We start from the raw sequence: 115343 nt of genomic DNA on the forward strand, positions 1-115343 counted from the left end.
GATAGCAGAGCTAGAAGACATTTTAGCGAACGAGAAAAAGCTGCTAAAGGTCATTACAAACAGCCTGAAAAAGCTCAAAAAGACATATGCTGATGAGAGAAGATCCGTTATTGAGGAAAAAATCGAAGAAATTAAGATTAACCTTGAAGTGATGATCGCCTCAGAGGATGTTTATGTGACAGTCACGAAGGATGGTTACATCAAGCGAACAAGCCAGCGCTCCTATGCTGCCTCTAACGGTAAGGACTTTGGCATGAAGGATACTGACCGTTTGATTCATCAGTTTGAAATGAATACAACGGATGTTCTTCTGCTGTTTACGAATAAAGGAAGCTACATTTATTGTCCTGTTCATCAGCTGCCAGATATACGCTGGAAAGACATGGGGCAGCATATTACGAATATCATTTCGATTGATCGCGAGGAATCAATCCAAAAAGCCATTCCAATAAAAGAATTTGATGAAACATCATATCTTTTATTCTTTACGAAAGGTGGAATGGTGAAGAAAACAGAGCTTCTTCAATATAAAGCGCAGCGTTATTCGAAACCGCTTGTCGCCTTGAACCTAAAAGGTGACGATGAACTCGTCGATGTTCATGTCACAACAGGACAGCAGGAATTGTTTATTGCAACGAAAAATGGTTACGGTTTGTGGTTTGATGAAGAAGAAGTAAGTGTTGTTGGACCGAGAGCGGCCGGCGTCAAAGGAATCAATTTGAAGGAAGGGGACGAGGTAGTCTCTGGCCAGATCATCGATCCGAAAAACGATGTCCTTGTGCTCACGACACAAAGAGGGGCTGTAAAGCGAATGAACCTCTCTGAGTTTGATAAAACATCAAGAGCGAAACGCGGGGTTCTTATGCTGAGAGAATTAAAGAAAAACCCGCACCGTATTGTGGCTGTGATCGCTGCATCTCTGCACGATACACTTGAAATAGATACAGAAAAGGGTACAACGATTCCGCTTGAAATCTCTACTCTAAGAGCAAATGACCGTTATAGCAATGGATCGTTTATTGTAGATGAGGAAGAGCAGGGAGAAGTGACTCATGTCCTTCTGACGCCTGAACGTGTGCCAGATGACAATAAATAAGCAAACGAAAACCCCCTGCCAGTCGCAGGGGGTTTCTTTTATATACGGGTCTTTTAGCTCTCGTGGTTGCCAAACATGCTTGAAATGGCGTGCACTACTTCAATTCCTTGGTAGACGAAAAGAGAAAGTGAAGTGACAGAGAATAGACCTAGAATGAAAATTCTTAAGAAAAATAACATCGTGTAAAACCTCCCAATTTTTGTTTTGATTTAGATGGTTGGGTTAAACACGAGCTAGTCGGAAATAAGAAGATTGGTAGAACACTGCAAGTAAATGCTTCTTTTTCCGGTCAAATCGATCAGTATGAGTGATGCGTGCAAATCCAGCTGTCATACTGCCAATAATCAGCAGTGCTGTAAATGCGGCAAATACTGCGCTCACATGTTTTTGTTTCTTTTCATCGCCCATTGTCTGAACGATTTTCATTTCATGTGATTCTTGATCGGCAACCACCTTTGCATGATGGTATACCTGAACGGAATGAGGCATTGAGAACAAATGAAAACTTGCAAGTGCTATGCATAAAACACCTAATTTTAATAGCATATTTTTTTTCATTTTTCTCACCCCTTCCTGGTTATTTTCATGATCTTACCACGTTTTCAGTTATTTGAAAAGTCTTATTTTTTTACTTTCCCTCTTTAAAAAAGCGATAAACATCAGGACATCTATAGGACTGTTTCACTTCATGAAAGGTTTCAATTTTATTTTTTAAATTTAAAAAAAGTGCCATGATCATGGATCAGACACTTTTAGTGAGCTTGTAATGAATGCGGTTTTGCTACAGCTTTAGTAAAGATTCCTGCAATACATATGGCAAATAGAACAAAGATAAAGGCATGAAGCAGTCCTACTTGATTGGCAAGCAGCCCTAATATAGGAGGACCGGAAAGGGAGGCTGTGTAACCAGATAAGGTCACAATACTGACGCGTTTGACAGCGTACCTGCTATCATCGCCAGCTGCAGAAATGGTCAGCGGAAAGCCTAAAGATGCGCCAAGTCCCCATAAAAAGATCGATATCATACATACAACAAGTGAAATTTTTAAAATGACTAAAAATAGGCCGGCAGCTGCTGATAAAATCGCAACTCTTAGCAATAACACTCTGCCAAAGCGATCGATCAAACGTCCGCTGATCAGTCTGCCGCTAATCATGCCGCACAAAAACAAAGCATAGATGACTGTACTCATGGAATGTGAAACTTGGTAGCCATCTACCATTGCAAGTGGAATCCAATCATTGGCCGAGCCTTCGACAAACGCAAGACATAAGGCGATCATCGCAAGAGATATCGTTCGTTTGTTCAGCCATGCCGTTTGACTAGACTCAACTGTATCGGGCAGCTTCTCATGCTGATCCTTTCCTGTCCCATGCGGAATAAACCGTGTACAAATCAATATGCTGAGGAACAGCAGAAGGGCAATAGCGAGAAGGTGTATCAATACAGAGATGCCTAGATGGATAAAAAGAATACCAGCACCTGCTCCAATTAAAGTCCCAATACTAAAGGAAGCGTGCAATATAGGCAGAATGGTTTTCTTGATGCTGTATTCAATCTCTGTTCCTTCTAAGTTCATCGCTACATTACACATGCCAGAGCCTGCGCCAAAAAGAAAAAGACCGGCAGTGACGACAAAGATAGAAGAGAGTGTTGAACCAATGGCAAGAGTAGTAAATCCAAGGAACATCAAAAAAGCACTGATCACAATCGCCACTCGGCCGCCTTTTTTGCGGACGAATACATTTGAAAGAACAAGCCCAACAATTGAACCAACGGATAAACCAAGTAAAATAAGACCCATTGTTCCTGTGTTTGCTTGTAATAAATCTCTCACTTCCGGTGTCCGTGAAAACCATGTAGAAATGGAGATTCCAGACATCGTAAAGATCACAATAATTGCTTTATACCACTTTAATTCCATCAAATCCCTCACATTTAAAGATATATATGTTATTGAACAAATCTACTCGATTATAAATGAGACTTGCTGATTCGTAAATAACTTGCTGGAGGAACAAGGTCAATTCTAGTCAAAAGAAATCATTCCTTCCCAATTCTTATGATGAGAAGGTAAAATAAACATAAAGGGGGCGGTAGGATGTAATCATATCGCATCGGTATAAATAGAAGGGAGGAGGAGATCAACATGAAAAGTGAAAAGGAAAAAATGATCCAAGGAGAACATTATGTATCTAGTGACCAAACACTGATCGCAGATCGTGAAAGAGCCAGACAATTGACATACGCATATCAGCAAACCAATCAGCAAAGAAAAAGAACATCCATTTTAAAGGAATTATTAGGCGCTTGCGGAAATGATGTCGTTTTTGAAGGAAGACTGCAGTGCGATTACGGATACAATATCGAGATTGGTGAGCATTTTTTTGCAAATTTTGATGCAGTATTTTTAGACGTTTGCAAAATTACCATTGGACATCACTGTTTATTAGGTCCGAATGTACATATTTATACGGCTGGACACCCGCTTGATCCGATAGAACGTGCAAAGGGCATTGAATTCGGCAAACCAGTCACCATTGGAAACCATGTATGGATTGGCGGCGGTGCTATTATTAATCCAGGTGTCACAATTGGTGACAATGCTGTCATTGCATCTGGTGCCGTTGTGACAAAAAGTGTTCCAGCAAACGTGGTGGTTGGCGGAAATCCTGCGAAAATCATTAAATATCTTGATGAATCAAAATCTGGCGAATAAAACGGCAGATTTTGATTTTTTCTATTTTGTCTCAATAAGATAAGTATACTTAATTATGAGACAAGAGAAATTCGTTTAATGGATAACTTCCTAGAATATATATTATGTAAACTAGGAAATGAGAATACATATTAGCGTCATTCCATTATTTGAATCTCCATCCCCCATAAAGTGCATCCGTCCTGGCCGGAACAAGACTTCAAAACCCAAAATATTAGTGAAGAATTCAACTGCTGCTTCGATATCGGGTACTACAAATCCTGAATGCTCTATTGTGCCTTGAAAAATTGTATTTTTCATATCGCTAAACCCCTTTGATTTTTTTGGAAGTAAACAATTAATTATAAAGTAGTATTTAATGTAGCTATATAACACAAGCACCGATGATGTTGGCACTACTACAAGATTTAGAACAACAATACCTGAGCTTTGAGATACTATATTATTTTTTTGTAATTTCTATCTTTTTTGATTATCCATTAAAATTTACATGTCCCATCTGAACAATAATCATCGAGCGACGACTCTAATTTATGCTCTTCAACCTTAGCATTCGCGTACTCTTCTTTCCAAACCTGTTGTAATGTTTCTAAAAATACTTCGCTAGGTTGTGCTCCTGAGATGACATATTTATCATTCACTACGTAAAAGGGAACGCCCTGAATCCCAATTTTTGATCCCTCGGCTCTATCAGCTGCAATATTCTCGCTATATTTATCATTTGCTAAAACATCCAAAGCTTCGTTGCCATCAAGACCTATTTCACTTGTAAGTTGAGCAAGTGTTGCGTGATCACCGATATCTAGTGAATCCGTGAAATGAGCTTTCAAAATACGCTCCATAAACTCCCGTATCTTCCCTTTCTCTTTTGCATAATAAGAAAGACGAAGTGCATCATATGAATTCGTGGGAATCATTGTATCAAATTGATAATCTAATCCAACATCTTTTGCCTTCTGTTTCAATTGATTGTTCAGTACTTTTGCTTTTTCATATGGGACACCATGCTTGGAGGATAATACTTGATGGATATCCATTCCTGTATTTTTTTTCGCATATGGATCTAATTGAAAATGACGAAATAAGACTTCTACCTCTTCTTTATGTTCAAACTGTTCTAACCCTATTTCAAATTGACGTTTGCCAATATAACAAAACGGACAAACAAAATCAGACCAAATTTCTACTTTCATCATATGTTCCCCCTTTATGATTTTGATGAATGTGCGAGGGGGATTATGTTAATAAACATCTTTTTAACTAATCCCACCAAAGCTCTTTTTTAAAAAGTTCGTGCTGCCGCTTTTGCCTTTTCAATTGCTGCAGCAACAACTTCTTCTTTCTTAGTTGGATCATAGTCAATACCTTCAACAAAAATCGTTGGTTCCACTTCAATTCCAACAAACTTTAGCGCACCTCTCACGTAAGAATCGGAATGTTCCATTCCAATTGCCTGCGAATAAAATCCTCCCATTCCATGAATATGGATTGCTTTTTTTCCTTTCATCAATCCTTCTGGACCTTCTGCTGTATATTTAAACGTTTTTCCAGCACTCATGATTGTATCAAAATAGGCTTTTAATAATGGTTGGATTCCTAAATTCCACATTGAAGACTGAATGATGTATTTATCTACTTCCATAAATTGCTTTGTGAATGCATTCACTGCTTCTATTTTTTGTGCTTCAACATCTGTTAGCGCTTCGCCACTTCTTAACTTCTTTTGTCCAGTTAAAAAATCAGCGTCAATTAATGGAACATTTGCATAATAGACATCTACTTCTATTATTTCATCCGTTGGATTTACTTCCTTATATTCATTGATAAATGCTCTAGCAACTTGCGTACTTCTTGATTGTTCCTCACTTTGGGGTGTTCCTTTAACAAATAATACTTTTGACATGATCATTTCCCCTTTATGATTTTGATGAATGTTTTTTGTTCCTAAACATTTTTTGAATACTTATTAAAAGAATTTACACGTTTCATCTAAACAATATTTTCAGTATGATCCCTACAATTTTTGCTGAATCAACACCCTCACACAAAAAGCTGAATTAATGATTATAGACAATGGGCATTTTTCCGATTAATTGGCGTTGCCTAGCGGCGTCATACATGAGTTTAGCGACATTTTCCCTTGATACGGACATTTTAGCTGGCTGATCGCCGAATGAATAACCGTAAGATTGCCCTTTGTATTTGATATTAGGATTAATGATTCGAACGACTGTCCAATCCAGGTTTGATTGTTTAATCAGTTCTCCTATCTTCTTCATTTCGGCATAACCATTTGGCATGAAAAGTTTAGGCAGTATTCTCGGCAGTATCGTCGATAAGCTTTTCTTATCGTCTTTAGATTGCAAGGCTGGCGTCGCGAGTGTAATCAACCTTTTTTTGGTGAACTTCTTCATCGCTTTGACAATCCGGTTATGTCCGTCGGCAATCGGTGTGCCTTTTCGTTTTCGCGACAAATCAATCCCGGGGCCTAAGGTGCTTATCACGACATCAGCTTCTGAAACTGCCGTTTCAATAGCTGAATTGTTCGTTAGTTCCCCCGTTACAATGCGTAAATTCGAATGCTTTTGCTTGATTTTCTCAGGGTTTCTCACATATACCGTAACGAAATCTCCGTTTTCTAATGCAAACTGTGTTAAAAGTTGACCGATTGCACCAGTTGCCCCAAAAATAGTGATGTTCATGGTCTTCTATCTCCTTTTGTTATTCTGAATGATCACAATTATTTCCTTGATCAAAACTTTTTCGTAATAACATGTGTTATTTAAGCAACGCGCGTTGTATAATTTGATGATAAGATGAAAAAGAATCATAAACAATAACCAAAATAGCCGATATGTTGTTTACGCAACACTTCTATTGTATTGTCGTTTTTAAACACCATATGAACCCTTAAAAGGAGAAGAAAAAATGATTATGCCAAAAAAAGATCCAAGAACACTTCGTACAAGACAATTGATTGTAGACTCTTTTCTTTCGTTAGCTAGTGAAAAAGATTTCAACAATATAACGGTACGTGATATCACAGAAAAGGCTACTATTAACCGCGCTACATTTTATGCGCACTTTGACGATAAATTTGATTTATTACATTCTACAATCACCAATACATTTACAGACAAATTGAAAAAAAGATTAAATGATCACGATGGATTCAATGAAAAAGTCATTGCAAATATTTTTCTAGCCATGTGTGATCACCATAAAGAGCTAAGCGAATTATGTCCTAAAGGTTATCATTCTTTAGGAACGATTATAGAAAGTAAAATTAAAGAGGAGTTACAGAAGCTCATAGCTGATCTTGTGCTAAAAGGAACTGAAAATACGATTGAATTAGAGGATAAACAATTGATAACAATCCTATCTACTATGCTAAGTTGGGGGATATACGGAGCTGCATACACATGGAATAAGGATGGTAGACCTATTTCATCAGAAGAGCTAGTGACTAAGACCCTGCCTATCTTTAAAAATGGTATGAGTAAGTATTTTCTTTAATGAATATCAATTATTTTCAGCCATTTTAAAGTAGCCTTTATTAATTACGCAACAAATCGTTATTAGAATAAAACAGTTGCTGTAATTGGCAGTGGGCATTCTGCTGTTAGCACTCTGTTTGAGCTGGCAGAGCTAAAAATAATGGGGTATTTAGAGGAGAAAGCAATGATCAATCGCCTGCAAGAGGTCAATTAGTATTAGCTGCCGGTTATGAGCAGGCTCGATTTGTTTTTGCTTAAAGGACTGGTGATTAAGAGTCTGCTGAACGTATAGAACTTAAGTTACAAAGCTTTACCTTCTTGTACAGGTCTATCCTTTTGTTTGTCTAAATCTCACCTCTTTTAAATTTCAAAAACTTCTACGACCTTCTCAATAAATTAAATCGGTCGTAGAGGTTGGGCCTTTTTGGGCTTCCTTGATTTGTTACCGAATTTGTTGGTACTGTAAATCAAATATTCTGGGATATTTCTTTTAAAAATTGCTTTCTCTTTTCATCTGTTGTTAAGTTAACTCCCGAAAAATGAATCCATTGCGTGGATTCATTTTTAATTCCCAAGTCAGCAAGGGTTCTGTTAATAAAAACGCTTTGAATCGCATTCCCGCCTTCAGTTTCTATATAATCCTTATCTGTTGTAGATGTTGAGATGACGGTTGTTTTTTTTATATTTGTCAATAAACCTTTTAAAGCCCCAGTGTTTTTATCTTCCAAGAATGCGAAACCTCTTAACATGACTTTATCAATAAATCCTTTTAAAATTGCAGGTAAATCCCACCACCAGACAGGAAATATAAATATCAATTCAGTTGACTGATTTAATTTCTCTTGATAATCCTTAACTAATTGATAAGGTGTATCTCCTTTATTAAAATATTGCAATTCTTCAGCTGAAAAAACAGGATTAAACCCATCTTTATATAAATCGATCACTTGAAATGGTTCTCTCTTTGTTTCTAGATTTTCTGTAATGGAAGTCAAAATGGCATGATTATAGCTTCCGTCCCAAGGATGTGCATAGACAATTGTTTTCATGATTCATTCACCCTTTTTTGTTATTTTCATCATATTTTGATGTACATTCATTTTATTGTATGCTATAACGTACTACAAGTACGGTAATTAAAGTGCGATACTAACCTAAAGGAGAGTGTAAAATGACTAAAGAATCCTTTACAGCTCATGTTGATCTAAAAGAAACTGGATTTGGGTACACTTTATCATTAATTGGTGGGAAATATAAGATGACGGTACTGTATGCTTTATATGCAAACAATGCGCCTATTCGCTATAATCAGTTGAAACGAATGCTTGGGGCAATCTCTTTTAAAACATTAACCAATACACTAAAAGAACTTGAAGCAGATCAGTTAATTAATCGTAAAGAATATCCTCAAGTGCCTCCAAAAGTAGAATATAGTTTATCGGAAAAGGGATTATCATTGATCCCTGTATTAGATGAGATTTGTTATTGGGGAGAAGAACAAATGAAAATGAAATAGTTAGGCTGGCAAATCTTTCTCCTCAAAGCTGCAACTACAGCTACTAAAATAAGTAACCAACCGATTAACATTCGTTTAGGCTTCATAAAAGCAAAGTTTCCTAAGTTATATAAAAATTTAGCCATTCACTTACTCCTTTTTCATCGAATTCATGATATTCACCTCTTTATTCTACGCAATGAAATAGTGAAGTAAAATTGTACTTTTGGGCAAAAGGGATTGTACATTCAGGCAAGAAAAAGAGCATCTCTCTTGAGATACCCTTCATATTTATATTCAAGATCTACCATATATCTGCTTCCTATATAAATCCCAATATCTCATTTTGTTGATGCGCTAGTTCCATTCCCTTTATCTATATCATCATCTGGCCAATGGCGGATCAGTTGACGCAATCTAGCTGCAACGGTCTGACAAACATCTGGTGATAAGTAACGATCAGAATCGGGCTGTTCCAGCAATGGGATGATGTCATCCTGGTAGTTTTCAAAGGGTATTTCCCCACCAAACCCCTCCATATCATCTAAATTCATACCAATACAAGCAGCTAATCTTTTTCTAAAACCATGGAAGTCACTGTATGACCAATGTGCTTCGCAATGAGTAAAATCCAAACCCATGAAACATTCCTCCGATTTCAAGTTTGGGTTATTTTGATTTAATTCCTGCACCACAAAGAGGTATGACGATTGTTTCTTTTGATTTCTTTTTATATTTCATGTAGCCAGCAAAATTGACTGCAGATGTCACTTCCACATAAAATCCTTTCTCACTTAGCTTAGAGCGTGCATTCAATATCTCTTCTTCTTCAATATCTATAAATGTGCCATTGGTATTTTGTACAGCTTCTAGAATTTGTTTGGAGCGCGCCGGGGCAGCAATGGCTATCCCTTCTGCCAAGGTTCCTGTATTCGTAACAGGCGATGCTGATTCTTTCGCATTTTGATAAGCTTTCACAAGAGGTGCACAGTTTTTCGCTTGTATGGCAATGATTTTCGGTATTTGATGAATCAAACCATTTTCAAATAACTCTTTAAAACCATAATACGCACCTAGGAGGAGAGTACCATTTCCAACCGGAATGATTATAGCATCAGGTGCTCCTTTTATTTGTTCATAAATTTCATAGGCGTATGTTTTTGTTCCTTCAAAAAAATAAGGTTGATACACATGGCTTGCATAAAAAACGTTTTCGTCGCCTACTGCTTTTTGGGCCGCGGCTGCAATATCCTCTCGTGTACCGCGAATTTCTTTAATCGTTGCTCCATGGGCTTTTATTTGAGCGACCTTTTTAGGTGAAGTTTCATCGCTTAGATAGATGTCACATGCAATCTCGCAGCGAGCTGCATAAGCGGCAATCGCCGTTCCTGCATTCCCGCTGCTATCCGCAATGACTTTTGATACCCCTAATTCCTTTGCTTTTGTCATTAAAACAGCAGCTCCTCGATCTTTAAAGGATAGCGTAGGCATCATATAATCAACTTTTACATAAGTGTTTGGCTCATTAGGATCTAAAACGATTAACGGAGTTTGACCTTCACCCATTGTCACAGATTCCCAAGTCTTAGAACCTTTTGAAAATGGCATGGTTTCAACATAACGCCATAATGAGTTTGGGTAGTGATTCCAAGCCTCTATATCTATTTTAGGGGTATCTTTCACCAGATTTAATACGCCGTTACAATCACATTTCCATAAAGTTGGTGTCATCTCATACTTTTTGCCGCAATGGTTGCAAATCAATTGATCCATCAATCATCAGCTCCTTTAAATAATTTTTTATATGAAATATATTTTTTTATATAACATGGGCAAAAAAATATTCTAAATATAAGAAATAGCATCAATTTCAATTTTGAAACCAAAATGTAATTCATTCGTTGGTACAACAGTCCGTGCTGGTTGATGTTCACCGAAAAATTCAGTATAAACCGCATCTACTTTGTCCCATAGTTCAATATCCGAAATGTATAATGTCATACGCAAAATCTTTTCTTTTTTACTTCCGGCTGCTTCTACAATCATCTCCACATTCTTAAGCGCTTGTAATGTCTCTTCTTCAATGGGGCCGAATTCTTTTTCTCTCGTTTCTGGATTGATGGCAAATTGTCCTGAAACGTAGACCGTGTTTTGATGAATGGTTGCGAATGCATAGTGTCCGTTGGATTTTAGATTCCCTACCTCAAGGATACTTTTCATTTCGTTTTCCCTTCATTCGATTTATGTTTGATCTCATCCAAATAGCTGTAGACAGTGACTTTAGAAATACCTAACATAGATGCGACCTTCTCAACCGAACCTTTCATTAAAAAGATTCCCTTTTCATCCATGAACCTTATTAATTCAATTTTTTCATGACGTTTCATAACTGGGTGGACACTGTTTTGAATGATCTGTTGAATCAATTGATCTACTATTCCTTCCACATTATCAAAATCATCATTTGATGTTGTTTCATTCTCTTGAACTTCAACTTTTGTAGAAAGAAAAGTATCCATAAATTGCTGCATTTGATTCAATGCTTCAACATCAAAATTGATACAGAATGCTCCAACCACCTTTTTCTTAGAATCACGAATTAATGAAGTCGAAGAACGAATGGTACGGTTGTCTTCTGTTTTAAATGTATACCCAGCAAGATAATCTTCTTTAAAATCTTCTGATTGTAATACAGTCTTGACTAGATGATCAAATGATTGACCGATTTCTCTTCCTGTCACATGGTTATTTACTGTAAACATGACAGATGCTTGAGGGTTCGTTAAATCATGAATCACTACTTCACAATTTGGTCCAAACATTTTTGCCGTAGATTTTGCTAAAGGAATATAGCTCTCTAATAAATTCTTCGTATTTTCCATGCCTAAGCACCTCATTTGTTTATTCCACTATATTATATAATTTTTTATATATAAAAACAATATATAGATTTTTTTATATATGTTGAAAAGGTTGAGAAAATATAAAAAAAGCAGCCATTGACTGCTTTTTGGTCGTGCTCCTTTCTAATTGATTTCTTGCTGTATTCCATACAAAATGACTTCAATTCCCCACCTGAACCGTTCCATTGATACGGTATCACCTGCAAACATTTCTTCTTTTAGGCTATGGATGAAAGAAATGCCGTCATCGTATGCATCTCCTCTTCTTTATGGAAATCGTTTAAAGCTACATCACACTTATATTATAACGAACACTGTTCGTTTAAAAAGTTTATTTCACGATTGTGTGTTTTAATGAAAAGAAACCAATCGTCCGCCATCATATGATACACTCCAACTAGGAATGTGATAACGATGATTCTTGAATCAGTCGTTTCCATTGTTCTAATTCTGAGTGTAAGAGGTGTTTCTATGAATAAATTATTGGCAACGTTGATATTAGGATTGGGCTTTAGTGGTGCTGCTCTCATTCTTTCTGTCCCTTTGTTATTCAAGTCCAAACCAGAACAATTTGAGCTGGTGTTTACTGCTGGATCAGCGGGCGCTTTCGCTGTATTCGCTGTCTCATGCCTAGTTCTTCGAAAACAATTCAATCGCTAAAAAACCTAAACACAATCCGCCATTAGAACAACAAGTCCAATTAATCCTGCTAGTTGACCCATCAGATGTACGTTTTTTTATGGAGAAGGAACTTCCGCGAGAGCAGTATCAAATGAAAGAAGTGCTGGGAGAACTCTATTTTACAACTTCAACATAAGGAGAATGACGATAGTACACTTATTACAGATAGATTTTAAGATGAAGGGTCCTTTCGGTGATGAAATGGCCAAAGAGTTTTCTGATTTAGCGAAAAGTATAAATGTGGAAGACGGATTCATATGGAAAATATGGACGGAGAATCCGGAGAAAAATGAGGCTGGCGGAATCTACTTATTCGAAACAAAAGAAGCAGCTGAAAACTATCTTGATATGCATTCTAAAAGAATCACTAGCTTTGGAATAACAGACATTAACGCTAAAATCTTTGACATCAATGCTCATCTTACTCATATCACAAAAGGTCCATTAAAAACTCATCAAGGTTGACACACGAAAAAAAGAGCGGCTGATGGCTGCTCTTTTTTTGTTGGGATTTCATCGATTCATCCACTTTACATTTTCTTTTTTCTCTTCATTGACGACGAGCTGGAAGACATCAGGCCTTGAATAATGCCCTGCGACATCGAAGTCAAATTGACTAGAAGAAATATCACGCAAATCAAGTTCTGCCAGCAGTATCTCTTCTTGACCATAGACAGGTTCTTTTATATATTCGCCTAACGGACCGACTATGGCACTTCCCCCTCGGCACATTTCATCAGGAGAAGATGCTAATTCTTCATAGCAGGCTAAATCTTTAGGGTACATCTCTTTATTCACATATTGATTACAAGATAGAACGAAGCACCGGCCTTCTGCGGCAATATGGCGAATCGTAGATTGCCATAGCTCCCTGGAATCTGCCGTAGGGGCTATATAGATTTGGACACCTTTTGCATACATCGCTGCTCTAGCTAATGGCATATAGTTTTCCCAGCAAATTAAAGCGCCTATTTTTCCATACGGTGTATCGAAAACCGGCAGTGTGCTGCCATCCCCCTCTCCCCATATGAGTCGTTCAGAACCTGTCGGCTTTAGTTTACGGTGCTTTCCAAGTAAGGCTCCATCTGGTCCGAAAAACAATACGGAACAATATAAGGTCCCGCGACTTGATTCATCATCTCTTTCAATGACACCAATGACGAGGTAGACACCAGCTTTGCGGGCTGCTTCTCCTAATCTGTCTGTCGTTTGACTAGGAACTGGAACTGAATTTTCTAAGTAACGAAGCCAGTCCTTTCTTCCTTCTGGAGAACGGCTTCCTACTGTGGCGCCAAAAGCTAGTCCTCTTGGATAAGCAGGTATAAAAGCCTCAGGAAAGACAACAATATTGGCTCCTTTTTCTCCGGCCTCAAGTGTTAATGAAATGGCTTTTTCAGTACAGGCTTCTCTATCCATAATGACAGAAGCAGCTTGCACAACAGCAACTCTACATGTTGACATCTTAACCCCTCCTTAGTCTTAGTGTAAAAACAACCGATTATAATGTACAATATATCATCATCATAATGAGTATGCATTATTGGAATAATGGGAGGATCAAATGAACATACGGGACTTTGAAATTTTTAAAACGATTGCGGAATGTGGAAGTTTTTCAAGAGCAAGTGAAAAGCTTTTTATTGCCCAGCCTTCCCTTTCTAAAACCATTCAAAAATTAGAGAAAAAATTGGGTGTCATCCTTTTCGATCGGTCAAATCGAATTTTCAGGTTAACGGATGAAGGACAGCTTGTATATGAAAAAGCGATTACGGTGCTGCAGCAAATGAATGAGTTGCAAATGGAGCTGGGTGATACAGAAACGCATATTCGCGGCCATTTAAAGATCGGACTGCCGCAAGTGATTGGAACCTTTTTCTTTTCGAAAGTGGCAAAAGCTTTTACTAAAAAGCATCCAGATGTGACGCTTGAAATGATTGAGGAGGGCGGCTTGCATGTAGAAAAACTCGTTGAGAATGGCGAAGTAGATGTTGCCTTTGTTGTCATACCTGCGCAAAGTCATGAATTAGAAGAACAACTCATTTTTGAAGCGCCGTTTGTGGCTTGTTTACCAAAAAATCACGCTTTAAAAGATGAACAACAGCTCTCACTCGAACAGCTTAAAGAGGATAACTGGATATTGTTTGATTCTTCATTTGCGTTGAGTCAAGTGATTTTGGAAAGCTGCCGTAAGGAACATTTTGTTCCCAAAATCGCTTACAGCACAACACAATGGGATTTATTGGTGACATTAGTTCGTGATGAACTAGGAGTGGCGATCCTTCCAAGTCCTTTAAAGAACATGTACAAAGAGGACATTTGTGTAAAACCAATTAGCAGTCAATATATTCCCTGGAAAATTGGAATTGTCGTGAAGAAAGATCGTTATAAGACACGTGCTTTGAAGGCTTTTTTAAAAATCGTCGCGGATATATATTCTAGGGATCAAAAATAGAAACAAATAAAAAATGATCCTTCTTGTTTTCTACCATGTAGAAACTGAAAAAAGCCTAATTCCAAGGCTTTTTTTCATTTTATATGCTGTTATCTGACCATGATAGCACCTGTCAGCCATGCAATAGACATGAGAACTAAACATGTGAGTATGGACCATTTAAGGGCGAAACGTACGTATTCGGCAATATTCAGCTTGAGCATTCCTGTTAATAGAATTGTAGCGGGTACCAGTGGCAATAAGAAGTGGGCAGCTTGTGTTAAAACGACAGTTCGCACAATTTCTATTGGTTCAATTCCGTAAGCTTGAGCGGTACTTGCAAAGATTGGAACGACTCCGAAATAAAAGGCATCATTGGACATAACAAATGTAAATGGAATGCTGATTAACCCCACAATGATAGGAAAAAATGGCCCCCAAGCTTCAGGAATAATTGAAACCAAGTTTGAGGCGATGGAATCCACCATTTTTGTGCCTGATAATATCCCTGTAAAGGCCCCGCCTGCAAACACGACAAGTAATACTAACAAAGCGTTGCCACCGTGGTCTTTAATTCTCCCTTTCTGCTGTTCCAGGGTAGGATAATTGATGAGCATAGCTACGACGACAGCAATTAAAAATAAGATCGCCGGCTGCATAAGATCTAATATTAATGACGCCATGACAGTAACAGTTAAGGTTAGATTCACCCAAATCAGCTTTGGCCGTTTAATCGATTCATCTTGGTCAAAAGCTATATTCGCAGATGATTCTTCTTTCGCAGCAGCAGCTTCCTTAAGATCAACCACACTTAATCTTTTTCTTTCCATCTTTCCTAGAATAAAGGAGACAAGTAAGACCCATAAAGAACCTAAAATTAATGTTGGTATAAGGGGAACAAAGAAGTCCGATTGACTAAGTCCGAGCACTGATAAAGCCCGAATTCCAGGTCCTCCCCACGGTGTAACACCACACACGACGCTAAAAGCAAGCATCGAAATCGTCGCTAAAACAAGAGGATTCATTTTTAATTTCTTATATAAAGGAAGCATAGAAGAAATGACAATAATAAAAGTTGTCGTACCGTCCCCGTCTAATGCTACTAAAAGTGTTAGAATTGCTGTCCCAACTGCTACCTTTAAAGGATCTCCTTTAACTGTTTTTAATATTTTTTTAATTAAAGGATCAAACATACCTGCATCAATCATGATCCCAAAAAATAAAAGTGCAAATAATAGAAATGCAGCTGAAGTCGCTACAAGCTTAATTCCCTCAAGCATCATGTCGTCTACAGTTGTCACAAATCCTCCAATAATAGCAAAGATAACTGGAATGATGGTTAAAGCCGTGAACGATGATAACCGCCCTGACATAATAAAATATGTAAAGACTGTTATCATCGTTACCCCAAGTATTGTCAACATGTACGTTCCCCCTTGCATTCTCTTATTTCCCAAAGCTGGCCGTTTTGATAACGCTTACAAAAAATGTTTAAGTGTGAAATATATCAACTTTATTCCACACTATTTACGATCACATATCATTTGGCTTCAGTATAATGAAAGAATCCTGAGCCCGTTTTTACCCCTAGTTTGCCAGCTTTCACATATTTTCTTAGTAAAGGACATGGTCTGTATTTTTCCCCCAACGTTTGATGCAAATATTCCATATTTCTCAATCTCGTATCCAAACCGACTAAATCTGCCAACGCCAGCGGTCCCATCGGATGGTTTAATCCTAAGTTGATCGCTTTATCAATATCCTCTGCGGAGGCAACTCCTTCCTGTAACATATTCATTGCTTCATTTCCAATGAGGCAGTTCATACGGCTAGTAATAAATCCTGGAAACTCGTTCACTTCTACTGTTTCTTTCTTCATTTTTGTTCCAATGTCTCTTACAAAGTCCACGGTTTTTTGTGATGTATCCAGTCCTCTGATCACTTCAATTAACTTCATCTTATGAACAGGGTTAAAGAAGTGCATAGCGATCACTTTATCTGGACGTCCAGTTTGCGCACCAATTTCTGTAGGGCTCATTGTAGAGGTATTCGTTGCTAAAACTGTTCTAGGCGGGCAGAGTTTATCGAGCTTTTGAAATACATCTATCTTCACGTCCATAATCTCTAATACTGCTTCAATCGCGATATCACAATCTTCTACAGCAAATGTTAAATCTGAATGGAAAGTAAGATTTTCTAAACATGTCTTGATATCTTGTTTGGAGATATATCCTCGCTGTTCACTTTTAATGAGTTCTTGTTGAATATAGTTTTCTGCTATTGCGAGCGATTCAGTATTGATATCATGTATCGCTACAAAGAACCCATTGAGGGCTGCTACATAAGCAATCCCTCTACCCATTGTTCCTGAGCCTATAATCGCCATCTTAGTCATAGGTTTACCTCCTTTTAAACTTGTAAATTTTCAAAAATAGTCGTAATTCCTTGACCTCCTGCAATGCATAAAGTCACCAAACCATATTTTTCTCCCCGGCGTTCCATTTCATGGAGTAGTTTTGTAGTTAAGATCGCTCCAGTCGCCCCTATTGGATGACCGAGGGCGATCGCTCCGCCATTGACATTTACTTTTTCTATGTCTAAATGCAATTCTTTTATAACAGCTAAAGCTTGAGCAGAAAAAGCCTCATTTAATTCAATTAATCCAATGTCATCTATTGTTAAATGACACATTTCTAATGCTTTTATTGTTGAAGATACTGGGCCAATTCCCATGATGTCTGGGGCAACTCCAGTGCTTGCCTGCCCAATAATTTTTGTTTTAGGCACGAATCCTTTTTCCATCGCAATGGTTTTATTCATCATAAGTACGGCAGAAGCTGCATCATTTCTTCCGCTTGCATTGCCAGCTGTTACTGTACCATCTGTTTGAAATACGGGTTTCAACGCTGATAGTTTTTCCATAGTCGTATGGCGGGGATGCTCATCTGTTTCAAACAAGAAGACGTCTTTCTTTCTCTTGACCTCATATGGCACAATTTCTTTCAGAAATACGCCTTTTTCTATTGCTTTTCTTGCTAATTCTTGGCTTCGAAGAGCAAATTCATCTTGTTCTAGCCGATCGATTTTGTATTTTTTGGCTATATTTTCAGCTGTAGCACCCATTGTGAGATGTCCGTAATCTTCAATCGGCTGTGAATAAGGCTGGCTTTCGGTATTTGGGTCAAGTAATAAGCCATTTCCTGCACCATATCCATATCGAGCATTTCGTAAATAGTAAGGAGCTGTGCTCATACTTTCTGCGCCGCCTGCAATCACTACATCGCTCAAACCTAATTTAATTTGCATGTCAGCAGTATTAATGGATTGTAAGCCTGAACCGCATTGTCTGTGAATTGTATAACCTGGTATATGAACAGGCAGTCCTGCCCTTAATAATGAAAGGCGGGCAAGGTTAGAGGAATCTGCGCTTTGCTTTGCTTGACCCATAATGACTTCGCTCACTGCATTTGGATCAAGCTTGGCACGCTGCAAAACTTCCTTTATCACTTTTGCAGCTAAGAAATCTACTAGTTCCGAACTTAACGATCCGCCTAGCTTTCCAATAGGAGTTCGAACGGATTCTACGATCACGACCTCGTTCATTTATTTTTCGCCACCTTGTTTATAATTCTTTATAGAAAGTAGGTTTTCGTTTTTCTAGAAACGCTTTCGTACCCTCATGTTTTTCATCCGAACTAAATAAAATGGTTTGAGCAAATTTTTCTAACATCGAAGCAGTATGAAAATCTGCATCTTGCCCTTGATTCACTACCATTTTAGCGAGTTTGAGTGCTAAAGGCCCCTTCGATAAAAGTGAATTGATGAATTCGTCCAATTCATACTTTAATTCACTATTTTCTACTGATTTCGTTACGAGGCCGATACGTTCTGCTTCTGCCCCATCAACTAATTTACCCGTTAAGATCATCTCTAGAGCGCGGCCTTTACCGATCATTCTTGTTAATCTTTGAGTTCCTCCTGCACCAGGAATAATACCTAGGTTCAGCTCTGGCAAGCCTATTTTTGCTTGGGTTGAGGCAATTCTTATATCACATGCTAAGGCAAGCTCACAGCCTCCACCTAAAGCGTGACCATTTATGACAGCGATGGTCACTTTATTGGATTGTTCAATTTCTTGATACATTTTTTGCAGTCCCGGCATGAGCGCTTCAAGCATTGTTCTTTCATGTAATTCTGTGATATCAGCCCCTGCTACGAATGCTTTGCTGCCTGCACCTGTGATCACAATGATCCTCAAATGCTCATCCTGCTCTAATTCGTATAAGGCTTTTTGCAGTTCTTCAATGGTCTTTTTATTTAAAGCATTTCTAACCTCTTGCCGATCAATCATAATCGTTGCGACGTACTTATTTCTTTCAACTTTTATGTGCTGAAACAATTCCTTCACCCTCTATCAAAAATGGTGGAAATTCTGTAGACCTTTTGAAAGCGCTATTATTTGGAAGCGTAAAGACATTCTATTTTCCTTTCCAAACTGGCTTTCGTTTCTCAAGAAAGGCTTGCGCTCCTTCAATTCGATCTTCACTTTCATATACATTAGGTCCGATATCCAGCTGCAAAGCTTGGAATAAAGGGACATCCATTGTCTTCCATATCGTTTCTTTGATTCTCTGTACAGAAAGGGGCGCACACTCGCAAATTTCTAGTGCTAGTTCAGTGGCTCTTTCTAATAAAAGTTCTTGATTTTCTAATATTTCATCGACTAAGCCTATCCTTAGAGCCTCTTCAGCTGTTACTAATTTACCCGTATACAACATGTTAGCTGCAAAGCTGGGTGAAATGAGTTTAGGTAATATTGTCGCTCCAAAGGTAGCACCCATTCCTCTTTTCGCCTCTGGCATTCCCAGCTTGCAATCTACAGTGGCAAGACGAATATCACTTGCCAAGGCGATTTCACAACCCGCTCCAACAGCTACACCATTCATGGCACATATGACAGGTTTATACGTTTCGATAATGGCGTTAAACAATCTCCCTCTTAAAGGTTTCTTCTTAAAAGCCTCTGGATTTTCTTTTGCTTCCTTTAAATCCCTGCCGCTGCAAAAAGCTTTATCTCCTTTCCCAGTTAAAATAAGAACACGAGCTTTCGAATCGCTTTTAAAATTCTCTAAATATTCCAAAAATAAATCCGACATGATGGAATCGATTGCATTTCTTTTTTCGGGTTTATTTATATAAAGGTAGGCGATTTCACCTTTTTTTTCATAATGGATTGGTTTCAATTGATGAACCTCCTATCAATGTTATTTTCCAATAAAGTTTGGTTTTCTTTTTTCTTTAAATGCTGCGACACCTTCTTTGTGATCCTTTGTTTCTTTGATAATTGCATAATGAGAGGAAATTAAATCAAGTGCAGGCTCTAATTCCATATTTCGAGAGTACTTCACGGCTCTTTTTGTCATCTTAATCGCAATTTGAGGTCCGTTAGCAATTTGTTCAGCTAACTCAATTGTTTTTTTCATAAACTCATTCTGAGGATAAACATGGTTGACAATCCCTAAGCTTAAAGCCTCTTGTGAGCCAATAAAGTTTCCAGTCCATAATAATTCAAGGGCTTTTGCTTCACCTACAATTTTCGGAAGAAAGAAAGCGCCTCCATCTCCAGGTATAAGTCCTACTTTTACATAACCCTCACTCACCTTTGAATCATCAATCATTGTACGAATATCGCACATGAGAGCCATATCTAATCCTGCTCCAACTGCTGGCCCATTAATTGCAGCGATGATCGGTTTATCAATATCTCTTAAGGCAAGAGGAATGCGGTGAATATTTTCCCAAAGCTTATTTTTATTGTTTAGTGGTGTTGGGTCTGTTGTCATTCCGCCCACATCGCCGCCTGAACAGAAGGCATTACCTGATCCCGTTAGCAAAATCACATGAACGTCATCGTTTTCTTTAGCACTTTGAAGAGCAGCTACCCACTCATCTATCATTTCTTTATTTAATGCATTTTTCTTTTCTGGACGGTTTAATGTAATGGTTTGAACATGGTTTTGAATTGCCGTTAAAATGGTTGGTTCCATTTTGATGCCTCCCTTAAACGCATTAGTTTTTGTTTGTCATTTCTTCTTTGGAGCGAATGACTTTTTTATGACGCAAATCCTGTAACTGTTCATGATTCATCCCTAATAATTCTTGTAAAACTTCATCTGTATGTTCGCCAATTGCGGGCGCTGCAAAGACTTTTTCAAGCGGAGAAGCCGATAATCGAATGGGTGAGCCAGGAACTTTGATTTTCCCCTCTTTTGGACGTTCAACTTCTTGAATCATTCCTCTGTATTTTAGGTGAGGATCGTCTGCTACTTCAGCGATCGATTGAACAGGTGCATGAGGAACGTTTGCTTCTATTAAAGCATCTGCAATATCCATCTTCTTTTTGTTAGAAGTCCAGCTTGTCACGATCTCATCGACAATGTACGTATTGGCTGAACGATCGATATTTGTTTGAAAACGTGGATCATCTAATAATTCATCTTTTTCCATCACCTTCAGTAATGACTGCCACTGACGATCAGCTACACAGAGTATAGCGATATAACCATCTTGTGTCGGATAGACATTGTAAGGAGCCGTTGCCATCCCGCTATGTTGATTTCCTGTTCTTTCTGCCACTTTTCCCCCTTGGCTGTAGAACGCTCCTAGTGCAGATGCTAGTGTTGGATAGATTGTATCGTGCATAGATACTTCTACTAGCTGACCCTTCCCAGTGCTCTCTCGCTGATAAAGAGCTGTTGTAATTCCTCCAAATAAATGAATGCCCCCGAGGAAATCACATATGGCTGGTCCTGCTTTTACTGGTGGTTTATCTGCAAATCCTGTGGTCGCCATCACGCCTCCCATTGCTTGAACAGTCAGATCCATTGCTGGCCTGGCGGCATAAGGACCATCTAAACCGTAGCCTTTACCTGACGCATAAATAAGGCGAGGATTGATTTCACTCAAGACGTCGTATCCTAAACCGAGCCGTTCCATCGCGCCGAGCGAAAAATTTTCTACTAAAACATCCGCTTTTTTCACTAATTCAATAAATACTTCTTTTCCTTCTGGAGACTTAAGATCTAATGATACGCCTAACTTATTTGAATTCAGCATCAATAACTCATGACAGTCTCCTTTTCTCCTTACACGCAGGTTTTCTCCTTTAAGCGGTTCTATTTTAATAACCTTAGCGCCTTGATAAGCTAACATGAGTGAACAATAAGGTCCGTTGTAGATTTGACCTAAATCTAAAACAACAATATCTTCCAATGCCTTTTTCATCATAATCCTCCTATCTTAGTGATGAAGCTGTTAAGTGTATTTTCACGTTATGCCGATAATCGGATTATATTTCCGATAATCAGAATTTTAGCACGAGAATTGATGGTGTTCAATAAAAAGTTTGACAATTCTGTTTATTTGTTTTGATTTTATTTTTTTGAAAAAATAAGAAACTCCCTCGAATTACTTATATCAGTAAGTAACTAGAGGGAGTTTCTATAAAAAACGATATTTATATTATCATATGAAGAGAATAAAAATGATTGGTCGTATTGCACATCCGTTAAGAGGGTGCAGCCTCTGTTTTTTCTACATGACGTTCTATCTCCAGTGCTGCTTCTTTGGCAAGTTGAGCAAAGTACTCAACAGTGTCATCTTTTTTTCGATAAGTAGGGCAATGTATAGAGAGACCTGCAAGAATGTGTCCTTCTTGAGACAGAATGGGCACAGCGACATTTAGCGCGCCTTCATTTACTTCTCCTTCTGTATAGGCAAACCCCTTAGTTTTTATTTGATCTAAATCTTCTTTTAGTCTATCAATCTCTATCTCATATTTGGACGACAATCTTCGAATCATCAGTTCTTGCTGCTTATGATCCATGAATGCAAGTAATACCTTCCTGGATGCTCCTTTATGAATAGGTTTGCTTAATCCGATAGGTCTTGAAAATTTAACATCATGAGGGCTTTCGATAGATGCAATACATACGCCCTCTTTCGTCACTGGATCCATGATATTTAAACTGACGGTTTCTTTCGTCTTTTGAGCAATATCTTCTATAAAGGGCATCGCAATTTCACGAAGTTCTGGGATGGGATCTGCATAAATTCCTAATTTATAAGCATTTAACCCAAGTCTTATTTTTCCGGTTGATGTATTCTTAGTGAGATAGCCGCATTCCATTAAAGTATTTACTAAACGAAAAGTAACTGTAGTTGATATACCCATTTTTTCTGTTATTTCTTTTACGGTAAATTCTTTATTTACTTTATGAAAAAGGTCTAGAATATGCAGACCTCTGCGTAAAGTTTGGGAGGTAGATTTATCAGTCATAAAAAAGCTCCTTTCCGTTCTTTCCTGATAGCTTTATTCTAACTTTAGATTCTAAATCCCTCCAGTGAAAAATTGCCTTTCTTCACTCGACCATCTTTTCAAGCTTGTATAAAAGGGGAAATCTCAGCTAGATCACTTTCTGCTCGTTTTCTTAATCAAGTCCACGCCATCGTATGACAGACTTTCCACATGTACAGGCTTTTGCAGAATGTAATGATCAAAAAAGGTCCTCGTATAGTCTGTGACAAGATTCCGCATCTCCATTGCATCGCGTTCGCCTCTCAGTTCTTCGTTCACACCGGTAAACACGATGTCGCAATAATCTAAATGTGCAGCATGGTCAACAGAGAAATAATAGGTTTCCATGCTATTGTTAGCGCCAATGATCGCATTCATATGATAGTTAGGCTCAGAAAACAGCAGTAAAAAGGGTTTTTTCAGATCGCTGTCAAGAAGACCGAAGGCACCGCTATCGAGGCCAATCCCGCAGGCGAATCGGTCGTCATCCCGGCAAACAATCGCTGTCGTAGGCCCTCCGTAAGAATGTCCGACTATGCCCATGCCGGCGTCAAGCAGCAATCTGGCATTAAAGATGGAATTAAGTTCCCCAGCGTCTAGTTTGTAAAGATAATCGGCTGCATACCTTACATCCTCTGTCTGTAATTCACTATATTTAGTTAACTGATGAAGTATTGGCAGTGTAAGGACGTTACGGCATGTCTCAATGGCAGTTTCATCGTCTGGCCGCATCGTCATCTGACCAGCCAGCGCCATCATTTCTGGATCTTCAGAAAACGCCATAATGTCATCTGAAAAATCCTTTGATACATTAAACAGGCGTCCATCTTTACACTTATACATCGTGCTATTCTGATGACCGATACTGACGACAATGTACCCCATGCTTGCAAGGTCTGTACAGATCACTGTCCCCCATTCTGGAGAACCGCCCCCGCCGCAAACATAGAATAACACTGGATAGCGTTCTTCCTTCCCGGAAAGAGCCAGGTCGTCGTAACAATACGTTTGAATATCGATAGAGAAAAAATCCTTTTCCTTCATATACTCTGTGACAAGCGGCTGGTCATGCAGCATTTCGTATACTTCAGGAAACATGTACGTTGATGGGGTCTTCCCTTCATTGCTATCAGACGGATAGTATACAAATGCGGTCAGTTCTCTTTTTGAGTGATCAGATGCCGTGTACTCTAAATCCATCTGTGTGCGTCCGGCAGTATAGCTGCCGATTGGTTCTGGGAAAGCGTCATACCTTTTCATTCTTTTGTTCCCTCTTCTTGATTTAAAATGAATGTGAAATACACATTGTGATATAAGCGCTTTTCAAAACGATGACCGCTCTCTTTATGTTTCTAGCTTTATGATATAATAACTTGTCAGTGCCAACCGCTTAGTGAAACCGAAATGAACTTGCTGGAAGGTATTCATCATTGGAAAAGATTCTGAAGAAATGATAGGTGATCACAATGAGAAGGCTTGAGTCTGGAATGTCAGTAGACAACGAAATATTTTCTGATATTGTCAGGTATGAACATGAAACAATAAGCGCAGCGACGATCAACAACTCGAATGTTCATTCACCTATATTTTGGAGCTGTCACCTGCGTCATCTTGTATTTGATACGTGTGATCTAACGAATGCGAGATTTTTTGCAGGTAGTACGATCGAGCATTGTACGTTTATTCGTTCCGATTTGCGTTCTGTTGGAATTGCTAGAGACGAGGCTGTTTTTACGAATTGCGAATTCTCCTCCTGTGATATGAGAGGAATGACATTGGAAAATGCTGCGTTTATCAACTGTACATTTTATCAATGCAGGTTTAATGACCGCGTTTTACAAGCAGCGAATATCGTAAATTGTACCTTTACCGGTAAGCTGGTGGATATAACGTTTGAGGGAAATGGTAAACAAAAGCTGATTGCCAATTTTGAAAACTGCACCCTTGACGGTGTTTGTTTTAAAGGCTGTGACCTATCGCAATGTATTCCGCCAGCATCCAAAAACCATCTATATGTTGAAGAAATCTCCGCGCGTGTCAAATCTGCATTGACGAAGATAAATAATGACTGTCAACTTTCTGACGAGGATCGCAAAGTACTGGTACGCAGACTGCGCAAGCTTGAGCATATGGAACAATATATTTTTAACACGGCGCAAATGGAGAAAATACATGGAGCTGTTTTTGTGGAGCGATTTTTCAGTTATTTAGAATGCAATAAAGAAAACACTTGATGCTTGCTGCATCCCTCTCAAGGTCGTATATCAACTTCGAGTATATTTGAGTGGAATGAGTTCTCCAATTTTCACTTTGACTAGTCCGCCATCTATTTCTATGATGACAAAACATTCTGGTCCGAAATCTGAAATGAGCTCTCTGCAGATGCCGCAAGGGCTTACGACCCTCAATCTTCTATCCTCTTCATCTGAATATGGATGTCGAACGGCAACAATGGTATCAAAATCTTTATATCCATTCGATAAAGCACTGCCAATTGCAATGGCTTCTGCACAAACCGTTACCCGTCCGATATAGGCTTCTATATGGACAGCCGAGATCATTTCTCCTGTTTTCATGCGGATAGCGGCTCCTACATGGTGTTTATCCTCTTCATAAAGGCTCATAATCTTCTTTTTTGCTTCGTCTATTAACTCTACATCTTTTGGAGTAAGATCAAATGTGTGCATTGTGTTCCCTTCGCCCTTCTATGCTCGTTTTGAATGTACTGATCTATTATACCAAACTTCAGTTAATGGGCGGTTCCGCAAGATGAAGAATGGGTACAAAAAAGCTGATTTTTTGACCATCAGCTTCTTCGTTATGCTCTTTTATAGCGGGCATACATATATCGAATGATTTTTGTGATGACAGAGGTACACATGCATAAAAAGGTCATCACCACGACCCAATACATATTTGACATGTCAAACCCAGTATAGGCAAATATGAAAATAGTGGAGACTGCAAATGTGATGATAAGAACGATGTAAACTCGCTTAAAGATGCAGTAGCCAACAATCCCCCATATCAAAGATAATAAAGGCAATGTAAATAAGATCAGCGCCATGGGATTGAGAAAGAAAGCACTCATCATGTCACTCTCCTTTTATGAACCGGTGAAGAACCGAATATGTATCATATTAATAGGAAATTAGCACGTTGTAAACAAAAATTGGAATTTAAGGAATATTTAATCTGAGATGAATTGACATTCCGAATGTATGTCATGTTGAATGGAAAAAGACTGCTTTCAGTAAGCAGCCCATTTCGCTAAGCTTTCAAATATTCAAGCCGGAGCATTTTGATATGTGAAAAGAGAATCTAACTATTTATCACCTGAATGATTTTTTCCTGAGCGTCTTGTGCCTCAGGGATTGGCATGACGACAAATACATGTAGCATTTCTGGATAAACAAAGGTTTTCATGTCAATTCCTTGTTCTGCTAGCTTTTCATCAAGCTTTAGTGCATCTGGATATAAAATATCATGTGTTCCAATAAAATGAGTGATCTTCGCAAGACCGTTAAAGTCACCGTGAATTGGACTGATTAATGGGTCAGTTACCTTTTTATCTGCTGCCCACATTTTTGTAATGACATCTATTCCTTCTGGCGCTAGAATGGGATCTTTATCGGCATATTCAAATATAAGAGGATTGCTTAAACTCATATCAACACATGCAGATAATAAAATGATATCCTTCGGCTGCGGCAGATCTTCCATCTTTAAGAGGTGCGCAAGGCCAAGAGAGATATTTCCGCCCGCTGAATCACCCATGATCGTTAATTGATCGGTACTCTCAACCGTTTTTAGTATTTCTTTATATAGATTTAAGATTTTCGGATAGGTATCTTGGTAGCTGTAATGAGGTAATTTAGGGTAAATAGGAGCGATCACTTTGGCGTTAAGGGACCTAGCCAATTTATCCATGTACCACCAATGGAAATCGAGAGGCTGGTTTACCCAGGCACCACCATGTATATATAAAATCACCTTTTGTTTTTGCGACATTTGGTCATTCAATGTGAAAACCTGCATTCCTTCGAAAGACTGCTCCTTTATCTCACTCTTTAATTTCACATCGTCTCCGATTGCATAAGGCTTTATATTTTCTATTTGAGACAGAAGTTTTTTGGTTTTTTCGACACTAGCAAAACTTTCTTTATTACTTTGGGACGTGAATAATGTTTCAAATTGAATACTTTCTTCAGAACGTTCTCCATTAAAAATGTCGACACTCATTTTGTTTTCTCTCCTTTAAGCATATATGTTTATTCGTCATCCTGATTCATCATACGAAATGATTTGAGATACACTTGTACTTCTTTCTCAGGAGTCTTTAATAAGTTAGATAAAAGGTCTTGTATGAGACGGAGACTGTTAATTTTCTTTTCAATTTCTTCATGTTTTTGATGTACAATTCTTTTTAAAGTATCAAGTTCTATGTCTTGACTCAGCATTTCCAATATTCCTTTTATTTCCTTTAGTGAATAACCCAATGATTTGGCATCTTTGATCAATTGAATTTTCACGATATAATCTTCTGTGTATAGTCTATAACCGTTCGAACGGCGTCTAGGGACAGGTAAAATGTTGTGTTCTTCATAGTAACGAATTGCGGCAGGGCTTATTCCTGTTTGTTTGGCAAGTTCTCCTCTAGTCATCAACTCAAGTCGTTACTCCTTTTTCGTGATTTTGTCTTTCTATATTTACATTATAAAGGTTGAACGATACTTCAAGGTCAAGATACGTTTTCGTAAAAAACAAAACACCATCGCATGCAGCCGGTTAAGGCGCCCCGCGATGGTGTTTTACATCATTCAATCTGCTTTTATAGATCTTCCCCATTTGATGCGATTACATTTTTGTACCAGAAGAATGAGTCTTTCCGGTAACGATTCAGTGTACCGTTTCCTAGGTCGTCTTGATCCACATAGATCAAACCATAGCGTTTAGTCATTTGAGATGTTCCGCAGCTGATTAAGTCAATGCAGCCCCAAGGTGTATATCCCATTAAGTCAACACCTTCTTTTACGGCTTCTTTCATCTGTTCAATATGTTTTTTCAAATAATCAATTCGATAATCATCGTGTACTTTTCCGTCTTTTGTCAATGTATCCCTTGCACCAAGTCCATTTTCACAAACAAATAAAGGCTTTTGGTATCTGTCGTACAGTTTAATTAATGAAATGCGCAGACCCATTGGATCGATCGGCCAATCCCATTGTGATAATTCCAAGTGTTCATTTTTAATCGGACTGTCAAACGTACCCGCTAGCTCAGCTGCATCTTCACGTGCTTCTGCTACGTGGGACATATAATAGCTGATCGCAACAAAATCAACAGTGCCCTCTTTTAAAATTTGTTCATCCTGCTCTTTAATATCAAGCTTGATTTGATTATCAGCAAAGTATTTCACCATGTATGTTGGATATTCGCCTCTAGCTTGAACATCAGGATAGAACATATTCAATTGATTCGATTTAACTGCCTGCAGCTGATCCTCTGGTTTTGTTGTTTTTGCATAGGCTTCAATTTGGTTAATCATACAGCCAATTTGGACATTTGGAATGATTTCCTTCGCAGCCTTCACTGTTAAGGCACTTGCCACAAATTGATGATGAGATGCTTGGTAAGCAGCTTGTAATTTATGGTCTACTAGATCCTCTAAAATTCCAGCACCTGTATAAAGGCTGTTGAGGTTCATATTCATTTCATTAAACGTAATCCAGTACTTCACTTTGTTTTTATATCTTTCTAAAATCGCACGTGCGTATTTTTCGAACAATGGGACAAGCTCTCTACTCATCCATCCATTGTATTTCTCTGTTAAAGTAATCGGCATTTCATAATGAGACATCGTTACTAGCGGTTCAATTCCATATTTCGCACATTCATCAAATACTTTATCGTAAAAAGCCAATCCTTCTTCATTCGGCTTGTCCTCTAAACCTGTTGGAAAGATTCTTGCCCATGAGATAGACAAACGAAAGACTTTAAATCCCATTTCTGCAAACAGTGCAATATCTTCTTCATAACGATGATAAAAATCAATTCCGCGTCTTTTTGGGAAATCAAATGCATCAGGATTTTCTTTGTACTTGTTTAGTTCAGCTGAACTAACATCGAATGTAAAGTTGTTCACTTTTCCTTTTGCATATGGATCTTTATATGCAGCGAAGTCTGAAGTTGACAGCCCTTTTCCGCCTTCTAAATATGCACCCTCTATTTGATTGGCAGCGGTTGCGCCACCCCATAGAAAATTATCTGAAAATCCTTTTTTTAATTCTTTCATTTCAATCATCCCTTCTATTATGATTAATGAATAAGCATTAAGAGTTTATTTTCTCCTGCGTTGACATAAGAGTCACCTGTATAGATAACATCCAGGTACTTCGAGGAATTAGTGACAATAATAGGTGTCACGACATCTAATCCTTTTGATTGAATTGCTTCTATATCAAATGATAATAAATGATCCCCGATGTTGATTTCATCTCCTTCTTCCACCAATACCTCAAAGAATTGACCATTTAGGCTGACGGTATCAATCCCTACATGTATTAATAATTCAACCCCATCATCTGAAACCAAACCTATTGCATGTTTAGTAGGTGTAACGGTCACTACTTTTCCGGAAAACGGCGCTTGTACCACCCCCTTATCAGGCATAATCGCTACTCCCTTGCCCATCATTTCGCTTGAAAAGACGGCATCATTTACGTCAGATAAAGGAACGACTTTACCAGTTATAGGTGCTTGTACTTCATAAGGATTTACTTGTCTCACAGCTTGTTGATTGACTGCATTTTCTGGATTTTTAGATGGCTTTTCCTGTTTTTCCGGCTGACCTTCATCCTTTGTGGCAGGTTCCTTGAAGCCAAGAAACATAGTGGCAAGCAGTGAGACCAAAAAGCTAAGCGCTATTCCAATTAAAGCCAGCTGGAAATTATTTGTGCCTTTCATAATGTAAGTTGGCAGAGATGTCATTCCTGGAATTGAAAATGCTGTCGTTTTGACGGAGAATAAACCATAAAAACATCCGCCAACTGCGCCGCCTATTAATGAAGCATAGAAAGGCTTTTTCAGTCTCAGTGTTACTCCATAAATGGCTGGTTCTGTAATTCCAAAGAAACTCGGAAGCAATGTTGATAACGCCAAAGACCTTGTTTCTACTCGTTTTGTGCGAATGATAACACCTAAAACGGCACCTGCTTGTGCCATATTGGCAATAAAGTTCATCGGAAGCAGCATGACATCGTAACCAACTTTTTCAAAGCTGGCAAACGTGCTTGGGAAGAATGCGTAATGCATCCCAGTTAGCACAATTAAAGGCATGAGGCCTCCCATTAATAAACCTGCAATCGGTCCAGCAAAATGGAATAAAGAAGTGAAAAAGATCTCTAAATACTGACCGAAAACGTTTCCAATAGGCGCTATGAAAGCTAGTGTAAGAGGCGCTGTAATCATTAAGCTCAGTACCGGTGTAAATACGATACTTAAGGATTTTGGAATCACTTTCGTCATCCACTTATCAATAAAGCTAAGAAGCAGCACGCCTAAAATAATCGGCAGGACTGAAGAAGTATAATTATTTAATGGAATACTCAATCCTAAAAAACTAAGTGGATCTGCCCCTTTTGCTGCCCCTTCCACCATTGTCGGATATAATAAAATCCCAGCAAGTGCCATCGCGAGAGATTCTCGTGTTTTAAATTTCTTCGCTGCAGAATAAGCAATGAGGAAAGGTAAAAAGTAAAAGACAGCATTTGAAAAGATTTGAAGTACAGCATAGGTAGAGCTTTTTTCCGTCATCCAGCCTAAACTAACGAACAAAGCCATGATCCCTTTTATCAATCCACTACCAACAATCGCCGGCAAAATTGGTGTGAAAATTCCGCTAATGACATCGAATACGACTTCGATTGGATTCATTTTTGACGTATTTTTAGCAGGAGTAGAATCATTGCTGCTCTCACCAATCAGATGGTCGATTTCCTCATAGACTTCTGCAACTTTTGCTCCAATAATGACTTGGAATTGTCCGCTTTGGAATTGTGCTCCCAGCACACCGTCTACTGTTTTCAGTTCATCTACTTTCACCTGTTTTTCATCGTTGATATTAAATCTCAGCCTCGTAATACAATGCCAGCTTTGAGATATATTGCCGGTTCCACCGATTAATTTGATAATTTCTTGCGCCAATTCTTTGTTTCCCATGTCTTCACCCCTTCATTTTCACAAAAAAAAACCTAAACAAAATCCACCATTAGAAAGACTTCTAAATGGAGATTTGTTTAGGTTAATGCTTTTTCATAACACGCCTAAAAGAAATCATTTATTCTGTTGATGTTTCTTTGTAATCCTTTCAATATGAATGACTAGAAAAACCAGTTCGTCTTCAGTGACATTCCAATTGAATTCCCGCTTTAACATTTCTTTAATAATCAATCCGCATGCATAGCTCTTCATATAACGATCCTGAATTAATTCCTTTAATGTATCATCCATCTGCTGCGACGGTTGATTTGTTTCTTGTCTGACAATAAAATATCTCAAATGAGTAATAAACCTCGAATAATCTATCGATGATTTATCTAATACCATCTCGAAAATGTTTTGAATAATCTTAACGATTTCCTTCGTGAGATGGGTCATTTTGATGGTATCTCCCATAGACTGACCATCTATTTGAGCGTTTACAAAATGAAGGGCAATGAGTGAAGCCTCTGTATCTTGAAAAGTAATCCCCATCATTTTTTGAATAATTTTAAGTGCTTTTTTCCCAATTTGATATTCTTGAAAATATAGATGTGGAATTTCCCATACAATAGGGTTTTCATACTCCATTTTTTCTTGATGCCTTTGAATTGAAAAAGTCAGATGATCAGATAGCGAAAACAGCATGCTAGAACCTAATTTTTTATTCAACATCTCTTCGCCCATATGAATGATTTTTTCAGTTAATAAAAGAATATCAGTTGGGATAGCGGCAAGTTGAGATTCTAATGGAGACGTCTGATCAGAATAAAATGTCTTACTGACAGCGCTCTCATCAAGAGTATCACCCTTTTTCTTCTTAAAGCCTATTCCTGTACCAAAAACAACTACTTCATTTTGAGTGTCTGTTAGAGCTAATACGATATTATTGTTTAAAACTTTAACGACGGTGAACATCTTCATCCCACCTTACCTAAAACTGCTAAAAAAGCATAAAAAAAACACCAAAATCTCAGCAAACAACGTACAAATGTACAACATGTTTACCTGACTTGGTGGTGCCTGATGATATCAGTAACACTCCTGCATCGGTTACGATTTTATTGTAAACACAGGATAAACCAAAGTCAACTATTTTTTTCGGTAAAATAGATTTAAATACCTATATTATAGTATGTCGTTTATAAATTATTTTAAAAGGTAAACATTTTTAAGGTTGCTGTAAGGTTCAGATTAATACGGATTAAGGTTGAGGTAGTACAATGTGTTTGTAGTGAATAAATCATAGAGGTGAAACGTTATGAAAGGAAATAAAGTCTTGTCATCATTATGTTATTTCAGTATCTTTTTTGCACCATTTTTGTTCCCAATTATCGTCTATTTTTTAGGTCAGGACGAAGTGAAATATCATGCGAAAAAATCATTATGGACGCATGTCATACCTTATTTGATTTTTGGTATTGGCATCCTTGGTTCAGGTTTACTTGGTATGAAAGATATCAGCCATGCGGGGCCTTTCTTAATTGCGACATATGCAGTGACATTCCTTGTTGCCATCTACTTCTTCATTTGGAACATTGTGAAAGGCATCAAAGTATTTTCAGAATAAATAATAGGTAAAAAAACGGTTCTGTTGTTGATCAGAACCGTTTTTTTGTCTATTTTCATGCTGGTAGTTGGATATCAATTGTTGTTCCTTTCCCTATACTGCTGCGGATCGTGATGTCCCCGCCGTGCTTGACGATAATATCCTTTGCAATGGCCATCCCAAGACCAGAGCCAGCATGTGAAACACCTGTATTCGTCCCCCTGTAATAGCGGTCAAACACTTTTTCCAGCTCTGCCTCTTCTATTCCTTTGCCGTTGTCTTTAATCGTGATAAGGGTTTTTTCTTTTTGTTCAAGCTGTACAATGATTGTCACATCAGAATCATTGTGAACAAGGGCATTTAAAATCAGATTGGTGACCGCTCTTCGAATGAGGATTTTATCAATATTCAGCATGAGCTTGTCTTCATTCGTTTGAAGCTCAATCGTCTGATCCGCATATCTTGAATCGTTCAAAATATCAATTAACGTTTCCCGCAGCAGTGACACGATGTTGACCAGCTCTTTATTGAGCATGACGCCGTTATTTTTCAGCCTTGTCGTTAAATTCAGATCCTCCATGACATCTTTGATATACAATGATTTATTCTCAATGATGCCCGCGTAATGTCTGATTTCTTGCTTTGAAAGAGGATACTTTGGGTCTTTCATGATTTCTGCATAGCCTTGAATAGAAGCGAGCGGCGTTTTAATATCATGAGAAATATGGCTGATCCATTCTTCCCGCATTTGCTCTAGTTTGTCTTTTTCTTTTTTGCTTGAAGCGAGCTGCTCTGATAAGTGATTGACATTATAGAAGACATCTTTATAAATTCCTTTAGCAGGCAGATTTGTCGTGTAATCTCCGTTTGCCAGCCGCTGGATGCTATGAATGGCACGGCCGAGCGGTTTTGTGAGCTGCCGGCTGAATAAGTAACCAATGAGTAACGCTATGATGGCATCAATTGATAATAAAATCATCGTCCCGATATTGAATCTTGTTACTAAATCCTTCGTGTCAAACGAGAATAGGTATTTTCCGATGGAAGGGTCTTTAAAACCGATAAAGTAGCTGTATTCTTTGCCCTTTACTTTTTTTCCGCCAGCATAAATGGTCGATAATAATTGCTTATCTTTATATTTATGTAAGTTCACGATTTCTATCGGTGTATATTTGTTCTTTAATCCTTTAGGTGCTTGCGCATGATACACGTTTTGGCCATTTTCGTCTAAAATTTGAATCCATGCATTCTGTTGTTTTAAGGCTTTCTGCCCTTCTTTGTTTACGGTCATTCCTTGATCAGAAAAAGAGATGTATTGTTCAAATGATCTTGTGAAGGTTTCGGGCGTATTTTCCTCGTTATGCTGGCTGTTTGCCTGAAGTACGAGCCAAATCATAAATACGAATAAGTTGATAAAGACCGTGATAATGGTCACGATAATGACAGAGACCATATACCTGCCTGTTAATCGCCATTTCATCCTTACGCATCCTTTACAACAAATTTATAGCCAAGCCCTTTGACTGTGACGAGAAACTCTGGTGTGGACGGGGAATTTTCTATTTTTTCCCGAAGTCTTCGGATATGAACCATCACCGTATTGTCAGAACCGAAGAAGTCTTCCCCCCAAACAGTTTGATAAAGCGTTTCTTTACTGATGATGCGGTTCGGATGCTGCAAGAAGTAGGTCATCAGCAGAAGCTCTTTCGGCGTGAGCTCAATGACCACGCCATTTTTCTTCAGTTCTGCTTGCTGCTCGTTTAATTCAAACGGCCCTTTTTTGATCACGGGATCGGCTTGAGATGACTGCAAGTATGAGAGCCGTCTCAGCTGCGCTTTCACCCGGTAGGCGACTTCCTTTGGACTGAACGGTTTTGTAATGTAGTCATCCCCGCCGATGGCAAGTCCTACAATTTTGTCTGTTTCCTCTCCCTTTGCTGATAAAAAGATAATCGGAACATGGGAGGTCTCTCTGATTTGTCTGCAAATATCATAGCCTTCACCGTCTGGCAGCATAATATCAAGTATGACAAGATCAGGCTGTTCTTGATGGAATTTCGTGAGCCCATCACGGGCAGTTGAAGCTGTTATAACGCGATCAATGCCTTCTCTTGTTAATACTGTGTTGATTAATTCCAAAATTTCTTTTTCGTCATCGATCATTAATACTTTGCTTTGATGCTTTGGCATACATTGATCACTCTCCTGAAGTCATTGCCATTATTATACCCAATGTAAGAACATAGTGAAAAAATCAACTTCCTATTTGCATAAAAAAAGCCAATTTTCTTTTGAAATGAGAAAATTGGCTTTTGGTGATTCAATTGATTCTAGCGTTTGACTACAAATGTTGTCACACTTTGAGCCGGGAGATGAGCCCAAAATTGATTGCCTGATATATTTAAGTCTGTACCGGGCTGAAGGTTGCTGTTGCTGCTTGTAATCCATCTTGATGCTTGCGAAGCAGTTCCATTTTGCATCACAAAGTGCTGATTGACTCCTGTATTGTTTTTGTTAATCGCGACAATGACAACCTGATTGTTTCCTTTGTAGGCAGATACGAAAACATTTGGTTCAGGACTTTTCGTTGCATCAATTCTGACGTATCCTGGGCGTACAAACTTGGAGAAATGCGCCATGTTGTAACCGCGTTTACTGATCAGGCCATCTTCCTTCATAGGGCCGTAGGATCTGCGGATGTACCACCAAACATATGCCTGAAAGTCCCCTTCTACCATCGAATGGTGAATATGCTCTGAAACCCCTAATGCCTCAGGCCAGCGGTCCGCTGAATTGTTATCGCTATTCGGGTAGTAGACCTCTGTCATCCAAAGCTCCTTCCCCCCTCCTTTTTGTTTGAAAAGAGGATATGGAAGCTGGCTGATTTGGGTTCCGTACAAATGGGCTCCGAGAATGTCCATATTTCCAAGCGCTTGCGGATCATTTAAGATAGGATCTGATATATTTTTAAGGTATTGAAAGGATTCTGGCGCAATCACGCGGGCATTAATGGAGCCGGCATTTTCTCTCATGAAACGCAGGATTTCCTGAGGAGTCCACCATGTCCATTCATGTGCATAATCAGGCTCGTTTTGTACTGATATCGCATAGAGATTGACGCCATTATTTTTCATATACGTCACAAAATCGTTCAGATGCTGAGCATATGCAGCGTATTGATTGTATCTCAGCCGCTTTGCAGTTGTACCATTACGGTTGAAAGTCTCGACCATATGGCTTGGAGGATTCCAAGGTGAAGCGATCACTAAAGCTCCATGCTCTATTGCTCTTTTGGCTGTGGCGACCTCTCTGTGCCAATTATTTCTGTTCTCATCTACAAAAATTCTTAGAATGGAAAACCCTAATTGATTCTGCCCATTGCCAAAAGCGGTTTCCCTTTGAGGTGCGGTCAAATCACCAATCCAAGCCGGGTGGTTCATTCCGCCAAAGCCGCGAATCACTTGTCTTTCTGCATTGATATTAATATTGGCATCTGCTGCTGAAACTTCAGTTGCGCCAGGTCCGATGAACATGACAGACAGCATGGTGAAGCAGATCAATAAAGTACAGATTGTTTTTTTGATCATTGACATCAAATTTTTCCACTCTCCTATCATTTTCTCATCCTTTGTTATTGAGTAAACCGCCAGGAATCAAACTGAAATAGGTTTGCACCTGTTCCAGTAAAGACAAAAAATACGTTGTGCACGCCAGCTGCTCCGTTTACTGTCGTTTCTACTTCTCGCCAATTGTTTGTTCCGCCTGTGGAAGGGACATTTAGTGTTCCGACGAGTCTGCCGTCAGGGCTTCCGAGGCGTACTTCTATTTTTCCGCCTGTATTTGATGCTACATTCGCTTTAAATGTTCTTGCGCCGTTTGATCCGAAATCGACGTTACTGGCAGCCACCCAATCTCCGTTTTGAATGTTTGTGACATGCTGGTTATTGACCGGTCCGCCTGGAGCTGAAGAGGGCTCTGTCAAAATGCGTCCATTCCATGCAAATGTTTCAGCTTCTACCCGCTGATAAGGATTCAGGTTGGAAAGCTGTTTGACCCCTTCAAAATTGGCTGCAACCTCTCGAAGGGAGCCGTCAGCATTATGCACAAGCTTATTAATATGCGGAGATCTGTAGCCTTTTCCTGCCCCGTATAAAGCAGAGCTGACCGTTTGGGTATGATACACGACATACCACTCGTTTTTAAAATTGAACACCGCATGATGGTTGTTACCGCCGCCGCCAAAAAATGCACCCGGATTTTTCAGGAAATGCCCTCTATACGTAAATGGACCCATCGGACTTGAGCTCGTCATATAACCGATCTCACCAGGTGGTTTATCTGCTGGGTGGGAGCCGCCAAAGTTGATGCAATAGGAATAGTAATAGGTTCCGTTATACTTATGCATCCCCGAATCTTCAAACATAAAAGGAGCATCAATGGTTGATGCACTGCCCACAACACTTGTCATATCAGGCCCTAGTTTTAGGACTCTTGCTGTTTTAGGATTGGCCCATTGTCCCTGCGTTGGATTAGAACCGCCTGGTACGCCTCCACCGGCATATAAATAACCAGCGCCGTCATCATCTACAAAAACGGCTGGATCAAACAGCCATACAACCCCGGACATTCCTGGTGTATTTGGCGTGACAAGCGCTTTTCCGATAGGATCTGTCCATGGACCGATTGGGGAATCTGCTGTCAGAACCCCAATCCCTCCGCCGCTGTTTGCGAAATAAAGGAAAAATTTATCCTTCCCATTGATTTTTTTCACCGCCGCTGATGGAGCCCAGGAAGCACCTGCCCATTTAGCAATCCCTTTGCCGCCATTTGCCCCATTTGCACCGGCTACTGGAATCGCGCCATGATCTGTCCAGTTCACCATATCTGCTGAAGAGATGACGAAGACCCTATTCAAATTGGCAAAAGAATTATCTTTAATCGTACCGTTGCTGTGATATTCATAGTCATCACTCGACATATAAATGTACACTCTTCCGTTATAGGTGAGCGCAAACGGATCAGCGCCCAAGTGGTGGTCTATGAGCGGGTTTGCATTTCCTACACGTTTTGCAATTGTTGTGCTTGCCGCACTCGCATCATATACCGGTAAACAACTCAGTACCAAAGCAAAAATCAATAAACCAACGCCGCACTTCATCCTCGTCCTCATCGTTTCATTTCCTCCTGTTTTCATCTTCCTAATATTGGGGTTTAAGCCCAATTTCAAAATATGTTGATAGATACTGATGAAGAATGAATAGAAAGAATGATTTCTAGTGCAAATCCTTGCTGTAATCATGATGAAAACCCTTACTTTTTGACTAGAAGACAACAAAAAATGCAGTTCTCCTTTTGGAACTGCATTTTCTAAGTTAATTGATGAGTGTTGATCACATATAACGAGCGGTCACCATCTTCTTTCTTGTGTAAAACTCCACTCCGTCTGTTCCATTGGCGTGCAAATCCCCGTAGAAAGAATCCTTCCAGCCGGAAAACGGGAAAAATGCCATTGGTGCGGGAACACCGATATTGACGCCGAGCATCCCTGCTTCAATATTTTCGCGAAATTCTCTGATGCTTGATGCACTGTCTGTGTACAGGCAGGCACCGTTTGCAAATTTTGATTGATTAGACAGGTCGATCGCTTCTGTCAGTGAAGAGACACGAACTATTGATAAGACTGGGGCGAAAATCTCGTCCTGCCAAATTTTCATTTGATTTGTCACATGGTCAAAGATCGTTGGTCCAACGAAATACCCTTTTCCATTTGTTTCGTGATCTTTCCTGCCATCTCGAATGAGACTTGCGCCTTCTTCAATCCCTGACTGAATGTATTGAAGCGTTCGCTCCTTATGTTCCTCTCGAATGACTGGACCAAGAAAGACCTCTTCATTTATTCCGTTTCCAATGACAAGCTTATTCGATTCATCAACTAATTTTTGAATGAGATCATCTGCCACTTCTTCTTCCACTGCGACAACGGCCGCGGCCATGCAGCGCTCTCCTGCTGATCCAAAGGCAGCACCAATGATTTGTTTCGTTGTCGCGTCTAAATCTGCATCTTTGAGGACAATGGAGTGATTTTTTGCTCCTGCAAGTGCTTGGACACGTTTGCCATGCTCTGTGCCTTTTTTATAGACGTATTCTGCAACTGGCTGAGAGCCGACAAATGAAATGGCTTTGACCTTTTGGTGTTCAAGCAGACCATTGACGACATCATGAGCTCCATTGACAATGTTGAGAACCCCTTTTGGAAGACCAGCTTCTTCAAATAATTCGGCTAATCGTGCGGCAAGAATCGGCGTGCGCTCTGAAGGTTTTAAAACAAACGTATTTCCGCAGGCAATGGCAAGCGGGAACATCCAGCAAGGAACCATCATTGGAAAGTTAAATGGTGTAATTCCGCCGATGACGCCAATTGGATAGCGGTACATGCCAGATTCGAGTCCAGATGCGATATCTGGTAATTGTTTTCCCATCATTAAGGTTGGTGCACCAGCGGCAAATTCGACACATTCAATTCCGCGCTGCACTTCTCCTTTTGCTTCTGTGATGCTTTTTCCGTTTTCAATCGTTACGAGTTCAGCCAGCTCATCCCATTTGTCAACGAGTAACTGTTGGTATTTAAATAAAATGCGTGCACGGCGGGGAACGGGAGTTTTCGACCAAGTGGCAAATGCTTCTTGTGCTGCCTGTACCGCATGTTCGACATCTGTTTTTGTTGAAAGCGGCACTTCCGCGATGATTTCGCCAGTAGCTGGGTTATACACTGCCTCTGTTTGACTTGTTTCTGCCTCAATCCATTGTCCGCCGATATAATTTTTCAACGTTTGTACATCTGTTTTGGTCATGTTCCCTCTCTCCTCTTTGTTAAAGAATGTCATGCTTAAAGGGTGTGTATGTATCGTCATTGTCTCATCTAACGGGCATTCATCTGTATACACTCTTTGTCAAATCAAACGGCAGTTTTGGTTTACGTTGTGATAAACCGCTTTAGTCAGGCTCTTGTTCAACACAGATTGGTTTGTTTGTGACATTTAACACTAGAATACCGAAATTTCATGATGTGTTTTTGATTAACTATTGGGTAACTTTAGAAAAATCATAATATTAAAATGGGTCTCAGTCAATCCTCTTTTTGCTTCATAAGAAAAACCTGATGCGCGGTGCATCAGGTAGAGGCTGGTTCATTTCTGTTATTTGGTTGATGCGGCATAGTGATTTGGTTCTATATAATTTGGCAGCATCTCTCCATGTGCTTCAATGAGTTCATCACATAATTGAATGGTGTCATCAATTGATAGTTCAGCGCTTGTGTGTGGATCCAGTAATGCCGCTTGATAAATGTGTTCTTTTTTCCCGCTGATTGCTGCTTCGATGGTCATGAGCTGTGAACTAATATTGGTCCGGTTCAGTCCCGCCAGTTGTTCAGGGATCTCTCCGACATAGCATGGCATGATGCCGCTTCGATCTGCAACACACGGCACTTCGACACACGCTTTTTCAGGCAGGTTGTGAATGAGGCCACCTGTGTTCAGCACATTCCCGGCAAATTTAAAGGGAACGTTCGTTTCAATCGCTTCAATGATACGTGAACCATATTCTTTTGAGCGAGTATGTGTGATCTGTGTATTGCCCACAAGGTCATGCTTCATTGTATTCCAATTGTTGATTTGTTCCTCGCAGCGTCTCGGGTATTCATCGAGCGGAATGTTAAACTGACCGATTAGTTCTGGGTACCGTGATTTGATGAAATATGGATGGTATTCGGCATTGTGCTCTGAGGATTCTGTGACATAGTAGCCGAATTTATCCATCAGTTCAAAACGTACCATATCATGATGCCTCGATTGCTGCTTTTCTTTTGCCCGTCTTTTGATTTCTGGATACAAGTCTTTTCCGTCCCGTTTTACCTCTAATAACCATGCCATATGGTTAATACCGGCAATTTTTTCTTCAATGCCTTCATGTTCCATTTCAAGAGATTCAAATAGGTCCTTTGTACAGACTTGCACACTATGACAGAGACCAATCGTTTGAACCTGAGTATAGCGCAGCATCGCACCTGTCAGTGTGGCCATTGGGTTCGTGTAATTTAACAATAAAGCATTTGGACAAACCTCTTCCATGTCCTTTGCAAATTCCAGCATGACAGGAATCGTTCGAAGGGAGCGGAAGATGCCGCCGATCCCTACCGTATCCGCAATCGTTTGTCTTAATCCGTATTTTTTAGGTATTTCAAAATCAATGACAGTACTTGGCCGGTAGCCTCCAACTTGGATGGCATTGATAACATATTTCGCATCCTTTAAGGCTTCTTTCCGGTTGTGATAGGACTGGATGGTCACATTTGCACCGTAATTTGCTTTTAAATGCCGGAGCATCGTTTCTGATTCTTTCAGCCGGTTGTGGTCGATATCATATAATGCGAATTCAAAGCCTGCAAGGGCGGGAACAAACAGACAATCTCCTAATATATTTTTAGCAAACACGGTACTCCCTGCACCGATAAATGTAATTTTAGACATAGACGACTCTCCTTTTTACATCTATATTGGGCTAGCCTTTGACAGAGCCTTGTGAAAGCCCTGCGATAAAATATTTTTGCAAAAGTAAAAACATCGTGACCATTGGCAGCATCGCAATGAGTGCAGCTGCCCCAACGAGCTGAAGCTGATGCTGATTTTGACCAAAAAAATGGGATAAGGCGACTGTGAGTGTATGCATCTCTTTATCTTGCAAAAAGAAGATAGCAAATTGATAGTCGTTCCAAATATACACGCAGGCAATAATTAATACAGAAGCGGTAATGGGCTTCAGAAGCGGAAAAACGACTGTGAAAAAAACTCTGAGTGTCCCTGCACCATCAATACGGGCAGCTTCTTCAAGCTCCTTTGGAATTGTCGACCGGATAAAGCCTGCGTATAAGAAAATTGTCAGCGGCAAAAAAGCAGCCACATTATTTAAAACAGCAATTTGATAGGTGTTCATCATCCCGATTTGAACGACCATTTTATAGAGCGGGACAAGGGCTGTAAGCGGTGGAATGACCATAATGGCAATAAATAAAACATAGACTGCTTTATTCAGCTTTGTGTTCCTTCTTGCGAGCGGATAGGCTGCAAGAGATCCAAACATAATAAGCAATACAGCGGAACTGAACGTAATGATCACTGTATTCAAAAAGGACTGGCCAAGCTGAGCCTCTGTCCATGCTGTGCGGAAGTTTTCAAGATGCAGTGCTTTCGGAAACAGCCATTTTGAACTAAAATCTCCTATCCCCTTTAATGATGTCGTCACCAAAATATAAAATGGAATGAGGTGCAGCAATGTGATCAATAGTGCGAGGAAGGAGTACCATTTTTTCTTGCGCTTATAGGCGTTATCCATCACACCTCGGTCTCCTTTCGTTTGAAATAAATCAGCGCTGCGACACTAATGACAAGGATGATGACCGCCATGAACACCCCTTGCGTCGCTGCATAGCCTGCATCCTGACGTTTGAAGTACAGATCATACATAAAGGTCGACATGGATTGCGAGGAATCTCCAGGTCCGCCGCCCGTGAGTGCCACAATGACATCAAAGAGCTTGAGCCCGCCAATGACATTCAGCACAACATTAATGGTGATCGACGGCATAAGCAGCGGCAATGTAATCCGCCTGAATTGCTGGAAGCTCGATGCGCCGTCTAATTGAGCCGCTTCATAATAATCCTTAGGAATACTTTGAAGTCCTGCTAAATAAATGATCATCGCAATCCCGACGAATTGATATGTGTTGACAAGCACAATGATCCATGTGTTAAATTGCGGGTTGCCGAGCGCATTTATTTGATCAAATCCAAAAAGCGTCACCACATCATTTAAGGCACCACCTTGGTAAGCAAACACAAAATACCAAATATAGCCCATCGCAATCGGGCTGATCATGACAGGTAAATAGATGACCGTTCTTGTGATGGCTTTCATCTTTAAGCTTTGATTTAATAAAAGAGCATATCCAAGTCCGATGATATTTTGTAAGACAGTGCTCCCGATTCCATAGAGAAGCGTGTTTTTGACAACAAGCCATGTCGCTTGATCCTGAAGCAGCCGCCCATATTGCTCAAGACCAATCCATTGATAAGTTTGTGAGAAACCGTTCCAATTCGTAAAAGAAAGCTGAATGCCGTTTAAAAAAGGATAAATGATAAAGGTACTGACGACGAGAACAGCTGGCATGTACATCCACCAAAGTGATGAATTCTGGCGTTTTTGTATCTTTTGTTTTGGTAAAGAGGTGAATGCGGCGGGCTGTTTTGCTTTTGTGATGTCATTCATTGGCTTCACTCCTGTTTCAGCATCCATCGGCTATTGTTTTTTCAAACGCTTATATTCCTCTTCCATTTTCTTTGATAACTGTTCTGGTGTGATGGAGCCTGCTAATAATTCTTGACCCGTTGTTGCCATGACCGCCCACATTCCGCTTGGTAAGTATTTTCGATCGAAATACGGTTCAATCTTCACCTGTTCGTATTGATCGTAAAATGCAGAGTAATAGTTTTTCGCTTTCACTTGTTTTAGAGCTGTTTCAGAGGATGTGCCCTCGGCGATTTTTTTTGCGTTTTCAGGTTTTGCTAAAAAATCGATGAATTGTTTTGCTTCTTTTAGATGCTTAGAGTCTTTCCAAGCAGCAACAGTAAAACGTTCTCCGCCAATCCAGCTTTGTTCATCTCCTTCATGAATGGCTGGAACAGGCATCGTGCCTACTTTGATCGATGAATTCAGCTCTGTTGCTTCAGGTCCTAAAGATCCTCCGACAAAGGTGAAGGCGATTTTGTTTTGTGCCATGAGTTCAGGCGCTTGAGATAGTTTCGCTGTCAGGACATCCTTGTTTAAAAGGTCTTGATCCTTCAGATCTTTCATGAATTGTGCAAGCGGTGTATAGAGAGACCAATCAAATGATCCGTTTTCAAGTTCCTTTCCGTATTGATGCTTTTGATCGGTGATTAATAAAGGCGTCGCCAGCTCATCAAAGACTTGGGCAATATTTGAGTTATCTCCTCCTGGTATCCAGAGCGGCACAACATCTCCTTTGCTCTTTTCTTTCACTGTCAGCAAAGCAGATTTTAATTCATCAAGTGTTCTAGGGACTTCTATGCCATATTCCTTTAATAGATTGGCATTAAAGCTAAGCCCATCTTTTGCTTGATTCAGCGGGTAAGCGTACACTTTCCCATCTTGGTCTTTTAAAATTTGGTCGAGTGAAGGATCAAGCTGTTTGACCCAATCCATCTCTTTTAAATCAGCCACATACTCGCTATAGCGCAGTTTGGCCCAGCCATGTGTATCAAACAGGTCTGGCATATCGTTTGCTCCCATTTTGACGCGGATCATATCTTCATAGCTGTTGCCTGGGAAATTAGCATCGATTCGAATCTGCTCATGCTTCTTCTCAAACTCGCGAATGACTTCTTCAAACGCTTTTCTTTCCCCGCTGTTGCTCATTGTTGAAAATAGCGTCAAGGTGACCTTTCCATTTGCTTCAGATGAGCTGTTATTACCGCAAGCAGACAAAATCATGGTCAAGAACATGGCTGCAGTCAGCAGCATGATTTTTTTATTCATGGTTTCCTCCTTTTGATCACTGAAAATTCAGACGATTATCGGTAGAATTCATGCAGTTGCGGAAACAAAGGAAGTCCATTATACTGGAATTCTATTCTTTTCAAAGAGATAAGAGAGCATAGCGGCAGGCTGCCTTGTTCTTAGCATGATCTGGCCATCATGCTAAGCAGCTTGCTTTCTGCTTTTTTGTCTCTTTTTTGTTAGCTGAAATCTATGGTTCACCCCCTTTCATGGATGAGACATGTACTGCCTCGCTCGATGAGTGTTGTTGGCACGACGACTTTCAGAGGAAGTTTTCTTCCGTTTATTCTCTCAAGCAAAAGCTTCAGACCGACTTCCCCCATTTCTTCTGTATATACTTTGACGGTCGTAAGCGGCGGGCTTGAAAATGACGCGGCTTCAATGTCATTAAACCCAACAATGGATACATCTGAAGGTACGTGTAGACCGGCTTCATGCAGAGCGCGCATTGCGCCGATTGCCATAGAGTCACTTCCAATGAAAAAGGCTTGCGGCAGTTTTCCCTTTTTGATCGCTTGCTGCATAAGCGTATAGCCTTCTTGCATGGAGTATTCACCAATGTGGATGTCTTCCATATGAAGAGCGCCCGTCTCCTGCATTCTTTTCATAAACGTCGTTTGTCTTTCGTCCTCAATCACAGCATTACCTTCGAAATAATGCTCCCGCTCTTTCCCGCCAATATAGCCTAGATGTGTATAGCCGAGAGATTGCAGATGACGAATGGCGCGATCTGCCGCTCTGACAAAATCAACATGTACACAATCATACAGATCTTCATCCGCATAATGATTGATAAAAACAATGTGTTCCATTCGATTTGTCATTTTTTCAACCGTATCCGAGCTGATTCGCCCAATGACGATCAAGCCGTCAATATCCTTTAGCATCGCCCCTTTATCCATGCTTCTTAGGCGAAAGGTATGGAGAGTGGACAGGCCTTGTTTGGCATATTCTTTTTCAATTCCTTTTCGAATCGATGAAAAAAAGGGATCATTTAATTCTTCGTCAATGGATTGAGCGACAACGACACCGATGACTGGGGATTCAGATGGGCTTTTTTCTTCTGCTTGATCGGCTTTTCTTGCTCTCACTGGGGTATAGTTTAACTTCTTAGCAATGTCGAGGATGTTTTGTCTCGTTGCGTGTGAAACGGCAAGCGTTTGATCGCCATTTAACACACGGGATACAGTGGAAACGGACACTTTTGCATCATGAGCAATATCTTTGAGTGTGGTCATAGGCAAACTCCTCATCGTTATTTGACTAAATATTTACTAAAGATATTTGAAGGATAACACATAAATAAAGCGCTTTCAATTATGAATTTTTGATTTTTATTTTGTTTTTGGGTAAGTTTTGGTGAATGAATTGTGTTTTAGTAAAATTTGCGTAAAAAGAGAGGATGGTTTTCATCCTCTCTTTTACTAACGTGATTCGATTGAGGCTGTTTCTTTTGCAAATATTTGCTTCATTCTTTCCCAAGCAGTGTCGAGTTCTTTATGAAGTCCAAATAAACCTGAGGTGCCGATGATGTAGATCTCATTTCCAGCCTCAGCAAGCAGCCGGAACGTGCTCTCATTACAAGAGCCGTCTACTTCAATTGAAAACGAGTATCCTTCGTGTTTTTTGATATCTTTCACCTGTTTAATTTTCTGAAGCATTTCTTTAATAAAAGGCTGTCCGGCAAAGCCTGGATCGATCGTCATGATCGTCACTCTGTCTATTAAATGAATAAAGGAATCTAATGCTGCAACAGGTGTGGCGGGATTTAGAACAAAGCCAACCTCACATTTTCTTTGGTGAATATGGCGTATGATTCGAAAGGCATCTTTTTGCACGACTTCTGGGTGTAAACAAATCATCGTTGCGCCTGCATCAATACATGCATCGATTAAAAATTCCTGCGGATGTTCGGCCATTAGATGAACATCAATCGGTAAATTTGTCAGTTTCCGAAGCTGTTCAATGAAAAAGGGTGATAACGTAATATTCTTCACATAATGCCCATCCATCACGTCGACATGGTACCGGTCTGCTCTCGTGTTGAGAAGATGAATTTGTTCACGGAAATGCGTTAGATCCATGCACATCAGTGAAGGTGAAAAAACGGCTGTCATTCTCAGGCTCCTCCTTTTTACAGTTGAAATAAAAACTTGATCAATCCAATCAAGATTCCGATGATACCAAAGTCTGTATCTCCAAACGTTGTCCCTTCAAAGCCAAGGGTTCCTAACACAGGTAATAAACAAGCAGGTAAAAAGGAAAGAAGCAATCCATTTACAAAGGCCCCAGCCACAGCCCCTCTAACCCCTCCAGTTGCATTGCCATACACGCCTGCTGTAGCACCGCAAAAAAAGTGCGGGACAAGACCTGGGACAATGACAGTTAAACCAAACAAAGGTAAAAGAAAAATGGATACGATGCCTCCTGCAAAGCTGCATAAAAAACCGATAATGACCGCATTAGGCGCAAATGGAAAAACGGTTGGCGCATCAAGTGCTGGCTTTGCCCCCTTCACGAATCGATCGGCAATCCCTTTAAATGCAGGCACGATCTCGCCAATGGCCATCCGTACCCCTGCTAAAATAATGTACACACCAGCAGCAAACGTAATCGCCTGAATGAGAATGAAGACAGCGAAGTTCGTACCCCCGCTAATTTGTTCTATATAAGGAATTCCTGCAAACGGTGCAATTGCAAAGAACAGTAAAGCCATCGTAATCGAAATGGCAACAGATGTATCTCTTAGAAAACCGAGTGATTTAGGCACTTGAATGGTTTCCGTTGATTTTTCAGGAGAACCAACCCATTTGCCGATCATTCCCGCAGTAAAATACCCGAAAGTACTGAAGTGTCCGAGCGCGAGATCATTGCTTCCGGTGACTTTCCTCGTAAACGGCTGAAGGATTGCGGGTGCAATGACCATAGCTGCACCTAATATCATTGAGCCAGTAGAGATGAGCAGCCATCCGTGCAGGCCGGCTGTCGAGAGAACGACGGCGAGCATAGCCGCCATATACAACGTGTGATGACCAGTCAAAAAGACGTATTTAAAGGGTGTGAATTTGGCGAGTAACAAATTGACCAGCATACCAAAAATCATGATAAGTGCTGTCTGTGTACCGAATTCCTTTTGAGCAATGGCGGCCATAGCATCTGTATTTGGGACAACCCCTTGAATGTGAAAGGCTGCTTCGAACATCTTTCGAAAAACCCCGAGTGAATCAGAGACGACTGTAGCGCCAGCCCCTAATATTAAGAAGCCCATGGTTGTTTTCAAGGTGCCTGACACAGTATCTGCGGCTGATTTTTTCTGCAAAAGTAAACCGGCTAGTGCAAACAAACCGATGAGAATGGCAGGTGTGCCCAATATATCGTTCATGATCAGTTCTATCATGATGTGAATCCCCCTTTTTCATGACTTAAATATGTTGACGAAGGACGTCTTTAATGGCTTCCTGGTCTAACAAATTGTTTAAGCCAGCCACATTTCTTGTGCCGTCATTCAGCTGGTCAATAATATCAGCTGCTCCGATATAAAGGTCTGCTTGTTCATTTTTACTTGTACTGAGATCGGTATGATCCACTTCAGCTTTAAGACCTAATTCTTCTAATGCTTTTTTGACATTCATTTCTACAATAAAGCTGCTTCCTAACCCGTTTCCACATACAACAAGAATTTTTTTCATTTTCTTACTCCTCCTTTATACTTGTGAAAATTGATCGATTAGTTTTTGAACCGATGCTAAATCTTCTGCTTCAATCAATTGTTTCGTCCGTTTCTCTTCACTTAACAGCATGGTCAGCTGTTTGAGTGCTTTCAGGTGGCTCATGCTGTCAATAGCCGCTAGCACTATGACGAGCCGCACCTGCTTTTTTCCATCCTTTGAAAACGAAATGGGCTGTTTGAATGACATGAGTGTCATGCTCAATTTGTTCACGCCGTCCTCGGGCCTTGCATGTGGAATGGCCACTTGTGGTGCAATGACAATATAAGGACCATTTTGAAGAACAGACTGTATCATGGCTTCTACATAACTTGGTTTAATAGCATGTTGATCAAGTAAAGGCTGCGCCGCTTTTGTAATCGCCTCTTGCCATGTGTCTGCTGTTTGGTGGAGCTTGATGGTTTGTTCTGTTAATAAATCATTTAACACTGGATTCCACCCTTTCTGATAGGATACATATGTGGGATAAAGCAGCTCCCTAATATCATGAAGCAGTGCTTGTTTATTTTGTACGATGGTATGCTGCTGAATGATGTTAAATAAAGCGTTTACATGCTTCTCTTCAATCTTCGTTTCTGAGCCTTTCCCGTATTGAAGTAATGTTTTTTTCTCATAGGCAGTTAAAATAGGATGAACGAGATGAACTGGTTTTCCTTTAAACGAAATAGGTGTTGTGGACACAACGAAATCTGCATCAACGGCTGTTAATTCTTCATATGCACGCTTTGATAACAGTCCGCGTACTTCAATGTAGCCGATTAATTCGAGAAGCTGAGTTTTCAGCATGTTACTTGTGCCGATTCCTTCTCCGCAGACAATGTATACAGAACGCCTGACAATGGATGAAATTCCTTCTCTTCTCATCCAGCTGCCAAAATGCATGGCGAGATATGCAATTTCATGGTCACTCAACTTTGAACAGGCCGCCTTTTCTAAATGACAAGCAACTTTTTGAGTGATTTCAAACACTTCTGGCTGTGCCTTTTTTATAGAATCCGTCAATTCATTGATGATACCAATGTGATAGATGAGCCTGTAATAAGCTGGAATTAAATGCATTGTTAAGTTTTGCTCCAATGCTTTTGGTTCTTGAAAGGAAATACAAGCATATCGCTGAAAGTCCAATATCATTTGCCTGGCGATGGTGCGAATGAGATGTTCTTCTGGTTTTTTAATTGATGGAAGTTTTTGTTTTTTGGCACTGAGCCATAGGGTGCTAAGAAAATAGATCTCATCATCATGAACAATGAGACTGGCCTCTTTTTGAATCTGCGCCATGAAACGAATAGCAGCCAAGCATTCCTCTGTTTCCTGCAATGTTCGCTTTTCTTCGTTTGAAATGTGTACAGCATGCCCCAGCTTCATCCGCTTGAAGTAGAAAAAGAGATCCAAAGAGAGCTGATCCAGCATCTCATCCGCAAATTCAAGCTTAAGTTCTTGTTCTGACTGCTGGAGGAGATGGTGTACCCGTTTGGATGAAATAGGTCCCTTTAACCAAAACGACGGAAACGTTTTTTCATTTTTTATCATTGTGCGAATGAAATGTATATAGGGTTTGAGTGCTAATCGAATGGCCCTTTCGTCTCCTGACATCACATAGCCGCTGGATGATTGATAGCGGAGCGTGATCTCCTGCTTTAAAAGCGCTTCTTTTAGCTGCTTCATATCCTCAAGCAATGTATTTCGGCTCACCTTTGTCATCTTCATAAAATCATCAATTCTTAGGCAATGCTCGCTGCATGCAATGGATAAAAGCAAGATGGCCCTTCGCTCCTTTACACATGGTTCATAATCGTGACCAATAAGGAGGGTGTCAGCTTTTTGAATGATGACTTCTTTTTCATGAGGATTTAAATAATAGCCCAGTTGGCCTTTTCGCTGCACACCACTAAGCTGATGAGTTTCCAGCCAGCTGTTCATTCGTTTGATTTCAGCGTAAACGGTTCGAGTCGAGACATTCATTCGATTCTGTAAATCTTCTATTGATAGATAAGATGTCGTATGAAGCAGCATAGATAGCAAAGTAGTGCCCCTTTTGGTTAAGTACAGTTGGAATTCCTCCCTTCTTCCCTTTGGTTATAAGTCTAATCAACTCACATGCATCAAAGAAGCCCAAATGTCTTCAGCACGTGCTGTGCAGCGATTGTGTGCTCTTTTCATAAGAAAAACACACTATAAGGCTTGTATACAAAGAGTCCTTTGTCTTTTTTACGTGATTAAGGACCAATAAAAGCAAAAAACCTTGATTGGTATAAAGCCATTCAAGGTTTTTTCACTTCTTATCATCTTTTATTTTTCCTATACGTGACGCTCAAAATTATTTGCTGTTTAAACTAAATCCGAAATCCAAATAGTTTTCAAATGAAAGACAGATACACCAATCCCCTTCTAATGATATAAAGTAGTGATGCTGTGGGATATCTAAAAAATAGACTAGTAACTCTTTTAAATGTTTTAATTCAAACTGGTACCCAAACTCTGTAAGGTTATCCCCTATGTAAATTACTTGTAAGTCATTAGCTAAATATTTTTCTTTTAATTCAGTTATAAATAGAAGAGCATCAGAAAGTAACGATTCATTATTTGAGCTCTTACTATGGTGTTTATTGGTTTGTAACCAATTTATTTTTGAACCAGCAAAATCAAATTTTTGTTCTATTAAATCTAAATAAATTTCTGGATTTTCATGTACTTTGACATATTTAAGTAGGTCTTTTAATTCCAAATCCTTTATTAGATCTTCATCATAAGAATTCAATAAAATGAACCCCTTTATCTAAATGTATTTATTTAACTACCTTCTTGTCAAAATTCATAGGAATCGCTGTGAGGTCTAACCAGCATTGATTATGGACAATATAGGAGGAGTCTCTCTTGTAAACCTTCCAAGATTTCTACAGGCATTTCCCTGACCTTGATATCATCGCCTAGGAAAAATAGCCAATTTGTTATTTCGGTTATTTCTTCTGTATGATTAACATCGATAAAAGTCTTTAAAATGGCTGTAGTTTGGTAAGGATTCGTATAAGAAATTGACATTTTGAAAGGATGGTATTTTTTGAACTGTGCAATTGCCTTTGGACCAAGTTCAAGGACAAGGTTAATTACTTCTTCCTGTTTACTTAGTTTTTCTAAAATCTTTTTCCTGCTTAATCGAATATTTGTAGAGCATGGTTCTACATCTGTGAGATGGTCGACAGGCAAAATCCGTTTCTTCTCCTCCTTTAAATCAAAGCCTTCAATCAGCCACAGGCTTTTTTCACGATAAAGATTCAAGAGGTAAATAGGATAGGACTTTATCACGTTCTCCTCTCTTATGGTAATCAGTAAATATCGATTCAAAATAAGCAGTTGGATTAATTTTTCTAACATGGGATGAGGGAGATCTGTCAAATCAAGCAGATCAGGATTATTCGGATTAGTCCCTTCAAATAGTAAGAGGCGATTTAAAAGAACAAGGTCATCTTGCTGGGTTTCTGAGATGAGTCCTAGTAATTTTTCAGCTAAAGACTGACGACTCTTTAAATAAGGGAGTTGTTGGTTTCTCGTAGCCATAAAGGCAATAAAAAGAGCTTTAATCTCATTATCGGTAAAACGAACAGTTGGCAGGACAGAGTTGTTCATCACAAAATATCCCCCGTCCCTTCCGACTTCTGCGACAAGCGGCATCCCCATAGCTTCAATTTCTCTGATGTCTCTAATTGCTGTCGAACGAGAGATATTAAATTCTCTCATGATTTCAGAAATTGTAAAGTTGGCGCGGTTGTTAATATACCGCATGATGGTATTAATCCGTTCAACTTTTTTCATCTGATCCCCCTAAACAGTATCATTTTTTGACATGGTTTAAGCCTATTATATATTTATCAAGTGAAAAGAAAAAACATTTGATCAATTTTTCAAAAGGAAGTGTTGAATATGGCAGATTATATACTAGAACAAAAAGACAGCTTTCACGTGTTAGGTATTGGAACTGAACTTAAGAGTCATTACACAGACTATGCGGGCATAACGAAGGAAAAAGCAGACTTTTGGCAAGCAGTCACACAAGAAGGTAAGCTTGACACCTTAAAAGCCATTGCCTCAAATGACTATATTTTTATCGTAAACGAAGCGGTAAATAACAAGCTGATGCATTATGTCGGGGTCATGACAGAGGAATCGTTACCAGAAGCGGACAGAGTGATTCAATTTCCTAAAGGGGAATATCTAATCGTTAAAGGGGAAGCTAAAACCGCTGATGAATTGCATCAAACGCTTACTGGTATTGCATTTGGTCAAGTCTTGCCTGAAGCAAAGAATTTCGCTTATGTTGGTGGACCAAATGCAGTGGTAGAGATGGGGCAGCGAAACGGCTTATTACTTGGTGAGATGTGGATTCCTGTTGTACGAAAATAAGGAGGATATGGAGGGATAGAAATGGCCTATATCGTTGATTTTAAAAATGTGTCTACGATTGGTTTAGAGTCTTCACCTGTAGCAGACGCACTTGCTGGCTTACGAGCGAATGAGGCTCGTTACTTTATGAACAAATATAAGCATGAATTGACAGTATTACCTGCCAGCGAAAGTCAGGAGACCCTTGACTATGTGAACCGAGTGTTAAAAGAAGAACGTGAACTAGAGTTTGCAGCCAAACCTTTAGAAACGGCAAGTTTTCAAGTAGAAAATATCAAATGGACCTACGTCTTTTATGAAGATGGTCTTGCAATTAACGTCCTGTATACAGTCGATGACCCAAAAAAACGTGCTGTTGGTTTTAAGCTTTCTGAAGGGATGGAAGTACCAAAGGAATTAGAAGGGAAATTTAAATTTGCTAGGCAGAAGTCTAAACTAGCTGGAACGATTCGTGGGTCATATTTTAAAATTAAAGGGGAATATTGAACTCGAATTTGTGAATCTGATGAAACAAATAAATTAAAATTATTTCCCCCTTCTAAACAGAGCAGCATTCTCTATGCATTATTAGAGGGTGTTTTTCTGTTTATTGTACCAACTTCATTTTCTTATGAAGAAGTTATACGATGAGGTCCCGATCCCCTTTTGGTCGTTTTTTTAATTTGAAGTCCAATAACACAAAAAGACTTGAAAGGCATTAAGCCAATCAAGTTTTTTTTGCGTAATCTCATTAAAAACGAACTAATTTGAATTCATCTTTGAAAGAAAGTCTTGAAAAATTACTTTTACTAGTGAATTCTCAGTAGTAGCCACTACATGATTTACACGTTCTAAAATTTGAGGATGCTTCAATATCAATTTCTTGCCTTCTTCAATTGGGAAACTTCTCAATGTATCAATACAAATCTCAAATAATTCGTTATCATTAGTATTCAACAAATCTATTAAAATATATTTAACTCATATTCATTGCACTCATTATCCATACAATAAGCGATTTTACGCTGCCACTCTATTGATTTATTAAGAACCTGATTTGATAGTTCTTCCCAGTCGTTTAGGCTAAAATCAGAGAGTATCTCACTAGCAATCAAACACCCGTCATCATACCATGAATCTACTTCAACTATTTTCAGAGGTTGCTTCTGTCAATTGGCCAATCTATATTTTTCAAAAACCTTCCTTAACACCTCGCTAATAGTTTTCTTATCCTGAGGATACTCTGTAATGTACGTGTTACAGGCTTGCTCAAGATAATAGTAGAATGTCTGATAATCAACAATAACCTCATCATCATGAAGTGCAAATAGTACTCCATGAAAGGGCTCCTCGTCGGGTTCCAGATCATTTGGAAATGTGCAATCCACATCGTTAATTCCATAACCTACCCCCGTAGATAAATGCTGAACAATATTTACAAAGCTATCATCAGTAATGGCATTGAAAAAAGCCACCACAGGAAAGTGTTCATCTCTTAACATTTGAGTTTCTAAAATTTTTTTTAACATACTATCTGAATCCTCCTACCTATAATTCAGGATAAAACGAGGTCACTGCCCCATCCTTATCTGTATAACCTCTCCATTTTATACCTTGTCCATCATAACCTTCCCATTCTCTCCCTAAAACACCTTTTGAAGAAGCATTATTTACAGCTTCTTTTCCTCGTTTAATAAAATCTTCATCAGAAATTAACTTAGGATCATAAACAGTTTTATCAAATGGCTTTGCTTTCCATCCAATTTTTTGACCTGTTTTAGCATCTAAAGAAGGAACTTGGTAAGTTATTTTTTCCACTCCTGGCAAAGCATCATGCTTCTTAACATTTAATATATTTACATCATTTTTCATAAATTCATCTTTGTTATGCGCCCCACCAATTCCTCTTCTCCTTGGAACATTGGGATCAACTTTTCTTATATGATCTTCTAAGTTAGATGAGAACTTAACTTTTTCCCTACCCGTAATTCCCATCTTCCCCCGAAAGCCTTTCGCCCCAAACGGCAAAAGCATCCCCAGAGCCGCGTTCATACTCGCTTCCTGCTGTTCTTTAGAAATTTTATTTCCAAACATATCTCGGCCAGTGATCGCTTCGCTGAAGCCGTTGGTGGCGGTGAGGCCGTATAAACCTTTTTGGGATGTCTTTAGGGCGTCAAAGGATTTTTGTGATGTCTTGTAAATGTCGACTGCCCTGACCGCGGCTGATGTGGCTTGGGTCGTTTTATAGACAGCTTTTCCGCCTTTGAAAATGCGGCCTGCCCAGCCGACGATTGGGATGTAGCCTGCGGCTGCCATGCCGCCTGCCGCGACTCGCTGGCCTGCGGTGAGTTCCTCGCCTGTGATTGGATCAACGCCTGTTGCGGCACGTTTTGCATCGTTCACGCCAGTCAGTTCATTCACGATGTTTCCACCATAATCGAGGGCTTTTTCATACCAAGGGCGGTTGGCGAGGGCTTCTTGTTCCTTTGCGATCTTGCGGGCTTCTTCTTGTTCTTTTTTGATTTTCAGATATTCAGCAGTTTGCTTCTCAATATCGCTTTTTGCCTTGTAAATTTCGCTATTTTGATACGCTTTCTTATCAAAATTCATAGGCGAAATCGCTTTTCCGTCATTTGTCGCATTCATCATTTCAGCATACAATGCCATTGTAGCTTGCTGCTCCGTCTCTGACAAAGCATATTCATCTTTTAAATTTTGATCAAGCTCTCTTAGTTCTTTGACCGTCTTTTTTCGTTCATCTTCCGCATCTTCTATTTTTTCATCAAAGGTTTGGCTATCAAATACCTCTAGGGAAATGAGGTCATCAATGTCTTGAAAAATCGTTTTGAGTGCCTTTTTTTGATCCTTCACAATGCTTTTGGCATTCTTGATGCCCATATGTACTGCGTTGTCTAAAAAGTGTTCTTCTACAAAGGTATCGCCGCCAAAGCTCGTATCATCCAGTGTCCCAGAAACACCTTCATGAAAGGCTTTTTGCTTATCAATGAAGCTGATAAACATGTCTACATTTCCAGCGAGCTCTTTATAGAAACTTTTAATGTTATCTGCACCTTTCCCAGTGAAATCATCACCGAGGTTGGCAACACCTTGTAATGCCTTTTTTAAATCTATCATTTGTTCGCGGAGTTCCTGATAGTGTTTTGCCCTTGTGTCCATGGCACTGGTTAGTGCTTTTGCATCAAGTATCTTCCCCAGCAGAATTCACTCCTTCATATTCATTGACAAGGTCAATTTTACCAATAAAAATTTTGTCATTAAATAGGAATATTGATACAAAAAAACAGTACTTATTATGTAAATGAACAATGTTTCAATAGAATACTTTAGCTCCACTTTTGTCAGTAATAATTATGATGCGATATTTAGAACATCTTTTAAATAAATATTTTTTTAAGCTACTTCATTATAAAATTGTTATAGAGCAATTCCATGGTAAGGAAGATGTCACTAGTCGAGGCAATCCCTACATGAATTAGGAATGCACTTAGAAAAAGCACACCCGCATCAGTGTACTTTTTACGATTTAGACTTCAGCAATTGCAGCTCTTGCTCCATGATATCTGCTGCTTCAGTTATAAATTGAATAATTAAATCTAATTCTTCTGCTTTGTATTCGTTTGTAAGCTGTTTAGTTGATGCTGATAAGGATTGGAAAAGTTCTTTCACTTGTGATTTTCCTGCTGTTAGTGGGACAATGATGACTCTTCGTTTGTCCTTTGGGTCTTTTTCTCTTTTGGCGTAGCCCGCTTTTTCAAGCCGGTCAATGAGAGCTGTGACTGCACCTGAGCTAAGGCCTGTTTTTTCACTTAATTCTCCTGCTGTGAGAGGACCGAGTTCGTTTAATAAATCGGCGGATTTGAGATCTGTTGGAAAAAGGCCGAGCGATTGAGCGGCCGCTTGGTGGAACAAGACGGTTCGTGTGGCGAGGCGCCTCATTGTATGGATGATCTGGGCTGCTCTGTCTTCAGCCTCGTTCTTTATTGACAACTTGTTCTCCTCCCTTTAAAATCAATTTATCTTGATCATCAAGATAAATGTTCTCTTACTTTATGGTTAAGTTGATCATAGCAAAAATAATGAGAGAACGTAAGCAGGAGGTAAATGAAATGAATCATGTGGATAAAGGCAAGGCATCCACTCGCTTTGTTGTCATCGGTTTGCTGTTAGGGATTTTTATGGCAGCGATGGACAATACCATTGTTGCAACAGCAATGGGAAGCATCGTAGCAGATTTAGGCAGTTTTGATAAATTTGCTTGGGTGACGGCTTCTTATATGGTGGCAGTGATGGCGGGAATGCCGATTTACGGAAAGCTTTCTGATATGTATGGTCGAAAGCGTTTTTTTCTGTTTGGACTTATTTTCTTTTTAATTGGATCAGCGCTGTGCGGTATCGCGCAAACGATGGATCAGCTCATTATTTACCGAGCCATTCAAGGGCTTGGGGGCGGTGCACTTCTTCCGATCGCATTTACGATTATCTTTGACATCTTCCCGCCTGAAAAGCGCGGAAAAATGTCTGGTATGTTTGGAGCAGTCTTTGGTTTATCAAGTGTACTCGGACCGCTTTTAGGTGCTATTATTACGGATTCGATCGGCTGGCATTGGGTTTTCTATATTAATGTGCCAATTGGTATTGTCAGTGTCTTCTTGATCGCCAGATACTATCAGGAATCGCTTGAACATCGTAAGCAGAAAATCGACTGGTCAGGTGCTATTACACTTGTCGTTGCGGTTGTCAGCTTAATGTTCGCGCTTGAGCTTGGCGGTAAATCTTATGCTTGGGATTCGGTGCAAATCCTCACACTTTTTGCTGTGTTTCTTGTGTTCGGTACGATCTTCTTTATTGTCGAGCGTAAAGCTGAGGAACCGATTATCTCATTTTGGATGTTTAAAAATCGATTATTTGCAACATCTCAAATTTTGGCGTTTTTATATGGCGGGACATTTATTATTCTTGCTGTCTTTATTCCTATTTTCGTGCAGGCTGTGTACGGTGAATCTGCGACAAGTGCAGGGTTCATTTTAACACCGATGATGATTGGATCAGTCATTGGCAGTATGATTGGCGGAACGATGCAGACGAAAGTGCCTTTCAGACGTCTTATGACTATTTCTGTCATTTCATTTTTCGCTGGGATGCTGCTGCTTGCCAATATGTCACCAGATACAGCAAGACTGTGGCTCACACTCTTTATGATGATATCAGGCTTTGGCGTCGGGTTCAGCTTCTCCCTTCTGCCGTCAGCTTCAATGAATGATCTTGAGCCGCGCTACCGAGGCAGTGCAAACTCGACCAATTCATTTATGAGATCACTTGGAATGACGCTCGGTGTAACGATTTTCGGGACGATTCAAACCAATGTGCTGACAAATCGTTTAGCTGATGCCTTTAGCGGAATGAAAGGAGCCCCTTCTCAAGTAGGCGATCCACAGGCTATTTTCCAAGAAGGTGCCCGCTCACAAATTCCGCCTGATATTTTAAATAAAGTCATCGATGCGATGTCACAAAGTATTACGTACGTATTTTTGCTTGCATTATTCCCTATTGCACTTGCGGCGATTACGGTCGTATTTATGGGAAATGCACGGGTACGCACATCTAATGAAATGAAGGAAAACGAATAAAGGGAAAAAGCAGAGCGATAGCAGCTCTGCTTTTTTTCTTATTGATATAACGGATGGGCTTTGCCCTCACTGCCAACGATTCGTATTTTCGACTGGACCATGTCTTTCGCTGCTTGTTTTGCTTTTTGTAAATACATACGTGGATCTAAGCTTTCAGGTTCGTTTGAGAAATGATCACGTATCGCCTCGGAATACGCATTTTTCAGTTCAGTTGAGACATTCACCTTTGCCATACCAAGTGCAACGCATCGCTTGACATCCTCATCTGGTACAGCGGAACCACCGTGCAGGACAAGTGGTACATCGACCAGCGCTGCAATTTCTTCAATGCGGGCAAAGTCAATATCCGGCACCCCTTTATAAATGCCATGGGCAGTACCAATCGCAGGCGCTAAAGTAGGCACCCCAGTTTCTTCTACAAATTGGCGGCATTCTGATGGAACGGCTTTTTCAGCATCCTTTTCGTCGACGACGATATCATCTTCTACGCCGCCTACCTTGCCTAGCTCTGCTTCGACATTTACACCGACTTTTAAGGCAAGATCTACGACTTCTTTTGTGCGGCGTACATTTTCTTCATATGAGTGCATAGATGCATCGATCATAACGGATGTATATCCAGCTCTGATACAGGTGAGAATCACATCAAAGTCTGTGCAGTGATCCAGGTGAAGACCGATTGGGATTTGATATTGATCAGCCGCCGCCTTCACTGTATCTGCAATCGCTTTTGCTCCAAGAGATTGAACCGTTCCAACCGTTGTTTGCAAAATCACAGGTGACTTTAATTCTGCAGCAGTTTCGAGCACCCAATAGATACTGTCAAAGGAGTGTACATTGAATGCCACAATTCCGTATTTTTCTTTTTTCGCAGCCTCAAGCATTGGTGTTGTTGAAAGTAAAGGCATGATCAAACATCCTCTCTAGTTAAAATATCCGTTTCTAATACAGCAAGCATGTCTTCATTTGTTCTTGTTTCCAGCAGTTTTTGACGTTTCGTTTCATCCATTAAGACTCGTGAAAGGGCTGAAAGTGCTTTTAAATGAGTCGTCCCTGCTTCACTTTTAGGGATCAGTAAGGATAAGAAGAAAAAGCAAGGCTTCCCATCAAAAGCGTCCCATTCAATTCCTGTTTCCGTGCGGACGATCACAAGTGCTGGTTTCGTGATGGCTTCTGTTTGTGTATGCGGAATGGCAAATCCATCTTGAAATCCGGTTGTACTAAGTGCTTCCCTTTCCGCTAAGCCTTTTTTGACATCCTCTGGTGAGGTGCAAATACCTGCTTTATAGGCAATGTCTGCAATGGCTGCGAACACGCCAGCCTGTGAAGAAGCTGTTTCGTGAAGATTCATATAGATATGTTCCATCATTTCTCTTCCTCCCTTTTAAACTGCTGGTTTGTCTATTTTTTTACGGTAAAGTCCGTAGAGAATCGCACCTACGAGTGATCCGATTAGTATGGAAAGCACCCATTGGAATGCACCTGTGACGACCGGAAGAACAAGGAACCCGCCATGCGGAGCTGGAACCTGTACGCCAAAGAGATACGTCAATATAGCAGAGATAGCCGAGCCAAACATGATAATTGGCAGGACAACGACCGGGTTTTTGGCCGCAAATGGGATGGCTCCTTCTGTAATATGTGTCGCTCCTAGAATATAGTTGATTGCCCCTGCATTTCGTTCTTGTGGCGTGAAATGTTTTCGGAAAATCGTTGTAGCAATCGCAATGATAAGCGGTGGTGTGATACATGCTGCTGACACACCTGCCATGAAGTAAAGGTTACCTTCTGCAAGTAAAGCCGTTCCTGTGACATAGGCTGCTTTGTTAAAAGGTCCTCCCATATCAAATCCACACATCGCTCCAACAATTAAGCCTAAAAGCAGAGGGTTTGTGGATTGTACAGATGAGAGAAAATCCATTAAGGAATTATTTAGCCCTGTGATTGGAACTAACAGCGGGGTCATGACAGCCCCGATTAAGAAAATACCGATGACAGGATAGATGAAGATCGATTTTAATCCATCAAGTGATGCTGGTAATTTTTGAAGCAAGAATTGAAGCAATAAAATGATATATCCTGCTGCAAAACCTGCAATAATACCGCCTAAGAATCCAGCACCTCCATCATTTGCAAGGAGACCCCCTATAAATCCGACGACCATCCCTGGGCGTCTAGCGATCGAATCAGCGATAAATGCTGCTAAAATTGGTACCATTAAGCTGAAGCCAAGTCCGCCAATGCTTTTCAAATAGGCAGCAAACGGATGATACGTTTCGTGCTTAGGATCAGCAGAGTAGATACCAAATAAGAAAGAAAGGGCAATTAAAACACCGCCTCCAACGACAAATGGCAGCATGTGTGATACACCGTTCATTAAGTGCTTATAAATGGTGTGTATCCATTTATTTGCCGACTTTTGTTGAGAGGATGAAGGAGCAGATGGTTTCTCTGTTCCAGAAGCTCTTCCTTTCACTTGATGAACGGGAGCATCTCCACTTATAATGCTCTGAATCAGCTCAGTAGGTGTGCGAATGCCTTTGGCTACAGGCACTTCAATGAGTGGTTTGCCGTGAAAACGATCTGTATGCACATCTTTGTCGGCTGCCACGATGACCCCATCTGCTTCCATAATGTCTTGATCAGTTAAAGCGTTTTCAATTCCTACTTGACCATGCGTTTCGACTTTAATGTCGACCCCTAGCTGCTCAGCAGCGATTTTTAATGCTTCAGCTGCCATGAATGTGTGTGCAATGCCTGTTGGACAGCCGGTTGCAGCGACAATTTTTTTACGGCTCATGTGTTATTCCCCCTTAGATCTTCTGAATGTGTACTTGCTCAATCAATGAATCAATATCATGTAAATCACTTAAGCCTTTTGAAAACGCAGTGGATGCTCCCGTTGCAATGCCGTAGCGTAAGCATTCTTCAGGTGAATGTCCTTCAAGATGTTTACTAAGAAAAGCTGCGAGCATCGCATCTCCAGAACAAGCTGTGTTTACGACAGTGCCTGTTGGTGCGTTTCCTTTAAACACTGCGTCCTTCGTAATGAATAAAGCCCCTTCCTCGCCTCGGGAAATAAGCACTTGTTCTGCACCCATCTCAATGAGTTTCTCTCCTGATTGAATGAGTTCTATTTCTGACAAAGGATGTGTTTTGCCGAAAAAAGCAGCAATTTCTTCTTCATTCGGTTTTAGTAAATACGGCTTGTATTGAAGCGTCTCAAGAACTGCTGCTGAGCTTGTGTCTAAAATGAACTTGACCTTCTGTTGATGGCAAATAGCTGCTACTTCTGAAAAAATGCTGGCAGGAACGCCTTTTGGCAGACTGCCTGACATGATGAGGATGCCTCCTTGCGGGATAGCCGCAATTTTCTCACGAAAGGCGTGAAGCGCATTTTCTTCAATCGTAGGGCCCTGATTCACGAGCTTGTATTCTTCTGTCGTATTGATAAAAACATTAATTCGTGTGATTCCTTCAACCGAGATAAATTCGGTCTGAATGGAGAGATCCTTTAAAGATTGTTCAATATAAGAGCCTGAAAACCCAGCGATAAATCCTAATGCAGTGCTGGTGAAGCCATATTTCTTTAGCATAATTGACACGTTCACGCCTTTTCCATTCGGCTGATAATCTTCATCTTCCGTCCGGTTGACTGCATTTGCCCGCATTTCTTTTAATGCAATATATAGGTCAATAGCAGGATTTAAGGTGCAGGTATAAATCAATTGGTTTCACCTTCTTTCTTTTCTCTAAAGAAAGTATCTCATACGATTCAGTGAAAATGTTTTCAGAATGTGTAAAGGTTTTCATGAGAAAAAGCCTTCCAGATCAAAGTCTCGAAGGCTTTCTTATTGGTTATTTCATTCGGATCACATAGGCGTCAAGTAAAATGCGGGCAATGACATGAAGAGACAGGCGGGATCTCACTTCATAATCTGGGAAGAAAGATTGTTCCCCTTTATATCCGACTAGTGTCATATCTGATATTTTGCTTAATGTAGAATCTATTCTTGTCGTAAGCGTAATAGTTGTGACTTGCTTCATGCTGAGGTTTTGACATGCTTCAACAAGCTCAGCTGTTTCGCCATTTAATGAAACAAAGATGGCAAGCTCACTTTTATCAATGTCTCGCGATTTCAGCCGAATGATATTCGGATCGTCGTGTACTTCACATGTTTTCCCGATGAGCTGTAATTTGATGGTCATCTCTTTGGCGATCATCTCTGAGAAGCCCCTGCCGAAAATATAAATTTTGTCTGCATTATGTATTTTTTGAACGGCATCTTCAATTTGTCCAATACTTTGCAGCTGTATCGTTTTTAAAACCTCTTCTTCATTTTTCCGAATTGCTAGTTTGATGTCTTCATCAATATTTTTGAGCTGGTCGCTTGCATCTGTCATTTTCTTTTCTTGTTTCAATCGATATTTAAAGGATGTATAGCCGTTATAGCCAATTTTTTTCATCAGCCTGACTATCGTGGCCGTTGAAACATTGGCTCTTTCGCTTAAAGTGACAATGGATAAGGTGGAGATATCCTCTAAATGCTGGTGAATATAATTGAGTAAATATCGTTCTGTTTCACTTAACGTTTGATATACATCACTTGGGATGTTAAATAATGATTCATTCAATTCGATTCCCCCTTATTCATTTCATACTATAATTAAATGCCCAATAAAAACAAGATGATTCTTTTGTCATGTATTTAGATAAAAGGCGAAAATGAGTGAAATTTTATTTTTGACATAAACTAAGGAAAAGTTGTGTCTATGTGAAAGGAGCTGATCCGTATGCTTCATCTTTTGTTTTTTCTGATCCTTCTCTATGTCGTTTATGTCTTTTTGACCGCATTTGTTTTGTTTTATTTACCGATCCAAAAAACATGCAAAGAACATTGTATCTATAAAGCCTCTTCGATCTCAGGAGACGATCAGGGCACAAATCAAGTGATGCTTCTTGACGATGGATTTGAGTCTGGTCAGGCCAGAATCCAAATGATTCGTGAGGCAAAGAGGATGATCCGCCTAAGTTATTATTCCATTCAAAAGGGAAAAACAGCCGAATGGGTACTAGGTGCTTTAATTGAAGCTGCTGATCGAGGGGTGAAAGTTCAGCTGCTTTTAGACGGCATCTGCCACAGTTTGCGTGGACCGCTGAAGCATTTACGATATGCCGTGGCAAATCACCCGAACATGGCCATTCGTTTTTATGAGCCCTTTAGGTTATTTAAGCCATGGACGTGGCATAACCGCCTTCATGATAAGCTGCTGCTGGCAGATGGCCGAGTGGCTGTGATGGGCGGAAGAAATATCGGTGATAAATACTTTGCAGATCAGCCCCCGAAAGATTTTGCATTTGACCGCGATGTGCTGCTTTATAACGACAAAAAAGGAAAAGTATTAGATGAAATGGAGCAATATTTCGTTTATTTATGGAATCATGACTTTACGAAAAGAACAAAAGCTGTGTTCTCCAAACAAAAAGCAAAGAAAGGCTTAAAACTAAGAAAGAAACTGCTTAGATCCTATCAGGAGGCAGTGCATGCGAAAGAACCTTTTGTGATGTCGTCCTTTAATTGGGCAGCAGATGGCACCTCAGTAAAGCAGATTGCATTTTTTACAAATCCTGTGGAGCGCTTCAATAAGCGTCCTCTTGTGCTCAAAAAACTAAACGATCTAGCCCACCGGGCAAAGCGTTCTGTGCTCATACAGACGCCTTATGTCATCCCGACACGACCCATGAAAGACGGCCTCACTCCCTTAGCCAGCGGGATTCAAACGACAGTTGTCACGAATTCTCTTACAGCGACGCCAAATCCGTTAGCTTTTGCAGGTTACTTAAGCACGAAAAAGGAACTGATGAAAACAGGCGTTCATTTGTACGAATATGAAGGCCCGTATTCCATTCATGCGAAATCAATGGTCATTGATGATTATTTAAGTATTATTGGCACATATAATTTAGATGCGAGGTCTAGTTTTTTAAATACAGAGTCAATTTTGGTCATTGATAGTGCCCCTTTTGCGCTATCACTTACTCAGGCAATAGAACGTAAAATTGCCTATAGTATACTTGTCGCGAAGGACAAAGCAGCCTATAAAGCGCAGTCCTATGGGCAGAAAAAAAAGCCTTTGATGAAAAGGCTCCTTTTAAATGGTTTATCCGCGATCACCGTTCTATGGCGGCGGTTGATTTAAAGGGCAGCTACTCTTGTGGCAGCCCTTTTTCTTCTGATTGATCCTCTTCTGCTGACTCCAATTTGGTCAATTTAAACACTAGGATCCCCGCAACAATCACAATGACACCTAGTAGTTTTGCGGGAGAAAATTCCACTTTCTCTAACCCAAGCCAGCCAAGCGAATCGAACAAAAGCGCAGAACCGAGCTGTGAAATCAGGACAATCGAGATTCCATAAGTCGGACCAAGACGTTTGATACTTTGAACGAGGCAGATGACCACCCCTACTCCAATGGCTCCGCTCATCCAGTACCACGCTTCCATATGTCTTAATTGAAACATGCCGGTTCCTTCTAGCAAAAGACCCATCAAAAGTGAAGCAATAAAGCCCATACCTAGAACGAGAGTGGTCGTTGACCAAGAGCCTGTCTGCTCATTGACCTTACTGTTAAAAATGGTTTGTAAGCTGACGAGTGCGCCAGCCGTGATGGCTAATCCTATTCCTATAATCATGTCTGAATCCCTTCATTTCTTCTATTCATAAATGTTTCGCTCCGCTATTTCTAAGAGTCCTTCCCGGTCAAGAATCGTAATCTTCCCTCTTCGCCTCTCTATCAGCCCTTTTTCACAAAATTGCTGAATCACCCGGTTAATATGACGGTAGCTTGTACCAATTAAGCTCGCCGCATCAGTAAGACGAAGTGCGCTCGCGCTGTTATCCCCTGTTAACACAGACAATAAGTAGCTTGCAAGCCTGACCTCTACAGGATATAAAAGGTGGAAACTCAAATCGTTTGATTTCGTATAAAATTTGTTTGTGATGCCCTTTAGTAAAAAGGTTAAAACGCGGGGGGCATCCTTCGCATGGCGCATGAGCGCTTGATGAGAAATCCTTAGCATATGTACTTCTGTGACAGCCTCCACTGTATTGACCATATCAGTCTGCTGAACGTATTCAATATCTCCAATCGCTTCAAGAGGATGTTTAAAACAAAGAATAAAGGTCTTCCCTTCTTTTGTGGTGGTGAAAATCTTTAATTTTCCTTTTACTAACAAGTACAAGTGCTCCCTCTGATCTCCCTTTGAACAAATCAGCTCACCTTGCTCATAGCGCCATAAGCTGACGTGTGATATGAGTTTCTGATGAAAGACGGTTTCTAATTCATGTGCCTTGAGATAAGAGGAAAATAGAGATTCATCATGAAGCTCCTCCATCTGACGCCCTCCTTTATAGCTTTAAAATGATGACGCCTGCGATCATCAATAGAATTCCTGCATAATGCGGCCATTTCATTCTCTTCTTCTGTACACCAAACCATCCTTTTGCATCGATTGCAAAGGTAAAAGCAAGCTGTGCAATGAGTAAAGCAGCAATGGTCAGTGTGACACCGATCATTTGAATTGCAGTGACTTCATTGAAAATAATAATGGCTGCAAATGCACCGCCTACTAAATAAAGCGGCTGCACCTTTCGATATTCCCTGAAGTGTCCGTCACGTACGATCAGTAAAATGATCAGTGCAATAATAAAACCGGTCAGCTGCGTGATGGTTGCCGCCTGCCATGTCCCGATATCCTGGCTGATTCTTGCGTTTGCTACGCCTTGCAGTGTAATACAAGCGCCTCCTAATAAAGCGAAAATAACACCTTTCATTCGTTCAAATGCTCCTTCTTTTTTCAGTCTAGTTCCATTAAATGATAGATGCCCTGATGTTGAAAAGGACATATGTCCCACTTTGCGTATTATATCAGAAACTTTTTCTTTTGCAGTTTCATCGTTTTAGATTTTTCACAGTGGGTACAGTTTTATATCACCTGAAAACAGAATATTGAATGGAATCACATATAAAAAGGAGACATGTCAGAATGAGAAATCAAGAGAAACATTTTATTAACGGAGAATGGATCGCATCAACAGGAAACGAAACGACGGAAGTCATCAATCCTGCTACAGAGGAAGTCATTGGCACCATTAGTTTAGGAACAAAAGAAGATTTAGATAAGGCAGTCAAAGCTGCTCGTGCCGCCTTTCCTTCTTTCTCAAAAACATCTCGAAATGAACGCGTAAAGATGCTGGAAAACATTGTGCGCGGTTACGAAAAGCGTAAGGATGAACTGATAGAAGTCATGACACAAGAGCTTGGCGCACCACTGAAAGTATCAGAAGAGGTTCATTACAAAATGGGATATGAACATTTTTCTAAAGCAGCGGAAGCACTTAAATCGTATACATTTACTGAGGACCGCGGCGGACACACCATTATAAAAGAAGCGATTGGTGTCAGCGGATTGATTACACCTTGGAATTTCCCAACAAATCAAACATCACTTAAAATCGCGGGTGCCATTGCAGCAGGCTCACCAGTTGTCTTAAAGCCTGCGGAAATTACACCTTTTGCCGCAATGATTCTTGCAGACATCATTGATGAAGCTGGCGTACCGAAAGGCGTCTTCAACCTAGTTAACGGAACTGGTGATGTCATTGGTGACGGCATTAGCTCACACCCTGATATTGACTTTGTTTCATTTACAGGATCAGGCGCTGTCGGCTCTAAAATAATGGAAAATGCTGCAGACAATATTAAGAAAGTGGCTCTTGAGCTCGGCGGGAAATCCCCTCTTATCGTCTTAGATGATGCAGATGTGGATGAGGCAGCCGAAACAGCCGTTCATCATATTGCGATGAATACAGGTCAAGTGTGTTCCGCAGCTACACGTGTGCTGATTCCTGAATCAATGAAAGACGCATTTGAAAAAGCGCTGCTGAATGCTCTGCCGAAGTTTACAGTTGGTGATCCGCGAGAAGATCACGCCACTGGTCCGCTTGTCTCCAAAAAGCAATGGGATACCGTGCAGTCTTATATTGAAAAAGGAATTGAAGAAGGTGCTCACCTGCTTGCTGGGGGAACTGGTAAGCCGGACGGACTAGACAAAGGATATTTCGCCAAGCATACTATTTTCACAAATGTGAAAAATGATATGACCATTGCGCAAGAGGAAATATTCGGACCCGTCATGAGTGTGATCACATATAAGGACCTTGATCATGCCCTTGAGATTGCCAATGATACAGTGTATGGCCTTGCTGGCTATGTGGTTGGAAAAGATGAAAAAACATTAAAATATGTAGCTGAACATATTCGTGCCGGTCAAATTACCATCAACAATGCCGAAACAGATTACTTTGCCCCGTTTGGCGGCTTTAAGCAATCTGGTATTGGAAGAGAATGGGGAGACTTCGGGATCGAGGAATATTTAGAAGTGAAAGCTGTGATGGGACTTCCAACAGCATAATTTGAGAAAGGAGAAAAACCTTAGGGTTTTTCTCCTTTTTCTTGATAGAAAGAATCTGCCCCTGCTCCCCTACTTATCCATCATGATGTGATATTTTTTGACCGTTGCTTTAGGAGGAAACGATTCTTGTAACTCATCAAACCAAACCTCAATCGTTTGACCCTGTGACAGCTCTTTAGAATCTACTTTTGTTAAATCCATAACGATGAGATTATTTTTATACTTTTCAATAAGAAGATGAGTTTTCAATGAATCATCGCTTTTTAGAGGCGTTTTATTGTTAATAAGAAGTAATTTCGTCTCCCCTTTTCTTAGCAGGATGCCTTTTTTTGAAAAAGGTGCTGTTATTTTATTCTTATTGTCTGAATCCTTTATATTGCCCTTTGGAGAATGGCACGCTACTAATAAAATGAGAAAAAACAAGATGACAAGCCGAAAATATTTTGTGTTTTTAAATTTTAGCTGCATCAACTTTCATACACCCCTTTTCAATTCCTTACGATCGCTTCTTCATTCAAAACGGCTCATTTTTCTAAAGGTGCTTTATCCAGCTAAACGATTCACCTTCATGTTCCTTCACCTTGCAAAGGTATTAGAAATCTTAATCATGACAATCAATATTATATATTTTACTTAATGGCAAACTTTCGGTAAAGTTCAAATTGAACCTATATATATAATTCCTATCGAATTAATCTATGTTTATATTCCTTGTGAGGTGGATATCGTTGCAACTTCATGTATTGAACAGTCCGTTTAGTCAGGAGCAGGCAGAACTGCTTAATCAGCTGCTTCCGACTTTAACAGATCAGCAAAAAATTTGGCTTACCGGTTATTTATCAGCACAGGCAGCTTTAACCGAATTAGAAAATACTGCCCAAACCCCTTCTCCTTCTGCTGCAGCACCAGCGCAGCCTGTCAGTAAAGATGTGACCGTGCTTTATGGCTCGCAAACAGGCAATTCTGAAGGGTTAGCAAAAAAGACAGCGCAGCATCTTGAAGAGAAAGGTTTTCAAGTGACGCTCTCTTCTATGTCAGATTTTAAACCAAATAGTCTGAAAAAAATAAACAATTTACTGATTATCGTCAGCACACATGGCGAGGGAGATCCGCCTGATAATGCCCTTTCTTTCCATGAATATGTTCACGGCAGACGTGCACCAAAGCTTGATCATTTAAGCTTTTCTGTCCTATCACTTGGTGACAGCTCTTACGAATTCTTCTGTCAAACAGGTAAAGAATTTGATGAGCGCTTAAAAGAGCTTGGCGGAACGCGTCTTTTCGATCGAGTGGACTGTGATCTTGATTATGATGAGCCGTTTTCTGAATGGCTTCAAGGGGTGGCATCTTCACTTAGCGAAGGCGGAGCCGCAGCAGCCCCGCAGGAATCAGCGGAAGCAAACACTCAAACAGCTGCATCTGAATACTCAAGAACAAATCCTTTTTATGCTGAAGTGCTTGAAAATATCAACCTAAATGGCCGCGGTTCTAACAAAGAAACCCGTCATTTGGAGCTTTCTCTTGAAGGTTCAGGACTTGTTTATGAGCCGGGTGACAGCCTTGGTATTTATCCAACAAATGATCCAGCGCTTGTTGATGAACTGATCAAGGCATGCGGATGGGATGCAGAGGAAGCCGTAACCGTTCATAAAAACGGCGACACGCTTCCTTTAAAGGAAGCACTCACCTCTCATTTTGAGATTACTGTCTTAACAAAACCTCTTCTTCAAAAGATGACGTCCTTTACAAAGAGCGAAGCCTTGCAGGCCCTTTTAGAAGAAGGAAACGAAGAAAAGTTAAAAGCATATATAGCAGGAAGAGATTTAGTAGATGCTGCTCGTGATTTCGGTCCTTTTGAAGGAACAGCGGCAGACTTCACTGCCATTTTAAGAAAAATTCCGGCACGCCTTTATTCCATTGCAAGCAGCCTTAAAGCAAATGAAGAAGAAGTTCATTTGACGATCGGTGCTGTGAGATATGATGCTCACGGAAGAGAACGTCAAGGTGTCTGCTCAATCTTATGTGCGGAGCGCTTAGAGCCAGGTGATAAGCTGCCTGTTTATATCCAGCACAATCAAAACTTTAAGCTTCCTGAAAACCCTGATGCACCGATCATTATGGTAGGACCAGGCACAGGCATTGCGCCTTTCCGTTCCTTTATGCAGGAGCGCGAGGAAGTCGGTGCAGACGGAAAGTCATGGTTGTTCTTCGGTGATCAGCACTTTGTGACGGATTTCTTATATCAAACCGAATGGCAAAAGTGGTTAAAAGATGGTGTGTTAACGAAAATGGATGTGGCTTTTTCAAGAGATTCAGAGGAAAAAGTATATGTCCAGCATCAAATGAAGAAACAAAGTAAAGAATTATTCGAATGGCTGGAGCAAGGTGCCTATGTATATGTCTGCGGAGATGAAAAACATATGGCGCATGATGTTCATGATACCCTTCTATCAATCATCCAAGAAGAAGGTGCGATGAGCAAAGAGAAAGCTGAAAGCTATCTAGCCAACTTGCAGCAGCAAAAACGCTATCAGCGTGACGTATATTGATTGAATGCTTGAAAGAAAGGAGCTTTTACTTACATGGTGAAGACAGCATTAACAGCGCCGGATGGACCTCCGAGCGACGTAGAGGAAATCAAAGAAAAAAGTGATTATTTACGGGGTACTTTAAAAGAAGTGATGCTTGATCCGATTTCAGCGGGTATCCCTGATGATGACAACCGCCTGATGAAGCATCACGGCAGTTATTTACAGGATGATCGTGACCTGAGAAATGAACGGCAAAAACAAAAGCTTGAGCCTGCCTATCAATTTATGCTGCGCGTCCGCCTGCCTGGCGGAATCGCTACATCTAAGCAGTGGCTTGTGATGGATGAGCTTGCTCATCAATACGGAAACGGTACTTTAAAGCTGACAACTCGTGAAACCTTTCAGCTTCACGGTATTTTAAAATGGAACATGAAAAAAACCATTCAAGACATCCATTCCACTATGCTTGATACGATCGCTGCTTGCGGCGATGTGAACCGTAATGTCATGTGTACATCAAACCCCTATCAATCAGAAGTACACCATGATGTATACGAGCTTGCCAAAAAATTAAGTGATGACCTGCTTCCGCAAACAAGAGCGTACCATGAAATTTGGCTTGATGAGGAAAAGGTAGCAGCAACGCCTGATACAGAGGTTGAGCCGATGTATGGTCCGCTTTATTTGCCAAGAAAATTCAAGATTGGTGTGGCGGTCCCTCCTGCTAACGATATTGATGTGTTTTCGCAGGATTTAGGCTTCATTGCGATTATTGAAAATGATCAATTAGTCGGCTTTAATGTCGCGATTGGCGGCGGAATGGGCATGACTCATGGTGATACAGCGACCTATCCTCAGCTTGCAAAAGTAATTGGCTTTTGTACACCGGAACAAGTTGTAGAGATTGCCAAACAAGTGATCACCATTCAGCGTGACTATGGAAACCGTTCGGTGAGAAAAAATGCCCGCTTTAAATATACAGTGGACCGCCTCGGTCTTGAGAATGTAAAAGAAGAGCTTGAGCGCCGCCTTGGATTTACCCTATTAGATGCAAGAGATTATCACTTCGATCATAACGGTGACCGCTATGGCTGGGTAAAAGGCATCAATGGCAGATGGCATTATACGATGTTTGTAGAAGGCGGACGCATCACGGATTACGATGACTACCCGCTGATGACAGGCATTCGTGAAATCGCGAAGATTCATACAGGTGACTTCCGCTTAACAGCGAATCAAAATTTGATCATTGGAAACGTCACATCTCACAAAAAGAAACAAATCGAGCAGCTCATTGAGGAGTTTGGTTTGTCAGATGGACAGCAGCACTCTGCACTGCGCCGCAGTTCAATGGCCTGTGTTGCTCTTCCGACATGCGGCTTAGCAATGGCAGAGGCAGAACGCTACCTCCCGCGCTTGATTGACAAAATTGAAGAGATTGTCGAAGAAAATGGCTTAAGTGATAAAGAAATCACGATTCGTATGACTGGATGTCCAAATGGATGCGCCCGTCATGCGCTTGGTGAAATTGGCTTTATCGGGAAATCACCTGGTAAATACAACATGTATCTTGGCGCTGCGTTTGATGGCAGCAGATTAAGTAAACTGTACCGAGAAAATGTAGGAGAAGAAGACATTTTAAACGAGCTTGGCTCTCTTCTCCCCCGCTATGCAAAAGAACGCGAGGAACATGAACATTTCGGTGATTTTGTGATTCGGGCAGGTATTGTAAAAGAAACAACAGATGGCACGAATTTTCATGTGCAATAAAAAAGACAGGACGCTCTCCTGTCTTTTTTTTATGGATTTTGTTTTCTTTTCAAGTATTCGCAAATGCTGTTATACACATCAGGATTATCTAGAGACGAAAGATCTGGTGAATGATGCTGTTCATAAGCTCCTTTTAATAAACGACGGACGATTTTTCCGTTTCTTGTTTTCGGTAAAGCTGAAATGAGATGAATTTCCTTTGGTGTGAGCGCTTTTCCCGCATATGAACCAACATGTATTTTGAGCTCTTGAATGAATGCTGCTTCTTCGAAAGACTGTGAACTTGCCACAATGAAACAAACTAGTGCTTCTCCCTTCACCTTATCCTTTACTCCAATCACAGCAGCCTCATGTACGGCTGGATGCCCGACAAGAATGGATTCAATTTCAGCTGGACCAATGCGTTTACCAGCTGTATTAATGACATCATCCGATCTGCCCGTGATATGGAATGCGCCATCCTCTGATTGCATCACCCAATCACCGTGCGTCCACACCCCATCAAATCGTTTAAAATAGGTGTCTTCATATCGCTTCGGATCTTTCCAAAACCCACATGTCATGCCGACCCACGGCTTTTTCACAACAAGCTCTCCTACTTCATTCAGGACGCTCTCTCCTGCCTCATTATACACATCTGCCGCCATTCCTAAGATTGCCGCATTAAAAAGGATCGGTTTGATTGGGCGAAGCAGCGTACTTCCTACAATTCCGCCAGAAACCTCTGTTCCCCCTGAGTAATTTAAGATCGGAATGTGCTTTTGACCAATGGTGTCAAAAAGCCATTGCCATGGTGCTTCATTCCACGGTTCACCTGTAGAAATGATGGCTTTGACATGCGGCAGCTCAATGTCTGAAAGGTTTTGCTGCATCGCAGATCGAACAAAAGTAGGTGAAAGTCCAAAATGGGTGACTTTTTGCTCGTGGATGAATGACCAAAGGTGCTGTTCATCTGGATAATCGGGTGCGCCGTCATATAAAACAATTGCAGCTCCATTGATCAAGCCGCCAAAGACGAGAAAGGGCCCCATCATCCATCCCATGTCTGTGAGCCAAAACAAACGGTCTCCTTTTGCAACGTCCATACAAAGACCGGCATCAAAAGCCGCTTTTACAGGAAAGCCTGCGTGTGTATGAACAGCCCCTTTGGGTGTACCGGTTGTTCCAGACGTGTATAAGATCATAAGGGGATCTTCATTTGAAAGATAAGTCGTTTCACTCATTGGTTCTTCTTTTAACAAATCGTTTAGCTGAATATCCTCTTTATATCCAGTAGGAGAGGAAGCATGTACAATGACTGTTTGGACAGTCTTGGTTTTGTCGATTGCTTCTGCCGCACATTCACGCATGTTGATCGTCTTTCCCCGGCGCGTCACGCTCGAGCCTGTGACGACAATGGTTGCACCGGAAGCACGAATACGTACGGCTAGAGGCTCGCTTCCATAGCCGGAAAAGACTGGGCTAAAGATGACACCAATCTTTGCAAAGGCAAGCATGACAGCAGCCGTTTCCGGAAGCATCGGCATATAAATGACTGCCACATCCCCTTTTTGAATCCCCTTCTTCAAAAAACCAGCAGCGAGACGATTGACATTTTCCTGAAGTTCGAGGAACGTCCATCTTCTCTCTTCGCCCGCTTCATTTCTCCAAATCACGGCTGGTTGATGCTGGGTTTCTTCATTCTCTGCCCATTTGTCAACAGCCGTTTCGACCACGTTGAGCCGGCCGCCTTTATACCAATTGGGCCACATGAATGAATCTTGGCCTAATGCGGCTTCATACGGCTCCTTCCACACGATGCCGACCGCCTTTTCGGCTTCTCTCCAAAACCAATCGGTGCGCTCGATACTAGCTTGATAGAACGCATCATAAGTAGAAAAACCAAGTGAATGCATCCATTTGTAAAGGCGTGTTTGTTTCATCATCTGCTCTTCGGGTATCCACGCTGGTTTTAGGTTCATCATGAGGCCGCCCCCTTTAGACCGGATAAACCGGGTGTTTTCGTCTTGTAAATGTCATCTCTTTAGAGGTATAGGCTTGTAATCTATGACAAAGCTCATCTCGCAAATGGTCAAATGGGATGACACCATCGACAATCATTTCAGAGGCAAGCTCATATATATTCATATCTTCCTGGTATTCCTTGCGCTTCTCTTGAATAAATGCTGCTCTTTCCTCAGCAGGCAGTTCGGCAATTTTATTCGCATAGACAGCATTTACAGCGGCTTCTGGCCCCATGACAGCAATTTGCGCAGATGGAAGAGCGAGACAGCAGTCCGGTTCAAAGGCTGGACCTGCCATTGCATATAAACCTGCACCGTATGCTTTACGAACAATGACGGATATTTTCGGAACTGTTGCCTCCGACATGGCGGAAATCATTTTCGCCCCGTGCCTGATAATGCCTGCTTGTTCCACTTTTGTTCCGATCATAAACCCCGGTATATCGGCAAGGAAAAGGAGTGGAATATGAAAGGCGTCACATAGCTGAATAAACTTGGCGGCTTTGTCGGCTGAATCGTGGAATAAAACGCCGCCTTTTACCCTCGGCTGGTTGGCAATAAGACCGACAGGCTGACCATTCATGCGGCCAAAGCCTGTGATCAATTCTGCGGCAAACAGTTTTTTGATTTCAAAAAATGATCCTTCATCAATGAGTAAATCAATGAGCTGATACATATCAAAAGGGGTATTCTGCCCCTTAGGGATAAGGTCTTGGATGGTGATCTCTGATGGTTTAGGTGCGATTGCGGCTGCCCGTTTTGGTTTTTCTGTATAGTTGGCAGGCATGTAAGTTAAATAAGTGCGGGCGATTTGAATGGCCTCTTCCTCTGTTTTTGCTAAAATATCGCCGCATCCAGAAATGCTGCAATGCATTTTTGCCCCGCCCATTTCTTCAAGTGATACTTTCTCTCCAATCACCATTTCGGCCATTCGCGGTGAGCCTAAGTACATTGAGGCATTCCCTTCGACCATGACGACGATGTCACAAAAAGCAGGAATGTAAGCACCTCCGGCTGCCGAAGGACCAAATAGTAAACAAATTTGCGGAATACGTCCAGACAGCTTCACCTGGTTATAAAAAATGCGGCCTGCACCCCTTCTGCCTGGAAACATGGCGATTTGATCGGTGATTCTAGCACCCGCAGAGTCAACTAAATACAGCATTGGGCAGTTGAGCTTTTCGGCTGATTCCTGGATTCTAATGATTTTTTCTACCGTTTTGACGCCCCATGATCCTGCTTTGACGGTAGAATCATTTGCCATGACACAAACAGTCTGCCCATTCATCCGCCCTGTCCCTGTGATAACACCATCTGCTGGTAAATGTTCATTTTGACACTCGGCAAACATGGCATCCTCAATGAAAGAATCCTCATCTAATAACAACTGGAGGCGGTCACGGACAAACAATTTTCCTTTTTCTTTGTTTTTTTGATGGTATCGGTCTGCCCCGCCTTTCAGAATCTGCTGTTTTTTCAGTTCATATTCTTCGATCATACCCATTCCCCTTTCTTGCTACCTGCCTCTGTATTGAGGCGTTCGTTTTTCTTGGAAGGCTTGAAGACCTTCCGTTCGATCTTCTGTCTCAATGAGCCGTAGATAGGCTTCGTATTCCTTTGTCAAACCTGTATGCAAATCGTGATCAAGGCTTGATTGAATCGCTTGTTTCGCTTCTTTTAAGGCAAGCGGGCCATTTTTGATGATTTGTTGTGCAAGAGAGATGGCATCGTTCATGAGGGAATCTGCTAAAGAGATATGCTCAATGAGCCCAATTTGAATGGCTTCTTCTGCTTGTAATGATGCGCCTGTGAAAATAAGTTCTTTTGCTTTACCGAGTCCAATGAGGCGCGGAAGCCGCTGCGTCCCTCCGGCTCCTGGTATGATAGCTAGTCCTGTTTCTGGCAGGCCGAGTCTGGCTCCGGCTCGTGCGATGCGGAGATCACAAGCGAGCGCGAGCTCAAGTCCTCCGCCAAGTGCGTGTCCGTTCATCACTGCAATGACAGGTACAGGAATGGATTCAATCTCGATAAACGTTTGCTGAATCGAAAGAACAGCTCCTTTTGCTTCTGCTTCTGTCATCAATCGTCGTTCTTTTAAATCTGCTCCAGCGCAAAAGACTTTTGAACCGGCTCCTGTAATGAGAAGACAGCGAATGCTTTCATCATGTTTGATTTCTTGAATGATTTGATTGATCTCCTCCAGCATCGGAGCAGATAGGGAATTCGCTTGTTCTGGCCTGTTTAAGGTCATGATGCCGATCTGTTCATCTTGTATCGAAAAATGGACCAATGATGTCATGTTATTCATCCTTTATGAAGTAGTCTGAGAGTGAAAAGCGCGTAAACAGTGACTAGGAAGGGTTCGATCTACTTTTGCTTCAATCCATTCTGCCGCTTTAATTAATGCAGGTAGGTGAATATTTGTCTCAATTCCTAGTTTTTGAAGCATATGCACCACATCTTCTGTCGCCACATTTCCGCTGGAACCAGGTGCATAGGGACATCCGCCCAGCCCGCCGCTGGAGGAGTCAAATATGGTAATCCCTGCTTTTAATGCCGTATAAATATTGGCAAGAGCCATCCCCTTCGTATCATGAAAATGAAGAGCGATTTTATCAGCAGGAAAACGTTCAAGTAAAATGTCTAAGCGCCTTTCTACTTGAAGCGGATGGGCTTCACCGATGGTGTCACCGAGAGATATTTCATCAATGTCATAAGAAAGCAAAATATCCGTTAACCGAAGGACTTGATCCATTGGCACTTGTTTTTCATACGGGCAGCCAAACACAGTGGAAATATACGCGCGCGTGTTTTTTCCTGCTGCTTTTAAATCAGCTGTCATTTGTTTGATAACAGGAAGTGTTTCATGGATGGATTGATTCATATTTTTCTTGTTATGTGTTTCACTCGAAGAGATAAACATAGCGCCTGTGTCAAGATTGGCTTCAAAAAAATGAGCTAAGCCTTTTTCATTGGGAATGAGTGCTGCATAGGTGATGTCGTCTTTTTTGTTAAAGGATTGGGTGAGTTCTTTGGCATCTTTTAAGGCTGGAACCCATTTAGGATGAACAAATGATGTGACTTCAATATAAGGGAGCTGGGCTGCTGCGAGCAGGTCAATCCACGTTCGCTTCTCGCCTGTGTCCAGCCAGACTGATTCATTTTGCAGTCCGTCCCGCGGGCCGACCTCCCTGATAATCACACTCTTTGGTAATGCCATCTGGCTCCCTCCTATTCTGTCAGTTCTAGAAGAACGTCTCCTTCATCGACAAACTCTCCCTCTGCCTTATGCACTTTGCTGATGGTTCCGGTCTCTTCAGCAACGATCGGAATCTCCATTTTCATTGATTCTAAGATGGCAACCTCCTGTCCTTTTTGCACTTCATCGCCTTGTTTCACAAGAAGCTTCCATAAGTTTCCGGCCATTTGAATCGTGACAGTTTTCATGAACGGTTTCCCTCCCTTTTTTTCATGAGAAAATCGGTTGTGATGCTGCCTTGTAAGAAAGCAGAAGATCCGGCCATTTCCCTTAAAAGCGGTAAGTTGGTTTTGATCCCTTCTATTTCATATGCTTGTAATGCCTCTTTTAATCGTTCTATTGCAAGTTTTCGCGTATCACCGTAAACGATCATTTTCGCAATCATAGGATCGTAAAAAGGGGTAATGAGGCTTCCATTTGTCACACTTGACTCATGACGGATATACGGAGCTTCAGGTGTGGAGAGCCGAGTGATTGTTCCTGGTGATGGATAAAAGGTGACGGGATCTTCCGCATAAATTCTAACCTCGATGGCATGACCAATTTGATGAATATCTTCCTGATTAAAGGAAAGCGGCTCACGTGCAGCGATTTTCAGCTGCTCCTCAACAAGGTCAATGCCTGTAATTTCTTCTGTGACAGGATGCTCTACTTGTAATCTCGTGTTCATTTCTAGGAAATAAAATTGTTGATGCTGATCGACTAAACATTCAATCGTTCCTGCATTTTCATACCCAATCGCTTTAGCTGCTTTGACGGCCATCTCCCCCATTTGATGTCTCACCGATTCATCGAGACAGGCGGCTGGTGCTTCTTCAATGATTTTTTGATGTCTTCGCTGGAGTGAACAGTCGCGCTCAAATAAGTGGACCCCATGGCCGAAGGAATCAAAAAGGACCTGAATTTCAATGTGACGCGCGTTTTCAATGACCTTTTCCATATACAGCGTCCCATCGTTGAAAAAGCTTTGCGCTCTTTTTTGATTCCCTTCAAAAGCCCTGTACAGCTCATCGTCATTTTGCACGAGCTGCATGCCAATTCCTCCGCCCCCGCTTGATGCCTTGAGCATGATCGGATAACCGAGTGACTGCGCTTGACTGACCCCTTCTTCTGCATCATGCAGCGGAGCTGAAACGCCTGGTACAATGGGGATACCTGCTTGAGCCATCGTTTTTCTTGCTTCAATTTTATTCCCCATTCGCTGAATGACTTGTGCGGATGGGCCAATAAAGGCGATTCCTTCGCTGCGGCAGCGTTCTGCAAAGGCTGCATTTTCTGATAAGAGGCCATATCCTGGGTGGATGGCATCTGTATTTGTCTGTTTGGCTGCCCTAATGATTACTTCCATGTTTAAATAGCTTTCAGATACTTTCGCGCCTCCAATCGGATAGGCGCTGTCTGCTTCTTGCACATGAAGTGTATGTTGATCTGCTTCTGAATAAACGGCGACGGTGTAGATCCCGAGCCTTTTACACGTTCGAATAATTCGCCTGGCAATTTCGCCTCGATTTGCAATCAGTACTTTTTGAAACATTGCTGCCTTCACTCCTTTATTAGATCAAGCGCCTGCTTTTTCAGACGAAATTTTTGAATCTTCCCTGATGCAGTCATTGGATACTCGTCAGTGATGAAAAAATATTTAGGAATTTTGTAGCGTGCCATTTGCGACTGACAATAGCTGGTGAGTGTCTCAATCGTCACCGCCCTGCCTTGCTTGAGCCGAATGAATGCGGCGGCTTCTTCTCCATACGTCTCGTCAGGTATACCAACGACCTGTGCATCAAGAATGTCCGGATGGGTATAAAGAACGTCCTCAATCTCTTTTGGGTATACATTTTCCCCGCCTCTAATGATCATATCTTTCAGCCGTCCTGTGATTTTCACATAGCCGTCCTCATCCATCTCTGCTAAATCACCCGTATGAAGCCAGCCGTCCTGATCAATCACTTCATCTGTGGCTTCTTCATTTTTATAGTAGCCTTTCATCACATGATAACCTCTTGTACACAGCTCGCCTTGTTCTCCTCTTGGTACTTCCTCCGGTGTGCCTGGAACGGTGATTTTCACTTCAATGTGAGGAAGCGCCCGGCCGACCGTTTGAACCCGCCTTTCAAATGAATCATCCGTTCTTGTTTGGGTAATGACAGGAGAGCTTTCGGTCTGTCCGTAGGCAATCGTGAGCTCTTTCATTCCCATTTGTTCAATGACGGCTTTCATCACATGGGATGGGCAAAGAGATCCTGCCATAATGCCCGTTCGTAATGTGGACAGATCGTATTGGTGAAAATTCGGATGGTCGAGCTCTGCAATGAACATTGTCGGGACGCCATGAAGGACGGTGCACTTCTCTTTTTCTACGGTTTGAAGAACTCGCTCTGGGTGGAAAGATTCAATTGGAATGATCGTTCCTCCTTTTGTGAGACAAGCAAGCACGCCAAGAACGGATCCAAAGCAATGAAAGAAAGGAACAGGGATACACATTCGGTCCTTTTGGGTGAGCTTCATACAATCTGCGATTTGGCTGGCATTGCAGACAATGTTTGTATGGCTGAGCATGACTCCTTTTGGATAGCCGGTTGTGCCTGAAGTATATTGCATATTAATGACATCATCAGGTGCAAGCTCATCCATTCGTTTCTCCCACTCATGATCCTCTGTTCTTTTAGCAGCTGCTTGAATACTATCCCAGCTGCGCATGCCCTTTGGCGTGTGCTCGCCAATATAGACGACACTTTTTAAATAAGGAAAAGATGAGGATGTGATCTCTCCTTGATGAGTGTTTTGAAGCTCCGGTATAAGTTCTTCAAGCATTTTGACATAGGATGTCTCTTTAAACCCGTCTACGATAAACAGCATGCTGCTATCAGAGTGCTTGAGTAAATAAGCGAGTTCTTGTGATTGAAAGTTTGTATTCACGGTGACGAGAACGGCTCCAATCGACGCGCAGGCGAATTGCAGCATGAGCCATTCGGGTACATTGGGCGCCATGATGGCGATATGATCGCCTTTTTGAACACCTAATGCCATAAGACCTTTCCCGGTTTCCTTGACTTCTCGATAAAACGCTTCATATGAAAAACGTAAGGAACGTTCTGGATACACAATGGCTTCATGTGCTGGATGCTGCTCCATTTTCCCTTTTAATAAGGAACCGATCGTTTGTGGATGAATCGACATCATGGCTTTCCTCCTCCATTGATGGTAAGCGTTTTCATTATCTGATTACGCTAACAGTTGTCTTGCGATGACTAGACGCTGAATTTCAGATGTCCCTTCTCCAATTTCCATTAGCTTCGCATCTCTCACAAGCCGTTCTACACCACATTCTTTCATATAGCCTGTTCCCCCGTGAATTTGAACAGCATCAAGACTTGCTTTTGTCGCCATTTCAGAAGCGAAAAGCTTGGCATAAGCAGCTTCTTTTGTAAACGGCTTGCCGTGATCTTTCAGCCAAGCGGCTTTCCAAACCATTTGTCTGGCGAGCTCTATTTGCATCGCCATATCTGCCAGCTTAAACTGAATCGCTTGGAAGGAAGAAAGGGTCTGCCCAAATTGCTTTCTTTCTTTTGCATGCGAGAGCGAAGCATCTAGTGCAGCTTGTGCGATACCAACTGATAACGCAGCAATTGAAATGCGTCCCCCGTCTAATGTATATAAAAATTGCTTAAAGCCTTTCGCTGGGTCTCCTAAAATATTCTGGGCGGGTACACGTACACTGTCTAAAATGATTTCTGCTGTATCTGAACCGCGCACGCCCATTTTGTCATATGGATTTGTAATGGTCAGCCCTTTTTGCCCTTTCTCCACAATGAAGGCGGAGATGATTGGGCGGCCGTTTTCATCATGATCCGAGACAGCAGTGACGATAATGGTTCTGGCAAAATTGGCGTTTGTGATCCAGCATTTCTCCCCGCTGATGACATATTCTTGTCCGTCTTTGACTGCTTTTGTTTTCGTCCCTTTTGCATCTGATCCTGCGTTTGGTTCTGTTAATCCAAAGGAACCGAGTGCTGTTCCAGAAGCCAGCGGGACAAGGTGGTCCATCTTTTGCTCCTCTGTACCGAAGTAATAAAGCGGGCTTGCGCCTAAGGAGACGGCTGCAGCATAGCTAAGACCTGTACTACCGCACTGTTTTCCGATTTCTTCTACAGCCAGTGCATACGATATCGTATCTCCTCCTGAGCCGCCGTATTTCTCTGGAAAGGGGATGCCCATAAAGCCGAGCTCCCCCATTTTTTGAAACGTTTTGGCTGGGAATACGGCCTGTTCATCAATGGTTTGAGCGAGTGGTGCAATTTCTGCTTTGGCGAAATCTTTGACCATCTGGCGGATCATTTGTTGTTCTTTCGTTAATTCAAAATCCATCTTGTTTCCCCCTTTGGCTCTTTTCTATCATATTTATTAATCAAGCAGCTGCTTCATGCCAAGCTTGATTGAATTCAGAAAATTAAAACAAAAATAATAGAAAAAAAGCATGATTGAAGAAAAATCCTCATTCATGCTTTTTCTGTTATTTCACTATTTTTGTAGAAGGCTTGCTTTCGTGATGAAGACGATTAAGAGCCGTAATCTTGTAAGTATCCATTTTCTTCTGATTGACTGGGAGGTCTTTAATAGTTGTTATGGCGCCTTTTTCTTTTCTAACCGTTTGCAGCAATTCATATGTTCCTTTATTTGTTAATCGATAGACCGCATAATAGGATACGGTAGAATTTGTATCATTTTTGATTTGTAAATTCGCACCATCCGATGTCTTTTTCACAGATTGAATGATTGGTTTTTTAGGTGCTTTCTGATGAAGCCAAGGCATTTCTGGAATGAGAGCTGGTTTGCGGTATGACTCTTCTATCAATCGATCCTTTACATTCAAAGGGTTGCGATTGATATCCTTCAGGCTGAAATGCATGCTTCCCTGCACGAGCTGTGACTGCCTGTTCAGCTCAATCTGCCTAAAATATTCTTCCGGATCAGACCAAGCAGGATCACTGTTTTGATTAATTTTATACGCCGCTTGACCAATGTACAGGTGAACCGGCTCCCCTTTCACCTCATTTGACCACCATTTCGTCAGCACGTCATAAGCGGCAGCTTGAAAGCCGATGCTCCAGTAAATTTGCGGAGTGACATAATCAATATCGTGCTGCTGAATCCACTCTCTTGTATCAGCATACAAATCATCGTAGTTGGTCATACCTGCTGTTGTGTTTGAACCAGTCGGGTCATCTTTTATGTTGCGCCATACACCGAATGGACTAATACCAAATTTCACATAAGGTTTTTCTTTCTTAATGGTGTCATTGATTTGCTTCACCAGCTGGTTCACATTATCTCTTCGCCAATCTTCTATATGTGTAAATGCTTTTTTTCCATATGTTTCATACGTTTCTTGATCTGGAAACGGGACACCAGCTATTTTATTAGGGTAAAAATAATCATCCATATGCACCGCATCAATATCGTAGTTTTTCACAACTTCTTCTATGCCGCCTACAATGAAGTCCTGAGCCTCAGGAATGCCTGGGTTGTAATAAAGCTGATTACCATATGCAATCGTCCAATCAGGATGCTCTCTTGCAGGGTGATCGGCTGACAAACGGCTGAGATCAGTATGATTCATTGTGATTCGATAAGGGTTAAACCAAGCGTGAAATTCAAGGCCGCGTTTATGAGCTTCTTCTATCATAAACTCAAGCGGATCATACCCAGGATCTTTCCCTTGTGTTCCAGTCAAATATTCTGACCACGGCCCGTATGCTGAAGGGTAAAAGGCATCTGCTGTTGGTTTAATTTGCATAATGACGGCATTCATATTCATCGCTTTGATCTCATCTAACAAACGAATAAACTCTTGTTTCTGCTCTGCTACGGGCAGCCCCTTCTTTGAGGGCCAATCTAAGTTATAAACCGATGCAATCCATACCGCGCGCATCTCTCTTGTGCTCTCAAGCTTTCCTTTTGGCACTGGGCGAGCAGCTAGACTGCTAGAAGGAATCAATAAAAATACAAACATCAACATCAGTGTTAAAACTGTCATACTGATCTTTTTCAGCATGTTTTGCATCACCTCACCTTAAGTTTATTCCGCTTTTTGTGATGGAATGCCAGCAGATGGTGTAAGCAGAATGTTTTTCATTTCATTGAGCTGAGCTTCAGGGACTTTGCAGGCTTCAATTAAATACTGCTCTACACTCCCGTATGTCTCCAGCATTTCGTGCAGCACATCTTCAAGATAATCTTGCTGCACACCGACAAGCGGCTGAATTTGTTCTTTTGACACCCGGTATAAACTCATCAATCGGACAAATCGTTCCTGCCTTCTGACGAGCATTTGCACGCCTTCATTGGAACGCATATATTCACTTAAAACGACAGCCAGCGGTACACCTGCTGTTAACTGAATCAGGGCAGATAAAAAACCTGTACGGTCCTTGCCACTTGTGCAGTGAAGCATCAGCGGGTAATGGCTTTGATCTGAAAGCAGTGTGAACAGCTGCCGAATCTCTTCTTTACGCTCTGTCAGCATGCTTTCATATAACTCTTTCATGATCGGTGTAAATGAGAGAGACTTCCCTTCTGTTACCAGCATACGAAACATGGTCCATTTACTTGGCATCTTACTGTCAGGCTGCATCGGAATATGGACGATTTTGTCGTGTTCCTTGATCTTTGGCGGATGTGATTTACGTTCTGAGGCTGTACGGAGGTCACAAACGGTTTGAATCCCAAGTGCTGAGAATATTCTGATGTCTTGTTTCGACAAACGGGATAAGTCTGCGGATCGATAAATCATTCCCTGTTTGATCACCATCCCATCTGTTGTTTGAAGTCCCCCTACTTCTCTAAAATTCGCAAGCTTTGAAAATGGGTTGTTTGATTGATTCATAGAAGTGAAAGTTCCTTTCTGGTTTCTTTCTTTTTTCTATCATACGCTTTTATATCAAAGGAGAAAAGAGAATCAATTGGCCTAATCCCAGTAAGAGAATTTATTGTTATAATGGAAAAAGGACATTCGGATTGATTGGAGATATGAAGTATGATAAAAACAAAACGGATTCAGCAAATCAAAGAGTATGTGTTTGACCGGGAATCTGCCTCACTTGATGAGCTTGTGGCGCATTTTGGTGTCTCAAAAAACACGATACGCCGAGATGTACAGGCATTGGTCGAGTCTGGCGTGCTCAAAAAAGTGTATGGCGGAGTGGCTGTGAACCATTCAACGTTAGTGGTGTATCAGGAGCGAAAGACCCGTCAGCTCAGTAAAAAGCAATTGATCGGTCAGACGGCTGCCGCTTTTGTGGAAAACGGGGATATGATTTTTATTGATTCTGGTACGACAACGCTTGAGATGCTCCCCTATTTGACTGAGAAACAGGTGACCATTGTGACCAATAATGTGGATTTCATTACACAGGCGATGCCTTATGAAAATCTCACCATCTTTTCCACTGGCGGGATGCTTGAAAGAAAAACGAATTCTTTCGTTGGCTATCAAAGTGTTGAGCGCTTAAAAGCTTACAATGTCAATAAAGCCTTTATCGCATCAACTGGTTTATCCATTGATCACGGCGTCACGAATTCGTCTCCGCTTGAAACCGATATTAAAAAGACGCTTGTTCAAAAAAGTGCCAAAACCTTTTTATTAGTGGATGATAGCAAATTCGATCATTACGCCTTGACCACGTTTTGTGATTTGCACGAGATTGATATCGTCGTGACCAATCAGGAGCCAAATGAAGATTATCTTCAATATGGAAAAGAGCATGATGTACGGTTTGTCATACCTTCATCGAATGAATAGATGGACAAAAAAACGGCTCAGGAATTTGAGCCGTTTTTTGATTCATTGATTTCAAGCTGCATGATCATACGGAATAAAAATCGATACACGGCCGAGATGACGTCAATGAAAGCCGTATCTTCGTGGATATCCTCAAGCTCAAGAAGCTGCAAATTCACATCAAATAAGCCATCTTGTCCATTAAATTGAAGCTGAGCACCATTTAATGGCGATAGCATGTCCTTTAGAATATTCGTGTCTTTTTTAGGACGTTTTAAACCGAATAGGACGGTATACGTTTGAAACACTTCATCCCATTCAATGGCCAAGCCATCCACTTTCACGACATCAAACCACTTGGATTCGATATAAATGAATTCTTTTTGATGTTTTTTCACATATGTAAGCGGTGTGTTTAGAAATGAGGCGTTTTCTGTTTGAATCATGTTCTCTGATTCCTTGTCTACACGCTCTATATATACATCGCCAAAACGGGCTTCTTCTTTTATTCTCGCCCCTTCTAATGTCCAATTGCGGCGCGCCGCTTCATCATATTCAAAGTCGGTCAGCGCCTGTCCTTCTTTTAGTAAGTCTTGTAAGCGATTTTGCAGTGACATGGCTATGTCTCCTTTCTTCTCCTTCATGTGTGTTTATTATTTTAGCATAACTCATGAAAAGAAAGATATGTCCCAGCATATGATGGTATGATAGTGTCAAAAGAAACATCTCGGAGGGGTACGTTTTGCTCACAATGACACTGGCAGAAAAAATCGTAGACGAGGTTAAAAAGGTGCTGACTGAGGAAATCATCATCGCACAAACAAACGGCACCATCATTGCAGCAACAGATCCAGCGCGCGTTGGACAATTTCATGAAGGAGCGTATCTGACATCTTTTGAAGGACAGAAACGAATTCTCACAAAGGATGACCAGCAGCACATGAAAGGCGTCAAAGCTGGCATCAATCTGCCTATTTATTTTAAGCAAGAGGTCATCGGGGTCATTGGATTGACAGGAGATCCTGTACATGTGTCTCCTTTTGGCGAAATATTAAGAAAAATGACCGAGCTGCTTATTCATGAACATGAATTTTTTCAAGAAACTGAAACGGATGAACGTCAGCTCGAAGCGTTTGTATTCGACTGGCTTCATCTGCCAGAGACAGCGATTGATCTCACTGAAAAAGCGTCGCGGCTTCAGCTTGATATCAATAAGGAGCGCGCAGTTGTCCTGATCGATTGTCAGGATGAATCGTTTATGAAGCAGAATCAATACAAAGAATTGAAGGAAACGCTGCATCTCACTATGCAGGAGATCATCGTCCGCTGGGGGCATGCCCGTTTTTTGCTCATGCTGCAGACAACAGCAGATGATCGTAAAGCCTTGCAGCAGCGCCTGTTTCACATCCATGCCTCCCTTACGGCGCAGGGCACACAGGGGGTTTTGATTGGAGCAGGAAAACCAGCAGCTGCTCATTTGATGAAGCAATCCTTTCAACAAGCCTTTCGAGCATTAAAAATGGCACATGCTGATACACCGATTGTATTTGATGAAGATTTAACGCTTGAACTTTTTATGGAGGAAGTGAGTCAGGAAACAAAAGAAGTGTTTCTTGATCGAACAATCGCCCCTCTTCTCCCCTATCCTGAATTAGTGAAAACATTGCGGGTGCTTATGACATCAGATTGCTCATTGAAATATACAGCAGAAGCGATGCATGTCCATATCAATACACTGCATTACAGGCTAAAACGCATCCAAGATTTAACGACACTTGATCCAAAGCGTATGCAAGATGCAATGCTCTTTTATTTAGCCTTCATGTTATTAGATCATGATCCAAAAAAACGAAGCGAACAGCCCGATATTTTGTAGAATCGTCCATAGGCATGAGGCGATTCTTTTTTTATACTGAAAGAAACGATACGTCTCATCAATAGGAGTTGAATGCGTATGTTACATTCTGAATTTTTAAATCAATTAAAAAAGATTGTCGGTGCTTCTTACATGCAGGACAGTAAAGCCGATCGGCTTGCCTACTCTTATGATGCAACACCAAATTTTCAGCATATGCCAGATGTCATCGTAAGCCCGCGCGCGGCTGAGGAAGTCCAGCAAATTGTCCGGCTCTGCGCCTCATATAACATACCGATCGTGCCAAGAGGATCAGGAACGAACCTTTGTGCAGGCACATGTCCCACTCAAGGCGGACTTGTGATGCTGTTTACAAGAATGAACCAATTAATAGAAATAGATGAAGAAAACCTGACAGCAACGGTGCAGCCTGGTTTGATCACACAGGAACTCATTCGCCAAGTAGAGGCGAAAGGCCTCTTCTATCCACCTGATCCAAGCTCTATGAAAATCTCTACATTAGGCGGAAATATTAATGAAAATTCAGGCGGTCTCCGGGGGTTAAAGTATGGAGTGACAAGAGATTATGTCCTTGGACTTGAAGTCGTTCTGCCAAACGGTGACATCATTAAAACAGGTGGCAAGCTTGCAAAGGACGTGGCCGGGTATGATATGACCCGTTTGTTCGTAGGTTCAGAAGGAACGCTCGGGATTGTCACTGAAGCCACGCTGAAGCTTTTGCCGCTTCCAGAAACAAAACAAACGATGCTTTGCTTATATGAAAACTTAGAGGAAGCCGCCGCTTCAGTATCGGCGATTATTGCAGAGCGTATCATCCCCGCCACATTAGAATTTATGGATCAGCCGACTCTGGAAGTCGTTGAAGATTTTGCAAAAATCGGTTTGCCGACTGATGTTCAAGCGGTGCTGTTAATCGAACAAGACGGCCATCCTGAGGCGGTTGCCCGTGATATGCAGAGCATCGCAAAAATTTGCCAGCAGTACGGTGCAAAAGAAGTGAATATCGCTCATTCTGAAGAAGAAGCAAATGCACTTTTAACAGCGAGACGATCCGCTTTATCTGCCCTCGCCCGCTTAAGCCCGACGACCATTTTAGAAGATGCCACAGTTCCCCGGTCTGAAATTGCCAGCATGGTGCGTGCGATCGAAGACATTGCGAAGGAGTACAAAGTGAAAATCTGTACATTTGGTCATGCAGGTGATGGCAATTTGCATCCTACTTGTGCAGCAGATGCAAGAAATGAAGAAGAAATGAAACGGGTGGAAGAAGCCTTTCAGGCCATTTTTGAAAAAGCAGTCTCACTTGGCGGCACCATTACGGGTGAACATGGCGTAGGTCTTATGAAAGCCCCTTACTTAGAACTAAAGGTTAAAAAAGAAGGCATTGCGGCAATGAAAGCGATCAAACAAGCGCTTGACCCGGAAAATATCATGAACCCTGATAAAGTGTTTGGAAAAGCCGAAAGAAAGCGGGTGGTGGTCTCATGAGTTCTAAACAAACAGAGATTCAGCAAACATTTCAGCAGCAGATGGACGAAAAAGAGCTGCTCAATTGCATGCGCTGCGGCTTCTGCCTCCCTTCCTGCCCTACTTATATTGAATCTGGTCAACAAGAAACACACTCTCCCCGCGGCCGAATTGCTTTAATGAAGGCGGTGAGAGACGGCGTCATTGAGCCAGATGAAGATGTCGAGCATTCACTGAATCTTTGTCTTGGCTGCCGTGCATGTGAACCGGTCTGCCCTTCCGGCGTCAAATATGGAAGGTTACTTGAGGATGCAAGAGACATCATTCAGCAGCACAAAAAACAATCCATCCCTGTCAAACTTGTAAGACGTGTCGTGTTTAAAGGTCTCTTTCCTTCACAAAGCCGAATGCGGAAAGCGGCAGGACTTCTTCGATTTTATCAAACATCTGGTCTGCAAACGGCTGCCCGCAAAACTGGCATGCTGAAGGTGCTTCCACCGCACTTACGCCTGATGGAACAGGCGCTTCCAAAGGTGCCGCGTCAACAGAAAAGCCGTTTGATGGAATACAAAGCCGCCGGGCCAGCGAGAAAACGTGTCGCCTTTTTTACTGGCTGTTTAATGGACACGGTTTTTTCCAGTACAAACGAAGCAACCATCCAGCTTTTGCAGCTGGCAGGCTGTGACGTCATCGTCCCTCCTATTCAGACGTGCTGCGGAGCGCTCCATGGCCATAGCGGTGAAAAAGAACAAGCGAAACAGTTAGCAAAGCGGAATATTGAAGCTTTTGAACAGATAGATGCGGATGCCATTGTCATGAATGCGGGCGGTTGTGGCGCTTTTTTAAGTGATTACGATCATTTGCTTTGCGATGATCCGGATTTTCAAAAGCGAAGTGAAGACTTCTCAAAGAAAATCACGGATATATCAGACATTTTAGTGGAGCTGGAATTTCACCGCCGCATGCCGCTTGCTTTGCCAGAGCAAGTCATCACCTATCAAGATTCTTGTCATTTGCGGAACGGAATGGGTGTACAGCATACGCCAAGGGTGCTGATGAAGGCCATTCAGGGTGTATCATTTAAAGAAATGAAGGATGCGGGCCGGTGCTGCGGCTCAGCTGGCATTTACAACATCTTGCAGCCAAAGATGTCAATGCAAATTTTAGATCATAAAATGACAGAAGCCAGCCAAACAAAGGCGGCTGCCATCGTTACATCTAATCCAGGCTGTCAGCTACAAATGGCAGCAGGCATCAAACGCTCAGGGCACTCACCGAGCATGCGTGCCGTCCATCTAGCTGATTTATTATTAGAAGCCGTTCTATATGGAAAAAAAGCGTCCAGCCCATCAAGCTGAACGCTTTTTTCATGCATATCTTTAGACAATCGGTTAGATAATAGAGGCAAATCGCCGAAGGAGCTGGTCCAAATGCTGAAGAAAAACAAACAACAAAAGGACCCGAATTCAGTATTTGAAGCATTGTCACGTTCTGCTGATTTTACAAATGAGCTGTCTCGAAATGGAGATTTTCTGTATAGGATTTCCTTTTTTCGTTCATTGATTAATGGACATCTTCTACATGAACAAATTCTCCCCTCCCTCAAACAACTGCACCTGTCACCCACTCTTGAAGAGCTGAAAGAACGAATTCCCATTGAGCAGGCTGTCATCACGAGCGATCTTCAAAAAGTGCAAGAAGCCCTTCACCGGGGCAGCATTGCGATTAGACTTGAGACAGACTGGGGCAAAACGCTTCTCTTGCCGATTGAAGAAAAGAAAGGCAGACAAATAGGTCCGCCTGAAATTGAATTTGGGATTATCAGTGCACAGGAAGCATTTGTGGAGGTTTTAGATACCAATTTAAATTTGGTCAGACGGCGGCTGCCGACGCCTAACCTGAAAGTTGAGGAAAAGACGGTTGGTACGCTCTCTCAAACAAAAGTTGCCGTGTTATATATTGAAGAAATCGCCAACCCAGAAAACATCGAAACGGTTCTTCAGCGAATTGAGGACGTTGATTATGATCAGATTTTAGATGCGAATTACCTCGCTCAAATGCTTTATGATGTATCCAATACGATCTTTCCGTTGTTTTTGAATACAGAAAGACCCGACCGCGTGTCTTCAGGCTTATCAGAAGGGAAAATTGCCATATTAGTTGATGGTTCGCCTCATGTCTTGCTTGCCCCAACTATTTTACTTGAGTATTTTTCCACGATGGAAGACTACAATATGTCATGGATTGCGGCTTCTTGCTTTAGGCTGTTACGCATATTTGCTGTGATATTTTCCATTTTTGCGACACCTTTATATGTCGCCGTTTTAACCTTTCATTATGAGCTGATCCCAAAGGATTTATTAGAAACCATTGTCTCCTCGCGCTATCTTGTGCCATTTCCTCCGATCATTGAGGCACTATTTTTAGAGATTTCGATTGAATTACTAAGAGAAGCAGGTTCAAGGCTCCCAGCTAAAGTCGGTCAAACGCTCGGGATTGTTGGAGGGATCGTCATTGGACAGGCGGCAGTGGCAGCGGGCTTAACAAGTAATATCCTGCTGATCATTGTGGCATTGTCTGCTCTAGCTTCCTTTGTCACCCCGATCTATAAAATGGGAAATGCCATCCGGCTTTTGAGGTTCCCTTTTCTATTTGCAGCACAGGTTTGGGGAGCCTTAGGAATTTCACTGATGGGCGCTTTTCTGATCACCCATTTAATGAAATTAACCTCTATTGGGCAGCCATACCTTGAACCCATTTATCCACCTCGTCTAGCTGATTTAAAGAGCAGTTTGATTCGCCCTCAGCTTCGCTTTTTGAATAAAAGGCCGGATAATTTACGCGGACAAAATAGAACCATTCACCAGCCAAAGCCTAAGCAAGGCCGGAAGGGGAAAAATGATTTTTATGAATAAGGAAGTGAAGGCATGAGCTCTTCTTCTGTCAAAGAGAAATTTCAAGTATCCCCTTTTTTTGTGTTTTTTCTCATTAATGCCAATCAAGTAGGTGTCGGCATTTTAAACTTTCAAACGAACCTTGTCCGTTCCATGAATAATGACGGATGGATCGCCATTCTAATTTCTGGCATCAGTGTCAATGTGATGATCTTTCTGATTTACTTGATGTTTAAAAAGGCTCCTTCGGATGAATTTGTTCATATTACAAAATTCGTATTTGGTAAATGGATTGGGCAATTATTCAATATTCTCTACATCTTATACTTTTCATGTTTGTCGCTTACTGTCCTCGTCCATTATATGGATGTAATCCATGTGTGGCTGTTTAAAGAAATTCCGGGTTTTTTGTTTGCTGCTGTACTGCTTGTGCTAGTGTATTACATTCATACCGGCGGCTTTAGAACCATTGCAGGATGGGCGTTTTTTAGCATTATACTCACATATTGGATGACGTTTATTTGCTTTTACGTCATGAAATATAGTCACATTCGCTTTATGTTTCCAATGTTTGATCATACATTCTCGCAGCTGGTAATGGGTCTCAAAGATGCCTCCTTACCCATGTTTGGTTTTGGAACGCTGCTTGTCTATTATCCCTTTATTAAAAAAGCACAAACGTCACAAAAATTTGCCCACATGGGAGCATTATTCACGACATGCTTAAATTTACTTGTCTTTCTCGTATCCATTGCGTATTATTCGAGTGCTCAGCTTAAATTAACAAAATGGCCAACATTGACGTTAACAAGCATTGTGAAACTTCCCTTCATTCAGCGCTTTGAATTTATTGAAGTGTCTCTTTGGCTGCTTCTTATTATTCCAAATATCGCGATTCCATTATGGGCTGCGAGCCGAATGGCGAAACAAGTATTTCATACAAGCCAGCGCGTCAATTTAATCGGTCTCAGCATTCTCATTCTGATCATGTTTTCGTTTTTTGCCGGTGCAACTTCTTTTGAAACCTTTAATCAATGGGTGGAATATAGCGGATTCATTCTGATCTATGGATTGATTGTCTGTATGGTCATTGGACTGATGCTGAAAAAAAGGTGGGTGAAAAAACGAACATGAAACAGTATGTACTCATAGGTCTTATGTTGTTTAGTCTTTTGTTAACTAGCTGTGCACAGCCCCGGCTATTAGATGAATTAAATATCTCTCAGGCGGCAGGATTTGATTTAATGGAAGATGGCGAAATGAAGGGCTTTTTTGTCTTTCCCGTCTTTAAAAGTGAAGAGCAAGGCAGCTATCAAATATTAAGTGCAAAGTCAAACACGATTAGTAATATCCAATTTCTCGTGTCAGAAAAATCGCCTTTTCCGGTGGTTATGGGCCAGGTGCTCGTTATTTTAGTCAGTGAAAAGTTAGCAAAAGAAGTCGGCATGATCGATTTAATGAATTACATTTATCGTGATCCTATTATTGGTTCACGCCAAGTGTTTGCGATTGTTGGCGGAGAAGTCGAAGAATTATTATACACAAAAATGAATCAAACGAACTTAAATATAGGTGTATATCTCTCTGATCTGTTAGCGCAAAATATGCGAAATGGCAATGAGCCAGTCACAAATCAGCATATTTTTATGAATCAGATGATGGCAAAAGGGGTCGATGCTTATCTCCCTTACATTGAAAGAACAAGCAATGCCATCAAGGTCTCGGGCGTTGCTCTATTTGATCAAGAAAAAATGGTGGGTCATATTCCAGGAGAAGACACGTTCACATTTAAAGCGATGATTGAAAATCATAAAAATGGCATCTATGAGTTTCAATTGCATGATCGAGCAAAGACTCATGTTGTCATTGAAAATATCAAATCACATGTGTCTTACCAGATCAAACCGACGAAAAACCTAACAAAAAAGCCTCATATCACGATTGATATCAAACTAAAAGGCGAATTAAAAGAATTCATGAAGTCCAAAAAAATTGATAAACCGAATATATTGGACCAAGTCGAAAAAGAAGTTGAAAAACGTATCACTCAGCAAGGAGAAGATCTTGTACAGTCCTTTAAAAAGCAAAACATAGACCCGCTTGGACTGGGCCTTAGATATAGATCAAAAGACAAGGCAATGACACCAGAAAAATGGCAAGACATTTATCCTGATGCGGATGTAAAAGTGAAATGCCGCATGAAAATTGTTCAAACGGGAGTCAGCCAATAAAAAGGCTTATTCAAATATGTCTTGTTTGTTCTCCAAGATTTTGGACACTTTCATTTTCACTCGTGGAATCTGATCTTTTTGATTAACATCATGTAAAATCTTCTCTACTTCATTTTATCAGTTTTAAGGATTTTAGGTGAAAATTGTTCCACTAGGGCCAGTCTATTTCCTGCACAGTTTGCCATTGTATCTAGTGCAATTAAGCTGAAAGGCCTTCCTTTGTTTAGCCAAGACTTCATTCTTTCCCAGGTTGGACAGCTGACGGCTGCCAGCCTTCCCCACTGATCGTGAAAATGGGTGCAATTTGACTCCATCCAATCCAATATTTTGTGAGAACGGAAACGGTGCAGGCAAATAAAAGCCTCTAACGGCAATTCTTTTTCACTGATCGATTTCATTTTTTTCAATATATGGTGTAATCCCTCATCTTCTGGCAAACAGCTGGCTGCTGCCCACGAAAGCGGATAAAGGAATTCTTCGTCCGCCTGATCCAAAAGTTCCCTTACCCATTCAGCGGCAACTGTACCTAGAACATCAGCTGCGATTTCTAACATTCGTGATTTCACTTCGGCATGCTCCGTTTCATAAAACCTACTATGAACAGAATCCAAGATTTTTTGCCGGTCGTGCTGTTTCAGCGCATCGATGACATCATCCTCAAGAAACCATCTAGTAATTGAAAAGTCATTAAAGACGCCAAATCATGCCTAACGACGTGTAATGTTGTTGCTTTCTCACTTTTGGTGACGATGACGTCCTTCTCTGATTGGAAAGCCTGTCCGTCTTCTCCATAAAAATCATCGTGCAGTAAAAATTGGTTAGGAGAATGGCTGTTTCGGTTCATCAGACGCTTCTACAACATTCATTTCGTTTTTTTGACAGGCGTCACATAAAGTAGTTGTCCCCACCATTTTCACTTCCTTTTACTGCTAATGATTGTCATTCGAGAAAGAGCGGGAACCATTTGAGCATAAGTTAATATAAAGATTATTCTTTCTACATTGATCCATGTTGAATCAATTGAAAAAATGACAATATTCTAATCTTCATCCTTTACATCGGGGTCTTCCGGAATCGGTTCATTTAAGATCTCTTGGACGAGCTCTTTATATTGTTCGAGCTGCTTTAAATGCGTTTGAAACTGCCCTTGATAAATAAGATAAGATTCCCCGTCAAATACGTAACGGATCTTTTTTTGCTGGATTAATTTTTTAATATACGCTTCTGATACTTCCAAGTATTCAGCTGTTTCTGCAATTGTTAAATACATGTTTGTGCACCACCCGTTCGTTTCATCTAGAAAATTATATCATGTTCTGCTGAAAAAACGGATGCAGCCTATTCTTTTATGGTGACTATTTTTCACATAGCAAGTAGATCGTCTAAATGCCGGCAAATATGGTATGATAAAATCTGCTAGACGAGAGCTTTTTAACATAGACTTGATGAAAAAGCCAGGTTCAGTGGTGTCTGTATGAGCCGCAAGCCATGCTGGCATATATAGAAAGCATACTCATGAGAAAAGCAAAACAAGCATAGGCTCTTATAAGGATGCTTGAAGAAAAATCGTATTTAAAGGCAGAGTGAAATGAATGGGAACCTTTTTTAATGAAATTTTAACCTGGCTGACAAGCCTTGGTTATGTAGGTGTAGCACTAGGGCTGATGATTGAAATCATTCCGAGTGAAATTGTACTTGCCTATGGTGGATATATGGTGTCAACAGGCACAATTGGTTTTGTAGGAGCTGTGATTGCCGGCGTCATCGGTGGTACGCTCGCCCAGTGTTTTATTTACTGGATCGGTCTGTACGGCGGAAGACCTTTTTTAACAAAGTATGGAAAGTATTTGTTCATCTATGAACATCATATCGCGACTGCAGAGCGCTGGTTTGACCGGTATGGAACCGGTGTAGTCTTTACCGCCCGCTTTATCCCTGTTGTCCGTCATGCCATCTCGATTCCAGCGGGTATTGCCAAGATGCCTTTTTTGAAATTCGTTTTCTTAACAGGATTAGCTGCCATCCCTTGGTCTATCTTATTTATCTATCTTGGCATGCAGCTTGGGACAAAATGGGATCATATTCAAAGTGTTGCTCATGCTTATACAACCCCTATTATGGTCATTGCCATTGTCCTGATTGTTCTCTACTTTGTACTCAAAAAAATTCGGACGAATCGAAAACGGACAATCTAACCAAAACGCCTTTCACTGATCTGGTGAAAGGCGTTTTTTTATGAGTGTGCTGATTGTTTTTCCATATATCGGGATAGCTCTATTATCATTGCACCCATTCTCTCAAGTGACGGGGCAAGAATTCGGTCTATTCCCTCTTCTTTTAAAGCTTCAGCAGTGACTTTCCCGACGGCTACTGCAAGCACGTGCTGCTCGAATAATGCTTGCAATTCTTCTTTTCTTCCCCATTCTGCAGCTAGTTTGAAAAAGGCGTGAACTTGGACAGCGGTTGTAAAACAAACGGCATGAACTTGTCCATCTTTCATTTCTTTCAGCAGCGTTTCAGCTGCCTCTGGTTCAGGAGGTGTGTGCTGATATGGTAAAAGCGGCAAAACATCTGCCTCTTTTTCATGTAAAAACTGAATGAGAGCTGGTGCATTTTCACCATGAAGCTGCACCATCACACGTTTGCCTTGAAATTCCTTGTCTTCAAGCTTTGAAATCAAGTCACGAACTGTACCGTCTTCATCAGAGACCTCAGGCTGAATTCCGTGTTTTTTCAAAGCAGCAAAGGTTTTGTACCCTCTTGAAGCAATATGGGCATTTGATAGAATGTTCATAAATTCTTTACCAAGCTGCAGCTCTTGTGCACTCTCAATCAATGTATCTGTACCGATGCCTGTTGTCAAGATCACCCAGTCGGCCCCTTGTTTCACAAAGGTTTCTATGCCTGGCTTTAATTCCTCTTTGGCTAAAAATACGGTTCCTTGAAGAGAGCGAATAACGGCTTGTCCCCCTTGCTTTTCGACAAGTGTACGCATTTCTTCTGTTTTTCTCGTTCCACAAATGGCAATCGTTTTTCCAGATAAGCCCTTCCTCATTTTATCCCTCTTTTTCTATCACATTTGATATGTATTAAATATAGATTTATTTGGAAGACGATGCAAGTGTCTACTAAAAAAGAGCTTGACGTTTCTATCGAATTCGAGTATCTTTTGTAAGTGCAAATTGTAGGAGGTCATTATGGAAAAACAGAATGTTCAAGCAATTCGATTATCAATTGCAGACCCAACACCACTTGGTTTGTTTGGTTTAGCAATGGTGACGCTCGTTGCGTCCTCACAAAAACTAGGAATCACAGATGGCACTTCCCTTATTTTACCTTGGGCTATCTTCCTTGGAGGAATCGCGCAGCTGATCGCGTCCATACAAGATTCAAAGCATCATAATATTTTTGGAGCCACTGCTTTTGGCGCATTCGGTCTTTTCTGGATGGGCGTTGGAACAACTTGGCTCATTCAAGCCGGCGTTTTTGGGAAAACGCTTGCGGGAGCAGCAGATCCAAAACAGTTAGGTTTTGCGTTTATTGGTTATTTGATTTTCAGCTTGTTTATGACGATTGGTGCAATGGAAACACATAAAGTATTATTTTTAATTTTCGTCTTTATTGATTTCTTATTCATTGGTCTTTCCCTTAGCACTTTTGGTGTGATGTATGATGTGACTCATACCATGGCTGGTATTGCAGAATTGATTATTTCCCTGCTTTCATTTTATGGTTCTGCAGCTGTTGTCCTTAATACACATTTTGGCCGTATTGTTCTGCCAATCGGACAACCATTTCGCATTTTTACAAAAGCTTAAATAAAAAAGAACTGCTCTGTGCAGTTCTTTTTTTATGTTTATTTTTCTTGTGCCTCTTGAAAGATCTCTCCGATGATTTCATACGAACGCATTCTTTCTTGATGATCGAACATATCCGAATTAATCATCACTTCATCTGCTTGAGTAGCTTCAATAAAGGCTTCTAATTCTATTTTTACTTTTTCTTTATCCCCAATGATAGTCGAGCTTAATTGTTCATCCACCATCGCCTTTTCATATGGACTCCAAAGACCGTCCATGCTGTCGACAGGCGCCTTCAGTTTTCCTGGTGTGTTGCGAATGAGACTTAAAAACCGCTGATAATGAGAGGTTGCCAAGTATTCAGCCCGTTCTTTTTGATCTGCAGCAAAAACCGTCACACCGACCATGGCATAAGGCTCTTTTAATACATCAGAAGGTCTAAATGACTGTCTGTACAACTCTAACGCGGGAATTGTATTTTTAGGTGAGAAATGTGCTGCAAAGGCAAATGGTAATCCAAGTTCTCCTGCAAGTCTGGCGCTAAAACCACTTGAACCAAGGAGCCAAATTGGAATGTCCAGACCTTCTCCTGGAACAGCTCTTACATGTTTTTTAACCTGACCGGTCGGCTTGAAATATTGACGAAGTTCTTCAAGCTGCTCTGGGAAATCTTCTCCGTTATGAAGATTACGTCTAAGCGCTCTTGCTGTTAACTGATCCGTCCCTGGTGCTCTGCCAAGACCTAAATCAATTCTCCCTGGATACAATGTCTCAAGTGTGCCAAATTGTTCGGCAATGACAAGTGAAGAGTGGTTTGGCAGCATAATCCCGCCAGATCCTACTCGAATTTTTTCGGTTCCTCCCGCAATATATCCAATTAAAACAGACGTTGCAGAGCTCGCTACCCCTTCCATGTTATGGTGTTCTGCCAGCCAGTATCTATGATAGCCCCACTTCTCCGCCTTCTTTGCTAAATCCATACTACGATCAAAAGATTCTTTAATGGTACCTCCTTCTGTCACTGAGGATAAATTTAAAACGGAATAGGCTTTGCCTTGTAAAACTGATTGACTCATAAATGATGTCCCCATTTCTGTCAAAAATCATACTATTTTATACTTTCAACACCATAACACAAATCCATGAAAGATTTAAATGATTTGATTCGATGATTTTCGAAATGATGATTTCCTAGGTTTTACTTCCAATTTGAAAATTTGCACATAGAATGAAATATCAATTCTAGGAGATGGGCAATTTGTACAATCAATTCGAACACAAATGTCCCTTTTGCGGTAAATACCATGAACAGCCTCATTACAAAAGATCACGTCATGACCGTCCTCGAAAAAGAGACTGTCCATTCATTAAACAAGAATATCCAACACAAAAGATATCTCAAGGGAATCAACCTTGCCAGATTGCAAAAGGAATAAAACAATCAAAACCAAATCAAAGAGCTGGACCAAGAGGCCCGGCAGGCCCAGCAGGTCCCCCTGGACCAACCGGACCTACTGGACCTGCTGGCGGGTTAACCGGCGCTCTTCCTTTTGATCCCTCACAATCACAAGATTACGATGCAGGGCAAGTGGTCACGTTTAATGGCAGTACTTACATTGCCAATGTTGACGATCCATCAGGAATACCTGGACTCTCCCCCGACTATACCCTTTTGGCTGCTTCTGGAGAAACTGGGCCTACGGGGCCTACTGGGATCGGATTAAGTGGTGTTGAAGCCTATGATCCTGTTATGGCAACAACATATTCAGTAGGGCAAGTGGTCACTTATGGTGGTGGTACGTATATAGTGGATTCTGCACCACCTTCAGGTACGCCAGATACGTCGTCAGATTACACACTTTTAGCAGCACCAGGTGAAACTGGGCCTGCAGGCGCTACGGGTATTACTGGATCTACCGGTCCTACTGGTGCCACCGGTATCACTGGAGCTACCGGACCTACCGGTGCCACGGGCATCACTGGTTCAACTGGACCTACGGGTGCCACCGGTATTACCGGATCTACCGGTCCTACGGGTGTCACTGGTATTACTGGACCAACAGGTCCTACGGGTGCCACGGGGATTACTGGATCAACTGGCTCTACCGGCGCTACGGGTATCACTGGTTCAACTGGACCTACGGGTGCGACAGGTATTACTGGATCAACTGGCTCTACCGGTGCCACGGGGATTACTGGACCTACCGGACCTACCGGTGCCACGGGGATTACTGGACTGGACCTACCGGTGCCACGGGCATCACTGGACCAACTGGTCCTACTGGGTGACGGGTATCACTGGATCTACCGGACCCACGGGGATCACTGGACCAACTGGTCCTACGGTGGACGGGGATCACTGGATCTACCGGTCCCGGTACGGGCATCACTGGTTCAACTGGACCTACTGGTACGGGGTATTACCTGGTCCTACGGTGCCACGGGGATTACTACTGGACCTACCGGTGCCACGGGTATCACTGGTTCAACTGGACCTACTGGTGCTACGGGTATTACTGGACTGGACCTACTACGGGATTACTGGACTACGGGTCCCGGTGCCACGGGCATCACTGGTTCAACTGGACCTACTGGTGCCACGGTATTACTGGATCACTGGTCCTACTGGGCCACGGGGATCACTGGAGCTACCGGACCTACTGGCATCACTGGTTCAACTGGACCTACCACGGATTCTGGACTACGGGTCAACCTACCGGACCTACTGGTGGACCTGGTATTACTGGCTACGGGTCCTACTGGCGCCACGGGCATCACTGGTTCAACTGGACCTACTGGTGGTACGGGCGGTTCAACCGGGATCCTACTGGTGTCACTGGATTACTGGATCAACTGGGTGCCACGGGGATTACTACTGGTACCGGCCACGGGTATCACTGGTTCAACTGGACCTACGGGTGCGACGGGTATTACTGGATCAACTGGCCTACGGTGCCACGGGGATTACTGGACCTACCGGACCTACCGGTGCCACGGGCATCACTGGAGCTACTGGACCAACTGGTCCTACGGGTGACGGGTATTACTGGATCTACCGGTCCTACGGGCGACCTGGATCGGGCGGTGCCACGGGCATCACTGGTTCAACTGGACCTACTGGTGCACGGGTATTACTGGACTACGGGTCCTACTGGTGCCACGGGCATCACTGGTTCAACTGGACCTACTGGTGTACGGGTATTACTACTACTGGGGTACCTACTGGTGCCACGGGGATCACTGGACCAACTGGTCCTACTGGGTGACGGGTATCACTGGATACCGGTCCTACTATCAACAACTGGACCTACTGGTGCCACGGGTATCACTGGTTCAACTGGACCTACTGGTGCCACGGGTATTACTGGATCAACTGGTCCTACTGGTGCCACTGGTTCAATTACTGGTGACCTACTGGTGCCACGGGATCACTGGTTCAACTGGACCTACTGGTGCCACGGGTATTACGGATCTACGGTCCTACTGGGCCACGGGGATCACTGGTTCAACTGGACTGGTGACGGGTATTACTGGGCTACGGGTCCTACTGGCGCCACGGGGATCACTGGTTCAACTGGACCTACTGGTCCTACTGGTGCCACGGGGATCACTACTGGACCTACTGGTGCCACGGGGATTACTGGTGCCTACGGGCCACGGGGATCACTACTGGACCTACTGGTGCCACGGGGAGCTACGGGTCCTACGGGCATGCACCGGTTCAACCGGAGCTACCGGTCCTACTGGTGTCACTGGTATTACTGGACCAACAGGTCCTACGGGTGCCACTACCGGTGGGGATTACTGGATCAACTGGCCTACCGGTGCCACGGGGATCACTGGTTCAACTGGACCTACTGGTGCCACGGGTATTACTGGATCTACGGGTCCTACTGGCGCCACGGGGATCACTGGATCAACTGGACCTACTGGTGCCACCGGTATTACCGGATCTACCGGTGCCACGGGCATCACTGGGCTACTGGACCTACTGGTGCCACGGGGATTACTGGGCTACGGGTCCTACTGGCGCCACGGGGATCACTGGTTCAACTGGACCTACTGGTGCCACGGGTATTACTGGATCTACGGTCCTACGGGCCACGGGGATCACTGGAGCTACTGGTGCGACACTGGATACTGGCTCTACCGGCCACGGGGATCACTGGTTCAACTGGACCTACTGGTGCCACGGGGATTACTGGAGCTACGGGTCCTACTGGCGCCACGGGCATCACACTGGACCTACTCACGGGGATTACTGGATCTACGGGTCCTACTGGTGCCACGGGGATTACTGGAGCTACGGGTCCTACTGGTGCCACCTACGGGTCACTGGTTCAACTGGACCTACTGGTGCCACGGGGATTACTGGTTCAACTGGTCCTACCTATCACTGGTTCAACTGGACCTACTGGTGCCACCGGTATTACGGGGTCCTACTGGGACCACGGGGATCACTGGACGGACCTACTGGTGCGACAGGTATTACTGGATCAACTGGCCTACGGCGCGACGGGGATCACTGGTTCAACTGGACCTACTGGTGCCACGGGGACCGGTCCTACTGGGAGCTACGGTATTACTGGACCTACTGGTATCGGTCCTACTGGTGCCACGGGGATCACTGGTTCAACTGGACCTACTGGTGCCACGGGGATTACTGGAGCTACGGGTCCTACTGGTGCCACGGGCCACGGGCATCATCTACTGGTCCTACTGGTCAACTGGAGGTCCTACTGGTGCCACGGGGATCACCTGGTTCAACTGGACCTACTGGTGCCTACGGGGATCACTGGAGCTACCGGACCTACTGGTGCGACAGGTATTACTGGATCAACTGGCTCTACCGGTGCCACGGGGATCACTGGTTCAACTGGACCTACTGGTATTACTGGAGCTACGGGTCCTACTGGCGCCACGGGCATCACGGGGATGCCACGGGCATACTGGACCGGCTACGGGCATCACCTACTGGACCTACTGGTGCCACGGGCATCACCGGTTCAACTGGACCTACCGGTGCACACTGGGCTATCCTACTGGTGGACCTACGGGTCCTACTGGTGCCACGGGCATCACGGTTCAACTGGACCTACTGGTGCCACGGGCATCACCGGTTCAACTGGTCCTACTGGGCCACGGGCATCACTGGGTACCGGACCTACTGGTGCGACAGGCATCACTGGACCAACAGGTCCTACGGGTGCCACGGGGATTACTGGACGGGCATCACGGTTCAACTGGACCTACCGGTGCCACGGGCATCACTGGACCTACGGGTGCCACGGGCATCACCGGTTCAACTGGACCTACCGGTGCCACGGGCATCACTGGACCAACTGGTGGACCTACCGGTGCCACGGGCATCTACTGGTCCTACGGGTGCCACGGGCATCACCGGTTCAACTGGACCTACCGGTGCCACGGGCATCACTGGAGCTACGGGTCCTACGGGTGCCACGGGCATCACCGGTTCAACTGGACCTACCGGTGCCACGGGCATCACTGGAGCTACGGGTCCTACGGGTGCCACGGGCATCACCGGTTCAACTGGACCTACCGGTGCCACGGGGATTACTGGATCAACTGGCTCTACCGGCGCAACGGGTATCACTGGATCAACTGGACCTACTGGTGCCACCGGTATTACCGGATCTACGGGTCCTACCGGTGCCACGGGGATCACTGGAGCTACCGGACCTACTGGTGCGACAGGTATTACTGGATCAACTGGCTCTACCGGTGCCACGGGGATTACTGGAGCTACCGGACCTACCGGTGCCACGGGGATTACTGGACCAACAGGTCCTACTGGCGTGACAGGTGTCACTGGGGCTACTGGAACAGGTGGTTTTACAGATACAGCACTTTATGCTGCTAATAGTTCTGGCCCTACCATCGTTACTGTAGCAGGAGGAACGAATATTCCTTTGCCAAACTTTCAAAACATTACTGGTTTTACAGCAAACGGCACTAGTACTGTTTTTACCGTTCTGCAAACTGGTAAATATTATATTACGTATCAAATCAACACCACTACAGCTCTTTTGATTAATACACGTTTGCTTTTAAATGGAACAACTACTATTTCTGGTTCTGTTCAATCACCTGTTATCTCAACTTCATTAATCAACAACACTGTTATTGTTAATTTAACAGCTGGTAATACCATCTCACTGCAGTTTTTTGGGGCGGTTGTCACAGCTATTTTAGTTAGCGGAGGTGGTGCTGCTGGAGCAGCCTTGACCATCATACGTCTTAGCTAAACTAAAAAAAGAAAGGCTTTTTCAGCCTTTCTTTTTTATGTCTTCTATTACATTTATACACTGTTCAATATCATACGATTGCAAAAGATGAAAAATAGATTGGATGATTGAAAACTCTAAATTCCACCATTCTAATAACTGCAGTTTTTCGATTATTTCGGATGAAAATCGATATTTCATGAGCTGCTGGGGATTTCCTGCGGCAATTGCATATGGCGGCACATCTTTTGTGATCACACTATTTGCCCCGATCACGGCCCCGTTTCCTATACATACTCCTGACATAATCGTCGCACCATATCCAATCCATACGTCATGTCCAATATGAACATCTCCCTTCGATTTGGGATGTCCTTTAATGTCGGCAGCTTCTTTGAAAATTTGATTAAACGGATACGTTGTGACCCAATCTGTACGGTGTTCCCCGCCTAGAAAAATTTTCACTTCGTTTGCGATGGAACAAAACTTCCCAATATTTAATGTCGTTCCTTCCCCCCACGTCAGCACTTGGAAATCTGGTCCGGCATAAGAAAAGTCACCGATATTGTACGAGCTCAGTTCACTTCTTTGATTCAAAAACATAGAAGATCCGGCCTCCTTAAAGTGAGAGATCTTCGTATGTATATGCTGCTTTAACCCTTTACATTATGATTGAACAAGCGCTACAATTTGTTTTTTCTTCCATACGAGCTGATAGTAGCTGTATTGGAGGAGTAAGTTTACAAAGAAAGCTGCAGGGTAGCCAATCCATATTCCTTTAATGCCAAGGGATGTATAGTGTGATAGCACATAAGCGACTGGTACTTCTACAAGCCAAATGGAACAAATACTAAAGATCGTCGGCCAAAGAACCGTCCCGCTTGCTCTCATTGTGGCTGCAACAATTTGGGCCGTTCCAAAAATGAGATAGCTCCATAATGTAATGACGACCAAACTATAGGCAATGTCTATCGTCTTAGGATCTGTTAAAAAGATAGATAAAATCTGCGGTGCAAAAATATAAACGAAAATAATGATACATCCGCCTATGGCAAAGTTAAGACCTAACCCAATTTTAATGACATCTTTCAGTCGATTCATATTTCCTGCGCCAATGAATTGAGCTGCAAAGATCGAGACCGCAATGCCAAGGCTCACTGCCGGCATCTGCACATAACTCACAACTTGATTGACAACACCATAGGCAGCTGTCGCCTGTGATCCATAATCGTTGACGAAAGAAATAACGGCAATTTCTGATAAAGAAATGAGGATCATATTAATGCTTGATGGGATACTGAGCTTTAATAACGTTTTTAATAGATCCCCTTTCATCAATAAATGCTTTCTCACCGATGCATCAATGCGAAGCGGGTGCTTTGTCTTATATAAGTAGATGTGTAGAATGATAAATGTCACAATTGTTGAAATCACAGAAGCATACGCAGCGCCGTATAAGCCGAACGCTGGCAGTCCCAGCCATCCAAATAATAAAATGGGCAGCATCAAAATATTCGTTGCCGTACTAATCATTAAGAAATAAAATGGCGTTTTCGAATCCCCTGTCCCTCGCAAGAAGGTCGTATAAACAAAATAAAGAAATAAGATCGGCATTGAGATGAATAGAATTCTAGCATAGCCCGCACTTTCCTCCACGATATTGGCGGGTGTTCTCATAAGGTTTAAGATGTCTGTTGCGAAAAAACCTCCAATGATCGCTAAAGATACTCCGATCAAAAAAGTGAATGAAAGCGTTGTGCCAATAATTTCTTTTAATTTCTGTTCATTTTTTGCTCCATACGCTTGTCCAATAAGGATCGAGCTTCCCGATCCAATTCCAATGGAAAAAGAAACGAGTAAAAAGAAAAGCGGAAAGAATGCAGAAATGGCAGCTACTGCATCCTCTCCAATCCATCTTCCGACAAGAACAATAGACACTAATTGTCCGATCGATTGCAAAATATTACTTAGCAAAAGCGGGATGAGAAAAATGGACATGGTTTTTACTAAAGATTGATTATTATCTAACGTCATGATGGTTCTCCTTCTCTCTCTAAATCTAAAGATTCTCAGCTAGTATGCTGACAATACGGTCTTCTATCTCTTTCCCATTTTCGTCATCAACAAGGTGATTTAATAAGATGGAAAAAGCGAGCGTTTTCCCGCCCTGCGTGTCAATATATCCAGAAAGTGTGCTGACCGTTGTTAACGACCCTGTTTTTGCACGTACTTTTTCTAGTGTAGCTGGTTCCTTCAATCTGTTCCTTAACGTTCCCCCTACCATTCGTTCACTTGCCCCTGCTAAAGGGAGCGCATGTTCATAGGTTTTAAACCATTTTTCCTTTTGAATGTTTGTCAAAAATAAAGTGAACTGGTTAGCGGAGACAAGGTTAATAGGTGATATCCCCGATCCGTCACGCAGCACTGCAAGCGAAGGATCGATGCCAAACGCAGGAAGCCGTTCATTCATGACGTCCAGCCCAGCTTCAAAGCTCCCTTTGTTCTTCACTTTTTTCCCTAGTTCCTTTAGCAAAATTTCTGCATGGGTATTGTTGCTTAATTTCATCATAGGAACAAGCAGCTCAGATAATGGCATCGATGTATGGGAGGCAATTTTTTTGGCTTTTTTAGGAACTTGTTTTGATTTCAGCGGTCCCTTTACTTGAATCCCTTCCGCCTTTAACGCTCGTTTCATTAAGTCTAAAGCATAGACGGACGGATCCCATAAAGCTACCCATTGTTTAGATGAGCTCGCTTTAACCGGAATAGTCCCAGTCAACGTAATCTTGTTGGTTCCGTGAGAGCGCTTAAAAGAGATTTTCTTTTTTTCACCTTCTGGAACTGTTTTCACTTGATTGATGACTTGAGCGACATCCGTCTTTGGGATCATATCATATGCGGCTTTCTGTCCTGCTTTTTTTCCTGGTTTTACTTCGAGAATCACGGTCCCTGCATCATAATCTTGATTCGGTGAAGCCGTGAGAGCAGAAATTTGTGCCCCGTAATATTGATCCTCATCACTCCAAGGCAGGTCAATGGAGTATCTCGTGTCATCAAACCAAGTGTCATCTGCCGCAAGCTGCCCGCGAATGGTATGTATTCCGGCCTTTTTGACTTGTTTGGCAAGTGCTGCAAAATCCTCCTCTAATAAAGCCGGATCGCCGGTGCCGCGAAGATAAAGGCTGCCATGTAGCGTTTTCTTTTGAATGGAACCATCCATCCAGATGTCTGTAGGGAATGTGTGTGTTTCTCCAAGTATATCAAGTGCGATGGCTGATGTGAGCAGTTTCATATTAGAAGCAGGAGTAAGACGAATATCGGCTTGATGTTCATAAAGAAGAGAGGTGTCAGAAGTATCGCGGACGCTGATGCCAGAGATCGCGCCCTCTAAATCAGGTGCTGTTCGTATGAATTCGTCTAAAGCTGTCATCCATTGAAGTGAATCGTCACGAGCTTTGAGTTGTTCATCTTTCGCTGAAAAAGGGAGAAATAAAATCGACAGGATACATATTTGTAAAAACATGAGCTGTGAAAAACGCTTCACGCAATCCCTCCTTTTTGTTGCAGCCAATTTTAGAAGAATATGTTCATTATACACAAAAGAACGTTTGTTCTCAAAGGTTTTTTAAACAGAAAAGTCAGCTTTCTTTGACGAAAACTGACAAGCCCCTTACCTCTTTTCTGGATTCCAGCCATCGGTTCCGCGAAGAACAGCCTGAACCGTGATTTGACTTGCTTCATTTTGGGTTAAAATGGTTGACCATTTTACGCGGTTTGCTGGACTGCTTCCCGCTCCTGTCGATCCAAATTCTTTATATCTGGCCGTTCTTTCATTGTCACGGTTATCCCAGTTATGCCATCCCTCTGCTTTCACATGATCATCCATTTTTGTATGAAGGAATGTTACAGCCGAATGAGGTCTCCACGGACGTCCTAAATAAACCGATTGCGCAGCTGCCGTCCCCTTTTTCAGCGTAGAGTCCATGAATACATAGCCGTACCTTTGCGCTTCTGTTGTGGATGCTGCAGTAATATACCCATTTCCAAGGCTTTTTATTTCAGCTCTTTTAAACACAGCTGTGGCTGATCCAAAAATAAAATCAACCGTGCCCTCAATATAGCAGTTTTCATAATATTGCCGCCCTGTGCCTGTTGCATAAAGTGTATCTTGATAGCCTAACACGCGTATTTGTTTGAACACAGCCCGGTCGCCAGACACATACAGCGCAACTGCCTGACCAGCATGTCTGCCAGCTGTATTTTGAAAGGTGATATTTTCTGCATAAAAATCGTTTGCACGAATCATTGTGCTTGAGCTGTTTGTTGTACTCCCAGTGCTTGCATTTGTATCATCATACGTAAGGATCGTCTTGTGCTGGTTTTCGCCAATAAAGGATACGTGTGGTTTATTTTGCGGAAGCAAAATTTTTTCTTTATATACGCCATTTTTAATATAGATCGTTGCCGGTTGTTGATTGTTTGCTGGAATCGCATCAATGGCAGACTGAACGGTGCGGTATGTCCCGCTTCCCTTTTGATCAACGACAAGGACGCGGTTATGCCCGGCTTCTGCTGCTTGAAGTGAAGCGAAGTCAAAAAGAAAGAAAGACAAGACCATAACAATCCATACGTTTCTATATTTCATCACATATCTCCTCCTCATTTTGTGAACGTTTTCACCAAACATTCTTTTTGATCCTATTCCATACACGCACAAAAAAACACCCACGTTTTTATGTTGTGGATGTTTTTTTAGACTTTTCATATTGCATCGCATAAATCCCTTCATTTTCAACCCATTCACAAAATAGAACGTCTCGATAAGAGGAAATATGCTGCTTTTTTAATTGCTTATTCAGCCAGGATTCATCAAAGCCGGCTTCTTGTAAATCATCTTTTAAGATTTCGCCGTCAATAATAAATGTTCTAGGCAATTTCACTTCTTTTCCCTTCACGTTCACATCTTCTGCTGTGGCTGGCGCGTATTTCATTTTCGGAAGAACACTGACAGAACCGTCCGTTTCCAAAATGGCATATTCAATTTCATTCAGTGCAAAATGGCCTTTTGCGCGAACCAGTGTCTGCAGCTGATTGATATCAAGCATATTCTTCTTTAACCGATTGTAGTGAATCTTCCCCTTATCAATCACAAGAGTAGGTCTTCCTTCTAAAAAAGCGCGAATGGATTTAAAGCGCTGTGAAAGCCATTCAACTGTATAAATAAGTACGCCCCATACCGCAACAGCAAATAAAATGTGCTGAATCCTGACTTCTGGGTCAAAAATGGCGTTTCCGACCATTTCGCCTAAAATTAGTGCAGAAATAAAATCAAACGGTGTGATTTGTGCAAATTGTGTTTTCCCTAATAATTTTGTAATAAAAAATAAAGCGAAAAATCCGATTAAGAGTTCAATCAAAATATTAACGAACGGCACAAAAATTCCTTCCTTTCTTGCTGCATTTATATACAGCATATACATGAAAGGAAGGATCTAAACCATTTATGAAGGCAATAAAATAAAGACATTGTCCCCTTCAACGAATGTTTCATATGTTTTAACGCATCCGTGATCTGGTGCTTGCACGTTTCCTGATGAAAGATCAATTTTCCAATCATGCATTGGGCAGAAAACGTGATTCCCGCTGACCATGCCTTCAGCCAGAACGCCGCCTTTATGAGGACAGCGATTTTCAATGGCTTTGAACTGCTTATTAGAGGTTTGAAAAACAGCTAATTCAAGTGTACCGGCTTCAACTGTTTTCCCTAGCTGGAGCGGAAAATCTGATAGGGTGCCAATGTGAACTTTAACAACTGAAACTGTCATATGATCTCATCCCTTCAATTGATTTATACGGAAGCCGTCGCTTTTTGAAATAATTGTCTCGTGTCTTTTTGACTCTCGCGAAGCTCCTGCCAAGGCTCTTCATATGTTGAAAGCGCAATGTCCATTCTTTCGATTAAGGCTGCTCGTTTTTCATCATCCAGGAGTACTGATTGAATATGATCTAACCCAAGTCGCTCAACCCAAGCAGAGGTTCTTTCTAAATAATTTGCCGTTTCTCTGTAATATTGCAGGTATGCTGCGGCCATTTGCTCTACTTCTTCTGCTGTACTGACCTTCATTAATAAATCTCCAGCCCGCAGGTGTGTGCCGCCATTTCCGCCGGCGTACAATTCAAACCCTCCATCTATCCCCACAATACCGAGGTCTTTAATTCCGGACTCTGCACAGTTTCTCGGACAAGCAGAGACGGCCATTTTTACTTTATGCGGTGTCGCAAGACCTTCAAATTTCTTTTCAAGTGCAATTCCAAGAGCCATGGAGTCCTGCGTGCCGAACCTGCAAAATTGTTCTCCAACACATGTTTTAACTGTTCTTAAAGATTTTCCATATGCATAACCCGATGGCATATCTAGATCCGCCCACACTTTAGGTAAATCTTCTTTTTTGACACCTAGAAGGTCAATACGCTGACCGCCAGTCATTTTCACAAGCGGTATTTCATATTTGTCGACGACATCGGCTATTTTTCTCAAGTCATTTGCATTGGTGACGCCGCCGTACATTCGCGGAACAACTGAATAGGTGCCATCGTTTTGAATATTGGCGTGCATGCGTTCATTTACAAAGCGTGAGCTCTTTTCATCTTTGTATTCAAGTGGATGAAGCATGCCTAAATAATAATTCAGTGCAGGGCGGCATTTTGAACAGCCCTCTTCTGTATTCCAGTCAAGTACATTCATCACTTCTTTGACATGCTGCAGCCCTTTCTCTTTGATTTCATGAATGACTTCATCTCGTGAAAGGGTAGTGCAGGCGCAGATGGTTTCTTTTTGGGCTGTCCGGCTTGCATCCTCACCTAGCGTATGCCAAAGAATCTCTTCGACAACAGGCTGACAGCCTCCGCAAGATCGTGAGGCACTTGTACATTGCTTGACTTCCTGAAACGTTGTTAAGCCTTCTTTCTGAATGGCTTCCACAATCTGCCCTTTTGACACGCCATTACAGCCGCAAACGATATGGTCGTTTGCCATGCTGTCAATCGTGCTTTCTTGCGCCGGATCATTGGAGGTTAAGACAGATACCTTCTCCATATCCGACATATCTATTCCTTCTTTAATGTACGAGAATAAACGAGGTCCGTCGCTTGTTTCTCCAAACATGACGGCGCCTACTAATCGGTTTTGCTGGAAGACGAGTTTTTGATAGATGCCTTTTTGTTCGTCAAAAATCTTAATCGCTTTTTTCTCATCGTTTTCAATAAAATCACCAGCTGAAAATACATCAACTCCTGATACTTTCAGCTGTGTTGACAGAACAGAGCCTTCATATGGAGCAGGGTTCAAGCCGCATACATGCTTGGCAAGTACAGTCGCTTGATCGTATAAAGGAGCAACTAATCCGTACGTTTGTCCCCTGTGTTCCACACATTCTCCGACGGCATAAATGCTCGGGACACTTGTTTCCATAAAATCATTGACGATAATCCCACGGTTCACTTCAAGCCCGCTTATTTCTGCAAGCATTTTACTTGGTTTAATTCCCGCAGCCATGACGACTAGGTCTGTCTCAAGTGTAGTGCCATCTGAAAATGATAATCCTTCTACTCTTGTATCTCCTAAAATCTCATTTGTCTGTTTTTCTAACAGGAATTTCATCCCCTGTTCTTCTAATGCTTTTTGAAGAAGCTGGCCTGCAATAGGGTCTAGCTGGCGTTCCATTAAATGAGAGCTGAGGTGGATGACATTCACTTCCATGCCTAAGTTTAATAGACCGCGTGCTGCTTCAAGCCCAAGGAGTCCGCCTCCGATGACTGCTGCTTTTTTGTACATAGTAGAGGCATTGACCATTTCCTCAGTGTCTTGCAATGTACGAAAAGCCGTCACGCCTTTTTTATCACTCCCTGGAATTGGAAGGATGAATGGAAGTGACCCTGTTGCTAAAATCAATCGGTCATAATGCACGGTCCGTCCTTGATCACTGGTGACTGTTTGGTTCTCTGTATCGATCTTCACTATAGTCTCGTTTGTAAACAGCTGAATATCATGCTCATGATACCAGTTCCAATCGTTTAACGTAATATCTTCGACCTTCGTATCCCCTTGAAGCACTTTCGATAAAAGAATTCGGTTATAGTTAGGATGCGGTTCAGTCCCAAATACCGTCATGTCGAAACGTTCGCTGTCTGTTTTTAAAATGTTTTCAAGGCTTCGAATGCCGGCCATACCGTTCCCCACTAATACGAGTTTTTCTTTCATGATAAAACACCCCTCATGTGATCATTTTTTAGAAAGTACCATAATCTAAACATAGATGGAAAATACATGTTAAAATTTCTCACATAGTTTTTCATTCACGCAGGCTGACAGCTGTACAGGACAATATTTAAAGCCTGGCATTTTACTGTGCGGATCTAGTTGGTCATCAATTAATTGATTAATTGATTGATGTTTGCTCCAGTGAAATGGAACAAATACGGTATCTTTTCGAATGGTGTCTGATATGCGGCATCTGATGATGACACTTCCTCTTTTTGACTTGATGGTCACGAGCTCCCCGTGCTGAAGTCCATACGTTTTCGCTGTGTCAGGGTGAAGCTCTGCATATGCTTCAAACTGTCTGGCAACAAGAGAGGTGCTCCTTCTTGTTTGAACGCCTGTTTGGTAATGAGCCATCACCCTGCCGGTCGTTAAATAAAGAGGGTATTCTTGACTGACGGGTTCCTTTGCAGCCTTTTTTCCATGTGTGACAACGGCAAACTTCGCTAAACTGTCAGAATGTGAGAATGCATGTTCAAATAATCTTTCAGTTCCTGGGTCTTCTAAATGAGTACAAGGCCACCTTATGCCTTGTTCCTTCCTCAGCCTTTCATAGGTTATGCCTGAATAATCAGCCTTTGCACCTTTCGTAACGGCTCTTATTTCCTCAAAGATCTCTTCTGCGGATGAAAAGGAAAAATGGCTGCCTTTGCCTAATACAGCTGCTATTTCACAAATGATTTGCCAATCGTGCTTTCTTTGGTGTTTAAGTGGATATGTTGCTTCTCTAAGCGTAACGCGCCCCTCTATGTTTGTCACGGTACCTTCATCCTCTAAATATGACGAAGTCGGTAAAATTACATCTGCCAGCGCAGCTGTCTCAGACATAAATAAATCAACGGCAACAAAAAAGGACAAGTTCTTGATGGCTTGCTGAATCAAGTGCGCGTTCGGCCCTGACTGGACAGGGTTTGAGCACATTAAAAAGAGCGCTTTGATCTCACCTGCCTCCATTTTTTCAAACATCTCAAAAGCAGACACACCCTTTCCTGGGAGTTCTTTTTCATCAATGTTCCATCGTTCAGCCATTTCTTTTCTGTGACCAGGGTTTGAGATATCTCGATATCCTGGAAGCTGATCTGCTTTTTGCCCATGCTCTCTTGCTCCCTGGCCATTTCCCTGGCCGGTTATTGCGCCATAGCCGCATCCAAAGTGGCCGATCTTCCCAGTAACAAGCAGAATATTCAGGAAATTACGCACAGAGGCTGTACCGTCTATTTGCTGCTCAATGCCTCTTGCTGTAAAAATCATGCCTGTCTTTTCTTGTGCGAATTTCCTTGCTATTTTCTGCATCACATCAATCGTCACGCCGGTTTGCTCAGCTATGTCTGGCAGGGAGATGCGTGAGATATGCTCCTTTAGTTCTTGGAAACCTGACGTTCGTTGATGAATAAATGATTCATCGATTAAATGCTCATGCATCATGATGTGCAATATGCCGTTTGCCAGTGCGGCATCTGACCCTGGTTTTAGGCTGACATGTAAATCGGCTAATTGGGCTGTCGGAGTTCTGCGCGGATCAATGACGATGAGAAATGCGCCATTGTTTTTCGCCTCTTCGATGTAGGGCAGGAAGGTTGGCTGACATTCCGCTATATTCGTTCCAACCAATATCAACACTCGTGCATGCTTGATGTCGCTGAGAGGAAAGGTCAGGCCACGGTCAAGTCCGAATGTTTGATTTGCGGCAGTTGCTGCCGAAGACATACATAGTCTCCCGTTATAATCGATGTATTTTGTTTTCAGCGCCACTCTTGCAAATTTCCCGAGTAAGTACGCTTCCTCATTTGTAATTGATGCGCTTCCGTACACACTGATCACATCATGGCCATGTGACAGCTGAAGGGATTCTATGTTTGTTTTGATTTCCTCAAGAGCCTCCTGCCATGTTGCTTTTACAAATTGTCCGTTTCTTTTGATCAGCGGGTGATTCAGGCGATCTTTATGAAGCGCGTGCTGGTGGGCATGCTGTCCTTTCATACAAAGTCTTCCGTGCGTAGTTGGATTGTGTACACCAATCGTTTGGTAGCGTGTTCGCCCTTCCACATGCTGCTCGATTAATTGCATTTTGCACTGCATACTGCAAAAAGGACATTGGGCTGGGAACACTCGCTTTTGTTCTTCCTGCTTTGATTTTTGCTGGGCATATTGTAAAAAAGATTGACTCATACCTTCACATCCTTATGACTTACATTTTCTTGTCTGCTTTGGTCAAATTGCGCACAGAGCTCTTCTCTTATTTCCTCATCAAGTAACTTTTCTCGAATAGAAATGTTCCCTTGCCGGGAAAGCCAATCACCAATGGATTCTTGAAAGTAAGCATTTTTTCTATACTCTTCAAGCAGCGCTTTTAAAAAAGGAATAAGCTCACTTGAATGAGCCAAGGTGTAAAAAAGCTGGCCTCCTATATAAATGTTCCATTCACCCAGCTGCTTTTTCAGACAGATGTCATCAATTGGAGCAAGTTTACACGTGCAGGAAGCACCGGTGATATGAATGGAGGTGACAGCTGGAAAAAGTGTATCTTCCACTTGTCTTTCCAGCTCTATCACAAGTGACGTGACTGCTGGATCACTGCAGTCGCATGAAAGGATATGAGATAGTCTTCTTTTCTCATTGGGCATAATTGGCCAATGATTTTTGACGATTTGTGCCGCCTGTTTTGACACACCGATAAGCCGTATTCGTTTATGCTTTGTCAGCTCTGCCTGCTCAATCAGCCTGTTCTCTAACAAAGACGTAATGATTTTCAAAAAATCCAAATCAAGCCGGCCTCCATATAATTGAGGAATCAACATGTCTTCCTGCTCAGCAGCGCCGATTTTTTCCACCGATCCTTGAAATTGCTCGAGATAGTATTGAATGGCCGGCCGGCAGATGCCGCAGCCGTGATTCGTTTTCCATTGAAAATGTCTTCTTATTTCTTCAGCATTCACCGGCTGCTGCTTTTGAATAAACGAAAAAATGGTCTGCTCATCTACTTCTGTACATGGACAATAAAAGGCCTGCAATTCCGTTTGTTCATGTGATGATAACTGGCAGCAAGCACGGACGAGCTCTTGACACCCGCCGCACCCGGTTGCTGCCCCTGTCTGTTTTTTCACCTCTTCTAAGTTTGTCAGCTGATGAACCGAAATGCTTTTTAAAATCGTCCCTTTTGTAACGGTTTGACATTGGCAGACGAGATCTTCCATTTTTAATGAATCTAGTGGGGATGCTTGCTTTTCATAAAGGGATTTCATGACCACACTTTTATCACGTCCCACTTTCACATCTTGCAAAAGCTGATCGGCATGCTCCAGCTCTCCGACGAATAAAATGC

The 115343-nt window shown here is 41.7% G+C and carries 107 protein-coding genes and 3 pseudogenes (2 of these 110 cut by a window edge); 28 read left to right on the forward strand and 82 right to left on the reverse strand.

Annotated features, from left to right (window positions below):
• Nucleotides 1–1096 carry the end of a DNA topoisomerase IV subunit A gene (gene parC / locus MHB69_RS08795; RefSeq protein WP_342496182.1) on the forward strand. Its footprint begins 1343 nt before the window's first position, so only the last 1096 of its 2439 coding nucleotides appear in the window; the start codon falls outside the window, past its left edge; the stop codon is at nt 1094–1096.
• 53 nt (nt 1097–1149) lie between these two features.
• Here parC and MHB69_RS08800 read toward each other — a convergent pair whose 3' ends face one another.
• The 3 genes from MHB69_RS08800 to MHB69_RS08810 all read right to left on the reverse strand — a co-directional run bounded on the left by MHB69_RS08800 (nt 1150) and on the right by MHB69_RS08810 (nt 3021).
• The gene (locus tag MHB69_RS08800) at nt 1150–1275 is read right to left on the reverse strand and encodes a hypothetical protein (protein ID WP_255222231.1); all 126 of its coding nucleotides are present in this window, start codon (nt 1273–1275) and stop codon (nt 1150–1152) included.
• Nucleotides 1276–1318: 43 nt separating this feature from the next.
• Nucleotides 1319–1654: a hypothetical protein gene (locus MHB69_RS08805; protein ID WP_034283456.1), complete on the reverse strand. Its 336-nt coding sequence runs from the start codon at nt 1652–1654 to the stop codon at nt 1319–1321.
• A 194-nt stretch (nt 1655–1848) separates the two neighbouring features.
• Nucleotides 1849–3021, reverse strand: coding sequence for an MFS transporter (locus tag MHB69_RS08810; protein ID WP_342496183.1), 1173 nt, complete (start codon nt 3019–3021; stop codon nt 1849–1851).
• 225 nt (nt 3022–3246) lie between these two features.
• Between MHB69_RS08810 and MHB69_RS08815 the strand changes: the two genes are divergently transcribed.
• A complete protein-coding gene (locus MHB69_RS08815) occupies nt 3247–3816 on the forward strand; it encodes a sugar O-acetyltransferase (RefSeq protein WP_034283458.1) in 570 nt (189 codons plus the stop codon).
• 111 nt (nt 3817–3927) lie between these two features.
• On the opposite strand, the gene MHB69_RS08820 is transcribed toward MHB69_RS08815, so the two are convergent.
• The 4 genes from MHB69_RS08820 to MHB69_RS08835 form a co-directional block, all read right to left on the reverse strand.
• Entirely contained in the window at nt 3928–4116 is a 189-nt protein-coding gene (locus MHB69_RS08820) for a VOC family protein (protein WP_342496184.1), read from the reverse strand.
• Between the two features lie 179 nt (nt 4117–4295).
• A complete protein-coding gene (locus tag MHB69_RS08825) occupies nt 4296–5009 on the reverse strand; it encodes a DsbA family oxidoreductase (protein ID WP_070325877.1) in 714 nt (237 codons plus the stop codon).
• 89 nt (nt 5010–5098) lie between these two features.
• Nucleotides 5099–5719 (reverse strand): NAD(P)H-dependent oxidoreductase, encoded by a 621-nt coding sequence (locus MHB69_RS08830; RefSeq protein ID WP_061109931.1) that lies wholly within the window; start codon nt 5717–5719, stop codon nt 5099–5101.
• 154 nt (nt 5720–5873) lie between these two features.
• Complete coding sequence (locus MHB69_RS08835; RefSeq protein WP_267542747.1) at nt 5874–6518, reverse strand: NAD(P)H-binding protein; 645 nt, start codon at nt 6516–6518, stop codon at nt 5874–5876.
• Nucleotides 6519–6744: 226 nt separating this feature from the next.
• Here MHB69_RS08835 and MHB69_RS08840 point away from each other — a divergent pair, with 226 nt between their 5' ends.
• On the forward strand, nt 6745–7332 hold the full coding sequence (locus MHB69_RS08840; RefSeq protein ID WP_034283465.1) for a TetR/AcrR family transcriptional regulator: 588 nt from the start codon (nt 6745–6747) through the stop codon (nt 7330–7332).
• Between the two features lie 448 nt (nt 7333–7780).
• Here MHB69_RS08840 and MHB69_RS08845 read toward each other — a convergent pair whose 3' ends face one another.
• Nucleotides 7781–8362, reverse strand: coding sequence for an NAD(P)H-dependent oxidoreductase (locus MHB69_RS08845; protein ID WP_342496185.1), 582 nt, complete (start codon nt 8360–8362; stop codon nt 7781–7783).
• Between the two features lie 122 nt (nt 8363–8484).
• Here MHB69_RS08845 and MHB69_RS08850 point away from each other — a divergent pair, with 122 nt between their 5' ends.
• Nucleotides 8485–8829 (forward strand): helix-turn-helix domain-containing protein, encoded by a 345-nt coding sequence (locus MHB69_RS08850; protein ID WP_267542745.1) that lies wholly within the window; start codon nt 8485–8487, stop codon nt 8827–8829.
• A 320-nt stretch (nt 8830–9149) separates the two neighbouring features.
• Here MHB69_RS08850 and MHB69_RS08855 read toward each other — a convergent pair whose 3' ends face one another.
• The 4 genes from MHB69_RS08855 to MHB69_RS08870 form a co-directional block, all read right to left on the reverse strand.
• Nucleotides 9150–9449, reverse strand: a complete 300-nt coding sequence (locus MHB69_RS08855; protein WP_342496186.1) for a hypothetical protein — start codon at nt 9447–9449, stop codon at nt 9150–9152.
• A 28-nt stretch (nt 9450–9477) separates the two neighbouring features.
• Nucleotides 9478–10581: a threonine synthase gene (locus MHB69_RS08860; protein WP_267542742.1), complete on the reverse strand. Its 1104-nt coding sequence runs from the start codon at nt 10579–10581 to the stop codon at nt 9478–9480.
• A gap of 72 nt (nt 10582–10653) precedes the next feature.
• Nucleotides 10654–11028, reverse strand: coding sequence for a RidA family protein (locus MHB69_RS08865; protein ID WP_024427108.1), 375 nt, complete (start codon nt 11026–11028; stop codon nt 10654–10656).
• The gene (locus tag MHB69_RS08870) at nt 11025–11690 is read right to left on the reverse strand and encodes a helix-turn-helix transcriptional regulator (protein WP_101677131.1); all 666 of its coding nucleotides are present in this window, start codon (nt 11688–11690) and stop codon (nt 11025–11027) included. Before MHB69_RS08870 ends, MHB69_RS08865 begins: the two co-directional genes overlap by 4 nt.
• Before the next feature lie 492 nt (nt 11691–12182).
• On the opposite strand from MHB69_RS08870, the gene MHB69_RS08875 reads away from it, so the two are divergent.
• The gene (locus tag MHB69_RS08875; RefSeq protein ID WP_061109938.1) at nt 12183–12371 is read left to right on the forward strand and encodes a hypothetical protein; all 189 of its coding nucleotides are present in this window, start codon (nt 12183–12185) and stop codon (nt 12369–12371) included.
• Nucleotides 12372–12539: 168 nt separating this feature from the next.
• The gene (locus MHB69_RS08880; protein ID WP_065214467.1) at nt 12540–12857 is read left to right on the forward strand and encodes a monooxygenase; all 318 of its coding nucleotides are present in this window, start codon (nt 12540–12542) and stop codon (nt 12855–12857) included.
• 48 nt (nt 12858–12905) lie between these two features.
• Here MHB69_RS08880 and MHB69_RS08885 read toward each other — a convergent pair whose 3' ends face one another.
• Nucleotides 12906–13853: a carbon-nitrogen hydrolase family protein gene (locus MHB69_RS08885; protein WP_342496187.1), complete on the reverse strand. Its 948-nt coding sequence runs from the start codon at nt 13851–13853 to the stop codon at nt 12906–12908.
• Nucleotides 13854–13953: 100 nt separating this feature from the next.
• Here MHB69_RS08885 and MHB69_RS08890 point away from each other — a divergent pair, with 100 nt between their 5' ends.
• Nucleotides 13954–14844 (forward strand): LysR family transcriptional regulator, encoded by an 891-nt coding sequence (locus MHB69_RS08890; RefSeq protein ID WP_342496188.1) that lies wholly within the window; start codon nt 13954–13956, stop codon nt 14842–14844.
• Nucleotides 14845–14933: 89 nt separating this feature from the next.
• Here the strand turns inward: MHB69_RS08890 and MHB69_RS08895 are convergent, their stop codons facing one another.
• From MHB69_RS08895 to MHB69_RS08935, 9 genes are all read right to left on the reverse strand, one after another.
• A complete protein-coding gene (locus tag MHB69_RS08895) occupies nt 14934–16247 on the reverse strand; it encodes a citrate:proton symporter (RefSeq protein WP_098676924.1) in 1314 nt (437 codons plus the stop codon).
• A 116-nt stretch (nt 16248–16363) separates the two neighbouring features.
• The gene (locus MHB69_RS08900) at nt 16364–17218 is read right to left on the reverse strand and encodes a 3-hydroxyacyl-CoA dehydrogenase NAD-binding domain-containing protein (protein WP_342496189.1); all 855 of its coding nucleotides are present in this window, start codon (nt 17216–17218) and stop codon (nt 16364–16366) included.
• 14 nt (nt 17219–17232) lie between these two features.
• On the reverse strand, nt 17233–18426 hold the full coding sequence (locus MHB69_RS08905; protein ID WP_335371278.1) for a thiolase family protein: 1194 nt from the start codon (nt 18424–18426) through the stop codon (nt 17233–17235).
• A gap of 19 nt (nt 18427–18445) precedes the next feature.
• A complete protein-coding gene (locus MHB69_RS08910; protein ID WP_342496190.1) occupies nt 18446–19231 on the reverse strand; it encodes an enoyl-CoA hydratase-related protein in 786 nt (261 codons plus the stop codon).
• Nucleotides 19232–19301: 70 nt separating this feature from the next.
• The gene (locus tag MHB69_RS08915; protein WP_342496191.1) at nt 19302–20066 is read right to left on the reverse strand and encodes an enoyl-CoA hydratase/isomerase family protein; all 765 of its coding nucleotides are present in this window, start codon (nt 20064–20066) and stop codon (nt 19302–19304) included.
• Nucleotides 20067–20087: 21 nt separating this feature from the next.
• The gene (locus MHB69_RS08920; RefSeq protein WP_342490008.1) at nt 20088–20870 is read right to left on the reverse strand and encodes an enoyl-CoA hydratase-related protein; all 783 of its coding nucleotides are present in this window, start codon (nt 20868–20870) and stop codon (nt 20088–20090) included.
• 22 nt (nt 20871–20892) lie between these two features.
• On the reverse strand, nt 20893–22107 hold the full coding sequence (locus tag MHB69_RS08925) for a CoA transferase (RefSeq protein ID WP_046311264.1): 1215 nt from the start codon (nt 22105–22107) through the stop codon (nt 20893–20895).
• 283 nt (nt 22108–22390) lie between these two features.
• On the reverse strand, nt 22391–23161 hold the full coding sequence (locus MHB69_RS08930) for an IclR family transcriptional regulator (protein WP_041117564.1): 771 nt from the start codon (nt 23159–23161) through the stop codon (nt 22391–22393).
• 132 nt (nt 23162–23293) lie between these two features.
• A complete protein-coding gene (locus tag MHB69_RS08935) occupies nt 23294–24439 on the reverse strand; it encodes a choline esterase (protein WP_342496192.1) in 1146 nt (381 codons plus the stop codon).
• A 206-nt stretch (nt 24440–24645) separates the two neighbouring features.
• Here MHB69_RS08935 and MHB69_RS08940 point away from each other — a divergent pair, with 206 nt between their 5' ends.
• Nucleotides 24646–25413: a pentapeptide repeat-containing protein gene (locus tag MHB69_RS08940; RefSeq protein ID WP_342496193.1), complete on the forward strand. Its 768-nt coding sequence runs from the start codon at nt 24646–24648 to the stop codon at nt 25411–25413.
• 30 nt (nt 25414–25443) lie between these two features.
• On the opposite strand, the gene MHB69_RS08945 is transcribed toward MHB69_RS08940, so the two are convergent.
• The 7 genes from MHB69_RS08945 to MHB69_RS08975 all read right to left on the reverse strand — a co-directional run bounded on the left by MHB69_RS08945 (nt 25444) and on the right by MHB69_RS08975 (nt 32356).
• Nucleotides 25444–25866 (reverse strand): cytidine deaminase, encoded by a 423-nt coding sequence (locus MHB69_RS08945; protein WP_041117570.1) that lies wholly within the window; start codon nt 25864–25866, stop codon nt 25444–25446.
• A 131-nt stretch (nt 25867–25997) separates the two neighbouring features.
• Nucleotides 25998–26270: a DUF2651 family protein gene (locus MHB69_RS08950; protein WP_046311276.1), complete on the reverse strand. Its 273-nt coding sequence runs from the start codon at nt 26268–26270 to the stop codon at nt 25998–26000.
• Between the two features lie 230 nt (nt 26271–26500).
• On the reverse strand, nt 26501–27421 hold the full coding sequence (locus tag MHB69_RS08955; RefSeq protein WP_046311279.1) for an alpha/beta hydrolase: 921 nt from the start codon (nt 27419–27421) through the stop codon (nt 26501–26503).
• A 29-nt stretch (nt 27422–27450) separates the two neighbouring features.
• Complete coding sequence (locus MHB69_RS08960; protein WP_065214469.1) at nt 27451–27843, reverse strand: MerR family transcriptional regulator; 393 nt, start codon at nt 27841–27843, stop codon at nt 27451–27453.
• A 167-nt stretch (nt 27844–28010) separates the two neighbouring features.
• Nucleotides 28011–29474 (reverse strand): glycoside hydrolase family 1 protein, encoded by a 1464-nt coding sequence (locus MHB69_RS08965; RefSeq protein WP_342496194.1) that lies wholly within the window; start codon nt 29472–29474, stop codon nt 28011–28013.
• 23 nt (nt 29475–29497) lie between these two features.
• Nucleotides 29498–31399 (reverse strand): beta-glucoside-specific PTS transporter subunit IIABC, encoded by a 1902-nt coding sequence (locus tag MHB69_RS08970; protein WP_342496195.1) that lies wholly within the window; start codon nt 31397–31399, stop codon nt 29498–29500.
• A gap of 114 nt (nt 31400–31513) precedes the next feature.
• Nucleotides 31514–32356, reverse strand: coding sequence for a PRD domain-containing protein (locus MHB69_RS08975; RefSeq protein ID WP_335371023.1), 843 nt, complete (start codon nt 32354–32356; stop codon nt 31514–31516).
• A 343-nt stretch (nt 32357–32699) separates the two neighbouring features.
• Here MHB69_RS08975 and MHB69_RS08980 point away from each other — a divergent pair, with 343 nt between their 5' ends.
• A complete protein-coding gene (locus tag MHB69_RS08980; protein ID WP_041109292.1) occupies nt 32700–33008 on the forward strand; it encodes a DUF4870 domain-containing protein in 309 nt (102 codons plus the stop codon).
• Nucleotides 33009–33063: 55 nt separating this feature from the next.
• Here the strand turns inward: MHB69_RS08980 and MHB69_RS08985 are convergent, their stop codons facing one another.
• The 16 genes from MHB69_RS08985 to MHB69_RS09060 all read right to left on the reverse strand — a co-directional run bounded on the left by MHB69_RS08985 (nt 33064) and on the right by MHB69_RS09060 (nt 52155).
• Complete coding sequence (locus MHB69_RS08985) at nt 33064–34467, reverse strand: HAMP domain-containing sensor histidine kinase (RefSeq protein ID WP_342496196.1); 1404 nt, start codon at nt 34465–34467, stop codon at nt 33064–33066.
• A 2-nt stretch (nt 34468–34469) separates the two neighbouring features.
• Nucleotides 34470–35177 (reverse strand): response regulator transcription factor, encoded by a 708-nt coding sequence (locus MHB69_RS08990; protein ID WP_081124456.1) that lies wholly within the window; start codon nt 35175–35177, stop codon nt 34470–34472.
• Nucleotides 35178–35317: 140 nt separating this feature from the next.
• Entirely contained in the window at nt 35318–36583 is a 1266-nt protein-coding gene (locus tag MHB69_RS08995) for a glucuronoxylanase (RefSeq protein ID WP_034283503.1), read from the reverse strand.
• Nucleotides 36584–36618: 35 nt separating this feature from the next.
• Entirely contained in the window at nt 36619–38157 is a 1539-nt protein-coding gene (locus MHB69_RS09000; RefSeq protein WP_342496197.1) for a glycoside hydrolase family 43 protein, read from the reverse strand.
• A gap of 220 nt (nt 38158–38377) precedes the next feature.
• Nucleotides 38378–39838 (reverse strand): CoA-acylating methylmalonate-semialdehyde dehydrogenase, encoded by a 1461-nt coding sequence (locus tag MHB69_RS09005; RefSeq protein WP_120206942.1) that lies wholly within the window; start codon nt 39836–39838, stop codon nt 38378–38380.
• 345 nt (nt 39839–40183) lie between these two features.
• Nucleotides 40184–41515, reverse strand: a complete 1332-nt coding sequence (locus MHB69_RS09010) for an alpha-glucosidase/alpha-galactosidase (RefSeq protein ID WP_081124458.1) — start codon at nt 41513–41515, stop codon at nt 40184–40186.
• Between the two features lie 31 nt (nt 41516–41546).
• The gene (locus tag MHB69_RS09015; RefSeq protein WP_326135136.1) at nt 41547–42377 is read right to left on the reverse strand and encodes a carbohydrate ABC transporter permease; all 831 of its coding nucleotides are present in this window, start codon (nt 42375–42377) and stop codon (nt 41547–41549) included.
• The gene (locus MHB69_RS09020) at nt 42377–43309 is read right to left on the reverse strand and encodes a sugar ABC transporter permease (protein ID WP_041118130.1); all 933 of its coding nucleotides are present in this window, start codon (nt 43307–43309) and stop codon (nt 42377–42379) included. The genes MHB69_RS09015 and MHB69_RS09020 overlap by 1 nt, the downstream gene beginning before the upstream one ends.
• Nucleotides 43310–43339: 30 nt before the next feature.
• Nucleotides 43340–44596 carry an ABC transporter substrate-binding protein gene (locus MHB69_RS09025; protein WP_081124459.1) on the reverse strand — a complete coding sequence of 419 codons (1257 nt, stop codon included), beginning with the start codon at nt 44594–44596 and terminating at the stop codon, nt 43340–43342.
• 218 nt (nt 44597–44814) lie between these two features.
• A complete protein-coding gene (locus MHB69_RS09030) occupies nt 44815–45855 on the reverse strand; it encodes a LacI family DNA-binding transcriptional regulator (protein ID WP_305933668.1) in 1041 nt (346 codons plus the stop codon).
• Between the two features lie 186 nt (nt 45856–46041).
• Nucleotides 46042–46734, reverse strand: a complete 693-nt coding sequence (gene alsE / locus MHB69_RS09035) for a D-allulose 6-phosphate 3-epimerase (RefSeq protein ID WP_034283513.1) — start codon at nt 46732–46734, stop codon at nt 46042–46044.
• Nucleotides 46735–46751: 17 nt separating this feature from the next.
• Nucleotides 46752–48014: a PTS ascorbate transporter subunit IIC gene (locus MHB69_RS09040; protein WP_305933669.1), complete on the reverse strand. Its 1263-nt coding sequence runs from the start codon at nt 48012–48014 to the stop codon at nt 46752–46754.
• 25 nt (nt 48015–48039) lie between these two features.
• Nucleotides 48040–48306 (reverse strand): PTS sugar transporter subunit IIB, encoded by a 267-nt coding sequence (locus tag MHB69_RS09045; RefSeq protein WP_024425192.1) that lies wholly within the window; start codon nt 48304–48306, stop codon nt 48040–48042.
• A 15-nt stretch (nt 48307–48321) separates the two neighbouring features.
• Nucleotides 48322–50367: a BglG family transcription antiterminator gene (locus MHB69_RS09050; protein WP_326133364.1), complete on the reverse strand. Its 2046-nt coding sequence runs from the start codon at nt 50365–50367 to the stop codon at nt 48322–48324.
• A gap of 295 nt (nt 50368–50662) precedes the next feature.
• On the reverse strand, nt 50663–51103 hold the full coding sequence (locus MHB69_RS09055; protein WP_070325898.1) for a rhs-associated protein: 441 nt from the start codon (nt 51101–51103) through the stop codon (nt 50663–50665).
• Between the two features lie 89 nt (nt 51104–51192).
• Nucleotides 51193–52155, reverse strand: a complete 963-nt coding sequence (locus MHB69_RS09060) for an HTH domain-containing protein (RefSeq protein ID WP_342496198.1) — start codon at nt 52153–52155, stop codon at nt 51193–51195.
• A gap of 108 nt (nt 52156–52263) precedes the next feature.
• Between MHB69_RS09060 and MHB69_RS09065 the strand changes: the two genes are divergently transcribed.
• Together MHB69_RS09065 and MHB69_RS09070 are read left to right on the forward strand one after the other, a co-directional pair.
• Entirely contained in the window at nt 52264–52743 is a 480-nt protein-coding gene (locus MHB69_RS09065; protein WP_070325900.1) for a GyrI-like domain-containing protein, read from the forward strand.
• A gap of 21 nt (nt 52744–52764) precedes the next feature.
• The gene (locus MHB69_RS09070) at nt 52765–53229 is read left to right on the forward strand and encodes a phage tail protein (RefSeq protein ID WP_342496199.1); all 465 of its coding nucleotides are present in this window, start codon (nt 52765–52767) and stop codon (nt 53227–53229) included.
• Nucleotides 53230–53891: 662 nt separating this feature from the next.
• Here MHB69_RS09070 and cdiI read toward each other — a convergent pair.
• The 3 genes from cdiI to MHB69_RS09085 form a co-directional block, all read right to left on the reverse strand.
• Nucleotides 53892–54251: a ribonuclease toxin immunity protein CdiI gene (gene cdiI, locus MHB69_RS09075; RefSeq protein ID WP_226340878.1), complete on the reverse strand. Its 360-nt coding sequence runs from the start codon at nt 54249–54251 to the stop codon at nt 53892–53894.
• Nucleotides 54252–54270: 19 nt separating this feature from the next.
• Entirely contained in the window at nt 54271–55941 is a 1671-nt protein-coding gene (locus MHB69_RS09080; RefSeq protein ID WP_342496229.1) for a T7SS effector LXG polymorphic toxin, read from the reverse strand.
• 318 nt (nt 55942–56259) lie between these two features.
• Nucleotides 56260–56679, reverse strand: coding sequence for a MarR family transcriptional regulator (locus MHB69_RS09085; protein ID WP_046312274.1), 420 nt, complete (start codon nt 56677–56679; stop codon nt 56260–56262).
• A 170-nt stretch (nt 56680–56849) separates the two neighbouring features.
• On the opposite strand from MHB69_RS09085, the gene MHB69_RS09090 reads away from it, so the two are divergent.
• A complete protein-coding gene (locus tag MHB69_RS09090; protein WP_041117607.1) occupies nt 56850–58370 on the forward strand; it encodes an MDR family MFS transporter in 1521 nt (506 codons plus the stop codon).
• A gap of 38 nt (nt 58371–58408) precedes the next feature.
• Here MHB69_RS09090 and MHB69_RS09095 read toward each other — a convergent pair whose 3' ends face one another.
• From MHB69_RS09095 to MHB69_RS09115, 5 genes are all read right to left on the reverse strand, one after another.
• Nucleotides 58409–59278 carry a class II fructose-bisphosphate aldolase gene (locus tag MHB69_RS09095; protein WP_041117609.1) on the reverse strand — a complete coding sequence of 290 codons (870 nt, stop codon included), beginning with the start codon at nt 59276–59278 and terminating at the stop codon, nt 58409–58411.
• 2 nt (nt 59279–59280) lie between these two features.
• The gene (locus MHB69_RS09100) at nt 59281–59739 is read right to left on the reverse strand and encodes a PTS sugar transporter subunit IIA (protein WP_342496200.1); all 459 of its coding nucleotides are present in this window, start codon (nt 59737–59739) and stop codon (nt 59281–59283) included.
• Between the two features lie 15 nt (nt 59740–59754).
• Nucleotides 59755–61170: a PTS fructose transporter subunit IIBC gene (locus tag MHB69_RS09105; protein WP_326483874.1), complete on the reverse strand. Its 1416-nt coding sequence runs from the start codon at nt 61168–61170 to the stop codon at nt 59755–59757.
• 13 nt (nt 61171–61183) lie between these two features.
• A complete protein-coding gene (gene pfkB / locus MHB69_RS09110) occupies nt 61184–62098 on the reverse strand; it encodes a 1-phosphofructokinase (RefSeq protein WP_342490018.1) in 915 nt (304 codons plus the stop codon).
• Between the two features lie 130 nt (nt 62099–62228).
• Nucleotides 62229–63005: a MurR/RpiR family transcriptional regulator gene (locus MHB69_RS09115; protein WP_034284000.1), complete on the reverse strand. Its 777-nt coding sequence runs from the start codon at nt 63003–63005 to the stop codon at nt 62229–62231.
• A 159-nt stretch (nt 63006–63164) separates the two neighbouring features.
• On the opposite strand from MHB69_RS09115, the gene MHB69_RS09120 reads away from it, so the two are divergent.
• A complete protein-coding gene (locus MHB69_RS09120; protein ID WP_342496201.1) occupies nt 63165–64571 on the forward strand; it encodes a phospholipase D family protein in 1407 nt (468 codons plus the stop codon).
• Nucleotides 64572–64578: 7 nt separating this feature from the next.
• Here MHB69_RS09120 and MHB69_RS09125 read toward each other — a convergent pair whose 3' ends face one another.
• The 3 genes from MHB69_RS09125 to MHB69_RS09135 are packed head-to-tail and all read right to left on the reverse strand — an operon-like array spanning nt 64579 to nt 66205.
• Nucleotides 64579–65064: a DMT family transporter gene (locus MHB69_RS09125; RefSeq protein ID WP_034284003.1), complete on the reverse strand. Its 486-nt coding sequence runs from the start codon at nt 65062–65064 to the stop codon at nt 64579–64581.
• A gap of 21 nt (nt 65065–65085) precedes the next feature.
• Nucleotides 65086–65766: a cyclic nucleotide-binding domain-containing protein gene (locus MHB69_RS09130; RefSeq protein ID WP_144496135.1), complete on the reverse strand. Its 681-nt coding sequence runs from the start codon at nt 65764–65766 to the stop codon at nt 65086–65088.
• 13 nt (nt 65767–65779) lie between these two features.
• Nucleotides 65780–66205 (reverse strand): DMT family transporter, encoded by a 426-nt coding sequence (locus MHB69_RS09135; protein ID WP_342496230.1) that lies wholly within the window; start codon nt 66203–66205, stop codon nt 65780–65782.
• 212 nt (nt 66206–66417) lie between these two features.
• Here MHB69_RS09135 and MHB69_RS09140 point away from each other — a divergent pair, with 212 nt between their 5' ends.
• Nucleotides 66418–67845 (forward strand): aldehyde dehydrogenase family protein, encoded by a 1428-nt coding sequence (locus MHB69_RS09140; protein ID WP_111927467.1) that lies wholly within the window; start codon nt 66418–66420, stop codon nt 67843–67845.
• Between the two features lie 69 nt (nt 67846–67914).
• On the opposite strand, the gene MHB69_RS09145 is transcribed toward MHB69_RS09140, so the two are convergent.
• The gene (locus MHB69_RS09145) at nt 67915–68313 is read right to left on the reverse strand and encodes a DUF3221 domain-containing protein (RefSeq protein ID WP_305933751.1); all 399 of its coding nucleotides are present in this window, start codon (nt 68311–68313) and stop codon (nt 67915–67917) included.
• A 260-nt stretch (nt 68314–68573) separates the two neighbouring features.
• Here MHB69_RS09145 and MHB69_RS09150 point away from each other — a divergent pair, with 260 nt between their 5' ends.
• Nucleotides 68574–70394, forward strand: a complete 1821-nt coding sequence (locus MHB69_RS09150) for an assimilatory sulfite reductase (NADPH) flavoprotein subunit (RefSeq protein WP_342496202.1) — start codon at nt 68574–68576, stop codon at nt 70392–70394.
• A gap of 33 nt (nt 70395–70427) precedes the next feature.
• Nucleotides 70428–72146, forward strand: coding sequence for an assimilatory sulfite reductase (NADPH) hemoprotein subunit (cysI, locus tag MHB69_RS09155; protein WP_034284013.1), 1719 nt, complete (start codon nt 70428–70430; stop codon nt 72144–72146).
• Between the two features lie 29 nt (nt 72147–72175).
• On the opposite strand, the gene MHB69_RS09160 is transcribed toward cysI, so the two are convergent.
• The 10 genes from MHB69_RS09160 to MHB69_RS09205 all read right to left on the reverse strand — a co-directional run bounded on the left by MHB69_RS09160 (nt 72176) and on the right by MHB69_RS09205 (nt 84291).
• On the reverse strand, nt 72176–74110 hold the full coding sequence (locus MHB69_RS09160; protein WP_342496203.1) for an AMP-binding protein: 1935 nt from the start codon (nt 74108–74110) through the stop codon (nt 72176–72178).
• Between the two features lie 13 nt (nt 74111–74123).
• Complete coding sequence (locus MHB69_RS09165; RefSeq protein ID WP_081124473.1) at nt 74124–75647, reverse strand: acyl-CoA carboxylase subunit beta; 1524 nt, start codon at nt 75645–75647, stop codon at nt 74124–74126.
• Nucleotides 75648–75665: 18 nt separating this feature from the next.
• On the reverse strand, nt 75666–76448 hold the full coding sequence (locus MHB69_RS09170) for an enoyl-CoA hydratase (protein ID WP_070325911.1): 783 nt from the start codon (nt 76446–76448) through the stop codon (nt 75666–75668).
• A 12-nt stretch (nt 76449–76460) separates the two neighbouring features.
• A complete protein-coding gene (locus MHB69_RS09175) occupies nt 76461–77369 on the reverse strand; it encodes a hydroxymethylglutaryl-CoA lyase (RefSeq protein WP_342496204.1) in 909 nt (302 codons plus the stop codon).
• 11 nt (nt 77370–77380) lie between these two features.
• Complete coding sequence (locus MHB69_RS09180; protein WP_342496205.1) at nt 77381–77596, reverse strand: acetyl-CoA carboxylase biotin carboxyl carrier protein subunit; 216 nt, start codon at nt 77594–77596, stop codon at nt 77381–77383.
• Nucleotides 77593–78942 (reverse strand): acetyl-CoA carboxylase biotin carboxylase subunit, encoded by a 1350-nt coding sequence (locus MHB69_RS09185; protein ID WP_342496206.1) that lies wholly within the window; start codon nt 78940–78942, stop codon nt 77593–77595. Before MHB69_RS09185 ends, MHB69_RS09180 begins: the two co-directional genes overlap by 4 nt.
• 8 nt (nt 78943–78950) lie before the next feature.
• A complete protein-coding gene (locus tag MHB69_RS09190; protein ID WP_176967386.1) occupies nt 78951–80588 on the reverse strand; it encodes an AMP-binding protein in 1638 nt (545 codons plus the stop codon).
• Between the two features lie 42 nt (nt 80589–80630).
• The gene (locus MHB69_RS09195) at nt 80631–81773 is read right to left on the reverse strand and encodes an acyl-CoA dehydrogenase family protein (protein WP_081124477.1); all 1143 of its coding nucleotides are present in this window, start codon (nt 81771–81773) and stop codon (nt 80631–80633) included.
• Nucleotides 81774–81918: 145 nt separating this feature from the next.
• The gene (locus tag MHB69_RS09200) at nt 81919–83460 is read right to left on the reverse strand and encodes a family 10 glycosylhydrolase (RefSeq protein ID WP_342496207.1); all 1542 of its coding nucleotides are present in this window, start codon (nt 83458–83460) and stop codon (nt 81919–81921) included.
• Between the two features lie 24 nt (nt 83461–83484).
• The gene (locus MHB69_RS09205) at nt 83485–84291 is read right to left on the reverse strand and encodes a tyrosine-protein phosphatase (RefSeq protein ID WP_342496208.1); all 807 of its coding nucleotides are present in this window, start codon (nt 84289–84291) and stop codon (nt 83485–83487) included.
• Between the two features lie 150 nt (nt 84292–84441).
• Here MHB69_RS09205 and MHB69_RS09210 point away from each other — a divergent pair, with 150 nt between their 5' ends.
• Nucleotides 84442–85206 (forward strand): DeoR/GlpR family DNA-binding transcription regulator, encoded by a 765-nt coding sequence (locus tag MHB69_RS09210; protein WP_041117641.1) that lies wholly within the window; start codon nt 84442–84444, stop codon nt 85204–85206.
• A 17-nt stretch (nt 85207–85223) separates the two neighbouring features.
• On the opposite strand, the gene MHB69_RS09215 is transcribed toward MHB69_RS09210, so the two are convergent.
• Entirely contained in the window at nt 85224–85802 is a 579-nt protein-coding gene (locus tag MHB69_RS09215; RefSeq protein WP_034284037.1) for a hypothetical protein, read from the reverse strand.
• 125 nt (nt 85803–85927) lie between these two features.
• Here MHB69_RS09215 and MHB69_RS09220 point away from each other — a divergent pair, with 125 nt between their 5' ends.
• From MHB69_RS09220 to MHB69_RS09245, 6 genes are all read left to right on the forward strand, one after another.
• A complete protein-coding gene (locus tag MHB69_RS09220; protein WP_081124480.1) occupies nt 85928–87061 on the forward strand; it encodes a sugar diacid recognition domain-containing protein in 1134 nt (377 codons plus the stop codon).
• 78 nt (nt 87062–87139) lie between these two features.
• Nucleotides 87140–88549: a glycolate oxidase subunit GlcD gene (gene glcD / locus MHB69_RS09225; protein WP_342496209.1), complete on the forward strand. Its 1410-nt coding sequence runs from the start codon at nt 87140–87142 to the stop codon at nt 88547–88549.
• Nucleotides 88546–89886 (forward strand): (Fe-S)-binding protein, encoded by a 1341-nt coding sequence (locus tag MHB69_RS09230; protein ID WP_342496210.1) that lies wholly within the window; start codon nt 88546–88548, stop codon nt 89884–89886. The genes glcD and MHB69_RS09230 overlap by 4 nt, the downstream gene beginning before the upstream one ends.
• Nucleotides 89887–89958: 72 nt before the next feature.
• Nucleotides 89959–91443: a spore germination protein gene (locus MHB69_RS09235; RefSeq protein ID WP_342496211.1), complete on the forward strand. Its 1485-nt coding sequence runs from the start codon at nt 89959–89961 to the stop codon at nt 91441–91443.
• A 12-nt stretch (nt 91444–91455) separates the two neighbouring features.
• Complete coding sequence (locus tag MHB69_RS09240) at nt 91456–92556, forward strand: GerAB/ArcD/ProY family transporter (RefSeq protein ID WP_061109567.1); 1101 nt, start codon at nt 91456–91458, stop codon at nt 92554–92556.
• Nucleotides 92553–93653 (forward strand): Ger(x)C family spore germination protein, encoded by a 1101-nt coding sequence (locus tag MHB69_RS09245; protein WP_051627374.1) that lies wholly within the window; start codon nt 92553–92555, stop codon nt 93651–93653. Before MHB69_RS09240 ends, MHB69_RS09245 begins: the two co-directional genes overlap by 4 nt.
• A 104-nt stretch (nt 93654–93757) precedes the next feature.
• Here the strand turns inward: MHB69_RS09245 and MHB69_RS09250 are convergent, their stop codons facing one another.
• The 3 genes from MHB69_RS09250 to MHB69_RS09260 form a co-directional block, all read right to left on the reverse strand.
• Nucleotides 93758–94219 carry a hypothetical protein gene (locus MHB69_RS09250; RefSeq protein ID WP_342496212.1) on the reverse strand — a complete coding sequence of 154 codons (462 nt, stop codon included), beginning with the start codon at nt 94217–94219 and terminating at the stop codon, nt 93758–93760.
• Nucleotides 94220–94287: 68 nt separating this feature from the next.
• Nucleotides 94288–94497: a hypothetical protein gene (locus tag MHB69_RS09255; protein ID WP_342496213.1), complete on the reverse strand. Its 210-nt coding sequence runs from the start codon at nt 94495–94497 to the stop codon at nt 94288–94290.
• 195 nt (nt 94498–94692) lie between these two features.
• The gene (locus MHB69_RS09260; protein WP_034284049.1) at nt 94693–94923 is read right to left on the reverse strand and encodes an excisionase family DNA-binding protein; all 231 of its coding nucleotides are present in this window, start codon (nt 94921–94923) and stop codon (nt 94693–94695) included.
• Between the two features lie 322 nt (nt 94924–95245).
• Here MHB69_RS09260 and MHB69_RS09265 point away from each other — a divergent pair, with 322 nt between their 5' ends.
• Nucleotides 95246–95848, forward strand: a complete 603-nt coding sequence (locus tag MHB69_RS09265) for a DedA family protein (protein ID WP_342496214.1) — start codon at nt 95246–95248, stop codon at nt 95846–95848.
• A 38-nt stretch (nt 95849–95886) separates the two neighbouring features.
• Here the strand turns inward: MHB69_RS09265 and MHB69_RS09270 are convergent, their stop codons facing one another.
• A complete protein-coding gene (locus MHB69_RS09270) occupies nt 95887–96708 on the reverse strand; it encodes a uroporphyrinogen-III synthase (RefSeq protein WP_111927482.1) in 822 nt (273 codons plus the stop codon).
• 142 nt (nt 96709–96850) lie between these two features.
• On the opposite strand from MHB69_RS09270, the gene MHB69_RS09275 reads away from it, so the two are divergent.
• A complete protein-coding gene (locus MHB69_RS09275) occupies nt 96851–97471 on the forward strand; it encodes a GPR1/FUN34/YaaH family transporter (RefSeq protein ID WP_024425703.1) in 621 nt (206 codons plus the stop codon).
• A 38-nt stretch (nt 97472–97509) separates the two neighbouring features.
• On the opposite strand, the gene MHB69_RS09280 is transcribed toward MHB69_RS09275, so the two are convergent.
• Nucleotides 97510–98529, reverse strand: coding sequence for an LLM class flavin-dependent oxidoreductase (locus MHB69_RS09280; protein WP_081124485.1), 1020 nt, complete (start codon nt 98527–98529; stop codon nt 97510–97512).
• Nucleotides 98530–99404: 875 nt separating this feature from the next.
• On the opposite strand from MHB69_RS09280, the pseudogene MHB69_RS09285 reads away from it, so the two are divergent.
• From MHB69_RS09285 to MHB69_RS09295, 3 pseudogenes are all read left to right on the forward strand, one after another.
• A pseudogene (locus MHB69_RS09285) lies at nt 99405–99647 on the forward strand (hypothetical protein); the annotation flags it as partial.
• Nucleotides 99648–100422: 775 nt separating this feature from the next.
• Nucleotides 100423–101092: pseudogene (locus tag MHB69_RS09290) on the forward strand (collagen-like protein); the annotation flags it as partial.
• 76 nt (nt 101093–101168) lie between these two features.
• A pseudogene (locus MHB69_RS09295) lies at nt 101169–103722 on the forward strand (hypothetical protein); the annotation flags it as partial.
• Between the two features lie 21 nt (nt 103723–103743).
• Here the strand turns inward: MHB69_RS09295 and MHB69_RS09300 are convergent.
• The 9 genes from MHB69_RS09300 to MHB69_RS09340 all read right to left on the reverse strand — a co-directional run.
• The gene (locus tag MHB69_RS09300; protein ID WP_024428380.1) at nt 103744–104304 is read right to left on the reverse strand and encodes a CatB-related O-acetyltransferase; all 561 of its coding nucleotides are present in this window, start codon (nt 104302–104304) and stop codon (nt 103744–103746) included.
• Nucleotides 104305–104367: 63 nt separating this feature from the next.
• Entirely contained in the window at nt 104368–105735 is a 1368-nt protein-coding gene (locus tag MHB69_RS09305) for an MATE family efflux transporter (RefSeq protein WP_120208053.1), read from the reverse strand.
• Nucleotides 105736–105760: 25 nt separating this feature from the next.
• Nucleotides 105761–107245: a D-alanyl-D-alanine carboxypeptidase/D-alanyl-D-alanine-endopeptidase gene (gene dacB, locus MHB69_RS09310; protein WP_120208055.1), complete on the reverse strand. Its 1485-nt coding sequence runs from the start codon at nt 107243–107245 to the stop codon at nt 105761–105763.
• Between the two features lie 126 nt (nt 107246–107371).
• The gene (locus MHB69_RS09315; RefSeq protein WP_034280701.1) at nt 107372–108346 is read right to left on the reverse strand and encodes a pectinesterase family protein; all 975 of its coding nucleotides are present in this window, start codon (nt 108344–108346) and stop codon (nt 107372–107374) included.
• Nucleotides 108347–108434: 88 nt separating this feature from the next.
• Nucleotides 108435–109136 (reverse strand): DUF421 domain-containing protein, encoded by a 702-nt coding sequence (locus MHB69_RS09320; protein WP_101676952.1) that lies wholly within the window; start codon nt 109134–109136, stop codon nt 108435–108437.
• A 66-nt stretch (nt 109137–109202) separates the two neighbouring features.
• Nucleotides 109203–109526, reverse strand: a complete 324-nt coding sequence (gene nirD / locus MHB69_RS09325) for a nitrite reductase small subunit NirD (protein ID WP_024422642.1) — start codon at nt 109524–109526, stop codon at nt 109203–109205.
• Between the two features lie 23 nt (nt 109527–109549).
• On the reverse strand, nt 109550–111961 hold the full coding sequence (nirB, locus tag MHB69_RS09330; RefSeq protein ID WP_342496215.1) for a nitrite reductase large subunit NirB: 2412 nt from the start codon (nt 111959–111961) through the stop codon (nt 109550–109552).
• Between the two features lie 69 nt (nt 111962–112030).
• On the reverse strand, nt 112031–114190 hold the full coding sequence (locus MHB69_RS09335; protein ID WP_342496216.1) for a molybdopterin oxidoreductase family protein: 2160 nt from the start codon (nt 114188–114190) through the stop codon (nt 112031–112033).
• Nucleotides 114187–115343: the 3' portion of an FAD-dependent oxidoreductase gene (locus MHB69_RS09340; protein ID WP_342496217.1), read on the reverse strand. 1093 nt of this gene lie beyond the right edge of the window; only the last 1157 of its 2250 coding nucleotides appear in the window; its start codon lies off the right edge, out of view — the gene reads right to left on this strand; the stop codon is at nt 114187–114189. Before MHB69_RS09340 ends, MHB69_RS09335 begins: the two co-directional genes overlap by 4 nt.

It is taken from the genome of Bacillus sp. FSL K6-0994 (genome assembly GCF_038630815.1).
Lineage (GTDB): Bacteria > Bacillota > Bacilli > Bacillales > Bacillaceae > Bacillus > Bacillus safensis.

What these genes read in the sequence shown, in the direction of transcription:
- MHB69_RS09140 (WP_111927467.1), top strand. Translation starts at nt 66,418, where the DNA reads ATGAGAAATCAAGAGAAACATTTTATTAACGGAGAATGGATCGCATCA.
- MHB69_RS08970 (WP_342496195.1), bottom strand. Translation starts at nt 31,399, where the DNA reads ATGGGAAACAAAGAATTGGCGCAAGAAATTATCAAATTAATCGGTGGA.
- MHB69_RS08840 (WP_034283465.1), top strand. Translation starts at nt 6,745, where the DNA reads ATGATTATGCCAAAAAAAGATCCAAGAACACTTCGTACAAGACAATTG.
- MHB69_RS08845 (WP_342496185.1), bottom strand. Translation starts at nt 8,362, where the DNA reads ATGAAAACAATTGTCTATGCACATCCTTGGGACGGAAGCTATAATCAT.
- MHB69_RS09265 (WP_342496214.1), top strand. Translation starts at nt 95,246, where the DNA reads ATGGGAACCTTTTTTAATGAAATTTTAACCTGGCTGACAAGCCTTGGT.
- MHB69_RS09335 (WP_342496216.1), bottom strand. Translation starts at nt 114,190, where the DNA reads ATGAGTCAATCTTTTTTACAATATGCCCAGCAAAAATCAAAGCAGGAA.
- MHB69_RS09145 (WP_305933751.1), bottom strand. Translation starts at nt 68,313, where the DNA reads ATGCAGCTAAAATTTAAAAACACAAAATATTTTCGGCTTGTCATCTTG.
- MHB69_RS08850 (WP_267542745.1), top strand. Translation starts at nt 8,485, where the DNA reads ATGACTAAAGAATCCTTTACAGCTCATGTTGATCTAAAAGAAACTGGA.
- MHB69_RS09015 (WP_326135136.1), bottom strand. Translation starts at nt 42,377, where the DNA reads ATGGATAACGCCTATAAGCGCAAGAAAAAATGGTACTCCTTCCTCGCA.
- MHB69_RS08905 (WP_335371278.1), bottom strand. Translation starts at nt 18,426, where the DNA reads ATGAACGAGGTCGTGATCGTAGAATCCGTTCGAACTCCTATTGGAAAG.
- MHB69_RS09125 (WP_034284003.1), bottom strand. Translation starts at nt 65,064, where the DNA reads ATGATTATAGGAATAGGATTAGCCATCACGGCTGGCGCACTCGTCAGC.
- MHB69_RS08975 (WP_335371023.1), bottom strand. Translation starts at nt 32,356, where the DNA reads ATGTTCACCGTCGTTAAAGTTTTAAACAATAATATCGTATTAGCTCTA.
- MHB69_RS09275 (WP_024425703.1), top strand. Translation starts at nt 96,851, where the DNA reads ATGGAAAAACAGAATGTTCAAGCAATTCGATTATCAATTGCAGACCCA.
- MHB69_RS08825 (WP_070325877.1), bottom strand. Translation starts at nt 5,009, where the DNA reads ATGAAAGTAGAAATTTGGTCTGATTTTGTTTGTCCGTTTTGTTATATT.
- MHB69_RS09135 (WP_342496230.1), bottom strand. Translation starts at nt 66,205, where the DNA reads ATGAAAGGTGTTATTTTCGCTTTATTAGGAGGCGCTTGTATTACACTG.
- MHB69_RS08890 (WP_342496188.1), top strand. Translation starts at nt 13,954, where the DNA reads ATGAACATACGGGACTTTGAAATTTTTAAAACGATTGCGGAATGTGGA.
- MHB69_RS09060 (WP_342496198.1), bottom strand. Translation starts at nt 52,155, where the DNA reads ATGAAAAAAGTTGAACGGATTAATACCATCATGCGGTATATTAACAAC.
- MHB69_RS09255 (WP_342496213.1), bottom strand. Translation starts at nt 94,497, where the DNA reads ATGAACCGAAACAGCCATTCTCCTAACCAATTTTTACTGCACGATGAT.
- MHB69_RS09085 (WP_046312274.1), bottom strand. Translation starts at nt 56,679, where the DNA reads ATGAGGCGCCTCGCCACACGAACCGTCTTGTTCCACCAAGCGGCCGCT.
- MHB69_RS09180 (WP_342496205.1), bottom strand. Translation starts at nt 77,596, where the DNA reads ATGAAAACTGTCACGATTCAAATGGCCGGAAACTTATGGAAGCTTCTT.
- MHB69_RS09235 (WP_342496211.1), top strand. Translation starts at nt 89,959, where the DNA reads ATGCTGAAGAAAAACAAACAACAAAAGGACCCGAATTCAGTATTTGAA.
- MHB69_RS09025 (WP_081124459.1), bottom strand. Translation starts at nt 44,596, where the DNA reads ATGAATAAAAAAATCATGCTGCTGACTGCAGCCATGTTCTTGACCATG.
- MHB69_RS09005 (WP_120206942.1), bottom strand. Translation starts at nt 39,838, where the DNA reads ATGACCAAAACAGATGTACAAACGTTGAAAAATTATATCGGCGGACAA.
- MHB69_RS09230 (WP_342496210.1), top strand. Translation starts at nt 88,546, where the DNA reads ATGAGTTCTAAACAAACAGAGATTCAGCAAACATTTCAGCAGCAGATG.
- MHB69_RS09105 (WP_326483874.1), bottom strand. Translation starts at nt 61,170, where the DNA reads ATGAGCCGTAAAAAAATTGTCGCTGCAACCGGCTGTCCAACAGGCATT.
- MHB69_RS09000 (WP_342496197.1), bottom strand. Translation starts at nt 38,157, where the DNA reads ATGAGGACGAGGATGAAGTGCGGCGTTGGTTTATTGATTTTTGCTTTG.
- MHB69_RS08925 (WP_046311264.1), bottom strand. Translation starts at nt 22,107, where the DNA reads ATGAAAAAGGCATTGGAAGATATTGTTGTTTTAGATTTAGGTCAAATC.
- MHB69_RS08860 (WP_267542742.1), bottom strand. Translation starts at nt 10,581, where the DNA reads ATGGATCAATTGATTTGCAACCATTGCGGCAAAAAGTATGAGATGACA.
- MHB69_RS08985 (WP_342496196.1), bottom strand. Translation starts at nt 34,467, where the DNA reads ATGAAATGGCGATTAACAGGCAGGTATATGGTCTCTGTCATTATCGTG.
- MHB69_RS08885 (WP_342496187.1), bottom strand. Translation starts at nt 13,853, where the DNA reads ATGTCAACATGTAGAGTTGCTGTTGTGCAAGCTGCTTCTGTCATTATG.
- MHB69_RS09065 (WP_070325900.1), top strand. Translation starts at nt 52,264, where the DNA reads ATGGCAGATTATATACTAGAACAAAAAGACAGCTTTCACGTGTTAGGT.
- MHB69_RS08855 (WP_342496186.1), bottom strand. Translation starts at nt 9,449, where the DNA reads ATGGGTTTGGATTTTACTCATTGCGAAGCACATTGGTCATACAGTGAC.
- MHB69_RS08900 (WP_342496189.1), bottom strand. Translation starts at nt 17,218, where the DNA reads ATGACTAAGATGGCGATTATAGGCTCAGGAACAATGGGTAGAGGGATT.
- MHB69_RS09205 (WP_342496208.1), bottom strand. Translation starts at nt 84,291, where the DNA reads ATGAATCAATCAAACAACCCATTTTCAAAGCTTGCGAATTTTAGAGAA.
- MHB69_RS08865 (WP_024427108.1), bottom strand. Translation starts at nt 11,028, where the DNA reads ATGAAAAGTATCCTTGAGGTAGGGAATCTAAAATCCAACGGACACTAT.
- MHB69_RS08870 (WP_101677131.1), bottom strand. Translation starts at nt 11,690, where the DNA reads ATGGAAAATACGAAGAATTTATTAGAGAGCTATATTCCTTTAGCAAAA.
- MHB69_RS08945 (WP_041117570.1), bottom strand. Translation starts at nt 25,866, where the DNA reads ATGCACACATTTGATCTTACTCCAAAAGATGTAGAGTTAATAGACGAA.
- MHB69_RS08990 (WP_081124456.1), bottom strand. Translation starts at nt 35,177, where the DNA reads ATGCCAAAGCATCAAAGCAAAGTATTAATGATCGATGACGAAAAAGAA.
- MHB69_RS08930 (WP_041117564.1), bottom strand. Translation starts at nt 23,161, where the DNA reads ATGACTGATAAATCTACCTCCCAAACTTTACGCAGAGGTCTGCATATT.
- MHB69_RS09200 (WP_342496207.1), bottom strand. Translation starts at nt 83,460, where the DNA reads ATGCTGAAAAAGATCAGTATGACAGTTTTAACACTGATGTTGATGTTT.
- MHB69_RS09160 (WP_342496203.1), bottom strand. Translation starts at nt 74,110, where the DNA reads ATGATGAACCTAAAACCAGCGTGGATACCCGAAGAGCAGATGATGAAA.
- MHB69_RS08940 (WP_342496193.1), top strand. Translation starts at nt 24,646, where the DNA reads ATGAGAAGGCTTGAGTCTGGAATGTCAGTAGACAACGAAATATTTTCT.
- cdiI (WP_226340878.1), bottom strand. Translation starts at nt 54,251, where the DNA reads ATGTTAAAAAAAATTTTAGAAACTCAAATGTTAAGAGATGAACACTTT.
- MHB69_RS09120 (WP_342496201.1), top strand. Translation starts at nt 63,165, where the DNA reads ATGCTTCATCTTTTGTTTTTTCTGATCCTTCTCTATGTCGTTTATGTC.
- MHB69_RS09165 (WP_081124473.1), bottom strand. Translation starts at nt 75,647, where the DNA reads ATGATCGAAGAATATGAACTGAAAAAACAGCAGATTCTGAAAGGCGGG.
- MHB69_RS09030 (WP_305933668.1), bottom strand. Translation starts at nt 45,855, where the DNA reads ATGACCACACTCAAAGATATTGCTCATGATGCAAAAGTGTCCGTTTCC.
- MHB69_RS09095 (WP_041117609.1), bottom strand. Translation starts at nt 59,278, where the DNA reads ATGCCTTTACTTTCAACAACACCAATGCTTGAGGCTGCGAAAAAAGAA.
- MHB69_RS09245 (WP_051627374.1), top strand. Translation starts at nt 92,553, where the DNA reads ATGAAACAGTATGTACTCATAGGTCTTATGTTGTTTAGTCTTTTGTTA.
- MHB69_RS09100 (WP_342496200.1), bottom strand. Translation starts at nt 59,739, where the DNA reads ATGATGGAACATATCTATATGAATCTTCACGAAACAGCTTCTTCACAG.
- MHB69_RS09170 (WP_070325911.1), bottom strand. Translation starts at nt 76,448, where the DNA reads ATGACATCATTGGTCCATTTTTCGATACAAGATGAACAGATCGGCATC.
- MHB69_RS09045 (WP_024425192.1), bottom strand. Translation starts at nt 48,306, where the DNA reads ATGAAAAAAATTCTTGTTGTATGTGGAAACGGGTTAGGAAGCAGCTTT.
- MHB69_RS08815 (WP_034283458.1), top strand. Translation starts at nt 3,247, where the DNA reads ATGAAAAGTGAAAAGGAAAAAATGATCCAAGGAGAACATTATGTATCT.
- MHB69_RS09070 (WP_342496199.1), top strand. Translation starts at nt 52,765, where the DNA reads ATGGCCTATATCGTTGATTTTAAAAATGTGTCTACGATTGGTTTAGAG.
- MHB69_RS09130 (WP_144496135.1), bottom strand. Translation starts at nt 65,766, where the DNA reads ATGGAGGAGCTTCATGATGAATCTCTATTTTCCTCTTATCTCAAGGCA.
- MHB69_RS08810 (WP_342496183.1), bottom strand. Translation starts at nt 3,021, where the DNA reads ATGGAATTAAAGTGGTATAAAGCAATTATTGTGATCTTTACGATGTCT.
- MHB69_RS09040 (WP_305933669.1), bottom strand. Translation starts at nt 48,014, where the DNA reads ATGATAGAACTGATCATGAACGATATATTGGGCACACCTGCCATTCTC.
- MHB69_RS09175 (WP_342496204.1), bottom strand. Translation starts at nt 77,369, where the DNA reads ATGGCATTACCAAAGAGTGTGATTATCAGGGAGGTCGGCCCGCGGGAC.
- MHB69_RS09010 (WP_081124458.1), bottom strand. Translation starts at nt 41,515, where the DNA reads ATGTCTAAAATTACATTTATCGGTGCAGGGAGTACCGTGTTTGCTAAA.
- glcD (WP_342496209.1), top strand. Translation starts at nt 87,140, where the DNA reads ATGTTACATTCTGAATTTTTAAATCAATTAAAAAAGATTGTCGGTGCT.
- MHB69_RS09215 (WP_034284037.1), bottom strand. Translation starts at nt 85,802, where the DNA reads ATGTCACTGCAAAATCGCTTACAAGACTTACTAAAAGAAGGACAGGCG.
- MHB69_RS09300 (WP_024428380.1), bottom strand. Translation starts at nt 104,304, where the DNA reads ATGTTTTTGAATCAAAGAAGTGAACTGAGCTCGTACAATATCGGTGAC.
- MHB69_RS09315 (WP_034280701.1), bottom strand. Translation starts at nt 108,346, where the DNA reads ATGAAATATAGAAACGTATGGATTGTTATGGTCTTGTCTTTCTTTCTT.
- MHB69_RS08955 (WP_046311279.1), bottom strand. Translation starts at nt 27,421, where the DNA reads ATGAGTGTCGACATTTTTAATGGAGAACGTTCTGAAGAAAGTATTCAA.
- MHB69_RS09280 (WP_081124485.1), bottom strand. Translation starts at nt 98,529, where the DNA reads ATGAGTCAATCAGTTTTACAAGGCAAAGCCTATTCCGTTTTAAATTTA.
- alsE (WP_034283513.1), bottom strand. Translation starts at nt 46,734, where the DNA reads ATGACAGCCGTTTTTTCACCTTCACTGATGTGCATGGATCTAACGCAT.
- MHB69_RS09260 (WP_034284049.1), bottom strand. Translation starts at nt 94,923, where the DNA reads ATGTATTTAACAATTGCAGAAACAGCTGAATACTTGGAAGTATCAGAA.
- MHB69_RS09185 (WP_342496206.1), bottom strand. Translation starts at nt 78,942, where the DNA reads ATGTTTCAAAAAGTACTGATTGCAAATCGAGGCGAAATTGCCAGGCGA.
- MHB69_RS09195 (WP_081124477.1), bottom strand. Translation starts at nt 81,773, where the DNA reads ATGGATTTTGAATTAACGAAAGAACAACAAATGATCCGCCAGATGGTC.
- MHB69_RS08800 (WP_255222231.1), bottom strand. Translation starts at nt 1,275, where the DNA reads ATGTTATTTTTCTTAAGAATTTTCATTCTAGGTCTATTCTCTGTCACT.
- nirB (WP_342496215.1), bottom strand. Translation starts at nt 111,961, where the DNA reads ATGAAAGAAAAACTCGTATTAGTGGGGAACGGTATGGCCGGCATTCGA.
- MHB69_RS08950 (WP_046311276.1), bottom strand. Translation starts at nt 26,270, where the DNA reads ATGAGTGCTTTCTTTCTCAATCCCATGGCGCTGATCTTATTTACATTG.
- MHB69_RS08805 (WP_034283456.1), bottom strand. Translation starts at nt 1,654, where the DNA reads ATGAAAAAAAATATGCTATTAAAATTAGGTGTTTTATGCATAGCACTT.
- MHB69_RS08980 (WP_041109292.1), top strand. Translation starts at nt 32,700, where the DNA reads ATGAAAGGAAATAAAGTCTTGTCATCATTATGTTATTTCAGTATCTTT.
- nirD (WP_024422642.1), bottom strand. Translation starts at nt 109,526, where the DNA reads ATGACAGTTTCAGTTGTTAAAGTTCACATTGGCACCCTATCAGATTTT.
- MHB69_RS09240 (WP_061109567.1), top strand. Translation starts at nt 91,456, where the DNA reads ATGAGCTCTTCTTCTGTCAAAGAGAAATTTCAAGTATCCCCTTTTTTT.
- MHB69_RS08920 (WP_342490008.1), bottom strand. Translation starts at nt 20,870, where the DNA reads ATGGAACCAACCATTTTAACGGCAATTCAAAACCATGTTCAAACCATT.
- MHB69_RS09190 (WP_176967386.1), bottom strand. Translation starts at nt 80,588, where the DNA reads ATGATGTCGATTCATCCACAAACGATCGGTTCCTTATTAAAAGGGAAA.
- MHB69_RS09270 (WP_111927482.1), bottom strand. Translation starts at nt 96,708, where the DNA reads ATGAGGAAGGGCTTATCTGGAAAAACGATTGCCATTTGTGGAACGAGA.
- MHB69_RS08830 (WP_061109931.1), bottom strand. Translation starts at nt 5,719, where the DNA reads ATGTCAAAAGTATTATTTGTTAAAGGAACACCCCAAAGTGAGGAACAA.
- MHB69_RS09305 (WP_120208053.1), bottom strand. Translation starts at nt 105,735, where the DNA reads ATGACGTTAGATAATAATCAATCTTTAGTAAAAACCATGTCCATTTTT.
- MHB69_RS08820 (WP_342496184.1), bottom strand. Translation starts at nt 4,116, where the DNA reads ATGAAAAATACAATTTTTCAAGGCACAATAGAGCATTCAGGATTTGTA.
- MHB69_RS08965 (WP_342496194.1), bottom strand. Translation starts at nt 29,474, where the DNA reads ATGAAAGAATTAAAAAAAGGATTTTCAGATAATTTTCTATGGGGTGGC.
- MHB69_RS08960 (WP_065214469.1), bottom strand. Translation starts at nt 27,843, where the DNA reads ATGACTAGAGGAGAACTTGCCAAACAAACAGGAATAAGCCCTGCCGCA.
- MHB69_RS09090 (WP_041117607.1), top strand. Translation starts at nt 56,850, where the DNA reads ATGAATCATGTGGATAAAGGCAAGGCATCCACTCGCTTTGTTGTCATC.
- MHB69_RS08895 (WP_098676924.1), bottom strand. Translation starts at nt 16,247, where the DNA reads ATGTTGACAATACTTGGGGTAACGATGATAACAGTCTTTACATATTTT.
- MHB69_RS08935 (WP_342496192.1), bottom strand. Translation starts at nt 24,439, where the DNA reads ATGAAAAGGTATGACGCTTTCCCAGAACCAATCGGCAGCTATACTGCC.
- cysI (WP_034284013.1), top strand. Translation starts at nt 70,428, where the DNA reads ATGGTGAAGACAGCATTAACAGCGCCGGATGGACCTCCGAGCGACGTA.
- MHB69_RS08875 (WP_061109938.1), top strand. Translation starts at nt 12,183, where the DNA reads ATGAATAAATTATTGGCAACGTTGATATTAGGATTGGGCTTTAGTGGT.
- MHB69_RS09210 (WP_041117641.1), top strand. Translation starts at nt 84,442, where the DNA reads ATGATAAAAACAAAACGGATTCAGCAAATCAAAGAGTATGTGTTTGAC.
- MHB69_RS09020 (WP_041118130.1), bottom strand. Translation starts at nt 43,309, where the DNA reads ATGAATGACATCACAAAAGCAAAACAGCCCGCCGCATTCACCTCTTTA.
- MHB69_RS08835 (WP_267542747.1), bottom strand. Translation starts at nt 6,518, where the DNA reads ATGAACATCACTATTTTTGGGGCAACTGGTGCAATCGGTCAACTTTTA.